The organism is Cellulomonas sp. P5_C5 (assembly GCF_054049655.1).
Map to the genome: position 1 here is coordinate 1 of NZ_JBFULY010000017.1, position 84,068 is coordinate 84,068.

General features: G+C 73.0%; 80 protein-coding genes and 2 tRNA genes. 48 read left to right on the forward strand and 34 right to left on the reverse strand.

All coding sequences use genetic code 11. The features are described from left to right. A partial coding sequence (locus tag ACXJKF_RS14200) for a hypothetical protein (protein ID WP_456788356.1) occupies nucleotides 1-443 on the reverse strand: 443 nt, incomplete at its 3' end. Continuing rightward, nucleotides 440-733, reverse strand: a complete 294-nt coding sequence (locus ACXJKF_RS14205; protein WP_456788357.1) for a hypothetical protein — start codon at nucleotides 731-733, stop codon at nucleotides 440-442. The genes ACXJKF_RS14200 and ACXJKF_RS14205, both read right to left, overlap by 4 nt. A 544-nt stretch (nucleotides 734-1,277) precedes the next feature. On the opposite strand from ACXJKF_RS14205, the gene ACXJKF_RS14210 reads away from it, so the two are divergent. Continuing rightward, entirely contained in the window at nucleotides 1,278-3,425 is a 2,148-nt protein-coding gene (locus ACXJKF_RS14210; protein ID WP_456788358.1) for a DEAD/DEAH box helicase, read from the forward strand. Nucleotides 3,426-3,470: 45 nt separating this feature from the next. On the opposite strand, the gene ACXJKF_RS14215 is transcribed toward ACXJKF_RS14210, so the two are convergent. Beyond that, nucleotides 3,471-3,818 carry a hypothetical protein gene (locus ACXJKF_RS14215; protein ID WP_456788359.1) on the reverse strand — a complete coding sequence of 116 codons (348 nt, stop codon included), beginning with the start codon at nucleotides 3,816-3,818 and terminating at the stop codon, nucleotides 3,471-3,473. 93 nt (nucleotides 3,819-3,911) lie between these two features. On the opposite strand from ACXJKF_RS14215, the gene ACXJKF_RS14220 reads away from it, so the two are divergent. Both ACXJKF_RS14220 and ACXJKF_RS14225 read left to right on the forward strand, forming a co-directional pair. Next, nucleotides 3,912-4,397, forward strand: coding sequence for a methyltransferase family protein (locus ACXJKF_RS14220; protein ID WP_456788360.1), 486 nt, complete (start codon nucleotides 3,912-3,914; stop codon nucleotides 4,395-4,397). 347 nt (nucleotides 4,398-4,744) lie between these two features. Continuing rightward, nucleotides 4,745-5,593, forward strand: a complete 849-nt coding sequence (locus tag ACXJKF_RS14225) for a hypothetical protein (RefSeq protein WP_456788361.1) — start codon at nucleotides 4,745-4,747, stop codon at nucleotides 5,591-5,593. Nucleotides 5,594-5,625: 32 nt separating this feature from the next. On the opposite strand, the gene ACXJKF_RS14230 is transcribed toward ACXJKF_RS14225, so the two are convergent. From ACXJKF_RS14230 to ACXJKF_RS14260, 7 genes are all read right to left on the reverse strand, one after another. Next, the gene (locus ACXJKF_RS14230; protein WP_456788362.1) at nucleotides 5,626-6,267 is read right to left on the reverse strand and encodes a winged helix-turn-helix transcriptional regulator; all 642 of its coding nucleotides are present in this window, start codon (nucleotides 6,265-6,267) and stop codon (nucleotides 5,626-5,628) included. A gap of 5 nt (nucleotides 6,268-6,272) precedes the next feature. Then, the gene (locus ACXJKF_RS14235; protein ID WP_456788363.1) at nucleotides 6,273-6,704 is read right to left on the reverse strand and encodes a VOC family protein; all 432 of its coding nucleotides are present in this window, start codon (nucleotides 6,702-6,704) and stop codon (nucleotides 6,273-6,275) included. Nucleotides 6,705-6,768: 64 nt separating this feature from the next. After that, on the reverse strand, nucleotides 6,769-6,993 hold the full coding sequence (locus ACXJKF_RS14240) for a hypothetical protein (RefSeq protein WP_456788364.1): 225 nt from the start codon (nucleotides 6,991-6,993) through the stop codon (nucleotides 6,769-6,771). A gap of 82 nt (nucleotides 6,994-7,075) precedes the next feature. Beyond that, complete coding sequence (locus ACXJKF_RS14245) at nucleotides 7,076-8,287, reverse strand: RNA polymerase sigma factor (protein WP_456788365.1); 1,212 nt, start codon at nucleotides 8,285-8,287, stop codon at nucleotides 7,076-7,078. Continuing rightward, nucleotides 8,284-8,610 carry a YciI family protein gene (locus ACXJKF_RS14250; RefSeq protein WP_456788366.1) on the reverse strand — a complete coding sequence of 109 codons (327 nt, stop codon included), beginning with the start codon at nucleotides 8,608-8,610 and terminating at the stop codon, nucleotides 8,284-8,286. The genes ACXJKF_RS14245 and ACXJKF_RS14250 overlap by 4 nt, the downstream gene beginning before the upstream one ends. 24 nt (nucleotides 8,611-8,634) lie before the next feature. Next, nucleotides 8,635-9,234 carry a dihydrofolate reductase family protein gene (locus ACXJKF_RS14255; RefSeq protein ID WP_456788367.1) on the reverse strand — a complete coding sequence of 200 codons (600 nt, stop codon included), beginning with the start codon at nucleotides 9,232-9,234 and terminating at the stop codon, nucleotides 8,635-8,637. A gap of 45 nt (nucleotides 9,235-9,279) precedes the next feature. After that, entirely contained in the window at nucleotides 9,280-10,395 is a 1,116-nt protein-coding gene (locus ACXJKF_RS14260; protein WP_456788368.1) for an epoxide hydrolase family protein, read from the reverse strand. 86 nt (nucleotides 10,396-10,481) lie between these two features. Here ACXJKF_RS14260 and ACXJKF_RS14265 point away from each other — a divergent pair, with 86 nt between their 5' ends. Both ACXJKF_RS14265 and ACXJKF_RS14270 read left to right on the forward strand, forming a co-directional pair. After that, nucleotides 10,482-11,225 (forward strand): DinB family protein, encoded by a 744-nt coding sequence (locus tag ACXJKF_RS14265; RefSeq protein ID WP_456788369.1) that lies wholly within the window; start codon nucleotides 10,482-10,484, stop codon nucleotides 11,223-11,225. A gap of 100 nt (nucleotides 11,226-11,325) precedes the next feature. Next, the gene (locus ACXJKF_RS14270; RefSeq protein WP_456788370.1) at nucleotides 11,326-12,015 is read left to right on the forward strand and encodes a hypothetical protein; all 690 of its coding nucleotides are present in this window, start codon (nucleotides 11,326-11,328) and stop codon (nucleotides 12,013-12,015) included. On the opposite strand, the gene ACXJKF_RS14275 is transcribed toward ACXJKF_RS14270, so the two are convergent. After that, complete coding sequence (locus ACXJKF_RS14275) at nucleotides 12,016-12,405, reverse strand: hypothetical protein (protein ID WP_456788371.1); 390 nt, start codon at nucleotides 12,403-12,405, stop codon at nucleotides 12,016-12,018. Nucleotides 12,406-12,418: 13 nt separating this feature from the next. Beyond that, on the reverse strand, nucleotides 12,419-13,186 hold the full coding sequence (locus ACXJKF_RS14280; RefSeq protein ID WP_456788372.1) for a class I SAM-dependent methyltransferase: 768 nt from the start codon (nucleotides 13,184-13,186) through the stop codon (nucleotides 12,419-12,421). Nucleotides 13,187-13,275: 89 nt separating this feature from the next. Between ACXJKF_RS14280 and ACXJKF_RS14285 the strand changes: the two genes are divergently transcribed. Continuing rightward, nucleotides 13,276-15,759: a glycoside hydrolase family 5 protein gene (locus ACXJKF_RS14285; protein WP_456788373.1), complete on the forward strand. Its 2,484-nt coding sequence runs from the start codon at nucleotides 13,276-13,278 to the stop codon at nucleotides 15,757-15,759. 172 nt (nucleotides 15,760-15,931) lie between these two features. After that, nucleotides 15,932-17,362 (forward strand): MATE family efflux transporter, encoded by a 1,431-nt coding sequence (locus tag ACXJKF_RS14290; protein ID WP_456788374.1) that lies wholly within the window; start codon nucleotides 15,932-15,934, stop codon nucleotides 17,360-17,362. Here ACXJKF_RS14290 and ACXJKF_RS14295 read toward each other — a convergent pair. Further along, a complete protein-coding gene (locus ACXJKF_RS14295; RefSeq protein ID WP_456788375.1) occupies nucleotides 17,354-17,971 on the reverse strand; it encodes a TetR/AcrR family transcriptional regulator in 618 nt (205 codons plus the stop codon). The genes ACXJKF_RS14290 and ACXJKF_RS14295 overlap by 9 nt on opposite strands. A gap of 101 nt (nucleotides 17,972-18,072) precedes the next feature. On the opposite strand from ACXJKF_RS14295, the gene ACXJKF_RS14300 reads away from it, so the two are divergent. The 3 genes from ACXJKF_RS14300 to ACXJKF_RS14310 all read left to right on the forward strand — a co-directional run bounded on the left by ACXJKF_RS14300 (nucleotide 18,073) and on the right by ACXJKF_RS14310 (nucleotide 21,354). Further along, nucleotides 18,073-19,566 carry an MFS transporter gene (locus ACXJKF_RS14300; protein ID WP_456788376.1) on the forward strand — a complete coding sequence of 498 codons (1,494 nt, stop codon included), beginning with the start codon at nucleotides 18,073-18,075 and terminating at the stop codon, nucleotides 19,564-19,566. A 79-nt stretch (nucleotides 19,567-19,645) separates the two neighbouring features. Beyond that, complete coding sequence (locus ACXJKF_RS14305) at nucleotides 19,646-20,329, forward strand: TetR/AcrR family transcriptional regulator (protein ID WP_456788377.1); 684 nt, start codon at nucleotides 19,646-19,648, stop codon at nucleotides 20,327-20,329. A gap of 50 nt (nucleotides 20,330-20,379) precedes the next feature. After that, a complete protein-coding gene (locus tag ACXJKF_RS14310) occupies nucleotides 20,380-21,354 on the forward strand; it encodes an NAD(P)-dependent alcohol dehydrogenase (RefSeq protein ID WP_456788378.1) in 975 nt (324 codons plus the stop codon). On the opposite strand, the gene ACXJKF_RS14315 is transcribed toward ACXJKF_RS14310, so the two are convergent. Then, nucleotides 21,344-22,426: a right-handed parallel beta-helix repeat-containing protein gene (locus ACXJKF_RS14315; RefSeq protein ID WP_456788379.1), complete on the reverse strand. Its 1,083-nt coding sequence runs from the start codon at nucleotides 22,424-22,426 to the stop codon at nucleotides 21,344-21,346. The genes ACXJKF_RS14310 and ACXJKF_RS14315 overlap by 11 nt on opposite strands. A 215-nt stretch (nucleotides 22,427-22,641) precedes the next feature. Here ACXJKF_RS14315 and ACXJKF_RS14320 point away from each other — a divergent pair, with 215 nt between their 5' ends. From ACXJKF_RS14320 to ACXJKF_RS14340, 5 genes are all read left to right on the forward strand, one after another. Next, a complete protein-coding gene (locus ACXJKF_RS14320; RefSeq protein ID WP_456788380.1) occupies nucleotides 22,642-23,952 on the forward strand; it encodes a helix-turn-helix domain-containing protein in 1,311 nt (436 codons plus the stop codon). 118 nt (nucleotides 23,953-24,070) lie between these two features. After that, nucleotides 24,071-24,193 carry a hypothetical protein gene (locus tag ACXJKF_RS14325; protein ID WP_456788381.1) on the forward strand — a complete coding sequence of 41 codons (123 nt, stop codon included), beginning with the start codon at nucleotides 24,071-24,073 and terminating at the stop codon, nucleotides 24,191-24,193. 90 nt (nucleotides 24,194-24,283) lie between these two features. Further along, nucleotides 24,284-24,406: a hypothetical protein gene (locus ACXJKF_RS14330; RefSeq protein ID WP_456788382.1), complete on the forward strand. Its 123-nt coding sequence runs from the start codon at nucleotides 24,284-24,286 to the stop codon at nucleotides 24,404-24,406. Nucleotides 24,407-24,548: 142 nt separating this feature from the next. Beyond that, nucleotides 24,549-24,803: a hypothetical protein gene (locus tag ACXJKF_RS14335; protein WP_456788383.1), complete on the forward strand. Its 255-nt coding sequence runs from the start codon at nucleotides 24,549-24,551 to the stop codon at nucleotides 24,801-24,803. 1,161 nt (nucleotides 24,804-25,964) lie between these two features. Next, complete coding sequence (locus tag ACXJKF_RS14340; RefSeq protein WP_456788384.1) at nucleotides 25,965-26,471, forward strand: hypothetical protein; 507 nt, start codon at nucleotides 25,965-25,967, stop codon at nucleotides 26,469-26,471. A 493-nt stretch (nucleotides 26,472-26,964) separates the two neighbouring features. Here the strand turns inward: ACXJKF_RS14340 and ACXJKF_RS14345 are convergent, their stop codons facing one another. Then, the gene (locus tag ACXJKF_RS14345) at nucleotides 26,965-27,210 is read right to left on the reverse strand and encodes a hypothetical protein (protein ID WP_456788385.1); all 246 of its coding nucleotides are present in this window, start codon (nucleotides 27,208-27,210) and stop codon (nucleotides 26,965-26,967) included. A 366-nt stretch (nucleotides 27,211-27,576) separates the two neighbouring features. Here ACXJKF_RS14345 and ACXJKF_RS14350 point away from each other — a divergent pair, with 366 nt between their 5' ends. From ACXJKF_RS14350 to ACXJKF_RS14360, 3 genes are read left to right on the forward strand one after another with little or no spacing between them, the layout of a single operon-like run. Further along, nucleotides 27,577-32,247 (forward strand): hypothetical protein, encoded by a 4,671-nt coding sequence (locus tag ACXJKF_RS14350; protein ID WP_456788386.1) that lies wholly within the window; start codon nucleotides 27,577-27,579, stop codon nucleotides 32,245-32,247. A 49-nt stretch (nucleotides 32,248-32,296) separates the two neighbouring features. Next, the gene (locus ACXJKF_RS14355; RefSeq protein ID WP_456788387.1) at nucleotides 32,297-32,746 is read left to right on the forward strand and encodes a hypothetical protein; all 450 of its coding nucleotides are present in this window, start codon (nucleotides 32,297-32,299) and stop codon (nucleotides 32,744-32,746) included. Between the two features lie 5 nt (nucleotides 32,747-32,751). After that, complete coding sequence (locus ACXJKF_RS14360; RefSeq protein ID WP_456788388.1) at nucleotides 32,752-33,402, forward strand: dienelactone hydrolase family protein; 651 nt, start codon at nucleotides 32,752-32,754, stop codon at nucleotides 33,400-33,402. Between the two features lie 205 nt (nucleotides 33,403-33,607). On the opposite strand, the gene mscL is transcribed toward ACXJKF_RS14360, so the two are convergent. From mscL to ACXJKF_RS14375, 3 genes are all read right to left on the reverse strand, one after another. After that, nucleotides 33,608-34,255: a large conductance mechanosensitive channel protein MscL gene (gene mscL, locus ACXJKF_RS14365; RefSeq protein ID WP_456788389.1), complete on the reverse strand. Its 648-nt coding sequence runs from the start codon at nucleotides 34,253-34,255 to the stop codon at nucleotides 33,608-33,610. Between the two features lie 64 nt (nucleotides 34,256-34,319). Next, nucleotides 34,320-35,003 (reverse strand): Flp pilus assembly protein CpaB, encoded by a 684-nt coding sequence (gene cpaB, locus ACXJKF_RS14370; RefSeq protein WP_456788390.1) that lies wholly within the window; start codon nucleotides 35,001-35,003, stop codon nucleotides 34,320-34,322. 275 nt (nucleotides 35,004-35,278) lie between these two features. Then, the gene (locus ACXJKF_RS14375; RefSeq protein WP_456788391.1) at nucleotides 35,279-35,599 is read right to left on the reverse strand and encodes an FmdB family zinc ribbon protein; all 321 of its coding nucleotides are present in this window, start codon (nucleotides 35,597-35,599) and stop codon (nucleotides 35,279-35,281) included. A 147-nt stretch (nucleotides 35,600-35,746) separates the two neighbouring features. On the opposite strand from ACXJKF_RS14375, the gene ACXJKF_RS14380 reads away from it, so the two are divergent. Next, nucleotides 35,747-38,362 (forward strand): penicillin acylase family protein, encoded by a 2,616-nt coding sequence (locus ACXJKF_RS14380; RefSeq protein WP_456788392.1) that lies wholly within the window; start codon nucleotides 35,747-35,749, stop codon nucleotides 38,360-38,362. On the opposite strand, the gene ACXJKF_RS14385 is transcribed toward ACXJKF_RS14380, so the two are convergent. Continuing rightward, nucleotides 38,352-38,990, reverse strand: coding sequence for a 5-formyltetrahydrofolate cyclo-ligase (locus ACXJKF_RS14385; protein ID WP_456788393.1), 639 nt, complete (start codon nucleotides 38,988-38,990; stop codon nucleotides 38,352-38,354). The genes ACXJKF_RS14380 and ACXJKF_RS14385 overlap by 11 nt on opposite strands. A gap of 119 nt (nucleotides 38,991-39,109) precedes the next feature. Between ACXJKF_RS14385 and galU the strand changes: the two genes are divergently transcribed. From galU to ACXJKF_RS14410, 5 genes are all read left to right on the forward strand, one after another. Then, nucleotides 39,110-40,012 carry a UTP--glucose-1-phosphate uridylyltransferase GalU gene (gene galU, locus ACXJKF_RS14390; RefSeq protein WP_456788394.1) on the forward strand — a complete coding sequence of 301 codons (903 nt, stop codon included), beginning with the start codon at nucleotides 39,110-39,112 and terminating at the stop codon, nucleotides 40,010-40,012. A 26-nt stretch (nucleotides 40,013-40,038) separates the two neighbouring features. Next, nucleotides 40,039-41,274 (forward strand): molybdopterin molybdotransferase MoeA, encoded by a 1,236-nt coding sequence (locus tag ACXJKF_RS14395; RefSeq protein ID WP_456788395.1) that lies wholly within the window; start codon nucleotides 40,039-40,041, stop codon nucleotides 41,272-41,274. Further along, entirely contained in the window at nucleotides 41,274-41,873 is a 600-nt protein-coding gene (locus ACXJKF_RS14400) for a GNAT family N-acetyltransferase (protein ID WP_456788396.1), read from the forward strand. The genes ACXJKF_RS14395 and ACXJKF_RS14400 overlap by 1 nt, the downstream gene beginning before the upstream one ends. A gap of 63 nt (nucleotides 41,874-41,936) precedes the next feature. Continuing rightward, the gene (locus ACXJKF_RS14405; protein WP_456788397.1) at nucleotides 41,937-43,037 is read left to right on the forward strand and encodes a hypothetical protein; all 1,101 of its coding nucleotides are present in this window, start codon (nucleotides 41,937-41,939) and stop codon (nucleotides 43,035-43,037) included. A 53-nt stretch (nucleotides 43,038-43,090) separates the two neighbouring features. Further along, nucleotides 43,091-43,163 (forward strand) — tRNA-Ala (locus tag ACXJKF_RS14410). A 114-nt stretch (nucleotides 43,164-43,277) separates the two neighbouring features. Here the strand turns inward: ACXJKF_RS14410 and ACXJKF_RS14415 are convergent. Continuing rightward, a complete protein-coding gene (locus tag ACXJKF_RS14415; RefSeq protein WP_456788398.1) occupies nucleotides 43,278-43,955 on the reverse strand; it encodes a hypothetical protein in 678 nt (225 codons plus the stop codon). Beyond that, on the reverse strand, nucleotides 43,922-46,939 hold the full coding sequence (locus ACXJKF_RS14420) for an eCIS core domain-containing protein (protein WP_456788399.1): 3,018 nt from the start codon (nucleotides 46,937-46,939) through the stop codon (nucleotides 43,922-43,924). The genes ACXJKF_RS14415 and ACXJKF_RS14420 overlap by 34 nt, the downstream gene beginning before the upstream one ends. Nucleotides 46,940-47,370: 431 nt before the next feature. On the opposite strand from ACXJKF_RS14420, the gene ACXJKF_RS14425 reads away from it, so the two are divergent. From ACXJKF_RS14425 to ACXJKF_RS14440, 4 genes are all read left to right on the forward strand, one after another. Then, nucleotides 47,371-47,781, forward strand: coding sequence for a TOBE domain-containing protein (locus ACXJKF_RS14425; protein ID WP_456788400.1), 411 nt, complete (start codon nucleotides 47,371-47,373; stop codon nucleotides 47,779-47,781). A 23-nt stretch (nucleotides 47,782-47,804) separates the two neighbouring features. After that, the gene (gene modA / locus ACXJKF_RS14430) at nucleotides 47,805-48,584 is read left to right on the forward strand and encodes a molybdate ABC transporter substrate-binding protein (protein ID WP_456788401.1); all 780 of its coding nucleotides are present in this window, start codon (nucleotides 47,805-47,807) and stop codon (nucleotides 48,582-48,584) included. Nucleotides 48,585-48,708: 124 nt separating this feature from the next. Further along, nucleotides 48,709-49,452 (forward strand): ABC transporter permease, encoded by a 744-nt coding sequence (locus tag ACXJKF_RS14435; protein ID WP_456788433.1) that lies wholly within the window; start codon nucleotides 48,709-48,711, stop codon nucleotides 49,450-49,452. Continuing rightward, on the forward strand, nucleotides 49,449-50,543 hold the full coding sequence (locus tag ACXJKF_RS14440) for an ABC transporter ATP-binding protein (protein WP_456788402.1): 1,095 nt from the start codon (nucleotides 49,449-49,451) through the stop codon (nucleotides 50,541-50,543). Before ACXJKF_RS14435 ends, ACXJKF_RS14440 begins: the two co-directional genes overlap by 4 nt. Here the strand turns inward: ACXJKF_RS14440 and ACXJKF_RS14445 are convergent. From ACXJKF_RS14445 to ACXJKF_RS14455, 3 genes are all read right to left on the reverse strand, one after another. Then, nucleotides 50,522-51,031, reverse strand: coding sequence for an SRPBCC family protein (locus ACXJKF_RS14445; RefSeq protein WP_456788403.1), 510 nt, complete (start codon nucleotides 51,029-51,031; stop codon nucleotides 50,522-50,524). The genes ACXJKF_RS14440 and ACXJKF_RS14445 overlap by 22 nt on opposite strands. Then, nucleotides 51,028-51,387 carry an ArsR/SmtB family transcription factor gene (locus tag ACXJKF_RS14450; RefSeq protein WP_456788404.1) on the reverse strand — a complete coding sequence of 120 codons (360 nt, stop codon included), beginning with the start codon at nucleotides 51,385-51,387 and terminating at the stop codon, nucleotides 51,028-51,030. Before ACXJKF_RS14450 ends, ACXJKF_RS14445 begins: the two co-directional genes overlap by 4 nt. Before the next feature lie 94 nt (nucleotides 51,388-51,481). Continuing rightward, nucleotides 51,482-51,757, reverse strand: a complete 276-nt coding sequence (locus tag ACXJKF_RS14455) for a GlsB/YeaQ/YmgE family stress response membrane protein (RefSeq protein ID WP_055917383.1) — start codon at nucleotides 51,755-51,757, stop codon at nucleotides 51,482-51,484. 102 nt (nucleotides 51,758-51,859) lie between these two features. On the opposite strand from ACXJKF_RS14455, the gene ACXJKF_RS14460 reads away from it, so the two are divergent. Further along, nucleotides 51,860-52,861, forward strand: a complete 1,002-nt coding sequence (locus ACXJKF_RS14460; RefSeq protein ID WP_456788405.1) for a bile acid:sodium symporter family protein — start codon at nucleotides 51,860-51,862, stop codon at nucleotides 52,859-52,861. Between the two features lie 44 nt (nucleotides 52,862-52,905). Continuing rightward, entirely contained in the window at nucleotides 52,906-54,372 is a 1,467-nt protein-coding gene (locus ACXJKF_RS14465) for a family 20 glycosylhydrolase (RefSeq protein WP_456788406.1), read from the forward strand. 15 nt (nucleotides 54,373-54,387) lie between these two features. On the opposite strand, the gene ACXJKF_RS14470 is transcribed toward ACXJKF_RS14465, so the two are convergent. After that, entirely contained in the window at nucleotides 54,388-56,574 is a 2,187-nt protein-coding gene (locus ACXJKF_RS14470) for a phospholipid carrier-dependent glycosyltransferase (protein ID WP_456788407.1), read from the reverse strand. Nucleotides 56,575-56,641: 67 nt separating this feature from the next. Here ACXJKF_RS14470 and rsmI point away from each other — a divergent pair, with 67 nt between their 5' ends. Beyond that, nucleotides 56,642-57,508: a 16S rRNA (cytidine(1402)-2'-O)-methyltransferase gene (gene rsmI / locus ACXJKF_RS14475; protein WP_456788408.1), complete on the forward strand. Its 867-nt coding sequence runs from the start codon at nucleotides 56,642-56,644 to the stop codon at nucleotides 57,506-57,508. Nucleotides 57,509-57,636: 128 nt separating this feature from the next. Here the strand turns inward: rsmI and ACXJKF_RS14480 are convergent, their stop codons facing one another. The 3 genes from ACXJKF_RS14480 to ACXJKF_RS14490 form a co-directional block, all read right to left on the reverse strand. Continuing rightward, complete coding sequence (locus ACXJKF_RS14480) at nucleotides 57,637-58,227, reverse strand: 2'-5' RNA ligase family protein (protein ID WP_456788409.1); 591 nt, start codon at nucleotides 58,225-58,227, stop codon at nucleotides 57,637-57,639. An 82-nt stretch (nucleotides 58,228-58,309) separates the two neighbouring features. Further along, nucleotides 58,310-59,233, reverse strand: coding sequence for a cytochrome d ubiquinol oxidase subunit II (locus ACXJKF_RS14485; protein ID WP_456788410.1), 924 nt, complete (start codon nucleotides 59,231-59,233; stop codon nucleotides 58,310-58,312). Beyond that, nucleotides 59,230-60,429 carry a cytochrome ubiquinol oxidase subunit I gene (locus ACXJKF_RS14490; RefSeq protein ID WP_456788411.1) on the reverse strand — a complete coding sequence of 400 codons (1,200 nt, stop codon included), beginning with the start codon at nucleotides 60,427-60,429 and terminating at the stop codon, nucleotides 59,230-59,232. The genes ACXJKF_RS14485 and ACXJKF_RS14490 overlap by 4 nt, the downstream gene beginning before the upstream one ends. Before the next feature lie 148 nt (nucleotides 60,430-60,577). Between ACXJKF_RS14490 and ACXJKF_RS14495 the strand changes: the two genes are divergently transcribed. The 9 genes from ACXJKF_RS14495 to ACXJKF_RS14535 all read left to right on the forward strand — a co-directional run bounded on the left by ACXJKF_RS14495 (nucleotide 60,578) and on the right by ACXJKF_RS14535 (nucleotide 70,210). Further along, nucleotides 60,578-61,669 (forward strand): PQQ-dependent sugar dehydrogenase, encoded by a 1,092-nt coding sequence (locus tag ACXJKF_RS14495; protein WP_456788412.1) that lies wholly within the window; start codon nucleotides 60,578-60,580, stop codon nucleotides 61,667-61,669. 31 nt (nucleotides 61,670-61,700) lie between these two features. Continuing rightward, entirely contained in the window at nucleotides 61,701-63,494 is a 1,794-nt protein-coding gene (metG, locus tag ACXJKF_RS14500; protein ID WP_456788413.1) for a methionine--tRNA ligase, read from the forward strand. Further along, on the forward strand, nucleotides 63,494-64,435 hold the full coding sequence (locus ACXJKF_RS14505; RefSeq protein WP_456788414.1) for a TatD family hydrolase: 942 nt from the start codon (nucleotides 63,494-63,496) through the stop codon (nucleotides 64,433-64,435). Before metG ends, ACXJKF_RS14505 begins: the two co-directional genes overlap by 1 nt. 217 nt (nucleotides 64,436-64,652) lie before the next feature. Then, a complete protein-coding gene (locus tag ACXJKF_RS14510; RefSeq protein ID WP_456788415.1) occupies nucleotides 64,653-65,786 on the forward strand; it encodes an aggregation-promoting factor C-terminal-like domain-containing protein in 1,134 nt (377 codons plus the stop codon). Nucleotides 65,787-66,104: 318 nt separating this feature from the next. After that, complete coding sequence (locus ACXJKF_RS14515; protein ID WP_456788416.1) at nucleotides 66,105-67,385, forward strand: ubiquitin-like domain-containing protein; 1,281 nt, start codon at nucleotides 66,105-66,107, stop codon at nucleotides 67,383-67,385. A 74-nt stretch (nucleotides 67,386-67,459) separates the two neighbouring features. Further along, on the forward strand, nucleotides 67,460-68,407 hold the full coding sequence (rsmA, locus tag ACXJKF_RS14520; RefSeq protein WP_456788417.1) for a 16S rRNA (adenine(1518)-N(6)/adenine(1519)-N(6))-dimethyltransferase RsmA: 948 nt from the start codon (nucleotides 67,460-67,462) through the stop codon (nucleotides 68,405-68,407). Then, the gene (locus ACXJKF_RS14525; RefSeq protein WP_456788418.1) at nucleotides 68,404-69,342 is read left to right on the forward strand and encodes a 4-(cytidine 5'-diphospho)-2-C-methyl-D-erythritol kinase; all 939 of its coding nucleotides are present in this window, start codon (nucleotides 68,404-68,406) and stop codon (nucleotides 69,340-69,342) included. Before rsmA ends, ACXJKF_RS14525 begins: the two co-directional genes overlap by 4 nt. 47 nt (nucleotides 69,343-69,389) lie before the next feature. Beyond that, complete coding sequence (locus ACXJKF_RS14530) at nucleotides 69,390-69,722, forward strand: ArsR/SmtB family transcription factor (protein ID WP_456788419.1); 333 nt, start codon at nucleotides 69,390-69,392, stop codon at nucleotides 69,720-69,722. Nucleotides 69,723-69,724: 2 nt separating this feature from the next. Beyond that, on the forward strand, nucleotides 69,725-70,210 hold the full coding sequence (locus ACXJKF_RS14535) for an SRPBCC domain-containing protein (protein WP_456788420.1): 486 nt from the start codon (nucleotides 69,725-69,727) through the stop codon (nucleotides 70,208-70,210). A gap of 29 nt (nucleotides 70,211-70,239) precedes the next feature. Here the strand turns inward: ACXJKF_RS14535 and ACXJKF_RS14540 are convergent, their stop codons facing one another. Continuing rightward, complete coding sequence (locus ACXJKF_RS14540) at nucleotides 70,240-71,427, reverse strand: LCP family protein (protein WP_456788421.1); 1,188 nt, start codon at nucleotides 71,425-71,427, stop codon at nucleotides 70,240-70,242. A gap of 87 nt (nucleotides 71,428-71,514) precedes the next feature. Here ACXJKF_RS14540 and ACXJKF_RS14545 point away from each other — a divergent pair, with 87 nt between their 5' ends. After that, nucleotides 71,515-73,302 carry an ABC-F family ATP-binding cassette domain-containing protein gene (locus ACXJKF_RS14545; protein ID WP_456788422.1) on the forward strand — a complete coding sequence of 596 codons (1,788 nt, stop codon included), beginning with the start codon at nucleotides 71,515-71,517 and terminating at the stop codon, nucleotides 73,300-73,302. On the opposite strand, the gene ACXJKF_RS14550 is transcribed toward ACXJKF_RS14545, so the two are convergent. From ACXJKF_RS14550 to ACXJKF_RS14560, 3 genes are read right to left on the reverse strand one after another with little or no spacing between them, the layout of a single operon-like run. Beyond that, entirely contained in the window at nucleotides 73,299-74,477 is a 1,179-nt protein-coding gene (locus tag ACXJKF_RS14550; protein ID WP_456788423.1) for an MFS transporter, read from the reverse strand. The two genes, ACXJKF_RS14545 and ACXJKF_RS14550, sit on opposite strands and share 4 nt — an antisense overlap. A gap of 4 nt (nucleotides 74,478-74,481) precedes the next feature. Next, nucleotides 74,482-75,006: a MarR family winged helix-turn-helix transcriptional regulator gene (locus tag ACXJKF_RS14555; protein ID WP_456788424.1), complete on the reverse strand. Its 525-nt coding sequence runs from the start codon at nucleotides 75,004-75,006 to the stop codon at nucleotides 74,482-74,484. A gap of 35 nt (nucleotides 75,007-75,041) precedes the next feature. Continuing rightward, on the reverse strand, nucleotides 75,042-75,638 hold the full coding sequence (locus ACXJKF_RS14560) for a TetR/AcrR family transcriptional regulator (protein WP_456788434.1): 597 nt from the start codon (nucleotides 75,636-75,638) through the stop codon (nucleotides 75,042-75,044). Between the two features lie 104 nt (nucleotides 75,639-75,742). Between ACXJKF_RS14560 and ACXJKF_RS14565 the strand changes: the two genes are divergently transcribed. From ACXJKF_RS14565 to pth, 7 genes are all read left to right on the forward strand, one after another. Beyond that, nucleotides 75,743-75,814 (forward strand) — tRNA-Gln (locus tag ACXJKF_RS14565). Nucleotides 75,815-75,941: 127 nt separating this feature from the next. Beyond that, nucleotides 75,942-76,217: a hypothetical protein gene (locus ACXJKF_RS14570; protein ID WP_456788425.1), complete on the forward strand. Its 276-nt coding sequence runs from the start codon at nucleotides 75,942-75,944 to the stop codon at nucleotides 76,215-76,217. Nucleotides 76,218-76,281: 64 nt separating this feature from the next. After that, nucleotides 76,282-77,895 (forward strand): bifunctional UDP-N-acetylglucosamine diphosphorylase/glucosamine-1-phosphate N-acetyltransferase GlmU, encoded by a 1,614-nt coding sequence (glmU, locus tag ACXJKF_RS14575; protein WP_456788426.1) that lies wholly within the window; start codon nucleotides 76,282-76,284, stop codon nucleotides 77,893-77,895. Continuing rightward, complete coding sequence (locus ACXJKF_RS14580) at nucleotides 77,892-78,875, forward strand: ribose-phosphate diphosphokinase (RefSeq protein ID WP_456788427.1); 984 nt, start codon at nucleotides 77,892-77,894, stop codon at nucleotides 78,873-78,875. The genes glmU and ACXJKF_RS14580 overlap by 4 nt, the downstream gene beginning before the upstream one ends. A 6-nt stretch (nucleotides 78,876-78,881) precedes the next feature. Next, nucleotides 78,882-79,547, forward strand: coding sequence for an SIMPL domain-containing protein (locus ACXJKF_RS14585; protein WP_456788428.1), 666 nt, complete (start codon nucleotides 78,882-78,884; stop codon nucleotides 79,545-79,547). Nucleotides 79,548-79,800: 253 nt separating this feature from the next. Next, a complete protein-coding gene (locus tag ACXJKF_RS14590) occupies nucleotides 79,801-80,424 on the forward strand; it encodes a 50S ribosomal protein L25/general stress protein Ctc (RefSeq protein ID WP_456788429.1) in 624 nt (207 codons plus the stop codon). Between the two features lie 202 nt (nucleotides 80,425-80,626). Continuing rightward, entirely contained in the window at nucleotides 80,627-81,247 is a 621-nt protein-coding gene (gene pth / locus ACXJKF_RS14595) for an aminoacyl-tRNA hydrolase (RefSeq protein WP_456788430.1), read from the forward strand. 50 nt (nucleotides 81,248-81,297) lie between these two features. Here the strand turns inward: pth and ACXJKF_RS14600 are convergent, their stop codons facing one another. Beyond that, nucleotides 81,298-83,391 carry a hypothetical protein gene (locus ACXJKF_RS14600; protein ID WP_456788431.1) on the reverse strand — a complete coding sequence of 698 codons (2,094 nt, stop codon included), beginning with the start codon at nucleotides 83,389-83,391 and terminating at the stop codon, nucleotides 81,298-81,300. A 469-nt stretch (nucleotides 83,392-83,860) separates the two neighbouring features. Continuing rightward, nucleotides 83,861-84,068: hypothetical protein (locus ACXJKF_RS14605; protein WP_456788432.1), on the reverse strand; the 208-nt coding region annotated here is incomplete at its 5' end.

The following is an 84,068-nucleotide window of genomic DNA, read 5'->3' on the forward strand; positions in this document are numbered from 1 at the left end:
TCGAAACGGTCCTCGAACCAGGACCCGATCGGGTCGGAGCTCGCCGTGGCCTGCCGGTCGGCATCCTGCACCTCGAGCGGTGCCGCGGGCCAGCTCAGGGCGGTCGAGCCGTCCTCCCACGGGGTGTGCGTGAACGGGTCGGGTGCCGGCGCGAACGGGTCGTCGACATCGACGACCGGTAGCACCACACCCATCGACCCGCCGTAGCGCAGCGACGCCAGGTCCCGGGCGCGGGCGACGTGCCAGTCCAACGTGGGGAGGACCTCGGTGTCGAGCCGGTCAGCCACCGCGAGCACATCGTGCAGCGCACCGGTGGGCACGTTCAGGGTGCTCATCCGCCAGCGCAGCGGACCCAGGTCGTTCCGAATTGCGTCCCGGGTCGCGGCCACGTCGTCGCGCACGGCACCCAACGCCTCGGGGCAGATCTCCACGATCGGGCTCACGGGCTCGCGCTCTCTTGCCGTGCACGATGCGCGGCACGTTCCGCGTGCGCGATCTCCTCGAGGATCGCGTCCTCGACACGGTCCAGGTCTCGCGGCAGCGTCCCGGACAGCGGGGCGAGGTTCTCACGGTGCAGCCGGTCAGCTGCGATCCCGGTCCAGGTGCCGGGCGCACCGACCGCACCGGCGGGCACGGTCAGCGACGGAGCCCCGTCTCGCGCCGTACGAAAGTCCCGCAGGAGCGCGCGCAGTTCCGCCACCCGCTCGTCAGCGCGTGCCTCGGGATCCACCATCGTCACGCTCCTGGGTCGAGGGCCACCGGCCCGTGGGGTCGCAAACTAGCGGGTTCCACCACCGAGATGTCCGAGTTGTCCACAGGCCTGTGCAGCGGCTACCCAGGGCGGCCGTCGAGGGTCAGAGCGGTACGCAGGGGGCTCGAACGGGGAACGCCGCCGGCGCGCTCGGGATCTGGTGAGGACGGGTGTGGATGGAGCCCGCCGGAGGTGTCGGGTTTCGGTACGGTTCACTGGCTAGGGCCCGTCGAAAAGTCTCAACCGGCTCCATCCAGAGGACGACGCCCCGCCTGCTCACCGCCTGCAACCGGGTGCTCGGCGGTAGGCTCCCAGTGCTCCGGCGATGACGTCGGGCCATGACCGTGCCCCGCGGTGTTCGCGAGGAAGCCCGTCGGCGTCGGTGCCCGCCTGCATGGCTCGCAGGCGGGGACGCTGCGCGGAGATCAGTTCGAGCGCCCAGGCTCGGACTCCTTGTGGCCCGGGTCGGTGGTGCCCGATGCGTTGCGCCGCAGGAGCGGTGTGCGGATGCTGCGAAGGAGGAGATGTGGCCCGAGGAGGCCAGCGCGGGTCCGGTCGCGCGCGCACGAATCCTGGCGCCCAGCGCAACCGCACGCAGCGCCCCACCGAGCAGGGGATCATCCCCGTGCTCGCGGAGGTTGCCGCGGAGGTCGACCGCGCGGTGCAGCGTCCCCCGACGCGACCGGCGGTGCGCACGAAGTTCCAGGTCGTGGCGCTGCTGGTGCGCGAGGAGCGGGCGCGCGTGAAGGCCGACGTCGCGCTGGGCGAGTCGGGCCGTACCAAGCAGATGAAGCGGCTGGACGGGGTGGCGACGCAGCTGGCGAAGACCGCTGCTCGGGACACGTCGCTGCTGCAGCTGCTGGCTGAGGATGCGCGGGTCTCCGACGCGGCGCTCGCGTACAAGGCGACCCTGATGCGTGCGGGCGGGCTGGAGCCGCCGGAGGCGCCGGCGCCCGTCGAGAAGCCCGCCGCGGCGCCTGCCGCCACGACCCGGGTGGTGCCCCGGTCGGTGATCTCGCGGCAGCTGGCGAACCCGTTCCTGGCGCCGGACTTCGAGGCTGCGGCGGAGCGGACCGCGACGCGGGCGCGCCGCCTGGCGGGTTGGGAGCTGCTCGACCCGCTGTTCAACTCCTTCGAGCGGGCTGCCACGGGCGCCCCGGCGTGCATGTCGCTGCCCCCGGCGCGGCCGGTTCCGGTGCCCGCTGGTCGGGAGCTGATGCCGCACCAGGCCCAGGTCGTCGCGGCGACGATCACGGGCCACCGCACGTTCCTGCTCGCCGACGAGCCCGGGCTCGGCAAGACCGCGCAGGCGCTTCTCGCCGCGCAGGCGGCCGATGCGTACCCGCTGCTGGTCGTGGTGCCCAACGTCGTGAAGACGAACTGGGCGCACGAGGTCGGTCTCTGGACGCCGTTCCGACGGCCGACGGTGGTCCACGGTGACGGTGACCGGATGGACGGGTTCGCGGACGTCGTGATCGTGAACTACGAGCTGCTGGACCGGCACGTCGGCTGGCTGGGTGACCTGGGCTTCCGCGGCATGGTCGTCGACGAGGCGCACTTCATCAAGAACAAGACCTCGCAGCGGTCGCAGCACGTGCTGGCGCTCTCCGAGCGGATCCGCGCCCGCGTCGCCCGGCCGCTGCTGATGGCGCTCACCGGCACCCCGCTCATCAACGACATCGAGGACTTCCGGGCGATCTGGCAGTTCCTCGGCTGGATCGACGACGAGAAGCCCCTCGGACCGCTGATGGCCGCCCTGGAGAACACCGGGCTCACCCCGGCCGACCAGGGGTTCTACGCGGCCGCGCGGTCCAGCGTGATCGACATGGGCATCGTGCGCCGTCGGAAGGTCGACGTCGTCGCCGACATCCCCGCCCGCCGGGTGGCGGACCTGCCGGTCGAGCTCGACGGCGCCGCCGGCCGCTCGATCCGGGCGGCCGAGGCTGCGCTCGCGGCCCGGCTGGTCGAGCACTACCGGTCGGCCGTGGACGTGCGATCCGGTGGTGCGGGCGAGGACGAGATCGACCTCGAGCTCGCTCGTCGCGTGGCGGCGGCGGAGCTCAAGGACTCGAGCTCGAAGACCGGCGGCGAGAACGTCTTCACGATGGTCCGCCGGATCGGTCAGGCGAAGGCCGGGCTGGCCGCCGACTACGCCGCGCAGCTGGCCCGCAACGTCGGCAAGGTCGTGTTCTTCGCGAAGCACGTCGACGTCATGGACCAGGCCGAGCAGACGTTCGCCGACCGCGGCATCCGGTACGCGTCGATCCGCGGCGACCAGACGCCCACCGCGCGGAAGAAGAACATCGCCGCGTTCGTCGACGACCCCGAGGTGTCGATCGTGGTGTGCTCCCTGACGGCCGCGGGGGTGGGGCTGAACCTGCAGGTCGCCTCCAACCTGGTGCTGGCGGAGCTGTCCTGGACCTTCGCCGAGCAGACGCAGGCCATCGACCGCATCCACCGCATCGGCCAGGACCAGCCCGTCACCGCGTGGCGGGTCATTGCCGCGCAGACCATCGACGCCCGCATCGCCGAGCTGATCGACAGCAAGTCGGGCCTGGCGGCGCGGGCGCTCGACGGGGCCGGCGACGAGGACGTCACGTCGTCGACGGACGTGCAGCTCGACGCCCTGGTCGGGCTGCTGACCGACGCGCTCGCCGCCGAGGGGATGAGCTGAGCGACGAGCGGGTCGGTCGGTGCGGCGTGGCCCGGGTTTAGCCGCTCATCGGAAGGTGTGCACGACCTCGATGGTGCCGACGATGTTGTCGTTGAGCTCGTCGAGCTCCTCGGCCGGGATCCAGTACTCGAGGATCGTCTGGCCGCCGACCTGCTGGACGTTGTACTTGTCGAGGTAGCTCTGGCGCACGTCGAACCGCGTCACGTGGCCGACCCCCGAGGCGGGGACGTTCCAGTCGCGCGCGATGCGAATGGCGTAGTCCTCGTTCAGCACGGGGTAGAAGATCGGCTGGTCGGGGAGTCGTGGGGGCCAGCGTCGGAACCCGGTGGCCTCGACGAGCTCGAGCTCGAGGGGGCCCGTCGGGCGCCAGAGAGTGACCAGCTGCTCGGACATGACGGGGAGCCTAGAGGCGGGACCGCCGCACAGCGGCAGGAATTCTCGACGACGGATCGGCTCCGACGGGCAATCTCCCGCCAGAATGCGGGGATGACGCAGAGCTCCGTGAGAGTCGCCGCGTTCCGGCTCTGGCCGCCGGTCGCTGTCGGCGCGCCGCTGCTGGTCGGGTGGCTGGCCACGGTGGTGTGGGGCGACCCGGTGGACCTCGGCGGGTGGCGGGTCCCGGTCGGGTGGGTGCTCGTGGTGGTGTTCGTCGGGTGGAACGGCTGGTCGTTGTGGCTGTTCCGCACGCACCGGACCGGGCTACTGCCGGGGCAGGAGACGAGCGCGATGATCGAGACGGGGCCGTACCGGCTGTCCCGCAACCCGCTGTACGTCGGCCTGCTCGTCCTCTACCTCGGGCTGGCCCTGCTGGCGCCGACGTTCTGGGGGCTCGTGCTGTTCCCGGTCGCCGTGCTGCTCCTGTTCTGGGGCGCGATCCTCCCCGAGGAGCGGTACCTGCACGACCGGTTCGGTGGGCCGTACGACGACTACCGACGGCGGGTGCCGCGCTGGGTGGGGCCGGTACGTCGCTGATCGGCAGGTCCGCGGCGCGTGACTGACCAACGTCAGCCGGCCGGTTAGGTCGTGCGCACGGAGTGCCGAGGTCTTCCCGGACTCGCGCCTGATGAAGCCGGCCCTCGGCATCGCACCGCTCAAGTCGACTGTCCGCACGTACTCCCGGTTCAGAGCCCCGCGGATAACAGAACGTCCGGAAGCTCCGTCAGATAGGGGTTTCACACCGGAGAGGGACTCGTGCGGTGCGCCATTCCGTCGGGTGTCGAAGCGGAGTAGCGTCGCAGGAAGTCCGAAATGCGCAGTTTGTCCCGAATGGGGCGGCCATGTGTCGGGCTCGGTGCAAGCGACAAGACGGGGGTACGTCGATGACCGCACGCGCGCTTCGGTGGGGTGGCGCCCTGGGCGCCACCGTCCTTCTGATCCTGGGGGTGGTCCCGGCCGTCGCTGCGAGTCCACCCGGTGACCTTGTGGCCGCAGCGCCGACGGGATGCGCAGTCCACGAGCCGACCCCGATCGCCGCCGATGCGGTCGAGGACGCGACAGATCTGCCGTCGGTCGGGCAGCAGCAGAAGATCCAGGTGCGCAGCCTCGGTCAGGACCGCAACGTCGTCGAGTACTACACCAGCCTGGACCTGTCCCAGCCTCTTCCGGCGGGCGTCGAGTATCTGAACCTCGCGGTGGGCCAGTTCGAGCGACTCGACGGGAAGGTCATCGATGCGAAGAAGGTGACCGCGTCCGCGGCGATCGACCAGGAGGGGCGCCGAGACCATCTCCTGGTGACCGTCTGTGTGGATCCTTCCGGCGCACACGCGGGGAGCTACACCGGGACGGTCGCCGTGGACGATCCCAGGGTGACGGGAGGCAGCGCGACCTACACGCTCAATATGCAGTTCGCCCCGGTCAACCGCGTCTACGTCCTGGTCGCGGCCGCGTGGCTGCTGGGTTCTCTGGCTGGGTTGACGCTCGCCAGTCGTGTCGAGGTGAGCAATCCACGGAAGGGCGTGCCGCGGATCCTCATCGCCCTGGGGCTGAGCGCGGTAGCGGTCTGGACCGTCTTCGCGACGCAGTTCCTGAGCAACCTCTCGTGGGAGGGCACGATCCTCTTGTGGGCCACCCTGCTGGCGGGCTGCTTCGGCGCGGCCTACGGCGCGTCGAACTTCTCCGGCAGCGTGCCTGTCGGAGGGGAGAAGGATGGAGAGGATGAGGTCGCGTAGCGTCGCGTGCTGAGCGAACCTCGGTCTCCGGATCAGGCGGCCAGGTGGAACGTGCTCGCGAAGCGGTCGAGCAGGTCACCCGGGCCGTGCAGGACCTCGACGACGCCGGTCGCGATGGCGCGGTCGGGCGCGAGCTCGCCGGAGATGAGGCGGCGGATGTCCGGGCCGGCGGCGAACGCGAGGTCGACGGGTCCGTCGCCGCGCGTCACGTCGAGGGTGGGTCCGTCGACGCGGACGAGCAGGTCGGCGGGGCCGAGTCGCGCGGCGTAGGCGGTCGCCGGCAGGTCGGCTGCCACGTGCGGCTGGAAGGCGGTGCGGAGGGTCATCGTCATCGAGTCGGGGGTGATGATCTGCTCGTCGCGGGGGTCGCCCATCGCCTTGAAGCCCCAGGCGCCGAGCGCGAGCACGACGGGTTCGAGCTCGCGGCCGTAGGGCGTCAGCTCGTAGATGATGATGCGTGAGCGCGGCGCCCGGCGGATGACGCCGGCCTCCTGCAGCTGCTTGAGCCGCGCCGCCAGGATGTTGCTCGGGATGCGGGGGAGCCCCGCGGCGAGCTCTCCGTAGCGGCGCGGCCCGACGAGCAGGTCACGGACGATCAGCAGGGCCCACCGCTCGCCGACGAGCTCCAGTGCCTGCGTGATGCCGCAGTACTGCCCGTAGTCGCGTGCGGCCATCGGCCTCAGGCCTGGTTCGCGAGGGCGTCGGCGCTCGGGGCTGCGGCGGCCGGGTCGAACCAGCCGAGCTCGAGGATGTTGCCGTCGGGGTCGTTGAGCTGCCGCTGGTACATGAAGCCGTAGTCGGTGGCGGGGTGCGGCTCCTTGCCGCCTGCGGCGAGCCCGTCGGCGATGGTCGCGTCGACCGCCTCGCGGCTGTCGAGGAAGACTGCGGTGGAGACCGACGGGTTGACGGCCGGGTCGCCGATCGGGAGGTCGGTGAAGGTCTGGAAGTACTCGCGCGTCAGGACCATGAGGTAGCTGTGGTCCTGCTCGACGACGAAGCAGGCGCCGTTGTGGTCCGACATGGCGGGGTTGGGAGTGAAGCCGACCGCCGTGTAGAACGCCTTGGCGCGCTCGAGGTCGGTCACTGGCAGGTTCACGAACATCGCGGTCATCGTCGTCGCCTCTCTTCTATCTACTAACAGGGCGTGATCACACTTGCAAAAAACAAGTAGAGCGTCAAGACCTGCGGTTGCGCGGGTGCTGCTTGGCCGTGCGTTCGTTGCCGTGCTTGTACTGGCCGGTGACTCGGGCCATCAGCTCCTGGGGATCGCCGGCCTCGACGTCCTCGAGGAAGTCCGCCGCGGCACGTCCGCGCAGGACCGTCGCGCGCCGGCCGTGGTGCGTGATCGTCACCTCGGACCCCGTCGTCGTGAACGCGAATCCGTGGGGTGGGTGGGGCATGGGCGTCCTTCCTGGCTCGGCAGGCGCTCACGGTAGGTCTCCGGGGTGGGCGACGAGAACGCAATAGCGTCGGGCCCCTCGGTCAGCCCAGCTCGTCGTGACGGCGCGACAGGTATGCGGTCTCGGCGGTGTTGCCGGCGAGGGTGATCGCCCGGTCGTACGCGGCGCGCGACTCGTCGCGACGGTCCAGCCGGCGCAGCAGCTCGGCGCGGGTGGCGTGGAACGCGTGGTAGCCGTCGAGGGGGAGGTCGTCGACGGCGGCGAGGGCGACCTCCGGACCGTCGACCTCCGCGACGGCGACGGCGCGGTTCAGGGCGACGACGGGGGAGCGGTCGAGGCGGACCAGCTGGTCGTAGAGCGCGACGACCTGCGACCAGGCGGTGTCGGAGGCGTCGCGTGCGTCGGTGTGCACGGCGTTGATCGCGGCGAGCAGCTGGTAGCGACCGGGCGCGACCCCGGAGGCCAGTCGCTCACGCACGAGCCGGTGTCCCTCGGCGATCAGCGCACCGTCCCAGGCATCCCGGTCCTGCGCGGCGAGGGGGACGAGTGTGCCGTCGGCGGCGACGCGGGCGGGTCGGCGGGCCTCGGTGAGGAGCATCAGCGCGAGCAGGCCGGTCACCTCGCCGTCCTCGGGGAGCAGCGTGCGGATCAGCCGGGTGAGCCGGACCGCCTCGGCAGTCAGGTGCGGACGGACGGGGTCGGTGTCGGGGCCGGTCGCGAGGTAGCCCTCGTTGAAGACGAGGAAGAGGACGGCGAGCACGCCGGTGGTGCGCGCGGGCAGGTCCTGCGCGGACGGCACGCGGTAGGGGATGCGTGCGGCGGCGATCTTGGCCTTCGCGCGGGTGATCCGCTGCCCCATCGTGGCTTCCTGGACCAGGAAGCCACGGGCGATCTCCGGCACCGTCAGCCCGCCGACCATGCGCAGCGTCAGCGCGACCCGCGCCTCCATCGCCAGGGCGGGGTGGCAGCAGGTGAAGACCAGCCGGAGCCGGTCGTCGTCGATGGCGCCGAGCGGTTCGGGCGGAGCGTGCTCGGAGAGCATGAGCGCCTCCCGGTGCTTGTCGTCCCGCTTGTTCTCGCGCCGGATCCGGTCGATCGCCTTGCGGGTGGCGGTCGTTGTGATCCACCCGCCGGGGTTGGGCGGGACGCCGTCCGCCGGCCACCGCTCCACGGCGGTCGCGAACGCCTCGGCGGCCGCCTCCTCGGCGAGGTCGAGGTCGCCGAACCGCCGGGCGAGCGTCGCGACCACCCGGGCCCACTGCTCGCGGTGGGTCTGGGTGATCGCCTCGCTCACACCAGGAACGGCCGCACCTCGAGCCGTCGGTTGCAGGCCTTCGACCCGTCGGCCATCAGCGAGAGCGCGACGTCGAGGTCGGGGGCGTCGATGATCCAGAAGCCGGCGATGTGCTCCTTCGACTCGACGAACGGCCCGTCGGTGAACAAGGGCTCCTCACCCCGGCCGTCGATGACCGTCGAGGTCTCGGGGGCCGCGAGGCCGCCCGCGAACACCCAGTGGCCACCGGTCCGAAGCCGTTCGTTGAACTCGTCGATCGCCACCGCCTCCTCGGGAGTCCCGGAGCTGGTCCTGTGGTCGATCACGGACACGAAGTACTGCATCTCACTACCTCCGAGGTCATCCTGCTACGCGTACTGCGGGCGGCCGGCGGGCCGGTAGGTCTGCGCCAGGATGCCCGTCGAGAACCGGCGCGAGTCCACCAGGTCGAGCGCGTGGTCGAGACCCTCGGCCGGGAACAGCCGGGTGCCCGCGCCGACGATCACCGGGCAGACGATCAGCGTCAGCTCGTCGACGAGCTCGTGCTCGAGCAGCCACCGGATCAGCTGCCCGCTCCCGTGCACCTGCAGCTCGCCGCCGGGCCTGGCCTTCAGCTCGCGGATCTCGGCCTCCAGGTCTCCGGACAGCACGGTGGTGCCCGCCCACGACGGGTCCGTGATCGTGGTCGAGGCGACGAACTTCGGCCGCGAGTTGAGCGCGCTCACGAACGGGTTGTCGACGTCGTCGCGCACCCCCCAGTACCCCGCGAAGAGCTCGTAGGTCCGCCGGCCGAACAGGAACGCGTCGGCCCGCAGGTAGCAGTCGCCGATGTAGGCGGTCGACTCCTCGTCGCCCAGCGGCAACGCCCACCCGCCCCGGTCGAACCCGGGGTCGAGCGTGGGGTTGTTCCCGCCGTTCGCCTGCATCACACCGTCCACGGTGATCTGGGTGTTGGTGATGAGCTTCATCGTCGTCGCCTTGTCCGAGGTCGGGGCCGACCTCTCTCACCCGTGCTACGAACGGCGTCGCCTCGATCCGACACCCATGAAGTCCCGGACCCGCTGGGCCATGGCCTCCGGCACCTCGGCGACGGTGAAGTGGCCGCCCTCGTCCAGCCGCTCGAACACCCGCAGGTCGCGGTAGAACCGCCGGGCGACCGACTCGGGGTTGTCGTGCTCGTGCCGCTGGACGAACACGGCCGCGGGCACCTCGACCGGGGGGATCACGGCGTCCCCGCCGTCGACGTACGTCCGGAAGGACGTCCCGATGCTCTGCGTCGCCCAGTACAGGGTGGCCTCGGTGAGGATCCGCTCGCGCGAGATCCGTCGCTCCACCGCCGCCGGGTCGCCCGCCGGGGTGTCGCTCCACTCGACCAGCTTCTCGGTGAGCCACGCGAGCAGGCCGGCCGGCGAGTCGTTCAGCGCGGCCGCGAGCGTGTCGGGGCGGGTGCCCTGGACGTGCGCGTAGCCCGCCTGGTCGTACCAGCCCGCCCCCATGCGGTCGTAGAACGCCCGCTCCGTCGGGTCGGTCGTGGCCTCCCGCTCGTCCTGCGGCAGGAAGTGCGCGTGCGTGACGACGATCCCGGCGACCGCCTCCGGGTGCGTCGCGGCGACCAGGTCGCTCACGTTCGCGGTGACGTCCTCGCCGTAGGTGACGTATGACGAGTAGCCGAGCACGTCCGTCATGAGCGCGTGCGCCAGGTCGGCGAGCCGCTGCTCGGTGGTCGGCCCGTCGAGCGGCGGCGAGAACCCGAACCCCGGCAGGCTCATCACGACCACGTGGACGTCCGGCAGCAGGTCCGCGAAGTCCAGCTGCAGCGCGAACGTGTGGGGCCAGCCGTGCATCACGAGCAGCGCCGGCGCGTCCGGGTCCGCCGAGCGCTGGTGGACCACGTGCAGCGTCGTGCCGTCGACGTCCGCGAGGAGCTGCGGGTGCTGGTTCAGCCACGCCTCACGGGCGCGCCAGTCGAACGTCCGCCACGACGCGACGAGGTCGCGCAGGTACGCGGACGTCATCCCCGAGGTGGGCCGGCGGGGCGAGTCGTCGAGGAAGCGGGTGCGCGCCAGGCGCTCGTGCAGGTCGTCGAGAACGGACTGCGGGACGTCGACGACGAACGGTCGGACGGTCATGGGCTCACCGTAGGAGAGCCCTCCGACAGTGTCAGAGGCCGTCGGCACAATCGACGCGACGGGACCGCGTCGACGAGGAGAGCCCCATGACAGCCTTCACCCGCTCCGACGACCTGCGGGGTGCGACGTTCACCGGCGCGAACCTGCGCGGTGCGCGGTTCGTCGAGTCCGACCTGTCCGGCGTCGTGATGCGCGGGGTCGAGATGGCCGACGCGGACATCGACGCACCGTGGCTCCCCGACTCCGACTACTTCCGCGTCAACGGCGTCGACGTGATCCCGTTCGTCGAGGCCGAGCTGGACCGCCGCTTCCCCGGCCGCGAGCAGCGGCGCGCCGCCGACCCGGACGGTCTGCGCGCGGCGTGGGCCGCGCTCGAGCGCACCTGGGCGGCGACGCTCGACCGGGTCTCCGCGATGCCCGTCGGCACCGTCGACGTGTCCGTGGACGGCGAGTGGTCGTTCGCGCAGACGCTGCGGCACCTGGTCCTGGCCACCGACACGTGGCTGGGCAAGGCGGTCCTGCGCCGGGACCAGCCGTTCCACCCGCTCGGTCTGCTGGACGCGGTGACGGCGGGCGACAGCACCGACCTGACGGTCTTCACGACGGGGACGCCGACGTTCGCGGAGGTCCTCGACGCCCGGGCGGACCGGGTCGCGATGGTGCGGGACCTGCTCGCGGACGTGACGGCCGACGAGCTGGATGCGCCCCGCGCCAACCCGCACGCCCCGGAGCACCCGGAGACCGTCCGGTCCTGCGTGCACGTGATCCTCGAGGAGGAGTGGGAGCACCACCGCTTCGCCGTGCGCGACCTCGACGCCGTCGGCGCCTGAACCGATCACCCGCTCCCGGCGTATCTGTCGTTCTTGCCCTCGTCCCCTTCCAGGAAACGCGCGTCGCCATGGCGCACGAGTCTCGAAGGGAAGACATCTCATGGCGCTCGGACAACAGCTCTCGCCCACGCAGACGCTCGTCACGTTCTGCCTGTGGGCTCGTCGGCACGGCTACTCCGTCGGCGAGATGCACGGCTTCACCGCGGTGCACCCCGTCCACACGGGCGGCTCGTGGCACTTCGACCAGGAGGGCGGCTTCGGCAAGGCCGCGGACCTCAACAAGAACGGTCCCGACGAGCGTGACCACCTCATCGAGGCCCTGAACCGCGCGCAGGAGCTCGGCCTGGGCGTCATCTTCGCGCGCGACGGGTCCGCCGGGGTCAGCGGCTCGCACCGGAACCACCTGCACGTGGACGTCGGCCCGTTCAGCCACCTCGGTGCGAGGTCGTCGAAGCCGCGCGGGGGCGGGGACGGGCTGACGGCGGCGCTGCAGACGGCCGTGCACACGGGCGCGGACGAGGTCTGGGGCTTCGAGACGGACGCGCGACTCGAGTCGATCAAGGCTGCGAGCGGCCTGATGGGCGTGGGTTTCCCGCTGGGTGTCGCGTTCACGCAGCGCGTGGTCGGGGTCCCCGACGACGGCGTGTGGGGCAAGCAGTCCCGACGGGCGCACGACGTCGTCACGAAGGACATCCAGCGCGCGTTCGGCCGGCCCGCGAACGGGATCTGGGACACCGCGCTGGTCGACGCGTACTCCAGCGCGCGGGACCTGCGCAGCCGCGTGATCTGATCAGCCGGGCAGGAGCCCACCGTCGAACGTCGAGGAGTCACCCTCGAACGGGCGCAGTGCGTCGGGCGCGGGGAACGGCAGCACGTAGCTGGCGGTCACCACGTCCACGGCGCCGAAGTCGTCGACCTTGACGACGACCCGCTCGGGGGTGACCTCGACGATGCGGACGCGCTCGCGGCTGCCGTCCGGCAGGTCGAGCTGGTAGAGGTCGGCGAGCCAGTGCAGGCCGCGCTCCTCGAGCGCCTCCTCGGCGGCGAGCCAGTCGACCGTGCCGGTGGCCTCGCGCCCGAGCGCGTCGTGGGCGACGAAGCCGTCACCGTCGGGACGGATCCAGCCGAGGCGCTCGCGGTCGCCGGGGCGACGGTGCTCGATCCAGCTCTGCGGGGGCATCGAGCGATCGTACTCAGGGCCGGGTGGCCACCCACAGCTCCTCGGCGGGCCACCGGCGCGCCCAGTCGGCGGAGACGATCTCGTAGAACGCGTGGTCGTCGCCCTCGGGCGGTGCGTACAGCTCGTGCAGGGCGTCGACGACGAACCCCGCGCGGCGCAGCAGCCGGACCCAGTCGCCGTGCGACGGGTGGAACTCCACCCCGCCGCCGGGCCACCGCACCTTGTAGGCCTCGCGCTGCCCGCGCAGCAGCTGCTCCTGCGCGACGCCCTCGTCCTCCGGCACGCACAGCGCCGACAGGTGGCTGTTGGTGAGGAACACCAGCCGTCCGCCGGGGCGCAGCAGCCGGGCGGCCTCGGGCAGCCAGCGTTCGGGGTCGCACCAGGCGGCGGCACCGTGCTCGCTGACCACGAGGTCCGCGCACCCGTCGGACAGCGGGACGTGCTCCGCATCGCCCTGCACCAGCGGGAAGACCGGACCGTGCTGTTGCTGCAGCCGGCGGGCGGTGACCAGCTGCTCGCCCGCGAGGTCCACCGCGACCGTGCGGGCGCCGGCGCGGGCGAGCCAGGCGGAGAAGTACGCGGTGCCGCTGGCCAGCTCCACCACGTCGAGCCCGCGTACGTCGCCCAGGACACCGAGCTCACGCTCGGGGACGGCGAAGAGCCCCCACACCGGCTCCGGGCGGACCCACTGCTCCTCGGCCGCCGCGTCGGTGAACCGCTCGTTCATGACGGCCCACAGCGCCCGGTTGAGGGCGGTCTCGTCGGCTCTCGCGTCGGACATCTGCCGACTCTAGGCCGTACGGGGGTACCGGCCGGCGGCCCGTCGCGTTGCCGTTACGCTTCGCGATCACCATGGCAGCAACGTCGCTCGTGCATCGTCCCGCCGTCCGCGCGTCCGCGGCCGCCGCGGTGGCCGTCCTCGTCCTCGTCGCGGCGCTCGCGCTGCTGGACCCCTCGGGCGGGCTGCTCGCGCCGGTCGGTGGGCACGGGCTGCCGGTCCTCGGCACCGGCGCGGCCTTCCGCTGGGCGCCGCTCGTCGTGGGCCTGCCCGTCCTTCTCGTCGCGACGGCCGCGCCGGTCTGGGCGCTCGCGCGCCCGGGCCGGACGTTCGCGGTGGCCTGGGCCGCAACGGTCGGTGCCTTCGCCCTCGCCGCCGCGGCGGCCGGGTTCGTCGCGACGCTGCCCCTGGTCGGCCCGCACCTCTCGTTCTGGTCGGCGCTGCAGTTCGCGGTCACCACCAGCGGCTGGGCGGGCGCCAAGGGCCTCGTCGTCGGTCCGCTGGTCGCGACGGCGGCGGCCCTGGCGCACCGGTTCGGGCCTCGTGCCGAGACCGCGAAGGGTCGGGACGGCACCGGTCCGGCGGTCGCCGTCATGCTCGTCGTCTCGGTGCTCGCCGCGGTGGGTTTCGCGTCGACCGTGTGGCGGGGCGGTCCCGTCGGCTACGCGTTCGACGGTCCGCTGGTCGCGCCGACCGCCGCGGCGGGCGTGCTGGGCACCCTGGTCGGGATCGCGGTGTTCGCCGGCTCGTTCGCCCTCGTCCTCCGGTGGCTGACCGGTCACGTGGTCGCGGCGGTCTGGGTGGCGGCGGTCGTCGCGGGGCTGGCCCTCGGGGTGGTCGGCGCCGTCGTCGCAGCGGGCACGTCGGGCCTCGCCGACGCCGGGCCGGACAGCTGGTGGATCGCGACCACCCTGATCAGCCTCACCACGGGCATCGGCTACGGCGTCGCGGTCGGCCTGGTGGCCACCGCTGTCACCGCGGTCGGGTGGCGCTGGCGCGACCGTCTGCCGAGCGCTCCGCACCCGCGGTCCCGGCTCGTCGCCGGCAGCGCCGTGGTCGTGCTCCTGCTCGCGGTCCCCGTCCTGGTCGGTGCGCCGGCCGCCGCCGGGCCGCAGGCGACCGCGCCCGTCGCGCCCACCGGCGGCACCGAGCGGCTGACGGTCCTGCCCGCCCCCGAACCGGGCGGGCTGCCGGTGATCGGCGACGTCACCGGCCGGCAGGTCGTCCTGCGAGGGGTCAACCTGAACCAGCTCATCGACTACCACCTGCGCGACCCCGAGGTCCCGGCCACGCAGCCGCCGACCGACGACGACTTCGCCGGCATGGCCGCGCTGGGCTTCAACGTCGTCCGGCTCGGCATGTCGTGGTCCCGGCTGGAGCCCACCCGCGGCGAGCTCGACGAGGACTACCTCGACCAGGTCCGTGCCGCGGTGGCGTCCGCCGAGGAGCACGGTCTCTACACGGTGCTCGACCTGCACCAGGACGCGTGGGGCAACGCCCTGGCGCGGCCCGACCAGCAGTGCGACGGCGGCACGTCGCCGACCACCGGGTGGGACGGGGCCCCCGGCTGGGCGACGATCACCGACGGGACCCTGCACTGCCAGTTCCTGGCGCGGGACCTCGCTCCGGCGGTCGCGACGGCGTTCGGCAACTTCTACACCGACCGCGACGGCATCCAGAGCGCGCTCGTGGCGACGTGGGCGAAGGTCGCGGGCGAGTTCGCGGACGACCCGGCCGTGGCGGGGTACGACCTGCTCAACGAGCCGGGCATCGGCGCGGTCCCGCCGACCACGTCGGGTCTGCTGCTCGGGCGCTACTACGACGCGGCGCTCAGCGCGATCCGCGACGCCGAGACGGCCGCCGACGGCTTCCACCACCTGGCGTTCTTCGAGCCGAGCGTCCTGTGGTCGGGGCTCGCGTTCGACGTGACGCCGCCGCCCGGTTTCACCGACGACCGGCAGCTCGTGTTCGCCCCGCACCCGTACAGCGAGTCGATCACGATGGACCAGGGCTTCGGCCTGACGATCGCCTCGATCGAGCGGAACCTCACGGTGTCCGCCCGCGCCGCCGCGTCCTACGGAGCCGCCCTCTGGCTGGGGGAGTGGGGCTGGTTCGGGGACCCGGCCGTGGACGGGGCCAAGGTCGACCGCTTCGTGGCCGCGCAGAACCGGCTCGGCCTCGGCGGGGCGTTCTGGGTGTGGCGGCAGGGCTGCGGGTCGCCCGAGACCGGGTCGGACGCGACCTCGTCGGGGAACCTCGTGTCGGTCGACTGTGCGACCGGTGAGCTGAGCCCGCCGCCGGAGGGCTTCGCGGCCCCGCTGTCCCGCGCGTACCCGAGGGCGTTCCCCGGACGGCTGGACTCGTTGGCGTCCGGGTCGAGCGGTCGGGACCTCGAGTTCTCCGCGACCGTCGACGGGGAGGGCGTCAACTGCGAGATCGACGTGTGGGTCCCGGGCGTGACGCCGCCGAGCCTGAGCACGGCGGGGATCGACGACGTGGAGTCGACGCAGGTGCCCGGTGGCTGGCTGATCAGCGGCTGCGCCGGCGGGACCTACTCCCTGTCGGTCACGTCCTAGATGTCCGACCCCTCCTGATCCTGGGCGTCCCGAGGTACGCAACGTCACGTCGGACCACTCGAAAAGCCCTTCGTCGACGCCGGGTCGTATCGATACGATCGAGGCACGACGCGACCGGCACCACCGACCACCGCGGACGTTCCCACCCGCTCTCCAGTCCCAAGGTCGCGCTGTGCCCAAGGTCCTCACCGCCGGTAGCCCCTGGCGTGTCATCGCCCTGTTCGCCGTCCCCCTGCTCGTCGGCAACGTCGTCCAGCAGCTCTATCAGGCGGCCGACGCCGTCGTCGTCGGCCGCGTCCTCGGCGTGGACTCGCTCGCCGCCGTCGGCGCCACCGGCGCCCTGCTGTTCCTGCTGCTCGGCTTCGCGTGGGGCATGACGAACGGCTTCGCGATCCCGACGGCGCAGGCGTTCGGCGCGGGCGACCACGCGGCCGTGCGGCGGTCGGTCGCCGCGGGGACCGTGCTGTCGGCGGCGACGAGCGCGGTGCTCACCGTGGCGGCCCCGCTGCTGGCGGGACCGGCGCTGCGGCTGCTCAAGACGCCTGAGGAGCTGCTGCCCGAGGCCACCACGTTCGCGGTGATCAGCTTCCTGGGCGCCAGCACGATGATGTTCTTCAACTTCCTGTCGGCGATCATCCGGGCGATCGGCGACTCGCGCACCCCGCTCGTGTTCCTGACCATCAGCTGCGTCCTGAACATCGTGCTGGTGGTCGTCGCGGTCGGGGCCCTGGGGATGGGCGTGGCCGGCGCGGCCGTGTCGACGGTCATCTCGCAGGGCGTCTCGGTCGCGCTCTGCCTGTGGTTCGTGCGGCGCCGGGTGCCGGTCCTGCACGTGCACCGCGAGGACTGGCGGGTCAGCGGCGTCGAGCTCCGTCGCCACCTGCGGCTCGGGCTGCCGATGGGGTTCCAGGCGTCGATCATCGCCATCGGCACGCTCGCCGTGCAGGTGCGCCTGAACGAGCTGGGCTCCGACGCGGTCGCCGCGTACACGACGGCCGTCCGCGTGGACGGTCTCGCGGTCGCGCTGCTCGCGTCGCTTGGCCTGGCGGTGTCGATGTTCGTCGCCCAGAACCTCGGCGGCGGGCGGCCGGACCGCATCCGTCGCGGCGTCGTGCAGGCCATGTGGCTGTCGGTCGGCGGTGCGCTGGTCCTCGGCGTCGTGCTCGTCACGGGCGGGTCCGCGATCGTGGGCCTGTTCGTGGGCGCGGGGGAGGAGCGCGTCGTCGACATGGCCGCGCACTACCTGCTGGTCAACGGGGTCCTGTACGTCGTGCTGGGCGTCCTGTTCGTGCTCCGCGGCGCGCTCCAGGGCCTCGGGCAGACCGTGGTCCCGACGCTGACCGGCGTGATCGAGCTGATCTGCCGGGTCGGTGCGGCGGGCGTCCTCGGCGCGGCGTACGGGTACGACGGCGTCGTGTGGGGCAACCCGCTCGCGTGGATCGGGGCGGTCGTCCTGCTGGTGCCTGCCTACGTGGTGGCGTCGCGACGCCTCGCGCTGCAGCCCGTGGGCAGCACCGCGGTGCCACGGCGCGTGACGCGCGTGCGGCACCGCGGGCCGTCGGCTCGCGCGAGGGTCAGGCGCTCGCGGGTGCCGTCAGCCTGACGGGCTCCCGATGACCAGCGGCAGGATGACCGAGTCGATCATCTGCTCGACGAACTCGTCGTCGATGCGCTGGCCGGCCACCATCTTGCGGTAGGCGATCATGGCCGGCGCGACGGCGGCGACCATCTCGAGGTCGACGTCCGCGCGCAGCTCACCGCGGGCCTGCGCGCGCTCCAGCAGGCCGCGCATGAGGCTCACGCGGGAGCGGACGAACTGCTCGTGGAAGACCGCGGCGACGTCGGGGTTCTCCTTGACCGCGGAGATCACGCCGGACATCAGCTCGGAGTCGTCCGACCGCTTGCGGCCGAAGCGGACCGCGAGCAGGTCGGAGCGCAGCGAGCCGGTGTCGGGGACGTCGTCGGCGGACATCGGCACGCCAGGCGAACAGACGATGGCGTCGACCGTGAGCTGCACCTTCGAGGGCCAGCGGCGGTAGACGGTGGCCTTGCCGGCGCCCGCGCGGTCGGCGACGGCGTCCATCGTCATGCCGTCGAAGCCGCGCTCGGCCAGGAGCTCACGGGTGGCCTGCAGGATCGCGTCGTCCTTGGACTCGTCGCGACGGCGACCGGGTCGGCGAGGCGCCGTCGTCACTGCCTCGTCGACACCCATGGCCACACTGTATCCGGAGAAATCGATACTGGGGGGTTCCGGAACTGGCAAGTTCCGTATTAGTGTCGCTCCACCGACCACGACGTCCCAGGAGCACCCTCATGTCCGCACCCACGCAGACCCGACCGGAGAGCCGGCACCGCTGGCTCGTCCTGGCCACGGTCGCCCTCGCCCAGCTCATGGTCGTGCTCGACGCGACCATCGTGAACATCGCGTTGCCCTCCGCCCAGGCGGAGCTCGGGTTCAGCGACAACGACCGCCAGTGGGTGGTCACCGCCTACGCGCTCGCCTTCGGCAGCCTGCTGCTGCTCGGCGGCCGCCTCTCCGACATGTTCGGCCGCCGCCGCATGTTCCTCATCGGGCTCGTCGGCTTCGCCGCCGCCTCCGCGCTCGGGGGTGCCGCGCAGACGTTCGAGCTGCTCGTCAGCGCCCGTGCGCTGCAGGGCGTGTTCGCGGCGGTCCTCGCGCCCGCTGCCCTGTCCGTGCTGACCACCACCTTCACCATCCCCAAGGAGCGCGCCCGGGCGTTCGGCGTGTTCGGCGCCATCGCCGGCATGGGCGGTGCCATCGGCCTGCTGCTCGGCGGCTACCTGACGCAGAACTTCGACTGGCGCTGGAACCTGTACGTGAACGTCGTCATCGCCGTGATCGCGTTCGCCGCGGGCACGATGCTGCTGTCCCGGACCGACGCCAAGCACGACACCCGCATCGACGTCCCCGGTGTCCTGCTCGCGTCCTCTGGTCTCTTCCTGCTGGTGTTCGGCTTCTCGCAGGCCGAGCCCCAGGGCTGGGACGCGCCGGTCGTGTGGGGCTCGCTGGCCGCCAGCGTCGTGCTGCTCGTCGGCTTCGTCCTGCGGCAGCGCACCGCGGAGCACCCGCTGCTCCCGCTCTCGATCGTCCAGGACCGTGACCGGGGCGCCGGGTTCCTCGCGATCCTCGTCGCCGGCTCCGGCATGTTCGGCGTCTTCCTGTTCCTCACCTACTACCTGCAGCTGACGCTCGGGTACGGGCCGATGCAGACCGGCACGGCGTTCCTGCCGATGGTGCTCTTCATCGTCATCACGGCGCAGGTCCAGACGAACGTCCTGGTCCCGCGGTTCGGGCCGAAGGTCGTCGTGCCGCTGGGCATGGCCATCGGCGCCGGCGCGATGCTCTGGTTCACCACGCTGGACATCGACAGCGGGTACGGCGCCGTGCTGGTCGGCCTGATCGGCATGGGCATCGCGATGGGCTCGATCATGCCCGCGTCGTTCCAGATCGCCACGCTGGGCATCGCGCCGCGGCAGGCGGGTGCCGCGTCCGCGATGGTCTCCACCAGCCAGCAGGTCGGTGGGGCGATCGGGACCGCGGTCCTGAACACCCTGGCGGCCACCGCCGCCACCGCGTACGTCGCCGACCACGCCCCGGCGACGCCCGAGGTCATCGCCGCGGGGGCGCTGCACAGCTTCTCGGTGGCCTACACCTGGTCCGCGGGGATCTTCCTGTTCGGCGCCGTCCTGACCGCGTCGCTGTTCCGCACCCGTCGGGACCGCGAGGCCCGGCTCGTCGCCGCCACCCCGACCGCGCACGACGACGCCCCGGTGCTCGTGCACTGACCCCGCACGCCCGAGAGGCTCCCACGGCCGCGCGCCGGGGGAGCCTCTCGTACGATCCGAGCAGGAGAGGGGTGATGTGGTGACGGCCGAACCGGCGCTGACGCCTGGGGAACGGCTCCCGCTCAGCCGCGAGCGCGTGCTGCGCACGGCGGTCGCGATCGCCGACGAGCACGGCATCGAGGCCGTCACCATGCGGCGGGTCGGTGACGAGCTCGGTGCCGAGGCGATGTCGCTGTACCACCACGTCGCGAACAAGAACGACCTGCTCGACGGGGTCGTGGACCTGGTGGCGGAGGAGATCAACGACGTCGTCGACGGACTGGACATCACCGGACCGTGGCAGCCCGTCGTCCGCGCGCGGATCCTGGCCGCCCGCGAGGTGCTGCTGCGGCACCCCTGGGCGCCGCAGGTGCTCGCCACCCGCTCGACGCTGAGCCCGAACGTCGTGACCTACCACGACCGGCTCGTCGGCCTCCTGCACGGCGGCGGGTTCTCCTACGACCTCGCGCACCACGCGCTGCACGCGCTGGGCAGCCGCGCGCTCGGGTTCTCCCAGGAGCTGTTCGACCCGGGCGCCGGGGCGTCCGCCGGGCCGCTGCCCCCGGAGATGGCGGCCGCGGTGCCGTCGCTGGTGGCGATGCTGTCCGAGGTCGCGCACGACGACCCGGGCTCCACGCTCGGCTGGTGCGACGACCAGACGGAGTTCGAGTTCGGGCTCGACCTCCTGCTCGACGGGCTGGAGCGCCGGCGGTCGGCCTCTTGACGCGCCTTACGTTGTAAGCCAATCTGGCTTACAACGTAAGGAGGGTTGCCATGAAGGCGATCGTGCAGACCAGGTACGGCTCACCCGACACGTGCACGCTGCAGGACGTCGACGACCCGGTGCCGACGTCCGACGAGGTCACGGTCCGCGTCCACGCCGCGTCGCTGAACGCCCGCGACTGGCACCTCATGCGCGGCGACCCGTACCTTGCCCGGCTCGCCCCGGGCTTCGGCCTGCGCGCCCCGACGCTGCGCATCCGCGGCTCCGACTTCGCGGGGACGGTCGAGGCCGTCGGCGCGGACGTGACCGGCCTGCGCGTCGGCGACGAGGTGTACGGGCTGCGCGACGGCGCCCTCGCGGAGCACGTCTGCGCTCCGCAGGGGCTCGTGGCCCGCAAGCCCGCGAACCTCACGTTCGAGCAGGCCGCCGCCATGCCGATGGCGGGGATGACCGCGCTGCAGGGGCTGCAGGGTCGCGTCCGTCCCGGGCAGAGCGTCCTCATCAACGGGGCGTCCGGGGGAGTCGGGACGTTCGCGGTGCAGCTCGCCCACGCCTGGGGCGCCGAGGTGACCGCCGTGTGCAGCACCCGGAACGTCGACCTCGTGCGCTCGCTCGGCGCCGACCACGTCGTCGACTACACCCGCGACGACGCGCTGCGGGCGGGTCGCCGCCACGACGTGCTGTTCGACCTCGTCGCCAACCGCTCCCTGCGCGATCTGCGCCGCGCCCTGGTGCCCGACGGCACGCTCGTCCTGTCCGGCGGGGGTGTCTTCGAGGGCGGCTCGGTGCTCGGCCCGATCGGCCTGCTGCTCCGGAGCAAGCTGGTGGGACCGTTCGTCGCACAGCAGATCGTGTCGCTGTCGACGTCCCCGGGTACCGAGCACCTCGACGTCCTGCGCGAGCTGGCCGAGGCCGGCACGATCGTGCCGGCCATCGACCGGACCTACCCGCTGCCCGCCGCCGCTGACGCGCTGCGGTACCTGGAGAGCGAGCACGCCCGCGCGAAGGTCGTCATCACGATCTAGAGCAGACCACCCCGACGCAGTCCACGCCGTTGCGCGACGCCGTGTTGCCGCCGAGGTCGGTGGCCAGCGGCACGAACAGCCCGTACCCGTCGTTGCGCGTCGCCGTGTTGTTGCCGACGTGCGAGGCGGTGTCGACCACCACGCCGTCGCCGTTGCGCGTCAGCACGTTGCCCTGGACCGTCACGTCCTCCACCTCGAACGGGGTGCCGGCGCTCTGGGAGATCAGCCCGGTGCCGTTGCGCCGGAACACGTTGTCCTCCACGACCGTGCGGACACCCGCGTGGACGGCGACGTCGTTGCCGACGAAGAGGCTGCGCGCCACCCGGTCGGTGCCAGGGCTCCCGTCGGGGACGATCATCCGGGACCGGAAGGCCGTGCCGTTGTCGTGGAACGCGCTCAGGTCGATGCTCGAGAGGCACAGGTCGGCGGTGATCGCCGTGGTGTTCTTCCGGAACACCGACGAGGTCACGGTGATGTCACCCTCGCTGCACGACAGCGCCGTCCCGTTCCGGGCGAAGGCGGACTGGCGCACGACCGCTCCTCCCGGCGGGCCGATGCTCAGGGCGGTGGCGTTGTCCTCGAACTGCGACCTCGTGACGTCCGCGAAGTTCGAGAACCCGCCGACCACCAGCCCGTTGTCCCGGAACACCGACCTCTCGAACGTCAGGCGCGAGCTGACGAGGTCGGCGACGACGGCGTTGTCCTGCACGACGACGCGCCGCAGGGTCGCGGTCAGCATCGACGACATCGGGAAGACGGTCGCCCAGCCACGCACCGTCCCGTTGCGCACGGTCACGGGCGGGTCGTTCTGCACGTCCGCGAACGACACGTCGAGCGCGACCCCGCCGACGTCCCGGCCGGGACCGACCAGCGCGTGCCCCCGCAGGTCGAGGACGGTCCCCGGCAGGAGGGTCAGCCCGACGTCGGTGCACACGAGGTCCTGGGTGAGCCTGACCGTCCCGGACACCGTGTCCCCGCACGCCGGCCCGCCAGGGGGACCCGCCGCCGCCTGCGTCACAGCCCCGAGCAGCGCCACGCATGCCGCCCCCAGTACCGCCGTCGTCCTCGTCAACCCACGCATGGTGGACCCTCCGATCGAGTGTCGGACGTCGGCCCCCTGCCACCCCGGTGCGACAGCGCGACCGGCCCTCGACCACTATGCGTGCGCCCGGTATCGTCCGGAAAGTCCCGAAGATCCGGAATGTGCATATCACCCGGTCGGGCGAGACCCACGTGTCATCCTCACCCCGGCTACCGGTCACCAGCCGCGGTCCCTATCGTGGGTGCGTGAATCCGCTGAGCCGACGAGTGCGCGACGCCCGCGAGAAGGCCGGGCTGAGCCAGGGCGAGCTCGCGCGGCAGGCCGGGGTGCACCCGACCTACATCTCGCACGTCGAGAACGACCGTCGGGCCCTGGGCGAGGACGCGCTCGCCCGGGTGGCCGAGGTGCTCGGCGTCTCGGTGCCCTACCTGCTCGACGGCGAGCAGGCCCCGGACTACAGGTCCGCGGAGAGCGCCCTCGTCGAGGCCCGCCGCCTGTCTCGCATGGGCGAGGCGCGGGCCGCCGCGGACGTCCTCGCGCAGGTGGACGTGTCGGCGCTGGACGTCGACGCCGCCGCGAAGGTCGGGCTCGCGCACGCCGAGGCTCTCGACCTCGCCGGGGACCTCGAGGGATCGGTCGACGCGCTCGAACGACTCTGCACCCGGCTGATGGGCGCGCACCGGTACCTGCAGGCCGCCTACGCCGCGATGCGGATCGTCATGGCCCTCACCGAGATCGCCGACCTGCACCGGGCCGTCGCGCGCGGGGAGGACCTGCTGGCCCAGCTCCCGGCCTCGGTCGCGGGCAGCGACGAGGTGGTCCGGCTCGAGTCCACGATCATCTGGGCGTACATCGCCCGTGGTGACACGACGTACGCGCGGTACCGCGGGCGGCAGCTGCTCGAGCACACCCGCGCGCACGGCTCGGCGCGGGCCGTGTCCTCCGTGCACTGGAACCTCGCGTTCGTCGACGACGCGCTGGGGGACCCCGACGCCGCGCTCGCGCAGCTCGAGTCCGCGATCGCGCTCGCGGGCGCCGACGAGATCGACCGCGACCTGCCCCGGCTGCGTCTGGACCGCGCGTTCCTGCTCGTCTCCGTCGAGCCGCCGCGCGCCGAGGAGGCGCTCGCGGACCTCGACGCCGCACAGACCGCCCTCGAGGTCGGCGAGTCACAGATCGAGCTGGCCCGCGCCGACTCCGTCCGCTCGCGGGCCTGGCTGCTGCTCGACGACGCGGCGACCGCCCAGCGGTACGCCACCCGGGCGGTCGAGCTCCTGCGGGAGGGCGTGCGCCGCGACTCGGCGTCCGCGCACGAGGCGCTCGGCGACGCGATGCTCGCCCAGCGCGCGCGACCCGAGGCCGTCAAGGAGTACCGGTCGGCCGCCGAGCTGCTCGACATGATCTCCTCCGGGCGGTCCGCCGCGGTGCTGTGGCGTCGCATCGGGGACCGACTCCGGGTGGCCGGCGACGAGGACGAGCGGGTGGTCGAGGCCTACGGCCGGGCCCTCGCCGCCGCCGGCATCCGCGGCGTCCTGCCCCCGCCGCCACGGTCATGAGGCCGCACAACATCGCTGTCTACCCCCTGGTGTCCTGCGTCATTGCGCCCTAGACACGGGCTAGGGACCATTCCAGGTGTACCGGAGCGTCCGGTACACCCTCGGAAAGGTCTCCCTCATGAAGAAGCTCAGCATCGTCGTCGTCATCGCCCTCACCGCTTTCGCCGGTGTCACCAGCGCCACGGGGGCCTCCGGCTCCACCCACCAGGTGGCCGCCCCGTGCTGCAAGCAGGCGATCTGACACCACCGACGAGCCGCCTCGCCGAACCCGACCGTGCGGGTCCGTGGCGGCGCACGACACGGCCGGAATGATCAGCTGGAAGGTCCCACCATGAAGAAGCAGAGCATCGCCATCGTCCTCGCCCTCGCTGCCCTCACCGGCGTCGGGGGAGTCGTGGTACCCGTGGCCGACGACGCCCAGGCGTCCGCGCCGTGCTGCAAGACGGGCACCTGAGGTTCGGAGCCAGAGGCGTCCCGCACCCCCCGCGTGCGGCGACGCCCACACCGCGTCCCGCCGGTCGGTGGGCGCCCCTCAGGGCGCTCACCGGCCCGCTGGGCGCACGTCAGAGCCCGAGCGCCCGCCGGCGCAGCCCGATGTGCACACCCACGACAAGGTTGACGACGCCGAGCGCGAGCGCGAGCAGCCCGTTGCTGCGCAGGCTGTGCCGTTCGCGGTGAACCTGGACACCGGTGCGCTGGTGTGGATCGACTCGAGCAACGGTTCAACCGCCGCGCACCAGTCCGCCACGGACGACACGTCCATCGGGTCGATCGAGTACGACGAACTCGCTCGGCCGCGCATGACGTTTGGTGACCTGGCACGGCTGTGGGCTCAGGCTCACAACGCCTAGACGGTCAACGAGCCGACCGACCGAGACCTCCTGCTGGGCCTGCTGGGCTAGGGAGGGCGCGACACCAGAGAGACCCCCGACAGGTGTTGGCAGCCTGTCGGGGGTCTTTCGTTCACGAGGCCGGATCGGCGACATCAGCGCAGGAGCGGCGGGGCGAGGATCGACGTGGCAGTACTTGTCGCGCTTTCGTGCTTGCGCGTTCGGTGGCGTCACGATGCTTGTAACCCAGACTTCCTCGGCCGGCATTACCAGAATCACTGGCGAGATGCAGGTCATACAGCAGCACTACGTCTACGCCTCCGCGCGCGAGAAGACCTGGGTGAATCAGACTCAGATCTTGCCGATCCTGATCACTGGAACAGCGGTTGGGACCTTCATTACTGGCACCTCTTCATGCACTGTCATTTCAGGCAGCCCCGCCGGAGTCTGTGGTGGCAACCCTCAGGCTTTCCCGACGCAACCGCTCCGAGTTGGGACGATCGCGTCCGGTGAGGCATTCCAAACATTCGATGGCTCGTCAGGACCTTCATCCGGGAAGGGTTACTGGGACGTAGTCTTCAACCCGCCCGAAGCTCCCTCAAGGACTTGGTGGTCGAGCACCACTGCGATCAGGTGCGACAAGGCGGTGCCGAACGGCACCGCCGGATGCATCGTCCCGCATTCGTCAACCATTCCTGTGTTGACCTACAGTGCATCCACGCTGCCTGCGTTCGTGGCACACGTCCGCGCTGCCCAAGACAGCGGATTGCCCGGGAGCAGCGTGCCGCTGCACCGGCTCACCGATTCAGTCCTAATCAACAAGAACGGAAGCAAGGCGTGCCCCACTGGTGTCGCTTGGTCGCCCCGGCCGCAGACCCCTTTTGTGCACCAATGTGACGAGTACCCGTTCCGGTCCACGAAGGAAGGTGCGTACACCGGTGGAGGGAGAGCGCGCACGTTCGACTGGTGCCAGGTCACTTTGCGGCCTGTCGTTGAAGGGCCGTCCGGGACCGGGTCCAGCACCGGTGGATTCGGGCCTGGCTACAGCATCTGCATGATCGACCAAGAGCAGAGCGTTGCCGCCGGCAACATGCTCGGCACCTTCTACCTCGACAATCGCATCATCGACAATGACGAGTTCTACGTGCGTACCGCCGACTGAAGCCGGGGACGGAGGAACCAGTGCCCAAGACTGTCGAGCCCAACGTCGACTTCCACCAGTTCACCATCGGTGTCCAGCTTGAGCCGATCGGAAGTGGCCCCCTGATCGTGCCGCCGTTGGCTCTGTTGCGGTTCGTGACTCCTACATCGGCAGCGGTGCTCACCGGGGTCGCGAGCGGCACGGTGCGGTTGACATGCGTTGCGCTCGACGAGGCGCCAGTCGGCGTTGACCCGGGCTGGGAGGACGTGAGCGAGGTCTCGCTGCGGACCACGGACACGCCACTGGTCGCTGCTGTGTGGGACGTCGGCGACGACGCTGAGGTCGCCGACCGTCTCGATGGTCACGGCGCAGGCATGTACCGCCTGCGGGTACATGCACGAGGGCGTGACATCGATGTCGACGGTGTCGCATTTGAACCGTTCGAGGACTACCTCATCTTTGGGTGGCCTGCTGCGTACCAACCACCAGAGACACTGCGAGCGGACAGCCGCATAGGTCGAAGCGAGGTCACACCCCGCCCGTCGTAGATACCGCACCCGGAATCGGGCAATCCGCGTTCAGATCGCTCCTCGTTCAACGGACACGACGTCTACGATCGCTACGGGCGGTCCTGCGACAGAGCACGCGTCCAAGTGTGGCCCGACAACCTCGGGCAGAACGCTCGCAGCCTCCTTGGTGACGGCCTCTGGCGAAGGGTCAACGCCCATCACGACATGCGCGGTGAACGACTGTCCTCGGACCCCATCGCCGACTTCAAGGGTCGGGCCATCCCACATCTGGACACTCGTCACCATCGACGGAGCAGTTCCGGGATTCGCAGCAGGAACCTCGCCCCCGCCCCAAATCGTGCCGTCCGGCCAGACAAGCATGCGCTCGACGCCGTCCACGGGCTCGCGACGGAGGCAGGCTGACCTGCTCCTGCCGTGGTGCCGACCACGGTGTGAGGGCGGGCAGCGGCCGTGACCGGTCGGGCTCCCACCCGTATGACGGGTCGGGCGCGGTCCGGGTCAGCGCGTCCAGCTAGAACCGCTCGACCTCCTCCGCCAGCCTCTCGGGCGCGACGCCGGGGGCGCGGACCAGGATCACCTCCCGGTCCTCGTGCCACGCCGCGACCACGCCCGGCACCTGCGCGAGCACGTCGACCGTGGCCTCCACGAGCGCGTGGTACGGGTGCGCCGCGAGGGCGCTGAAGCCCAGTTCGACGTCCGCCCCGTCCTCCTCCGGATCGAGCACCTCGATCGAGTAGAGCGGTCCGTCCTCGAGCACTCCTGCCAGTCTCTCCACGCCACGATGTCGACCGCTCGGCCGCGAACCTTGATCCGGCCGGCGGTCCCGCAGGATCAGCGAGGATCCAGGTGATTCTCAGGTTCGAGGATTCACCCGGAAGGACGGCCTGGACGTTTGACCAGGACCACATTCGTGCCGCACACTCGTCCTGACGGTGCGCATCGCCTGCCCCCTGCGCGGTGCGCACCGTCTTCACGTCCGGAGAGCGGGACGGGTCCCCTGACCCCGTCCCGCTCTTCGCGTCTCCGGGCTCGTTCGCGGCTCGTCCCCCGTCTTTGCGCGGGTCTGCGGCACCCCGGCGCGCCATGCCGGTGATCGCGCGGAAGCGCGGTTAGCGTTCCCAGGGTGACCGTCCCCGTGCGCACCTCCGGCCCGGGACCCGACCAGGCTCCTGAGACCGGCGCAGACCCAGCCGACCGCCCGATGCTCGTCGAGCCCCCGAGCGCAGCCGAGCTCCTCGAAGGATCCGTCGCCACCTGGCGGGCCGCCCTCGTCGAGGCGGCCGGCGGGTCGACGCTCGTCGACGTGGAGCTGCTCGGCGACGCCGCGCTGGACCTGTCCGCCGCGCACCCGTCGGGGATCTCCCAGCTGTACGCCGGCCGCGAGACCCGGCTCTCCAACCTGGTCCGCGAGGGTGCGGCGCTGTCGACCGCGCGCCGCCGCGCCCGTGCCGTCAGCGCGCGCGCCGCCGTGTACGCGCAGCGCTACGGCATCGCACCCACGTCGCTGGCCATCGGGGTGGCCACCTGGACCGAGCGGACCACGCCCGACATCGCCAGCGACGACGTCGCCGCGCTCGCGTCGGTGACCCGGCAGCGGACCCCGGAGGGCGAGCAGCCGACGGACGCCGCACCCCGGATCGTGCGGGCGCCCGTGCTGCTGCGGCCCGTCACCCTGCACGCCCGCGGCTCCGGCGAGAGCGACTACGAGCTCGCCCTCGAGCCGTCGCTCGAGGTCAACCCGGTGCTCGCCCGAGCACTGCGGACCCGCGGCGCGCTCCTCGACCCCGGCGCGGTCGCCCGCGGCACGTTCACGTCCAACGGGTTCGACCCGCGCGGCGCGCTGCACCGGCTCGCCTCGCTGGGCGAGGCCGTGCTCGACGACTTCTCGATGAGCGAGCGCGTCGTCGTCGGCACGTTCGTGCACCCCGGCCAGATCCTGGTCGACGACCTCGACAACCTGTCCGGGACGCTCGAGCGCCACGAGGTGGTCGCGGCCCTGGCCGGCGTCGACGAGTCCCGTGCCCGGCTGCGTCGCGTCCTGCCCGCACCCGTCCGCGGCGACCGCGACCCCGGCCACGAGCGTGGCGTGGGCGACCTCGACCCCGCGCAGCAGCACGTCCTCGACGTCGTGGCGACGGGCACGCACCTGTTCGTCGACGCCCCGGCCGGCGCCGACGTCACCGGCACGCTGGCCGCCCTCGTCGCCGACGCCGCCGCGACCGGCCGGACCGTGCTGTACGTCCCGGGGCACCGTCGTGCGGCCGCGGCGCTCGCGGACCGGCTCGCCGTGCTGGGCCTCGGCGACCTGCTGCTGGACGTCGCTCCGGAGGCCGGGTGGCGGTCGGCCATCTCCCGGCGCCTGCTCGGCGCGATGACCCTCGAGGCGCCCGCCGTCGACGCGAACGGCGTCGTCGCCCTGCGCAGCGAGCTCGTCAGCACGCGGGAGCGGCTCCGCGCCTACGTCGACGCCCTGCACGCCGAGCGCGCGCCCTGGGGTGTCTCGGCGTACGACACCCTCCAGCAGCTCGCGCGCCTCACCTCGACCCGGCCGACGCCCAAGACCACCGTGCGGCTGTCGCCCGACGTGGCGCGCGTCCTGGACGGGCCCCGTCGCGCGGAGCTCACGGGTGCCCTGGTGCAGGCCGGTGAGCTGGGCGCGTTCCGGGTCCGGCCCACCGACACCCCCTGGTACGGCGCGGACCTGCGGACGCGTGCCGACGCCGACAACGCCGTGCGCAGGCTCGAGCGCGTGCTCGACTCCACCCTGCCGGCGCTGGTCGCGCGGACCGCGCAGGTGGCCACCGAGACCGGCCTGACGCAGGCGACGACCGTCGTCGCGTGGATCGAGCAGCTCACGATGCTCGACGGCGTCCGGGCCGCGCTCGACGTGTTCCAGCCCATCGTCTTCGAACGCACCGCCGCCGACCTCGTGGCCGCCACCGCCACCAAGGAGTGGCGCGCCGAGCGCGGCATCGACATGGGCTACTGGGTGCGCCGACGGCTGCGCAAGCAGTCCAAGGACATGGTGCGTCCCGGCCGGCCCGTCGCCGACCTGCACGCCCGGCTGCTCGAGGTGCAGGCGCAGCGCGAGGTCTGGCAGGCCCACTGCCCGTCCGGCGGGTGGCCGCGGCTGCCCGACGGGCTCGAGCACATCGAGGAGGAGTTCGCCGCCGTGCGCGCCGACCTCGACGCGCTCGACGAGGTCCTCGTGACGACCCCGGGCGGCGGCGGCCTGTCGAGCCTGCCGTTCCCCGCGCTCATCGAGCGGCTCACCCGGCTGCGGTCGGACACCGACGCCCTCACCGACCTGCCCGAGCGCACCGGCCTCCTGCACCGTCTCCGGTCAGCAGGGCTCGGAGCACTCGTCGACGACCTGGCCACCCGCCGGATCGACCCCGCCCTCGCGCCGGCCGAGCTGGACCTGGCCTGGTGGAGCACGGTGGTCGAGCAGATCCTCGGCGAGGACCCCGCGCTCGCCGGGTACGACGGCGCCGCTCTCGGTGCCCTGTCCGCCCGGTACGCGACGCTCGACCGCGCGCACGTGAAGAGCCTGTCCGGCCCTGTCCTCGGCGCGGTCGTCGGGCACGTCTCGCACGCGTTGCGCCAGCACCGCGAGCAGGCCGAGGCGCTCTTCGCGGACCTCGTCGAGGAGCGGCTCACGTCGCTGCGGGACACCGTCGTGCGGCACCCCGACGTCACCCGGCGGCTCCGGCCCGTCATCGCCGCCAGCCCCATGCTCGTCCCGCAGGTCCTGCCGCCGACCCGCACCGTCGACCTGGTCGTCATCGACTCCGCCGCGCACCTGCCGGTCGAGGTCGCCCTCGCCGCCGTCGCCCGCGGCCGGCAGGTCGTCGTCGTCGGCGACGCGCGGTGCGCCTCCGGCAGCGCCGTCCGGGAGCTCGCGGCCGTGCTGCCCTCGGTCGCGCTGCGCGCCGACTCCTCACGCCGCGACCCGTACCTCACCGCGTTCCTGGCGGCCCACGGCTACGCCGGTGTGCTGCGTCCGACGCCGCTGCCGCAGCACCGGCCCCTGGTCAACCTCGACGTCGTCGACGGCACCGGGATGCCCGACCCGACGACCGGCTCGGTCGACTCCACGCGGGAGGAGGTCGAGCACGTCGTCGAGCTCGTCCTGACCCACGCGCTGCTGCGGCCCGAGGAGTCGCTCGCCGTCATCACCGCGACCTCGACCCACGCCGAGGCCGTCCGGGAGGCGGTCCTGTCCGAGGTCCGCGGCAACCCCGCGCTCGCCGCGTTCTTCGACTCCGGCCGCGCCGACCCGTTCGTCGTCACCGACCTGCCCAACGTCGCCGGCCTGCGCCGCGAGGCGATCATCCTGTCCCTCGGCCTCGGCCGGACCCCGCACCGCCGCGTGCTGCACACGTTCGGGCCCATCACCGCACCCGGCGGCGACGCCCTGCTGCTCGACGCGCTGGGCTCCACCCGGCACCGGCTCACCGTCGTCGCGTGCTTCGGCTCCGAGGACCTCGACCCCGAGCGGCTGCGCGGCCCCGGCCCGCGGCTCCTGGCGGACCTGCTCGCGTTCGCCGCCCGGCGCGGCGCGGGCGAGGACGTCGCCGACCTGGTCACTCCGCCCGAGCCGACCGACCCGCTCCTGCGGACGCTGGCCGCTGCCACCGCCGCCGCCGACCGGGCCCTCGCCGAGGCCGCCGAGCCCGACCGCCTCCTGCTCGACCTCGCCGAGCGCCTCTGGAAGCACGGCCTGCTCGTCGAGGCGGACCACGGCATCCCCGGCGGCGACCGGATCCCGCTCGTCGTCGGGCACCCCGACCTGCCCGGCGAGATGCTCGTCGCCGTCCTCACCGACGACGAGGAGTACACCGCCGAGCCCAGCGTCCGCGTCCGCGACCGCCTCACCGCCGACCGCCTGGAACGTGTCGGGTGGAGCGTCATCCGCGTCTGGTCCGCCGCCGCGTTCATGGACCCGCAGGCCGAGGTCGACCGCATCCGCCGCGCCGTGCACGCCCGCGTGCCTGCCCCGGCCGCACCCCGCACCGCGCCGCTGCAGCTCGGTCTGATCGACGAGGTCGACGACGCCGAAGAGCTGCCGACGCCCGCGTCGTCCGCCCGGTCGGCGGCACGCGCCGCAGCCCGGGCAGCAGCCCACCCCGGCGAGCCGCGGCCCGCGACGGGCGTGTGGTCGACCATCGAGGTCGTCGACGCGGTCGCCGCTGCGCGCTCCGCCGAGCCCACCATGACGCGGCGGGGCACCGCGTCCGCCCCGACCGACGCGGGTACCCGTGCTGCGACGTCCGACCCGTCCGACCGACCGGCCGCCACGGCCGGATCTCCTGATTCCGCCGACGCCGCCGGTCCCACCGAGGCCGCAGGCTCCGACGCCGACGGTTCTGGCGACCTCCCTGGTTCCGACGGGCGCGCTCGTTCCGACGAGGCCGCCGACGGCGCTGGTGCTGCTCGCTCCGACGTTGCCGCTGGTGCCGGGGGCTCCACTCGTTCCGACGGAGCCGCTGGTGCCGATGGTGCCGAAGGTGCCGATGGATCCGCTGGCGACGACCCGCGTCCGCCCAGCCGCGCGCTCCAGCTCGCGCTGGCGGTGCCCACCCGGCAGCGTCCCGACGTCCGCCGCGGTCTGCCCATCGGTGCGTACAGCGACGACCAGCTCGACGAGCTGGTCGCGTGGCTCCAGTCCGACGAGCAGGAGCGGACCCGCGAGCAGCTGGCCGCGGCCCTGCGGGACGAGCTGGGCATCACCCGACGGTCGTACCGGATCGACACCGCGGTCCGCAGTGCCATCACCCGCGGGATGAGCTGACCGGCTCCCGCCGGTCGGTCGGGGGCCACCCGGGTGGGATCATCGGACGGTGACGTCGTCCGAGCCGCCCCAGGGTGCACCCGCACGCCGCCCCCGGCGAGCGGTCCGGCTCGCGGGCACGGTCGGCGGCGACGACGCCAACCTCATCTCGTCGCACCCGTCACTGGCCACCGCGACCCCCGCCGCCGCGACCCCGGCCGCCGCGACATCCGACCTCGCGACATCCGAGCCCGCGGCACTCGTCGACGGGACCCCCGACGACGCGACCCCCGACGACGCGACGCTCGACCCTGGGACCCCCGACGACGCGACGCTCGACGACTGGCACCCCGACTCGGGGGCAGCGTCTGCCCGGGAGGGCGGGCCGCGGTCTGTGCCGACCGGGCCCGATCCGGTGATCGCGACGCGGAGCGCCGACGACTCCGACGTCGGGTGGGGCGATCGCGCGACCGACTCCAACGACGACCGCCTGCACCAGGACAAGCCGCCGCACTGGTAGCCCCCGTGTCAGACCCGTGCGAGACGATCGCCGGGCCAACCCACCGACCAGCCGCACCACCCGAAGGAGAGACCCCCATGGCCGAGGTCCTGCTGTTCCACCACGCCCAGGGGCTCACGTCCGGCGTCCGTGACTTCGCGGACACGCTCCGCGCCGCGGGCCACACCGTGCACGTCCCGGACCTGTACGACGGCCACACGTTCGAGGACATCGAGTCGGGCCTCGCGTACGCCGACGAGGTCGGGTTCCCGGTCGTGCTGGGGCGAGGGCAGGCCACGGTCGACACGCTGCCGGAGGCGCTCGTGTACGCGGGCTTCTCGCTCGGTGTGCTGCCGGCGCAGATGCTCGCCCAGACGCGCCCCGGCGCGAAGGGCGCCCTGTTCTTCCACTCGTGCGTCCCGACCGCGGAGTTCGACAGCCCGTGGCCGAAGGGCGTGCCGGTGCAGATCCACGGCATGGACGCGGACCCGTTCTTCGCCGGCGAGGGCGACATCGACGCGGCCCGCGCCCTGGTGAAGGAGTCGCCCGACGCGGAGCTCTTCGTCTACCCGGGCGAGGAGCACCTGTTCGCGGACAACAGCCTGCCTTCGTACGACCCCGCCGCCGCCCAGCTCCTCACGGACCGCACGCTCGCGTTCCTCGCCGCGATCCGCTAGCCGCTTCGACCGCGTGCCCCGCGGGCCACGCAGGGTCGAGGGCCGACGCGGGGATCTCTGCCGCGTCACCACCCGCACGTTCGGGCGAGCCGGCGCGGCCGGCTCGCCCGCTGGAGCGGTGCGTGTTCGACCAAGCCATCAGTGCCGCGTCGGACCTGCGTGGCGTCACCGATGGCTTGGTCGACCGCGCGTCGCCGTGTCGAGGTCAGGACGGTCGCGGTGCCGACGGGCCGGGCGGGATGGACGGCGGCAGGTCGGTGCCCGTCGTCGGAGCGATCGGGCCGGTTCCAGGGCCGGTCCCAGGGTCGGTGCCGGGTCCCGTCGCGGGGCCAGCGCCGGTGCCGGGCGCGGCGCCCGCCCCGGCGTCGTTCACGATCGCGGGCGTCAGGCGGTTGGCCAGCAGGTCGCGGATCTCCTGCAGCAGCAGGATGTCCTCGGCGGGTGCGGCCGGCTCCTCCTCCTCGCCGCTCTTGCGCCGGGCCGCCAGGGCGTTGAGCGGCAGCACGATGAGGAAGTAGACCGCTGCGGCGGTGAGCACGAACGCGAGCAGCGCGTTGAGGATCGCGCCGACGCTGATCGGGGTCGCATCGGGGTTGTCGCCCCACGTGTACGGACCGATGTCCCAGAGCTCGGTCAGGTCGGGCGCGCCGAAAATCCAGCCGATGAGCGGGCTGATGAACGCGTCCTGGATGGCCTTGATCACCGAGCCGAACGCCGCACCGATGACGACACCGACGGCGAGCTCGATCGCGTTCCCGCGGGAGATGAAGTCCTTGAACCCCTGGAACACCTTCGCGGTGCCCTTCAGCCCCTGCCGTGCGCCGCTGATCCCTGTGCTGAGCCTGTCGGTCACGTTGCCCCCTCGGGCTCGATGTCGGATGTCCGGCGCCCACGGGGCGGGCGCCTCCGGTCGTCGATCATGGCACGACGACCGCGGACAGCAAGGCGGACGCCGCGGCGCCGGCGAGCGCGGGCGCCTCGGCCGGGGACACGGCGAGGAGCACGGGGACGGAGTCGTCACCGGAGCCGCCGAGCCCCAGGGCGCTCTGTGAGGGGGTGGTCCGGCGGGCGACGGGCAGCACGAGCGCCCTCGTCGCGACCACGCCTCCCTGTCCGCCTTCCGGGGTGGCGGCGAGCACGTCGACCCGCATCCCGGGTGAGAGCAGCCCGGCGACCGCGGGATCGGCGAACCGGACCGTCGCGACCACGGTGCCGGGTGGGCCGCGGACCTCGTCGTCGGCCAGCAGACCGGGAACCACGGGGGTGCCCGCAGGGATCGCGACCGCGGTGGAGGCGTCCACGACGGCGTCGGGGTCGGTGAGGACGTCGTCGGGGACGACCGCGAGGGGGAACTGCGCCGTCCGGACGTCGGCGCTGGTCAGCGGGGTCCCGGCAGCGAGCGCGTGCGCTGCGACGAGCACGGGTGCGGTCGGCGGGTCCGCCGGGCGCAGGGCCTGGACCGTGGACGCGGCGGCGATGCCGATGAACACCGCGGCGACGGCGAACCGGGTGCGCCACAGCGCGGCACGCACTGCCAGGGGGAACGGTCGCCGGCGGTGGGGGAGCGGCGGCGGCCGGCCGGCGAGCAGGTGGGGGTGCATGACGCCCGACCGTAGGTTTGTCGCGCACGGCCGGTGCGGTGGAGCCCGATCGGTGTGGACCGTACGACGCCGGCGAGGGCTGTGGGCGGCTCGCGGTGGATGGCCGGCCAGCGGATCGACGACCTGGGTCCGGTTCCCGGCACGCGTCCCAGCGCAGACGATCCTAGGGACGACGCAGCACGAGAGATGGACGCTCGTCCGCAGGCGACGCGCGGCAGGAACGACATCGGCGCCCCCACCCGAAGGTGACGGCGCCGTGGCTCAGGGCAGCAGGGTCAGGACGACGCCGCGGGCTTGGCCGCAGGGGCGGTCGAGGTGGACGACGAGGAGTTCGAGGAGGTCGACGACGGCGAGGTCGAGGTCGCGGGAGTGGCGGCAGGCGTCGACGCAGCGGGGCTCAGGGCCGTCGACTTCGCCCCGGCGCGCGCGTCGTTGCGGTAGAAGCCCGAGCCCTTGAACACGACCCCGACGGAGGAGAACACCTTGCGCAGGCGTCCCTCGCACTCGGGGCAGACGCTCAGCGAGTCGTCGCTGAACGACTGCACGATCTCGAAGGCGTGACCGCACGCCGTGCAGGCGTAGGCGTAGGTGGGCACTGGGGGTCTCCCGGGAGAGGTCGGAAAGGTCTGGCACTCGCGTGGTCCGAGTGCCAATCGTAACGGTTCGCCAGCCCGGCACATTCCGCACGTCCGCGCCGGGCGCAGCGACAGCCGGAGCCGGGGCGGCAAAGTACCCTCCGAAGCGTGTCTCGTCGTCGCCTCGTCCGTCTCTCCCTGATCACCGTCGCCGCGGTGGTCGTCGTCACGCTCGTCGCGGTGATGGTCACCGCCGTCATCGTCGTGCGCCGGCCGTTGCCGGAGGTCGCGGGCGAGCAGGTGCTGCCGGGCCTCGACGCCACGGTGACGGTCACCCGCGACGACCGCGGGGTCCCGACGATCACGGCGACGACGTCGGAGGACCTGTTCCGGGCGCAGGGCTACGTGGCCGCGCAGGACCGCTTCTTCGAGATGGACTACCGCCGCCACGTGACGTCGGGGCGCCTGTCGGAGCTGGTCGGCGAGAACGCGGACGCGCTCGCCGCGGACAAGGTGATCCGGACGTTCGGATGGCGCCGGGTGGCCGAGCAGGAGTGGGGGCTGCTGGAGCAGAGCACGCGCGACGCGCTCCAGGCGTACGCGGACGGCGTGAACGCGTACCTCGACGACCGGGACCCGGGTGCGATCGCCGTCGAGTACTCGGTCCTCGGGCTGCAGGTGGACGTCCGCGCACCGGAGGAGTGGGACCCCGTCGACTCGCTCGCGTGGCTCAAGGCCATGGCCTGGGACCTGCGGGGCAACTACGACGCCGAGCTGGAGCGCGCTGCGTCGTACTCGACGATCGGTGACGTCGCGCGCGTCGACGAGCTGTTCCCGGCCTACCCCCAGGACGTCAACCTGCCGATCCTGACGGCCGCCGACCTCCCGGCGACCGTCGTGCAGCCGGCGTCCGCGACGACGACGGAGCTCGACCTGGACGGCGCCGACCTGCAGGCGGCGATGGCGTCGGCGGCGGCCGCGCTGGACGCGGTGCCGCACCTCATGGGCGACGGTGAGGGCGTGGGCTCGAACTCGTGGGTGGTCTCCGGCGAGCTGACCGAGTCGGGCAAGCCGCTGCTGGCCAACGACCCGCACCTCGGCATCTCGGCGCCGGGGATCTGGGAGCAGATCGGGCTGCGGTGCGACGACGTCTCGGCGCAGTGCCCGTACGACGTCACCGGCTTCGCGTTCGCGGGGATGCCCGGCGTGGTCATCGGCCACAACGCGACGCTCGCGTGGGGACTGACCAACCTCGGGGCCGACGTGACGGACTTCTTCCTCGAGCGGGTCGACGAGGACGGCACGACCCGGCTCGACGGCGCCGAGTCGCCGATCACCGAGCGCGTCGAGGTCATCCACGTGAACGGGGGCGACGACGTGCGCCTGACGGTCCGGGAGTCGGTGCACGGGCCGCTGGTGTCCGACGTCCTGGACCTGGTGGGCGTCGGCACCGCGCCGGTTCCGGACGACGCGCCGGGCCGACGGTTCGAGGTCGCCCTCGGCTGGACCGCGCTGCAGCCGGGCCGGACGATGGACGCCGTGCTCGCGATGAACGTCGCCGAGGACGCCGCGGACATCCAGGCGGCCGCCGCGCTGTTCGACGTGCCGTCGCAGAACATCGTGTTCGCGACGACGGACGGCCACATCGGCTACCAGGCACCGGGCCGCATCCCCGTGCGCAACGACGTCGCCGGAGGGCCGGTCCCGTCGGACGGCACGTGGCCGCGACCCGGCTGGGACAGCCGGTACGAGTGGCAGGGGTTCGTCGACCCGGCAGCCATGCCGCGCGCGCTGGACCCGGTCGAGGGGTTCGTCGTGACCGCCAACCAGGCCGTCACCCCGGCCGGCGTCGGCCCGTTCCTCACGGAGGACTGGGACTACGGGTACCGCGCGCAGCGGATCCGCGACCTGCTCACGGACGCCACGTCGGACGGCACGGTCGGCGTCGAGGACATGGGGCGGATCCAGAACGACCAGCACAGCCCGTACGCGGACGTGCTCGTCCCGGTGCTGCTGTCGCTGGACATCGAGGACACCCTCTACGACGACGGGCAGGACCTGCCGGTGGACGTCGAGGACACGTTCTACGACGACGGGCAGGAGCTGCTGCGCACCTGGGACCGGGTGCAGTCGCAGGACTCGGCGGCGGCGGCGTACTTCGCGGCCGTCTGGTCGAACATCCTCGCCTCGGCGTTCGCGGACGACCTGCCCGACGGGTACGGCCCGTCGGGCGGCTCGCGCTGGCTCGAGGTGGTCCGTCGGCTCGTCGACGAGCCCGCGTCCCCGTGGTGGGACGACAAGTCGACCCCCGGCGTCGTCGAGGGGCGCGACCAGGTGCTGACCCGCGCGATGGTCGTGGCACGCCGCGAGCTGACCGCCGCGCTGGGTCGCGAGGCGACCGACTGGCGCTGGGGTCAGCTGCACCCGGCGGCGCCCGAGCACCCCGTGCTCGGCGGGTCGTCGCTCCCCTGGGTGATCCGGCACTTCGTCAACCCGGACCCGGTCGCCGTCGGTGGCGGGTCCTCGATCGTGGACGCCACGGCCTGGGACGCCAGCTCGGAGTCGTTCGCGGTGACCGCGGCGCCGTCGATGCGCATGGTCGTCGACCTGGGCGACCTCGACGCGTCGACGTGGGTGACGCTCACGGGGGCGTCGGGCCACCCGGCGAGCGTGCACTACTCCGACCAGCTGGGTCCGTGGTCGCGGGGCGACACGTTCCCGTGGCCGTTCACGCAGGCCGCGACGGAGGCGGACGCGCGCGACCGGTTGACGTTCACCCCGTGATGAGGTGCCACTCCTGCGGTGTCGCGACGGCGTCGACCAGGCGGTCGTGGCGCTCGCGGGGCAGCGGGCGCGTCGCCGCGTCGTAGAGCTCCTCGGGGAACACGAGGGCGACGACGGGGGCGCCGGGACGGATGTGCTCGAGCGCCCGGTCGTACCAGCCGCCGCCCTGGCCGAGCCGCGCGCCGGTGGTGTCGACGGCCAGCGCCGGGGCGATGACCACGTCGGCCTCGGCGAGCGTCGCCGCACCCAGCGTGGGGCCGCCGGGCTCCGGCGGCCGGCCGGGGGCGCGCTCGCGCAGGTCGTCGGGGCCGGCGTACTCCGCCCAGTCGCGCTGCAGCCCGCTGCCGAGCACGGGCAGGAGCAGTCGGACGCCGCGGGCGGCGAGGGCCTCGAGCAGCGGACCGGTGCCCGGCTCGGTGGCGCGGGACGCGTAGACGGAGACGCACGTGGCGTCGGCGACCGCGGGGATGGTGAGCACGACGTCTGCGAGGGCGTGGGCGGCGGCGTCGCGCTGGCGGACCGAACGGAGCTTGCGGGCGTCCCGGATGGCCATCCGCAGACGCTCCTTGACGTCCTCGACCTCGTCCCCCTCGGACACGCGCGGATACGGCTGGGCGACGCTGCTCATGGGAACAGTGTCGCAAACCTGGTGACCCCCGAACGACCGTCCGAGGTATGAGGTGTGAACAATTCGACGGCGTGACGCAGGCCACTGCGAGTCCGGACGTGCGCGGCTAGGGTCCCGTCATGACGATCCACAAGGCAGTCATTCCCGCCGCGGGCCTGGGCACCAGGTTCCTTCCCGCCACGAAGTCGACGCCCAAGGAGATGCTCCCGGTCGTCGACAAGCCGGCCATCCAGTACGTCGTTGAGGAAGCCGTGAAGGCCGGTCTCGACGACGTCCTGCTCATCACGGGCCGCTCCAAGCGCACGCTGGCCGACCACTTCGACGCGGTCCCCGAGCTCGAGGCCGCCCTGGAGGCGAAGGGCGACCTGGAGCGGCTCGCCAAGGTCCGCGAGTCCACCGACCTGGGTCACGTGCACTTCGTGCGCCAGGGTCAGCCGAAGGGTCTGGGCCACGCCGTGCTCCAGGCCAAGCACCACGTCGGGCAGGAGCCGTTCGCGGTCCTGCTCGGGGACGACCTGATCGACGAGCGCGACGAGCTGCTCAGCACGATGCTCGCCCTGCAGGAACGCACGGGCGGCTCGGTCATCGCCCTGCTGGAGGTCCCGCCCGCGCAGATCTCGATGTACGGGTGCGCGGCGGTCGAGGAGTTCGACGGGGCCGCTGATGCGGACCAGGTGAAGATCACCGCCCTCGTCGAGAAGCCCCCGGCCGGCGAGGCGCCCAGCAACCTCGCCATCATCGGCCGCTACGTCCTGCACCCGGCGGTGTTCGAGGTGCTGGAGAACACGGCACCCGGCCGTGGTGGCGAGATCCAGCTGACCGACGCGCTCGCGACCCTCGCCGGCCTGCCGGCGTCCGAGGGCGGCGGCGTGTACGGCGTGGTGTTCCGCGGGCGTCGCTACGACACCGGGGACCGCCTCGACTACCTCAAGGCCGTCGTCCAGATCGCCGTCGACCGGCCCGACCTGGGACCCGACTTCCGTGCCTGGTTGGGCGAGTTCACGGAGACCCTCACCGACTGACCTGCAGTTCGGGGCACAATGCCCGCATGAGATCGGTCCAGGATCACCTCGCGGCCGTGCTGGCCGCCGTCGGACCGGTCGCACCGCTCGACGTCGTCCTGCGTGACGCCGTCGGCTGCATCCTCGCCGCCGACGTCACGGCCACGCACGACGTGCCGGCGTTCGCGCTCGCTGCACGTGACGGGTACGCCGTCGCGGCGCACGAGACCGCGGGCGCCGGCTACGCGAGCGCGCAGTCGCTGCCGGTCGCGCACGACATCCGGCCGGGCGCGGGTCCGCTGCGGCTGGTGCCCGGCACCGCGGTGCGGGTCGCGTCCGGTGCGGCGCTGCCGCTCGGGGCCGACGCCGTGGTGCCCCTGGAGGAGACCGACCGGGGGACGGCACGGGTCGCCATGCAGCGCCCGGCGGTGCCCGGTCAGCACGTGCGTCCGGCGGCGTCCGACGTCCGCGCGGGCGACGTCGTGCTCGCGTCGGGGACCCGGCTGGGTGCTCGGCAGCTCGCCCTGGCCGCCGCGATGGGCCGCGGGCGGCTGCACGTCCACCCCACCCCGCGCGTCGTGCTGCTCTCGGTCGGCGACGAGCTCGTCGAGCCCGGGACGCACGCGGACCGCTCCGGGCACGGGGTGTTCGAGACCGACGGGCACGCGCTCGAGGCCGCGGTCCGGGACGCCGGTGCCGCGGCGGTCCGGGTCGGCATCCTCGGCGACGACCGCGCCATCCTGCGGGAGGCCATCGAGGACCAGCTCGTCCGCGCCGACCTGCTCGTCATCACCGGCGGGCTGTCCGAGCTGACCAACGACACCGTGAAGGACGTGCTGGCGACGATGGGCAGCGTGCGGCTGGACCAGGTCGCCATGACGCCGGGGCAGCGGCACGGGTTCGGCACCGTGGCCGACGACCTGGCCAGCGACAAGTCCGTCCCGATCTTCGCCCTGCAGGGCCATCCCGTCGCTGCGCAGGTCTCGTTCGAGGTGTTCGTCCGGCCCGCGCTGCGTGCCATGGCCGGGCACGCCGAGGTGTTCCGCCCGTCGGTCGCCGCCGAGGCGGTCGAGGGCTGGGTGTCCCCACCGGGGCTGCGCCAGTTCGTGCCGGCGACCGTGCTCGGGTCTCCCGACGAGGGGTACCGCGTGACACCGATCGGCGACCCGTCGGCGCCCACGGTCAGCTCGCTCGCCCAGGCCAACGCCCTCGCGGTCGTCGGCGAGCAGGACCTGACCGTGCACCCCGGACAGGTGGTCCACTGCCTGGTCCTGGAGGGCTGATGGTTCCCGGATGGCCCGCCGTGCTCGTCGAGGGTGACGTGCGCCTGCGCCCGCTGCGGCGGCGCGACCAGGACACGTGGATGGCATTGCGCGCGCAGAACGCCGCCTGGCTGGAGCCGTGGGACGCCACGAGCCCGGTCCCCGTGTCGGGTCCGCGGCCGTCGTTCGGCACCTTCGTGCGGACCCTGTCCGCGCAGGCCCGTGCCGGGGTCACGCTGCCCTTCGCGATCGACCACGCCGGCCGGCTCGTGGGGCAGCTCACGGTCTCCTCGATCATCTACGGCTCCCTGCGGTCGGCGGCCATCGGCTACTGGGTCTCCGAGCACGTCGCCGGGCTCGGCATCACGCCGACCGCGGTGGCGCTCGCCACCGACCACTGCTTCGACGCGCTCGGGCTGCACCGGATCGAGATCAACATCCGCCCCGAGAACGGTCCGTCGCTGCGCGTCGTGGAGAAGCTGGGGTTCCGCGACGAGGGGGTGCGCGAGAAGTACCTGCACATCCAGGACCGCTGGTGCGACCACCGCACGTTCGCGCTGACCGTCGAGGACGTCCCCGACGGGCTCCTGACGCGCTGGCGCGCGCGCACCGTCGGGTGACGCACAGGCCGACACGCCGTGGCGGTCCCCGGCGGGCGCGGCCCCGGCGCCTACCGTCGTGACGTGAACGATCTCGCAGGACCGGTCGCGCTCGCGCTGGTCGGCCTGTGGGTGGCGTACCTGGTGCCGCACAAGCTGCGGTACCGGCAGCAGCTGCTGGAGTCCCGGGCGGACGACCGGTTCTCCGAGGCGCTGCGCGTGGTCGCGGTGAGCGACCAGCGCAACCGCCAGGAGGCCGTCTCCGGGCCGACAGTGAGCAGTACCGCGGGGCTGCTGACCCCAGGCAAGGGGCTCCCGGTGGCCACCGGGAGCGCGACAGGAGGCACCACCGTGGACCGACCGCACGGCACACAGGACAGGATCACCGCTGACGCGGCCCGCCGCGCCGCGCAGGCACGTGCAGCACGGGCGGCCTCCGTCGCCCGGCGCGGTGCCGCCGCGCGCCGTCGTGCGCTCCTGGCCGGTTTCCTCGTCGTCCTGACCGTCGTCGGCTGGGCCGCGGTCGGTCTCAGCCCGCTGGTCACCTGGGTCGCGGGCGTCGTGCCGACGGTCCTGCTCGGCTCCGTCCTCGTGCTCGGCCGCCGTGCGGTCCTGGCGGGCCGGGAGGCCGACGAGGCGTGGGAGCAGAGGATCGCCGACGAGCGCCGGGTCGCGTCCGGTCCGCGCACCGGCGCGATGCGTGCGGTCGCGACGGCCACGAAGGCAGCCCCGGCCGCTCCGGCGGCTCCGGTCGCCGCGCCACTTGAGGCTCCGGCAGCCTTCGTCACAGGACGCGCCGTGCACCCGTCCGACGCCAGCACCGAGGTGTTCGCGCGCATCGTCGCGGACAAGGGCGAGTCCGAGGGGCCCGTCCGCCACGCCTCGACCGGGCAGGTCCCGGTGGTCCGCCGCTCGGTCATCGATCGGACGACGGAGGCGGGGAGCGAGGACGACGAGGCCTGGTCGCCGGTCCCCGTGCCGCGTCCGACCTACACGATGAAGGCCTCCGCACCGCGTCGCGAGCCGGCGCCGCTGGAGAACCTCGAGGGGTCGACCGCCGCCCGTACCGCCGAGGTCGATGCACCCGCCGACGCCGAACGCGCACCGCTCGAGGCGCCCGTCGAGACGACCGGCAGCATCGACCTGAACGCGGTCCTGGCGAAGCGTCGCGTCGCCGGGGAGTGACCCCCGGATTTCGCGATCCGCCGGGGGCTGGTGTTAGTCTTTAGGCCGCTCGCGGGGCTGTGGCGCAGTTGGTAGCGCGTCTCGTTCGCAATGAGAAGGTCAGGGGTTCGAATCCCCTCAGCTCCACCGCAGAAGCCCTCGTCCGACCAGGCCACACGGCCCGGGAAGGCGGGGGCTTCTTGTTTGTCACTCGTTCCGGACCCCATCTCGCGCAGCGAAGGGGGTCGTCGGTGTCGACCGTCAGCGGCCGGGCGGGATCGCGCGATCCAGGTCGAGCAGCCGCCGGCTCAGATCACGCCTCGGGGCTGAGGTGCTCGCGACCCCTCGCTGCAGGTGCGCCCGGAACCGAGCCGGATCGGCGAGGATGCCGCCCAGCGGCGCCAGGCGTTCGGCCTCGGCGTGGGCGTCGTCGGGTCCCCGAACCGGCCACCGCCCCGCCAGCAGGTCGACGGGCAGATCCGTGTGGTGCCGGAGGAGAGCGACCGCGGCGTCGCAGTCGCCGGGGGGCAGGGAGGTGAGCGACTGCAACGTCGTGAGCGCGTGGCCGCGGTGCGGATCCAGGCCGACCGGCTGGTCGAGCGCGTCCGCGAGCGCCCGGGCGAGGTCGTCGACCTCGGCGACCTCCCGGGGCGGCCCACCCGCGACCATCGGCACGTCGAAGCCGAGGATCCCGGGATGGCGGAGCCCTCCCTGCGCGATGACGAGCCTGCCGACGACACGCCCGGCGAGCGTGCACACCTCGTGCCAGACGAAGAGCCACAGCCGTTCGTCGGGGTCGTGCGGGGACGACCGGAGCCACCGCCGCAGCGGGTCCGGGTCGGCCGCCCGCAACGCTGCGACCTGGTTCGCGACGGGTACCGGAGGGGGCCGCCCGCCGTCCGTCGTCAGCGGCACACCGGGTCGTCGTCGTAGAGCCATCGCACGAGGGTCGCCGGGTCGTTGGTGAGACCCAGGACGCTGCCCCACACGGTGGCGGCACGGCTCAGCTCTCCTGACTGCAGCACCACGTTGAACAGGTCCACGTGCCGCAGCGTGAGGTGGTAGGAGTCGACGACACCTCGGCGCACCTCGGCGACCCAGGCGGACTCCGCGACCATGTAGTCGAGGTTCGGGTTGTCGAGGAGGGACGGTGGGAGCCCGCGGCGCTGGAGTGCGTGGTCCATCACCAGGCGGCTGACCCGGCCGTTGCCGTCGACGAACGGGTGGATGGAGATGAACTCGCGCTGCGCCGCGGCGGCGAGCGCGGTGGCGTCCATGGTCCGGCTCGCCCCGGCGTACCACCGGAAGAAGGTGTCCAGCGAGGACTGGACGTCCGCGTGCTGCGGGTAGGTGATCACCGCCGTCTCGAACCGTCGCGCGAGCTCGTCGGGACTGAGTGAGCGGTCGAGCACGCCGCGGAGCTCGAGCCTGATGTGCGGGTTGCGCTCGAGGACGGCGAGCTGCTCGGGCGACAGCGCCGTGAACATCCCGCCCGGCCCGAGCCCGCCACTCCCGATCAGGTCTCCCGGGCCGGGCTGGCGAACCTGGCCGGCCTCGGGCGTGACGCGGCGGGCGGCCGCCGCGTGCGCAGCCTCCACCTCCGCCTGCGTGAGCGGCACTCCGCTCTGGGCGTGCGCGTCGAGCATCGCGGCCGCTTCCTGCCAGTCGTGGAACTGGCCCTCGCCGTAGCGATGTGCGGGCGGGGTCGTCGACGCACCGCTGGCGAACGCCTCCGCGGCCGGTTCGTAGTGCGCGCGGTCGACGAACCGACGGCCCTGCATCTCGGCGTCCCAGGCCGCACGCTGAGGTGGGGTCAGGCCGTCGACGAGGAGACGGTACCGGCGGGCGAACTCGTCCGGGTTGGAGACGAGCAGGGACTGCAGCTCGCTGATCTCGGCCGTCAGCCGCGCTCTCGTGCGGCCCTCGAACGCACCGCCCGCCCCGCCCAGCACGACCCCGGCCAGACCGCCGATGATGAAGCCCTGCTCCATCGCCGCGGTCACCTCCCCGAGGCTCTTGCCTTCGAGGGCTGCCTTGATCCCCGCATCCAGCGCACCGATCACAGAACCCGAGGCGCCGCCGGAGATCGCCCGCGACAACGCCATGCGCATGATCTGCGCGAGCGTGCTGGCTCCCTCCTGTCCCAGCACGCGGGTGAGCGCGACGGCGGTGCCGCCGGCGAGGACCCGGTCCAGTCCCAGTCCTGCATAGGCCAGGACCCCGTCGACGAAGCCGCGCCTCATGCCTTCCCAGGTGTTGAGCCCCACGACGCCCCAGTCGAAGCGGTCGACCGCCTCGCTCCACGTCCGGCCCTCGCGCAGCAGGTCGTTGAGGAGCCCGCCGCCTTCGACCAGCAGCGCCCCCAGGCCCTGGCCGCCCCCCTCGATCCCGGCACCCATGACGCCCATGGTCACGGCGGTGCCACCGTAGGTGGCGACCGTGGCCGCCGTCCCGGTGAGCCCCACGCCGGCCGCGGCGGTCGTGGCTCCCGCGAAGACGACGGGCGCCGCGATGACGACCGCGACAGCCACCGCCGCGGCGAACGAGATGTCCCGCACGACGACCGCGACAGTGTGGACGCCCTGGGCGGAGTGCGCGAAGCCCTGCAGGTACTGGGAGAACTCGGCCCGGGCGTCCTGGTCGGCGTGGAACACGCGGTTCAGGTGGTCGATCGCCTCCTGGCTGCGCAACCCTGCCTCGTTGATACCGATCGCCGTCACGGGGATCTGGAGGGCGGTGTTCAGCTCCGTCCGGACGGCGTCCCACTGGGCGGGCATGGCGTCCCAGCGACTCGGGTCGGTGCGCGGGGCGCTGTTGAAGAGGTCGATGAACTCGCCCACGAGGTCGAGGTCCCGGTACCACTCCACCTCCTGCCGGCGTGACTCCTCACTCGTCCGCGCGAACGAGTCGACGCTGTCCCGGTAGCGCGTGGTGCGCGCCTGCAGGTCCGTGCCCACGACGGCGACGGTCCGTCCGTCCACCTCAGGATCCGTCGACCGGAGCGTCGGGTCCTCGGGTGCGAGGACGCCGACACTGCCACCCGGGGCCGCGGGCGACATCGGACCGTCACCGACCCGAGAGGTACCCGGACCGGCGTCGGGGACCTCCTGGCGCTGGAGCGAGCGACCGGCCGTGGCCGTGACCGACGAGGCGAGGAGGTCAGCGCCGGCATCCTCGGCGCCGACGCGTGCCGCCGTCACCTCGGGCGCGTCCCCTGCGCCACCCGGCGGCGCCGCACCCTGCTGCACGACGTGCGCCGACTCGTGCGCCATCAGCTCGACGTCGCTGGGCGACTCGTCCTTCGCGAGGAAGATGTCCGCACCGACCGTGAAGGCTCGGGCTTGAAGCTCCGCGGCGGCAGCAGCCGAACCGGCGTCCCGGTGCACGCGCACCCGACCCAGGTCGGCACCCAGCACCGGCTCCACCTGGGTGCGCACTGCCGGATCCAACGCCGCACCGACCCCGGGCCTGGTGATCAGGTCCTCGACGCCTGCAGAGACGTCGACCGCCCCGCCGGCGCCCGCATCGGGACGCGCCCGGGCGAACGGCTCAGAGGAGGGCGGCTCGACCGTCGGTACGCGTCCAGCCACCGATGCGACCCGCGCCGTCGCCGTGCCCGAGGTGGGCGAGCGGTGGGCGACGTGGGCTGCGAACGCCTCGGCCTCGCGCTCGGACGGGTCGTCCGGGTGGGAGACGGTGATCGTCCGGTCTCGCGCACGGTTCACACGCGCCAGCCGAGCGAAGGCCGCGTTGGATCCGCCGTCCTGCACGGCGAGGTCCAGGGGGACATCGGTGCGCCGGGACAGCTGCGCGACGCGCCCGTTCGACGCAACCGAGCTCAGTGGAGGGCGGCCCGTCCTGCTGCGCCGCGGCGGCGCCACCGCGGACATCCGGTCCGGGGCCGCGACGAGGCGCGCGATCACGCCGCGATCCAGAGCCGACCACGCATCATCCGTCCGCCCTCCGACCTGTGCCCTGTCGGTGGTCCGTGGTGCTCGCCGGGGTGCGCGATGGGCGCGTCCGACGAGGGCCGCACGGGTGCACAGAGATCTACCGTGCCGCACGGGGCATCGACGTGGAAGGGCCACCGCCAGAGTCGCCTCATCAGGCAGGCGGGCGCGCTCGCCCATGCGTCGTCGACCGGGGCATGCATCTCGCCCGACCGAGCCCTTCCACCCGACGTCCCCGGGGCCGCACGGCCCGGGAAGGCGGGGGCCTTTCGTGTGCGGGTGAGCGCAGCACGGGTCGCGTGCCGGTGTCGCCCGACGTGCCTGCGGATCCGAACCGTCCTCTGATTCGCGTATGCGTCAAAGATCCGGTGATTTCAGCCGAATCTGCGGTTAGGCTCTGGCCCGTGACGACCTTCCGGATCAAAGAGGCGGCCGACCTGCTCGGGGTCAGCGACGACACCGTGCGCCGGTGGGCGGACAGCGGCCGGATCGCGACGACGGCCGACGCGTCCGGGCGGCACGCGATCGACGGGGCGGAGCTGGCGAGGTTCGTCGAGGAGGTCGCACGGGACACCGCGCAGCTCCCGACAGGTGACATCGCGGCGGCCTCGGTCCGCAACCGGTTCACCGGGCTGGTCACCCGCGTCCTCAAGGACACCGTCATGGCCCAGGTGGAGATCCAGTCCGGGCCGCACCGCTTCGTCTCCCTGATGAGTCGCGAGGCGGCCGACGAGCTCGGTCTGGAGCCCGGCGTGCTGGCCGTCGCGGCCGTCAAGGCGACGAACGTGTCCGTCGAGATCCCGCGGTCCCGCTGATCCCCGACGAAGGAGCTCTCTGCATGCGTCGTCTCGCCCTCACCGTGGTCGCCGCGGCCGTCGGTCTCGCTCTGGCCGGCTGCGCCTCAGGCGCCGGAGCGACTGCGAGCAGCCCTCCGTCGTCCACGCTCGAGGGCGACGTCACCGTCCTCGCCGCGGCGTCGCTGACGGAGTCGTTCACCACGCTCGGCCAGCAGTTCGAGGAGGCGAACCCGGGAGTGACGGTCACGTTCAGCTTCGCCGCCAGCTCTGCGCTCGCCGGGCAGATCGCCGACGGCGCCCCCGCCGACGTGTTCGCGTCGGCCAGCGCCACGACGATGGACGAGGTCGTCGCCGCCGGAGACGCGGCCGACCCGGTCGTGTTCGCCACCAACAGCATGGAGATCGCCGTCCCGCCCGCGAACCCGGGGAAGATCACCGGCCTGGAGGACCTGACCGACGCGACCCTCAAGACGGCGCTGTGCCAGCCCGAGGTCCCCTGCGGGTCGACCGCCGCGAAGGTCTTCACCAACGCCGCCATCACGGTCACGCCGGTGACGCTCGAGCCTGACGTCAAGGCGGTCCTGAGCAAGGTCAAGCTCGGTGAGGTCGACGCCGGCGTCGTCTACGTGACCGACGTGATCGCCGCGGGTGACGAGGTCACGGGCATCGAGATCCCCGACGACGTCAACGCCTCGACCGACTACCCGATCGCCACGCTGACCAGCAGCGAGCACGCGGACGTCGCCGCGGCGTTCGTCGACTACGTCCTGTCGTCGGCCGGCGCGACGGTGCTCTCTGCCGCCGGCTTCCAGCAGCCGTGACCACCGACCGGGGAGCCTGGACGTGCCGTCGACGCTGAGCTCCCGGGAGCGGACGCGTCGGGCGACCAGCGGGGGTGGGTCGCGATCGGCCCCCGCCCCGCTCCTCGTCCCCGCGCTCGTGGGGATGCTGTTCCTCGTCGTGCCCCTGGTCGGCCTGCTCCTGCGCGCCCCCTGGGGTGAGGCGTGGACGATCCTTCGCGGGTCCGCGGCCGGCGAGGCGCTGCGTCTGTCCCTGTGGACCTCGACCACCGCCACCGCGATCTCGCTGCTGATCGGGGTCCCGCTCGCGTGGCTCCTGGCACGCACGGACTTCCCGGGCCTGCGCCTCGTGCGCGCCCTGGTGACCCTTCCGCTCGTCCTGCCGCCGGTGGTCGGCGGTGTCGCCCTGCTCCTGGCCTTCGGGCGCAGCGGGTTCGTCGGGCAGTACCTGGACCAGTGGTTCGGGATCACCCTGCCGTTCACGCCCGCCGCCGTCGTCATCGCCGAGACGTTCGTCGCGATGCCGTTCCTCGTCGTCACCGTCGAGGGAGCCCTGCGGAGTGCGGACCGCGGCTTCGAGGAGGCTGCTGCCACCCTGGGCGCAGGCCGGATGACGGTCTTCCGACGGGTGACCCTCCCGTTGATCGGTCCGTCCCTCGTGGCCGGGGCGGTGCTGTGCTGGGCGCGCGCCCTCGGGGAGTTCGGGGCGACGATCACGTTCGCGGGCAGCTTCCCGGGCCGGACCCAGACGATGCCCATCGCCGTCTACTACGCCCTGGAGACCGACCCGGACGCCGCGATCCTGCTCAGCCTGATCCTGCTGCTCGTGTCCGTCGCGGTGCTGGTGGCCCTGCGCGACAGCTGGCTGCGTCCCGGGTCGGCATCATGACCGACCGCGGGCTGGTCGCGGCCGCCCAGGTGACCCGGGGCGCGTTCACCGTGGACGTCGACCTGCGGGTGGCACCGGGCGAGGTCGTCGCGGTCCTCGGGCCGAACGGCGCGGGGAAGTCGACGCTGCTCAGCGCGGTCGCCGGGCTCACGCCGGTCTCCGCCGGTCGGATCCTGCTCGACGGGCAGGTGCTCGACGACGCGGGTTCCGGCACGTTCCTCGAGCCGGCGCACCGCCCGGTGGGGTTCGTGTTCCAGAGCTACCGGCTCTTCCCGCACCTGAGCGTCCTGGACAACGTGGCCTTCTCGCCGCGGGTGCGAGGCGCGGGGCGAGCGCGGTCCCGGGCGGTGGCGGAGGACTGGCTGGCCCGGCTCGGTCTGACCGAGCTGTCCGGCCGGCGCCCCGCCGACCTGTCCGGCGGGCAGGCGCAGCGCGTGGCGCTCGCCCGTGCGCTGGCGGGGGAGCCGACCCTGCTGCTGCTCGACGAGCCCCTGTCGGCGCTGGACGCCCGCACCCGCCTCGACGTCCAGACCGAGCTCCGCCGGCACCTCTCCGGCTTCGCCGGGCCCTGCCTGGTCGTCACGCACGACCCGTTGGAGGCCCTGCTCCTGGCCGACCGGCTCGTGGTGCTCGAGCACGGACGGATCGTGCAGGAGGGCGCCCCGGCCGAGGTGGCCCGTCGCCCGGCCACCGAGTACGTGGCCCGGCTCGTCGGCCTGAACCTCTATACCGGCACCGCCGACGGTGATGAGGTCCGCCTCGACGGCGGTGGGAGGTTCGTCGTGCCCGACCACGGTGAGCACGGAGCCGTCCTCGTCGCGCTGCGCCCGTCCGCCGTCGTCGTGAGCCCGCACCGTCCCGACGTCTCCAGTGCCCGCAACACGTGGCCCGCCACGATCAGGGGCCTGACGATGCTCACCGACCGCGTCCGCCTCGACCTCGAGGGCGCGCCGTCCGCACTCGTGGACGTGACGCCGGCAGCCGTCGCCGAGCTCGGCCTGGTCCCGGGGGGTCAGGTGTGGCTGTCGGCGAAGGCCACTGAGATCGAGGTGTACCTCCAGCCGACGGCTCAGGCGAACAGCGCCCGGTAGTAGTCGGACTGTGCCGGGTAGTAGTCGTCGAAGGCGAGGCCCGCGACGTCGGCGCCGGTCTCCGCGGCCACGAGGCGGTCGAGGTAGTACTCCCAGCCCGGGCCGACGCCCGTCGCCATCTCCGGGTCCGGCACGGACTGGCTGAACGTGAGGGTCGTGGTGCCGGCGTCCTCGGTCAGCTCGACGAGGAAGTGGAAGACGTTCTCCTGGCCGACTACCTGCGACGTGAGCGAGATCCGGCGCGGTGGGTCGCACTCGTGGATCGTGAAGGTCTCGGGCTCGATGTCGCCCTCGGCGTTCATGCGGAAGAGGACTGAGCCCGAGGCCGGGTCGCCGGTCCAGGTGCCGACCCAGCGTCCGAGCCGGTCGGACTCCGTGACCGCCGCCCAGACGGACTCGATCGGGGCGTGGAACGTCCGGTCGATCACGACGCTGTCGTGGCCGTCGCGGGTCTCCCGGCGGCCGTTGGGGGTGGGGGTGGGGGTCATGCTGTCTCCTCCGCTGCGTCGGTCGTCGTGGCTGCCTGGTGGTCCCGCACGGTGCGGCGGACCTCGAGGTCGAGGGCGTCGAGCACCGACGCGTCCCACCGGGGTTGCGGGCCCAGGTCACGCAGCAGCCCGCGGACCGGGTCCAGCCCGTCGGGCAGCAGTGCGTAGTGACGTTCCCGCCCGTGCGTCTCGGCGCGGACCAGACCGGCGTCGACGAGGACGCGCAGGTGCTTGCTGACGGCCGGGCGGCTGATCGGGTGCGCGGCCGCGAGGTCGACGACGCGAGCGGGGTGCCGCGCGAGGGTGCGCAGGAGCTCGCGGCGCACCGGGTCGGCGAGAGCGGGGAACGGGTCCACAGATCATTGGTAACTGATTGGTTACCAATATGTCAAGACGACGGCGGCCCCCCGTTCGGAGGCCGCCGTCGTCGTGCTGGAGGTGCTGTGGGGCTCAGAGGATGCTGCGGCGACGGCCGCGGCTGCCCGAGACGGCTGCCACACCGATCGCGGCGAGCACGACCTGGAACAGCAGCTCGATCCAGTCCACGCCGGCCGTGTCCTGCACGCCGACCAGGCTCGCCAGGTAGGTGCCGATGAGGGCCGCGACGATGCCGATGAGGATGGTCACCAGGAGGGAGATGCGCTGACGGCCGCGCACGAGCAGACGGCCGAGGATGCCGATCACGGCGCCGATGATGATGGCGGAGATGATGCCTTCGGGTGTCATGTGTGGAACTCCTTGACTTCGAGGGGTTCGTCCGGGTACGACGGATGAATCTAGGGGGGATCCGTCGGATCCGCGCGCTGAGCGCGGTGACAGAATGTCGCCGTGCCCTCCGCTGTGCCCGACGACGCCGCCCGGCCCAGCCTCTGGAAGCAGGCGCTGCGCTGGGTCGACCCCCTGGTCGTGATGATCCTGTCGGCGCTCCTGCTGGGACTCCTGCTGCCGGCGCGGGGGGCGCTCGCCGACGTCCTCGACGTGGCCCGGACAGCCGCGATCGTGCTCCTGTTCTTCCTGTATGGCGCACGCATGGCGACCGGCGAGGTATGGGCGGGCCTGCGCAGCTGGCGGCTGCAGGGGTCGATGCTCGCGGCCACCTACGTGGCGTTCCCGGTGCTCGGCCTGCTGGTCCAGCTCCTGCCGGACGCGGTCGTGTCGTCCGAGCTCAAGACCGGCGTGCTCTACCTGTCGCTCCTGCCGTCGACCGTGCAGGCGTCGGTCGTGTTCACCTCCGTCGCACGCGGCAACGTCGCCGGGGCGATCACGGGCGCCACGATCTCCAACGTCGTCGGCATCGTGCTCACGCCGCTGCTGGTCGGGGTGCTGATGGTCCGGACCTCGGGGCAGGCCGGCGGGAACCTCGGCGGGATCCTGCTGCAGCTGCTCCTGCCGTTCGCCGCGGGGCAGCTGGTGCAGCGCTGGCTGGGCCCGTGGCTCCGGGCGCGGCCGCACCTCACGCGGGTGACCGACCGGGGCGTGATCGTGCTGGTCGCGTACACGTCGGTGAGCCAGGCGACGGTGTCGGGGGCGTGGGCGCACGTCACCTGGCTCGCGCTCGTGGCCCTCGTCGCCGTGTGCGCGGCGATGCTCGCGACGATGCTCCTGCTCACCTGGAACGGCGGCCGGCGGCTCGGGCTGCCGCGCGGCGACCGCGTCGCGCTCCTGATGTGCGGGTCGAAGAAGAGCCTGGCGACCGGTCTGCCGATGGCGGCCGTGCTGTTCGCGCCGGCGCTCGCCGCGAGCGTGGCGCTGCCCGTGATCGTGTTCCACCAGCTGCAGCTGGCGACGTGCGCGGTTCTTGCGAGGCGGCTCGCGACCCAGGTCGAGTAGCGTTCGCCCGGAACGATTCGACCCGCAGCCCCCGAGGACTCCCCGTGCCCGATGTCATCGCCGTCATCCCGCAGCCCGCGCACCTCGAGCCGACCGGCGACGCGCCGTTCGTGCTGACCGAGGCGACGACCGTCGTGGTCGACGGCAGGCCGGACCTGATCGGCATCGCGGTGCTCGCGGCGGACCTGCTCGGCCGGGTCGGTGGCCGGGCCGTCGAGGTGCGGTACGCCGAGAACGCCGCGAGCGACATCGTGCGGCTCCGGCTCGTCGAGTCCCTGCCGTCCGGGGACGAGGCGTACCGCCTGACCTCGCGCAGCGGCCGCATCGACCTCGAGGCCCGCACGCCCGCCGGGCTGGTGCGGGCGATCGTGACGCTGCGCCAGCTCATCGTGTCCGCGCCCGGCGGGGTCCTGCGGGTGCCCGCCGTCCGCATCGAGGACGCGCCGCGGTACCCGTGGCGTGGGCTGTCCGTCGACGTGGCCCGGCACTTCCTGCCCGCGCGCGACCTCAAGGTCGTCATCGGCCTCATGGCGCACTACAAGCTCAACGTGCTGCACCTGCACCTGACCGACGACCAGGGCTGGCGGCTGCACCTGAGGTCGCGGCCGCTGCTGACCCGCCTGTCCAGCAGCACGTCCGTCGACGGGGACCCCGGTGGCTACTACACGGCCGAGGACTACGCCGACCTGGTCGCCTACGGCGCGGTCCGTGGCGTGCGCATCGTCCCCGAGGTCGACGTCCCGGGCCACGTCAACGCCGCCACGCACGCCTACGGCGACCTGAACCCGAACGGTGAGCCCACAGAGTCGTACACCGGGATCGAGGTCGGCTTCAGCCGGCTGCACGCCGACCTGCCCGCGACAGGCCCGTTCCTGGCGGACGTGTTCGCCGAGGTCGCCGCGATGACCCCGGGCGAGTACGTGCACATCGGTGGCGACGAGGTGCTGACGATGGAGGCCGACGAGTACGCCACGCTGGTCGCCGCCGCGTCCGCCGCCGTCCGCGCCGCCGGCAAGAAGGTCGTCGGCTGGCAGGAGATCGCCCACACGCCGCTGGAGCCCGGCACCGTGGTGCAGTACTGGGACACCCGCGTCGACCCGGCGCCGTTCGTCGCCGCCGCACAGGCCGGTGCGCTGCTGCTCATGTCGCCCGGGTCGAAGGCGTACCTCGACATGAAGTACGACGCGAGCACCGAGCTGGGCCTGGAGTGGGCCGGTCACATCGAGCTGCGCGACGCCTACGACTGGGAGCCGTCGACCCTCATCGAGGGCATGCCCGCCGACTCCGTGATCGGCGTCGAGGCGGCCGTCTGGACCGAGACGCTGCGCGACCTGCCGGCGCTCACGCAGATGCTGCTGCCGCGGCTGGCCGCGATCGCCGAGGTCGCCTGGTCCGCACCCGAGCGGCGCGACTGGGACGACTTCCGCGCCCGGGTCGCCCGGCAGGCACCGTTCTGGGACCGCCTCGGGCTGTCCTGGTACGCGAGCCCTCAGGTGGACTGGCCGCGCTGAGCCCTCAGGCCGCCGTCAGACCCAGGTCTGCAGCCACATGTGGGCGTGCCAGAAGTCGTACGGCACGATCCACGCCGACCAGAGCGGGTAGAAGAACGCGCTGACGCCCACGATCAGGGCGACGAGCACCCCGCAGCCGACGATCGCCCAGCGTCTCTCGCGCGGGTCCAGCTCCTTCGGTCCGACCACCAGGCCGATGACGTAGACCAGCGTGAGCACGACCCAGGGCGCGAACACGATCGAGTAGAACGTGAAGATCGTGCGGTGCTCATAGGCGAACCACGGCAGCCAGCCGGCGACGAGGCCGGACAGCACAGCCCCCGCCCGCCAGTCGCGGTACCGGAACAGCCAGACGACCGCGACGATGATCGCCGCCGCCGCGCACCACCACAGGACCGGGTTGCCGAGCGCGACGATCGCCTGCGAGCAGCTGTTCGCGCCGCACGCGTCCTGCGCCTGCTGACCGGTGAGGCCGGACACCTCGGTCGGGTAGAAGAACGACGTCGGGCGCCACTGCACGATCCAGCCGAGCGGGTGGGACGAGTACGAGTGCGGCGTCTCCAGGCCGTTGTGGAACGCCCACATGTCCTGGTGGTACTTCCAGAACGAGCGCAGCACCGGGGGGAGCCACTGGACGCCCTGGTCCGGGTTCTGCTCCGCCCACAGGCGCCCGTAGGACTCCTTGTGCGTGAACCAGGACCACCACGAGCCGACGTAGACGACGAGCGCGATGCCGACCATCGAGATGCCCGCGACGACGCCGTCCTTGAGGATCCCCGCGCGCCACCAGTGCCGCACCCCGACGCCCCGCCGGGCGGTGATGTCCCACGCCACGCTGAGCAGGCCGAACACCGCGAGGAAGTACATGGCCGACCACTTGGTGCCCAGGGCCAGGCCCAGCAGCACCGCGGCCGCGAGCCGCCACCAGCGCACACCGAGGCGTGGCCCGTCGCCGAGGTCGTCGCCCCCGTCGACCCGCAGCGCGGTCCGCTCGGCCAGCCGCCGTCGGGCCTGGTCGCGGTCCAGGAGGAGGGCGCCGAACGCGGCCAGGACGAAGAACATCAGGAACGGGTCGAGCAGGCTGATCCGCGACATGACGATCGCCTCGCCGTCGATCGCGAACAGCAGGCCCGCCAGGGTGCCCAGCGCCGTGGACGCGAACAGCCGCCGGCCGATGCGCGCGACCATCAGGACCGCCAGGACCCCGCAGACGGCCGCCGCCATGCGCCACGCGGCCGAGCTGCCCACCCCGCCGCCGAACTGGATCCCCAGGGCGATCAGCCACTTGCCCACCTGCGGGTGCACAACGTACGAGCCGACGTCGGTCAGGCTGCTGGTGTCGCCCGCCTCGAACGCCGGGTTCGGGTCCTCGCCCCACGTGGCCTCGAAGCCGTTGACCAGCAGCGAGTACGCGTCCTTGACGTAGTACGTCTCGTCGAACACCAGCTTGTGCGGGCGGCCCAGCTCCCAGAACCGCAGCACCGCCGCCAGCAGCGTGACCGCGAGCGGCCACAGCCAGCCCGTGAGCCGGTCGCGCCGCGTCGCGTCGAGCCGCAGGGTGTCGTCGCCGAGCAGCCGTCGCAGCAGCCGTCCCCTGGTGGACTCCTGCGGGCCCTCGACCTCGCGCGGCTCGTCGTCGAGCACCAGCACGGTGCTCGGGGCGGGGTCCGCGTCGAGCGCCTCGGACGCAGGGACGGCGCGGGTCGCGTCGACCGAGCCGGCTGCCGCGGCAGAGGCAGCCGCGGTCACCAGGCTCGCCTCCTCGACCTCGGGTGCGCCGACGACCTCTGAGCCGTCGGCGGCCCCGGTCTCGTCGGCCACCGGCGTCTCGTCGGCCACCGGCGTCCCGTCGGCCACCGGCGTCCCGTCGGCCGCAGGCTGGGTCGCGTCGACGGCCGGCGTCTCGTCGTCGACCCGGGGCTCGTCGGCCACCGGGGTCTCTTCGACGGCCGGCGTCTCGTCGGCCACATCGGTCGCGAGGTTCGTCTCGGCCTCGTCGGCCTCGTGGGCGATCGGAGCCCCGTCGACGGCCGGAGCCCCGTCGACGGTCGGGGCCTCGGCGACGACCTCGGTGTCGTCAGCCAGGGGGGTGCCGTCGACCGGATCGGGGGTCGTGGCGTCCGCTTCGTGATCCGGGGACGGCGCGGGGACCTCCTGACGTTCGGTCAGGGTCGAGGCGTCGTCGTCTCCGGTGAGCGGCACGCGGGTCATCGTAGGGGCGGCGACTGTGCTGCGGGAGGGGGGTCCGGGAGGTGGCAGGCTGACGTGCGTGACCCCCGTGAGCCCCACCGCGCCAGCCTCAGGCCGTCTCGTGCTGGCCGCCACACCGATCGGCAACACGGAGGACGCGTCGGCGCGCCTGCGTCGTCTGCTCGCGGAGGCGGACGTCGTAGCCGCGGAGGACACGCGTCGGCTGCGGGACCTCGCGAGGAGGCTGGGGGTCGAGATCGGCGGCCGGGTGCTCAGCTTCCACGAGCACAACGAGGTCGAGCGCTCGGCGGAGGTGCTCGCCGTGGTGGCGGGCGGGGGAACAGTGGTCGTCGTGACGGACGCCGGGATGCCCGCCGTGTCCGACCCCGGGTTCCGGGTGGTGGGTGCCGCCGTCGCCGCGGGCCTGCCCGTGACGGCCGCCCCGGGGCCGAGCGCGGTGCTGACGGCGCTGGCGCTGTCCGGCCTGCCGACGGACCGGTTCTGCTTCGAGGGGTTCCCGCCGCGCAAGCCGGGGGAGCGTGCCCGGGCGTTCGAGCTGCTGGCCGACGAGCGCCGCACGATGGTGTTCTTCGAGGCGCCGCACCGGCTGGACGACACCCTGGCGGCGATGGCGGTGGCGTTCGGCGACGACCGGCCCGCCGCGGTGTGCCGCGAGCTGACCAAGACGTACGAGGAGATCGTCCGGGGTCCCTTGTCGACGCTCGCCGAGTGGGCGTCCGCGGACCAGGTGCGCGGGGAGATCGTGGTGGTGGTCGGCGGGGCGGTGAAGGCGGTGGAGCTGTCGACCGCGGACCTGGTCGCCGAGGTCCTGTCCCGCACGGACGCGGGCGACCGCCTGAAGGACGCGGTCGCGGAGGTCGCAGCAGCGGCCGGCGTCCCGAAGCGCGACCTGTACGCGGCAGCCCTGGCAGCCAAGCAGCGCTGAGTCGGCTGTCCGCACGCCGAACCGGCGATCACTCCCGCGACGACGGCACGTCACGCACCTGATCGCCGGTTCGCACTCGGACGCACCCCCACGACCCGAGCCGCGATCGAACCCGACGTGGGCGCCGTTCAGAGGGCCGTCGCGGCAGCCATGTCGGGTTCGGCGCCGAGGGGGAGCCGGGCGACCGTGCGCCACGAGGAGGGGGCGTCCGAGCCGGCGACGAGGAGGGCCTCGCGGACGGTCGCCGCCACAGGGAGCGCGGGCACGACGTCGGCCTCCGCGGCGCGCAGGGTGTCGAGGTCGCCGAGGCGGCGCTCGCCGACCGTCAGGTGCGGGACGACGTCGCTGAACTCGCCGCGGTACGGGAGCCACTGCGGGAACGCCCGGACCACGGCCGCCGTCAGTGCGCGGAACGCGTCGGCGGGCTCGGGGTCCAGCCAGAGGATGTCGTCACCGAACCAGCCCGTGCGCCGGAACACGCACCCGAAGGTGGGGATGCTCGCGACGGCCGACGCCAGCGCACCGAGCAGGTCGGCGTCGAGCTGGTCCGGTGGCGCGAACGGGAAGAGGACGGTGACGTGCGCCGGGATGCCCCAGCCGGTCGCGGCGTCGAGGGTCGCCCGATGGCGGGCGACGGCCGGCTCGGCCTCGGGCACCGGCACGAGCACCGCGGTCCAGCGGGGCGGGACGGTCGGCGTCGGGTCGTCGAGCGAGGGCATCTGTCGAGCGTAGGAGGTCGACGCGCTGGCCAAGCCCTGAGTGCCGCGTCATTCATGGCTTGCTCACCAGCGCAGACGGCGGTCAGTAGAAGACCGCGTCGCGCGGGCTCACCGGGTCCCGGAACGTCCACCAGACCCACGCCTGGGCCGCGAGCAGCACCGGGACGCAGGCGAGCAGGACGAGCTCGAGGGTCGGCGCCGGGGAGGGCACCGGCGCGAGCGCGATGGCGGCGGCGACGACCGGCAGCACGCCGCCGACGACCACCGCGGCGAGCGCCCGGTGCAGCCGGCCGTCCGCGAGCGCCGGTCGCGCCACGAGCGCGGACCCGGAGCCGGCGAGCACGACGAGCGGCGGCAGGACGGCGGTCAGGGGACCGTCGGCGGGCACGAGGACGACGTAGGCGACTGCGGACGCCGCCAGCAGCCCGGCGGACCAGGGCAGGGTCCGGCCGGCCAGGCGGGTGGCTCGCTCGCGCAGGACGCCGGAGGTGCGGGTGGCGACGAACGTGGTGCCCAGGACGCGGGTGACGGCGACCGAGGACAGGGCGGTGAGGACCGGGACGGCGACCCTGGCGGTCAGCGACGGCTGCGGCGGCAACCACACGAGGGCGGTCCCGAGCAGGGCACCCGCCGACAGCGGCAGCCCCACGGACGCGACGACGATGACGCGCTCCCAGCCGGCTCGCCAGCGGACACCGGGCCGTCGGCTGCGCAGCCACACCCCGGCGTCACGGAGCACCCAGGTGACCAGCAGGGCGATGACCAACGGGTAGGCGACGGAGACGAGGTCGCGCTCCAGGTCGTGGAAGCCTGCGAGCAGGACGCCTGCGGCGGCGACGAGCCAGACCTCCCCGGCCAGGAGGAACGGGCCGAGGGCGGTGAGCACGGTCCGGCGCTCGCCGGGGGTCCGGCCGACCTGGCGCAGCGTGGCGCCGAGGCCCTGGTTCATGCCGTCGAGCACGGCCCAGCCCGCGAACGCGCCGACGAGCAGCACGGTCCAGATCATCGGGGCACCTCCGCGAAGGTCAGTGGCTCGTCGGCCTCGCGGGCGTGCAGCGCGGGCGCACCGAGCGTGGGGGACGCCGGGCCGAGGCGGGCGAGGCGGGCGAGCAGGACCCAGTCGATGACGGCCAGGGTGGTGATGAGCCCGACGAGCACGACGAGCGAGACCAGCACGGTCGTCGCGCTGTGCGTGGAGGTGGCGTCGGAGGTCCGCAGCACGCCGACGACGACCCACGGCTGGCGGCCGATCTCGCGCGTCAGCCAGCCGAAGACGGCGAGCACGAACGGCACGGGCAGCACGGCGGTGAGGAACCCGTAGACGGCCCGTCGGAACGGGAGGCGGAACAGCGCGCCGCGGACCATGAGCGCCAGCATCGGGAACGCGCTGAGGAACAGCGCGAAGCCGCCCAGGATCATGAACCCGAGCGCGGCGCCGACCACGGGCGACTGCCCCGACTGCTCCCCGCCGGTGACGTACGAGAACTGCGAGAACCCGAACCCGACGGCGAGCAGGGCGCCGACCGCGCCGAGGACGACGCCGGTGCGCAGCGAGCGCTGGAACAACTCGTCGAACCCCGTCTCGCGGCGCAGGTGCCAGGCGCTGACGCCGACGACCACGAACGCCCCGGCCAGCAGGCACGCCCCGATCACGTGCCCGAGCGACAGGACGGCCGCGGGGTTGAGCACCAGCGCGGCGGCGTCGGAGATGTGCGCGACGCCGTCGCGGAGCTCGTAGCCGACGGGGTTGCGCAGGAACCCGTTGGCGACCATCACGGCGAACGCCGACGCGTACCCGGTCAGCACGACGAGCCAGAACACGACCGTGTGCACCCACCGGTTCAGCTGGTGCCAGCCGAACACCCACAGGCCCAGCAGGGTCGACTCGAGGAAGAACGCGACCATCGTCTCGACGGCGAGGGGAGCGCCGAACACCTCGCCGGCCACGTCGAGCAGCCCGGGGAAGTGCAGCCCGAACTGGAGCTCGAGCAGGATCCCGGCGACGATGCCGAGCGCGTAGTTGACCAGGTACAGCTGGCCCCAGAACCGGGTCGCGCGCTCGTGCACCTCGCGCCGGGTGACCGCCCACCGGGTCTGGAAGATCGCGACCACGGGCCCCAGGCCCAGGGTCACGAGGACGAACAGGAAGTGGACGCCCGCGAGCAGCGCGAACTGCGTGCGGGCGGCGTCGACGGCGCTCACGAGGGCGACGCTAGGGCCGCCGGACGGCTCTGGACCCTGGTCCCAGGGGAAGACCGGGGACGGTTCCGGGTGGTCCCGGAGGCGTGCGGGTGCGCCGGTCAGGGTGGTCCCGGAGTGCGCGGCCGGATCGCGCGTGATCGGCTGGAGCATGGCTGTGCGACCGGTGGCGTGGATCGGGCTCCTCGCCGTCGCGCTCGCGGGCTGCGGCCCGACGGGCAGCCCGACAGACAGCCCTACCGCGACGTCGGCACCGCTGACCGCGGAGGTGAGCGAGGTCGACGACGTCCTGGGCGACCTCGACGTCCCCTGGGGGCTCGCGTTCCTGCCGGACGGCGACGCCGTGGTGACGCTGCGCGACGCGGCGGCGCTGGTGCTCGTCGGCCCGGACGGCGCGGCGACGGACGTGACCGGGCCGGGGGCCGACGAGCTCGCGGACCTCGTGGTCCCCGCCGGCGAGGGCGGGCTGCTGGGCGTCGCGGTCCTCGGGTCGACGGGGTCGGCCGTGGACCTGGCCCTCTACGCGACCGCGGCCGCCGACAACCGGGTCCTGCGCGGGACGCTCGACGGCTCGGTCCTGGGCGAGCTGCGACCGATCCTCACCGGCATCGAGAAGGCCGGCAACCACGACGGCGGACGGCTCGCCGTCGGCCCGGACGACTTCCTCTACGTGACCACCGGCGACGCGGGCGACCCGCCGTCGGCGCAGGACCCCGGCAGCCTCAACGGCAAGATCCTGCGCATCACGGCCGACGGGGACCCGGCCCCGGGCAACCCCGACGAGGGCTCGCCGGTGTGGAGCCTCGGGCACCGCAACGTGCAGGGGCTCGGGTGGGCTCCCGACGGACGGATGTACGCCTCGGAGTTCGGCCAGAACACGTGGGACGAGCTCAACCTGATCGAGCCGGGCGGCAACTACGGCTGGCCGGAGGTCGAGGGCATGGGGGACGGCTTCGTGGAGCCGCTCGCCGTCTGGCCGACCACCGACGCGTCGCCGAGCGGCCTGGCCGTCACCGACGAGGGCGTCTACCTGGCCGGGCTGCGCGGCGAGCGGCTGTGGCGGGTCCCGCTGACCGCGGACGGCGTCGGCACCCCGCAGGCTCTTCTGGAGGGTGAGTACGGGCGGCTGCGTGCGGTCGAGCCGGCACCCGACGGGTCCCTGTGGGTCGTCACGGGGAACACGGACGGCCGCGGCGACCCCCGCGACGGCGACGACCGCATCCTGCGGGTGGCCGTCGACTGAGCCGTCGCGGCTGCTCACCTAGGATCGGCGCATGTCTCGCATCCTCTCGGCCGTCGCGTGGCCCTACGCGAACGGTCCCCGCCACATCGGTCACGTCGCCGGCTTCGGTGTCCCGTCGGACATCTTCAGCCGCTACATGCGGATGGCGGGCAACGAGGTCCTCATGGTCTCCGGCACCGACGAGCACGGGACGCCGATCCTGGTGCTGGCCGACCAGGAGGGTGTGGGCCCGCAGGAGCTGGCGGACAAGTACAACCGCGTGATCGTCGAGGACCTGACCAACCTCGGGCTCTCCTACGACCTGTTCACGCGCACGACGACGCGCAACCACTACGCGGTCGTGCAGGAGATGTTCCGCACGGTGCACAAGAACGGCTACATGATCGAGCAGTCGACCATGGGGGCCATCTCGCCGAGCACCGGCCGCACGCTGCCCGACCGGTACGTGGAGGGCACCTGCCCGATCTGCGGGTACGACGGCGCGCGCGGGGACCAGTGCGACAACTGCGGCAACCAGCTGGACGCGATCGACCTGATCAACCCGCGCAGCCGGATCAACGGCGAGACGCCGAAGTTCGTCGAGTCGAACCACTTCTTCCTGGACCTGCCGGCGTTCGCGAGCGCGCTGGAGGCGTGGCTCAGGACCCGCACGGACTGGCGCCCGAACGTCCTGAACTTCTCGCTGAACCTCATCGACGACCTGCGCCCGCGCGCCATGTCCCGGGACATCGACTGGGGCATCCCGGTGCCGCTGGAGGGCTGGGAGGACAACCCGAACAAGCGCCTCTACGTGTGGTTCGACGCGGTCATCGGGTACCTGTCGGCGTCGATCGAGTGGGCGCGCCGCAAGGGCGACCCGGACGCGTGGCGACCGTTCTGGAACGACCCCGAGGCCCTGAGCTACTACTTCATGGGCAAGGACAACATCACGTTCCACTCGCAGATCTGGCCGGCGGAGCTGCTGGCCTACGACGGTCGGGGGACGAAGGGCGGGTCGCCGGGCACGTTCGGCACGCTGAACCTGCCCACCGAGGTGGTGTCCAGCGAGTTCCTCACCATGGAGGGCAAGCAGTTCAGCTCCTCGCGCGGGGTCGTCATCTACGTGCGCGACGTGCTCTCCCGGTACCAGCCGGACGCGCTGCGCTACTTCCTGTCGACCGCCGGACCCGAGAACCAGGACTCCGACTTCACGTGGGCGGACTTCAAGACGCGCACCAACTCCGAGCTGGTGGCGGGCTGGGGCAACCTGGTCAACCGCACCGCGAGCCTCATCCACAAGAACTTCGGCGAGATCCCGAGGCCGGGTGACCTGCAGCCGGTGGACCAGGGGCTGCTCGCGACGACGTCGGCGGGCTTCGACAAGGTCGGCGGGCTGATCGGCACCCACCGCAACCGGGCTGCGGTCAACGAGGCGATGCGCGTCGTGCAGGAGGCCAACCGGTACATCTCCGAGACGGAGCCGTGGAAGCTGACGGGGGACCGCGACCGGCTGGGCACGGTCCTGCACACGGCCGCGCAGGCCGTCAGCGACGCGAACACCCTGCTGGCGCCGTTCCTGCCGCACTCGGCGCAGCAGGTGCACGAGACGTTCGGCCGCACGGGGACGTTCTCACCGCTGCCGCGGATCGACGAGGTCACCGACCTCGACGACGACTCCCGGCACTACCCGGTGATCACCGGGGACTACGAGCTCGGCCGGACCGTCGCGCCGTGGCGGTCCAGCCCGATCGTGCCCGGCGCCCCGGTGGCCAAGCCGGTGCCCGTGTTCACCAAGCTCGACGACTCGATCGTCGAGGAGGAGCTCGAGCGGCTGCGCCAGGCCTGATGGGCAGGACGAAGGGGGAGCGCGGCTGGCCCGCGCCGCCCGAGCCCCTGCCCATCGCGGTCGTCGACAACCACACCCACCTGGAGTCGGTGGTCACGTGGCGGGCCGACGGGTGGCTCCGCGACGACGACGGCGCCCCGGTGGGCGGTCCACCCGCCGGTCTGGACGACCACCTGGAGCGCGCGTCCGCGGTCGGCGTGCCGAGGATGGTCCAGGTCGGCTGCGACCTGGACGCCATCGCGTGGACCGACGCGGCGGTGCGCGCACACGACCAGCTGCTCGGTGCGGTGGCCATCCATCCCAACGAGGCGGTCCGGCACGCGGGCGTCGTCGAGGCTGCGCCGGACGGGCTCGACCCCGAGCCGCCGTACGAGGTCGGCCTCGAGGACGCGATCGCGGTCGTGGAGCGGACAGCCCGCGCCAACCCCCGCATCCGCGCCATCGGCGAGACCGGCCTGGACCACTTCCGCGCGGGCACCCGCGGCCGGGAGGTCCAGCGCGAGGCGTTCCGCGCGCACGTCGCGCTGGCCAAGGAGCTGGGCCTGGCGCTGCAGATCCACGACCGCGACGCCCACGACGAGGTCGTCGAGGTGCTGCTGGCGGACGGCGCCCCGGACCGCACGGTCTTCCACTGCTTCTCGGGCGACGCGGACCTGGCGCGGCTCGCGGTGTCCCACGGGTGGTACCTGTCGTTCGCCGGCCCGGTCTCGTTCGGCGCGAACGACGCCCTGCGGGACGCGTTGCGGGTGGTCCCGCCCAGCCTCCTGCTCGTCGAGACGGATGCGCCCTACCTGACCGTGCACCCGTTCCGCGGCCGGCCCAACGCCCCGTACCTCCTGCCCGGCACGGTCCGCACGGTCGCCGAGGTCACGGGGCGCCCGCTGGTCGACGTGTGCACCGCGCTCGCGGCGACGTCCGAGGCGGTCTACGGGACGTGGTGACGGGTATGACCCGTTCTGGGGCCGGACAGTCGGGTGATGTCGGTCCCGCTGGGCGGACCTCGGGTTACCGGGTGGGTCACGGATCGGTTACGGTCGGACCTGCGTCCAGGACGGACGCTTCTTTGTGAGCCCTGCCGAGAGGACCCACCGCGTGAGGCCGGACCTGGAGCGTGCGACGCGCAGTCGCCCCTTCCGTGGTCGGCGAGCCGCGCGGGTCGTGGCCCAGGCAGCCGTGCTGGCGGTCGTCGCCGGTGCGACCAGCGCGTTCGCGGTCCTGCACAAGACGGTCACGGTGGACGTCGACGGGACGTCGGTCGAGGTCGAGGCCTTCGGTCGCACCGTCGAGGACATGCTCGCGAGCGCCGACGTCGAGGTCGGTGAGCGCGACCTCGTCGCCCCCGCCCTGGACGAGCCGATCGGGCGGTCCGGCCAGATCGTCGTCCGGCACGGCCGTGAGCTGTCCGTCGAGGTGGACGGCTCCGAGCGTTCGGTGTGGACCACGGCCCTGACGGTCGGCGAGGCGGTCGACGGACTCGGGCTGCGCGACGACGAGGTGCGCCTGTCGGCGTCCCGTTCCGCGGCTCTCGGCCGGGACACGTTGCGCGTCTCGACGCTCAAGACGATCCACCTCGTGGTCGACGGCCAGGTCATCGACGGGCTGAGCAGCGCCGCCACGGTGCGCGACGGCCTGCGGGACATCGGCCTGGTCCTGGAGGACGGCGACCAGGTCTCGGTGCCGCTCGACTCCACCGCCGTCGACGGGCTCGTCGTGCTGGTCACGCGGGCCAGCACGTCGGGCGAGACGGTCACCGAGGCGATGCCGTTCGAGTCCACCGAGGTCGAGGACCCGGGGATGATCAAGGGCAACACCGCGATCGCCACCAAGGGCAGGGCGGGCGTCCGCACCACCACGTACGAGCTCCAGATCGTCGGCGGGGTGGTCGTCGGCCGCACCCCGATCGCCTCGGTGGTGACGGTCCCGCCGGTCACGCAGGTCACCAAGGTCGGCACGGCGGAGCTGCCGGACCCGTCCGTCGTCGCCGTCGAGCCGGGCACCGCCCAGGCCCTCGGCAAGGAGATGGCGGCAGCCCGCGGGTGGGGCGACGACCAGTTCGCGTGCCTGCTCGCGCTCTGGAACAAGGAGAGCGGCTGGCGGGTGAACGCGGAGAACAAGTCCTCGGGCGCCTACGGCATCCCGCAGGCTCTCCCGGGCACCAAGATGGCGACGGTGGCCGACGACTGGCGCACCAACCCGGCGACGCAGATCACCTGGGGCCTCAACTACATCGAGGGCCGCTACGGCGACCCGTGCGGCGCCTACGCGCACAGTCAGGCCAAGGGCTGGTACTGATTCACCCGATCCCCCTGTGAGAACGGTCACGTGCGCTGACGTGGGGGAACGCCGGATCTGCCGTCGAAACGGTGCACATCCCTACCGCATCTGACGGTAGGCGCGCTTGGCAACGCGATCACGATTCGGTTACGGTCGGTGCCGCCCCGCGATCTGGACGCCAGCCCACCTGTGCTGGCCGTCGTGTCCGCAGGGTGGTCGGCGCCCGCTCCAGGCGGGCCGCCGTGACGGCCGGATCGGGGATCCGGAACTGACGGGAGACGCCCTCGAGGGTGTCCGCTGAGCCTCGAACGCGAGGCGCACCGCCGGGTGACGCACATGCGACACGCTCCGCCCCCCGTGCCCGGGCACCTCGACGGCTGGAGCCCCGTGCAGTTCTCGACCCTGATCCCTGGTCTGTCCGCGCGAAAGTCTGCACGACCCAGCGCCCCGTCCTCCCCGGACGAGCCCCCCACGACGGACCACCGGTCCGGTCGGGCACGCATCCTGCCCATCACCGCCGCAGCCGCGGCACTCGTCCTCGCGGGCGGGTCGGCGGCGTTCGCGCACGCGCAGAAGACCGTGACGCTCGACGTCAACGGCGAGGTCGCGCAGCTGAGCACGTTCGCCGGCTCGGTCGAGGGCTTCCTCGACGACCAGGGCGTCGTCGTCGGCGAGCGTGACCTGGTGAGCCAGAGCGGGTCGCTGCGCGAGGGCACGGAGATCGTCGTGCGGCACGCGCACCAGGTCTCCGTCAGCGTCGACGGCGTGGAGACGTCCGTCTGGACGACCGCGCTGTCCGCCGACGAGGCGCTCGACACGCTCGCGGCGCGCGGCCAGTCCGTCGCGCTCGTCGCGTCCCGGTCCGCCGCGGGCGGCCGGCCGGAGCTCGCGCTCGACCTCACGCTGCGCGGTCCGGCGGAGGTCCTGGTGGACGGCACCACGCTCCAGGTCACCGACGCCGACGCGTCCGTCGCGCAGGTCCTCGGCGAGCTCGGTGTCACGCTGAACGCGCTCGACCGCGTGTCCGTGGTGCAGGGCGCCGCGGGCCGTGTCCAGGTCGTCGTCAACCGCGTCGTCGTGCAGGACGTCACGTCCACGCTCGAGGTCGCGTTCGCGTCGACCACGCAGCAGGACGCCGCCCGCTACACCGACCAGAAGCGCACGCTGACCGCCGGGGTCCCCGGTGTCCGCACGCTCGTCGAGCGCGTCACCACCGTGGACGGCGTCGAGTCCGGCCGCGTGACCGTCTCCGACGCCGTCACCCAGGCGCCCGTCGACGAGGTCCTGAGCGTCGGCACCAAGACGCGCCCGGTCGCCCCGGCGGCCCCGCCGACCGGTGCGAGCGAGGGCAGCCCCGTGACCGCCGGTGGCGACGCCGACTCGCTCAACTGGGCTGCCCTGGCCCGCTGCGAGTCCGGTGGCAACCCGACCGCCGTCTCCTCGACGGGCAAGTACCACGGGCTGTACCAGTTCTCGGTGAGCACGTGGCAGGCCGTCGGTGGCGCCGGGCTCCCCTCGGACGCCTCGGCCGACGAGCAGACGGCCCGCGCGAAGATGCTCTACAACCGCTCCGGTGCCGGCCAGTGGCCGCACTGCGGGAAGAACCTCTTCAGCTGATCACCTCGCAGAACCCCCGCCCGGCAGCAGCCGGTCTGGCGGGGGTTCTGTCGTGCTCGCCTAGGCTCGTGCGCATGTCGACCACCACCACGCTGCTCGGGCCTGCGGAGATCCGTGAGCTCGCGGAGCGTGCGGGGGTGCGCCCGACCAAGCAGCTCGGGCAGAACTTCGTGCTCGACGGCGGCACGGTCCGCAAGATCGTGCGCCAGGCCGACGTCGGGTCGGGGGACCGCGTCGTGGAGGTGGGGCCGGGCCTCGGCTCGCTCACGCTGGGGCTGCTCGAAGCGGGCGCCGACGTCGTGGCGGTCGAGATCGACCCGACGCTGGCCCGCCTGCTGCCGACCACCGTGGCGCGGCACGTGCCGGGTCTGACGGTGGTCGCGGGCGCCGACGACGAGCCGGTGGTCCTGCGCGACGAGGCCGGACGCGACCGCCTGACGATCGTGCTGGCGGATGCCCTGGACGTGCGGACTCTGCCCGGACCGCCACCCGTCGCCCTCGTCGCCAACCTGCCGTACAACGTGTCCGTCCCTGTCCTGCTGACCTTCCTGGAGCGGTTCGACAGCCTGGAGCGCGTGCTCGTGATGGTGCAGGCCGAGGTGGCCGACCGGCTGGCCGCACCACCCGGCAGCCGCACCTACGGGGTGCCGTCCGCGAAGGCCGCCTGGTACGCGTCGGCCCGCCGGACCGCGACGGTCGGCCGCTCGGTCTTCTGGCCCGCCCCCAACGTCGACTCCGCGCTGGTCCGCTTCGACCGCCGCGAGCCGCCGTCCACCGACGCGCCCCGGGAGGCCGTGTTCGCCGTCGTGGACGCGGCCTTCGCGCAGCGTCGCAAGATGCTCCGATCGGCCCTGTCGGCGCTCGCGGGGTCCTCCGACGCGGCCGTGACGGCCCTGGAGGCCGCGGGCGTCGACCCGCAGGCTCGCGGTGAGCGCGTGGACATCGCCGGGTTCGCGCGCATCGCTGAACAGCTCAGGCCCCTCGGGCCTATAAGCGGACGACCTGGCATTGTGGAGCCGTGACGCTGACCCCCGTGGCCCCGCTGCCCGAGCACGAGGTCAGGGTCCGCGCGCCCGGCAAGGTCAACCTGTCGCTGCGGGTCGGCCCGCGGGAGGACGACGGCTACCACGCGGTGTCGACCGTGTTCCAGGCGGTGTCGGTGTTCGAGGAGGTCGTCGCCACCCCGTCGGAGCAGCGCACGCTGACCGTGAGCGGCCCGCAGGCCGAGCTGGTGCCGACGGACGGCTCGAACCTCGCGCTGCGCGCGGCGGCCCTGCTGGCGGACCGCGCGGGGATCGACGACGGCGTCCACCTGCACCTGCACAAGGGTGTCCCGGTCGCGGGCGGCATGGCGGGCGGCTCGGCGGACGCCGCGGCGACGCTCGTGGCCTGCGACGCGCTGTGGCGCACCGGGCTCAGCCGTGACGACCTGCTGGAGCTGGCCGCCGAGCTGGGGTCGGACGTGCCGTTCTCCCTGGCCGGGCACACCGCGGTCGGCTCGGGTCGCGGTCACCTGCTGACGCCGGCGCTCAGTCGCGGCGAGTTCCACTGGGCGTTCGCCGTGCAGGACCGCGGGCTGTCCACCGCCGACGTGTACGTCGCGTTCGACGACCTGCACGGCACGGCGCTGGTGCCCGACCAGGACGACGACGTGCCGCTGATGCAGGCGCTGCGCGCGGGGGACCCGCGGGCGCTCGGCGCTGCGCTGCACAACGACCTCCAGATGGCGGCGCTGGAGCTCGACCCGGGCCTCGCGGAGCCGCTCGCGGTCGCGCAGGACGCGGGGGCGCTCGGCGTCGTCGTGTCCGGCTCGGGCCCCACCGTCGCGGCCCTGGGCCGCAGCCGCCAGCACGCCCTCGTGCTCGCGGCGGCGTTCACGGCGTCGGGGGTGGCGGACCGGGTCCTGACCGCCGCCGGTCCCGTGGCCGGTGCGCGCGTCGTCAGCTCCACGGACTGACTCCTCGACCTCTTGACATCTCGTCGCGACGAGCAATACTTAAGAACATGCTTAACAATGGCGAGCTGGACAAGGTCTTCAAGGCCCTGTCCGACGCGACCCGCCGTGCGATGGTCGAACGCCTCGTGCGCGGTCCGGTGTCGGTCAGCCAGCTCGCCGAGCCCTTCGCGATGTCCCTGCCGGCCGTCCACCAGCACCTCGCGGTGCTCGAGGACGCGGGCATCGTCACGTCGCACAAGATCGGCCGCGTCCGCACGGTCCAGCTCGCCACCGACGCCCTGACCGGCGCGGGGGAGTGGATGGGCCGGCAGCGGCTGCCCGCCGAGCGCCGGCTGGACCGGCTCGGCACCTACCTCGCCACCCCACCGAAAGGACCCTGATGATGACCACCGAGACCACCGAGACCACCGGGACCACTGGAACCGTCGTCCACGCCACGTTCGTCGTCGAGCGCACGTTCGACGCGCCCCTCGACCGCGTCTGGGACGCGTTCGCCGTGCCCGAGCAGCACGCCCAGTGGTTCGGCTCCGACGAGAACTTCACCGAGACGGAGGCCCACGAGGACTTCCGGGTCGGCGGGCAGGCCGTGCAGGACGGCCAGTGGCACGGCGGCCCCACCAGCCGCTACGTCGCCACCTACACGGACATCGTCGAGCGCTCGCGCATCGTGGCCACCTACGACATGTGGGTCGGCGGCGAGCACCTGTCGACCTCTCTCAACTCGACCGTGTTCGAGGCGGTCGACGGCGGCACCCGCCTCACCTACACCGAGCAGAGCGCCTTCCTGGACGGCAAGGAGGACGGCAGCCAGCGGGAGGCCGGCTTCCAGGGCATCTTCGACGTGCTCGCGACGTACCTGGCCGGCTGACGCGTCGCCGCACCCCTGTCGGGTTCCGGTCAGGTGCAGGTGGTGGACGAGTCGTCCGCGGACGTCAGGACGCCCTCCGGCGGCGTCCACGCAGGGTCCACCGGGGGTGGGGGCGGGGGTGCCGTGGGGTCCGTGGTCGGGGGTGTCGTCGCGACGGGCGCCTCACCCACGGGCTGGTCCGCCGCGATCCGGGCCCACAGCTCGGCCGCGGCGTCGGTGGCGACCCTGCGGTTGCCGTCCCGGGGGTCCGGCTCGGTGGGCATCGACGCGAACACGATCCGCTCCGCCTGCAGGTTCCGCAGGGACAGGCCGAACCCGGTCAGGTCCGTCAGGTCGCGGAAGCCCTGGCTGGCGGTCAGCGAGCTCGTCGCCGCCTGCGCGAACCGCAGCAGCGCCGTCGGGCTCGTGAGCACCTCCTGGCTGAGCACGGAGCGGGTCATCGCGGCCATCAGGTCGTGCTGGCGCGTGATGCGGCCGGTGTCCGACCCGTCGCCGATGTCGTGCCGCGCCCGGGCGAACTGCACGGCCGTCGTGCCGTTGAACACCTGCGCGCCCGCAGGGACGTCGAGCCCGGTGTCCTCGTCGCTCAGCGCTGTCGGCAGGCAGATGGGCACCCCGCCGACCGCGTCGACCATGTCCCGCAACCCGACGAAGTCGACGAGCACCAGCCCGTCCAGCCGGACCCCGGTGAGGAGCTCGACCGTCTTCCACGTGCACCCCGACGCGGACTCGATGTCCTGACCCTGCGCCCACCCGAGCGCGAACGCCTCGTTGAACTGCCGGTCGGTCCGGGCCGGGGTCGTCGTCCCGTCCGTCAGGGTGCACGACGGCCGGTCGGTCACCAGGTCGCGCGGGATCGACACCAGCTCGACCCGGGACCGGTCGGCGGCCACGTGCGCCACGATCGTCGTGTCGGACGCCATCCCGTCGTTCTCGCCGCCGATCGCCGCGTTCTCGCCGCTGCGGTCGTCGGACCCGATGATCAGCAGGTTCACGGCGGACCCGGCGCGCGCGTCGCCCGGGGGCGGCTCGGTCGCCTGTGGCCGTGCGCTCTCGTCGCCCACGAGGTCCGTGAGGTCGACCCCGGTGACGTTCGACTGGAGCTCGCGGTAGACGGCGGCCGCGCCTGCGACCCCGAAGACGAGGACGCCGACGGCGGTCAGGCCGACCGCTCGCAGGGCCCGGCGTGGTCGCACTGCGCGCGCGTGCTGGCTCATCCTCCGGACGCTAGTGCGCAGGTCGGCGGCGGTGCCGGCGGTCGGCGTGGAGGACCTGTGCGGGTGTGCGGGTAGCCTTCACAGGACATGGCACACCTTCTCGGCGCGGATCGCGTCACGCTCGCGCTGGGCACGCGCACCCTCCTCGACGGGGTCTCCCTCGGACTCGACGACGGGCAGCGCATCGGCGTCGTCGGCCCCAACGGCGCGGGCAAGTCCACGCTGCTGCGGGTCCTGTCCGGCGCGCAGGCGCCCGACGACGGCCGCGTCACCCGGGCCGGCGGCCTGCGGGTCGCGGTGCTGGACCAGCGCGACGACCTGCTGGCCGGCAGCACCGTCCTCGACGTGGTGCACGGGTCCGCCGACGAGCACGAGTGGGCCACCGACTCCCGCATCCGGTCGGTGCACGCCGGGCTGCTCGGGGACGTGTCGCTCGACGCCGACGTCGCCACCCTGTCCGGTGGCCAGCGTCGCCGGGTCGCGCTCGCCGCGCTGCTGGTGCGGGACGACGAGGTGCTGGTCCTCGACGAGCCGACCAACCACCTCGACGTCGAGGGCGTGGCGTGGCTCGCGGCGCACCTGGTCGAGCGGTACCGGGGCTCCAACGGCGCGCTCGTCGTGGTCACCCACGACCGCTGGTTCCTCGACGCGGTGTGCACGCGCACGTGGGAGGTGCACGACGGGACGGTCGACCAGTACGAGGGCGGCTACGCCGCGTACGTGCTGGCCCGCGCCGAGCGGGCACGGACGGCGTCGACCACCGAGGAGAAGCGGCAGAACCTGCTGCGCAAGGAGCTCGCGTGGCTGCGCCGGGGAGCGCCCGCGCGCACCAGCAAGCCGAAGTTCCGGATCGACGCGGCCAACGCCCTCATCGAGAACGAGCCGCCGCCCCGCGACCAGCTCAGCCTGACCCGCATGGCGACCGCCCGCCTGGGCAAGGACGTGCTCGACATCGAGGACGCGTCGGTGGCCTACGGCGACCGCGTCCTCCTGCACGACGTCACGTGGCGGCTCGGCCCGGGCGACCGGGTGGGCCTGGTCGGCGTCAACGGGGCCGGCAAGACCTCGCTGCTGCGGCTCCTGTCCGGGCGGCAGCAGCCGACCACCGGCCGGGTCAAGCGCGGCAAGACCGTGCAGGTGGCGGAGCTCACGCAGGACGTCGAGGAGCTCGACGAGCTGGCGGGCCTGCGCGTGATCGAGGTGATCGAGAGCGAGAAGCGTTCGGTCGTCGTCGGCGGCAAGGAGCTCACGGCCGCGCAGCTGGTCGAGCGGCTCGGCTTCGACCGCGAGCGCTCCCGGACCCCCGTGCGGGACCTGTCCGGCGGCGAGCGTCGACGCCTGCAGCTGTTGCGGCTGCTCGTCGGCGAGCCGAACGTGCTCCTGCTCGACGAGCCCACCAACGACCTGGACACCGACACCCTGGCCGCCCTCGAGGACCTGCTGGACGGCTGGCCCGGCACGCTGGTCGTCGTCTCGCACGACCGGTACCTGCTGGAGCGGGTGTGCGACACGCAGATGGCGCTCCTGGGCGACGGCCTGCTCCGCCAGCTGCCCGGCGGTGTCGAGCAGTACCTGGACCTGCGTCGCACCGCGACGGCGACGGCCGCGTCCCCGCTGGACGCCCGCGCGCCGACCGAGGCCGCCCCGGCAGCGGTGTCCACCGCGGACCTGCGCACCGCGCGCAAGGAGATCGCCCGGATCGAGCGCCGCCTGTCCCGGATCGCCGACCAGGAGGCCGTCCTGCACCAGCGGATGTCCGACCAGGCGACCGACCACCAGGCCGTGATCGCGCTCGACGCGGAGCTGCGGGCGCTCGCCACCGAGAAGGACGAGCTCGAGGCCGCGTGGCTGGAGGCGGCGGAGATCGTCGGCTAGGTCGTCTCCCGACGCATGCTCCGCAGGCCCAGGCCCGTCGAGACCCCCATGGTCAGCACGGCGCCCAGCACGACGAGCAGCGGCGCGGTCCACCCGCCGCTGGAGGCGTGCACGGCGCCCAGCACGCTCGGGCCGAGGGCCGCGCAGCCGTAGCCGAGGCTCTGCACGGTCGCCGACATGCGGCGCGCGGCGGCCTGCGACCCGGCGCTGGAGGCGATCACCGTGAAGATCACCGCGAAGTTCCCGCCCTGCGCGACCCCCGCGAACGTACACCACACCGGCCACCATCCCGGCGCGAGCAGCAGGCCGAGGGGGAGCACGGCCCAGCCGACGGCGATCGCGGCGGCGACGGCGGCGACCGGGGCGCGGCGCCCCAGCGCGATCGGCACGGCGATGCCACCGACCATCCCGAACAGCTGGAACAGCGCGGCGGCCCCGCCGGACGCGGCCCGTTCGAGCCCGAGCGTGTCGTGCAGCACCGACGGCAGCCACGCGCTGACCGCGTAGTACCCGAACGCCTGCCCGGCGAACGCGACGGCCAGGAACCAGGTGACGGGCCGGCGCCAGACGTCCGGTGCGCTCGCGCCGGTGGGCAGGGCCACCGGCTCGGCACGCGAGAACGGGTACGCCCGCTGCCACACCACCAGGGCGACGACCGCGAGCAGCCCCCACGACGCCAGCGCCCACCGCCACCCGACGACGTCCGCGAGCGGAGCGGTCAGGGTGGTGGTCAGGACGCTGCCGCCGTTGAGCGCGGCCGTGTACAGGCCGGTCACGCGGGGCACGTGCCCGGGGAAGTCCCGCCCGATCACCACCGGGACCGCGACATTGCCGGCCGTGATGGCCACCCCGATCAGGACGGTGCCGACGAGCGCCGTGCCGAACCCGTCGGCCGACCGCAGCAGGGTGCCGGCCAGGACGGTCACCAGTGACGCCGCCACGACCCGTCCGGTGCCGAGGCGCCCGAGCAGCACGGCCATGAGCGGGGTGGCGAGCGCGAAGCAGAGGACCGGGATGCCGGTGAGCAGGCCGACGGTCGCTGCGCTCAGGCCCAGGTCGGCCCGGACGTCGTCGACGACCGGGGCCAGCGCGGTGATCGGTGCGCGCAGGTTCAGCGCGTAGAGCAGGACCGCGGCGAGCAGCAGCCCTCGCGCAGCAGACCGAGCAGCCGTCATGCCCTCACGACGCGTCGAACGGCGCGGTCACCTCGCGCAGCAGGTCGGCCAACCGGTCGCGGTCCGCCTCGCTGAGGTCACCCAGCAGACCGCGCTCGACGTCGAGCAGGTCCGCGAACGCCGCGTCCACGCGGTCCAGGCCGGCGGGGGTGAGCTGCACCAGGACGCCGCGGCGGTCGTCCGGCGCGGGCTGCCGCTCGACCAGCCCGTGCTCCACGAGGCGGTCGATGCGGTTGGTCATGGTGCCGCTGGTCACCAACGTCTGGGTGAGCAGCGCACCCGGGGACAGCCGGTACGGGGCGCCCGCGCGGCGCAGGGCCGACAGCACGTCGAACTCCCACGTCTCGAGGTCGTGCCGCGCGAACGCCGAGCGGCGGGCGAGGTCGAGGTGGCGGGCCAGCCGGCTGACGCGCGACAGCACGGTCAGCGGGCGGACGTCCAGGTCAGGGCGCTCGCGTTCCCAGGCGAGGACGATCCGATCGACCTCGTCGCGGGCCCCCGGCGCGTCCGGGGGGGTGCGTGCCACCATGACGCGAGATTACTCGACGTCGAGAGAGATCCCTCTCAGGTGCGCGTCAGCGTGGGCCGGCGCTCCAGCGCCGACAGCCCGTTCCACGCCAGGTTCACCAGGTGCGCCGCGACGACGTTCTTGCTGGGGCTGCGGGCGTCGAGCCACCACTGCCCGGTGAGCGCGACCATGCCCACCAGCATCTGCGCGTAGATCGGCGCCACCTTCGGGTCCTGGCCCTGCTTCTTGAACTGGTCCGCCAGCATGTGCTCGACCTGCGTGGCGACATCCCCGATCAGGCTCGAGAACGTGCCGGTCGCCTGCGCCACGGGGGAGTCCCGCACCAGGATCCGGAACCCGTCCTCCGACGCCTCGATGTAGCCGAGCAGGGCCAGCGTGGTCCGCTCCACCAGCACCTTCGGGTGCCCGCCGCCCTCCAGCGCCCCGCTCAGCGCCCCGGTGAGGGCCTGGATCTCGCGGTCGACGACGACGGCGTAGATGCCTTCCTTGCCCCCGAAGTGCTCGTACACGACCGGCTTGGACACCTCGGCGCGCGCGGCGATCTCCTCGATGCTCGTGCCGTCGAAGCCCTTCTCGGCGAACAGGCGCCGGGCCACGTCGACCAGCTGGGCGCGCCGCTGCGTCCCCGTCATGCGGGAGCGGGTGGAGCGTTTGCTGTCGTTGGCCACGCGCCCATCATGCCGTGACCCGTCATCCTGCCTGGCAGACTTGGCGCCCACGACGCGCGAGGCGTCGGTCCGCCCTGGTGTAACGGCAGCACGCCGGCCTTTGGAGCCGTGCAGTCCAGGTTCGAATCCTGGGGGCGGAGCCGCGACGGGTCCGGCAGCAAGCCATGGGCGGTGCGAGCGAGGGCTGGTGCGACCCGCATGGCTTGCCCGTCAGTGGTGGGGTCGACGTCCGCACCTCCGCCACGGACGCGCGGTACGGTGCGAGGCATGGCGACGACGCGCGACCTGCGTGCTGCATACGTCCTGCTGGGTCTCTGCGTGTTCGGGGTCGTGTCCCAGGTGGTGGACCTCGCCGCGGGTGCCACCGAGGTCGGCGTGCGCGTCGCCGTGATCGTCGTGGCCGCCGTCGGAGCCGTGCTGACCGGGGTGTGGATCGCCCGGCAGAGGCGGGTGCCTCCACCGGCGCCGCGACAGTTCACGCCGGCCCCCGACGAGGCGCCCGACGACCCCGGCCCGGCCGAGGCGACCTCCGCGCGCGGGTAGAGTGCACCCTGCGCACGAGATCCACCGCCCGAGACCCGGGCAGATCCGCGAGGAGCACCCGCAGGTGACTTTCCCCCGCCCGGCCGCCGTCGTCGTCCTCGCCGCAGGTGAAGGAACCCGGATGCGCTCGGCAACCCCCAAGGTCCTGCACACCCTGGCCGGCCGCAGCATGCTCGGTCACGCGCTCGCCACGGCCCGCGCCCTCGACCCTGGCCGCGTCCTGGTCGTCGTCCGCCACGAGCGTGAGCAGGTCGCCGCGCACGTGCGCGAGGTCGACCCGCAGGCGCTGCTCGCGGACCAGGACGCGATCCCGGGCACCGGGCGCGCGGTCCAGGTCGCGATGAAGTCGCTCGACGCCGCCGCGCAGGCAGACGCTGCCGGCGACCACGCCGTGGGCTCGGCGACGCACGCGCAGGTGTCCGGTGCGGTCGTCGTGATCGCCGGGGACGTCCCGCTGCTGGACGCCGGCACGCTGCACGAGCTGCTCGCGGCGCACCACGCGGACGGCAACGCGGTCACGGTGCTCACCACCCAGGTGGCGGAGCCCACCGGCTACGGCCGGATCCTGCGGGAGCCCGGCACGGGTGACGTGCTCGGCATCGTGGAGGAGAAGGACGCCGACGACGCGCAGCGCGCGATCACCGAGATCAACTCCTCCATCTACGTCTTCGACGCCGAGGTCCTGCGCGGTGCGCTCGGGCGGCTCGGACGCGACAACGCGCAGGGCGAGGTGTACCTGACTGACGTGCTCGCGATCGCGCGCACCGACGGCGGTCACGTCCGGGCGCTCCAGACGGACGACCCGGTGCTGGTCGAGGGCGTCAACGACCGCGTCCAGCTGTCGGTGCTGCGGGCGGAGATGAACCGCCGCATCCTCGAGGGCTGGATGCGCGACGGCGTCACGGTCGTGGACCCGGCGACCACGTGGGTCGACGTCGACGTCGAGCTCGAGCGGGACGTCACGCTCCTGCCCGGCACGCAGCTGCACGGCGCCACGGTGGTCCGCGAGGGTGCGACCGTCGGCCCGGACACCACGCTGACCGACGTCGAGGTTGGCCCGCGGGCCAGCGTCGTGCGCACGCACGGCAGCCTCGCGGTGATCGGGCCCGACGCGAGCGTGGGGCCGTTCGCGTACCTGCGCCCCGGCACGGTGCTCGGTGAGAAGGGCAAGATCGGCACGTTCGTCGAGACCAAGAACGCGCAGATCGGCACCGGCTCGAAGATCCCGCACCTGTCCTACGTGGGCGACGCCACGATCGGCGAGCACACGAACATCGGTGCCGCGTCGGTGACCGTCAACTACGACGGCGTCAACAAGCACCGCACGACCATCGGCTCGTACGCCCGCACGGGCGCCGACAACATGTTCGTCGCACCCGTGACCATCGGCGACGGCGCGTACACCGGCGCCGGCAGCGTGATCCGTCGCGACGTGCCCTCCGGTGCGCTCGGCGTGAGCGCGGGCGCCCAGCGCAACATCGAGGGCTGGGTCTCCCGGGCCCGCGCCGGGACGGCTGCCGCCAACGCGGTCGTCCGGCCGTCCGCCGACGCCGAGCTCTCCCCGCAGGCCCGCGCCGAGCGCGACCGTGCCACCGCAGCATCCGCCGACGCCCCTCCGACCCCGCCGCCTGCACTGCCGGACGCCACCGGCACCAACCCGAAGGACTCCGCACGATGACCGGGATCATCTCGTCGGACGGTGAGAAGCGTCTCGTGCTCCTGACGGGGCGCGCGCACCCCGACCTGGCCACCAACGTCGCCACCCACCTGGGCATCGACCTGCTGCCGACCACCACCTACGAGTTCGCCAACGGGGAGATCTACACCCGCTTCGGGGAGTCCGTGCGCGGTGCCGACACGTTCGTGCTGCAGTCGCACTCGTCGCCGATCAACACGTGGATCATGGAGCAGCTGCTCATGGTCGACGCCCTCAAGCGCGCCTCCGCCAAGACGATCACGGTCGTCGCGCCGTTCTACGGGTACGCCCGGCAGGACAAGAAGCACCGTGGACGCGAGCCGATCTCCGCGCGGCTCATGGCTGACCTGTTCAAGACGGCCGGTGCGGACCGCCTGATGAGCGTCGACCTGCACGCCGCGCAGATCCAGGGCTTCTTCGACGGACCGGTCGACCACCTCTGGGCGATGCCGATCCTCACCGAGTACGTGCGCAGCCGCGTCGACACCTCCAACGTCACGGTCGTCTCGCCCGACGCGGGCCGCATCCGCGTCGCCGAGCAGTGGGCCGCGAAGCTGGGCGGCGGACCGCTGGCGTTCGTGCACAAGACGCGGGACATCCGCAGCCCCAACAAGACGGTCGCCAACCGCGTCGTCGGTGACGTCGAGGGGCGCAGCTGCGTGCTCGTCGACGACCTCATCGACACCGCCGGCACCATCGCCGGCGCCGTGCGTGTCCTGCTGGAGGCCGGCGCCAAGGACGTCATCGTCGCCGCGACGCACGGTGTCCTGTCCGACCCCGCCGTGGACCGCCTGCAGAACTGCGGCGCCCGCGAGGTCGTCATCACGGACACGCTGCCCATCGCCGAGGACCGTCGCTTCCCGCAGCTCACCGTGCTCTCGATCGCGCCGCTCATCGCGCGGGCCATCCGCGAGGTGTTCGACGACGGATCGGTGACGTCGCTCTTCGACGGCCAGGCCTGAGAAACCGTGGACGGTCGCGACGAGGACGTCCGTCGTCGCGGACCGCGCGGCGGCGTGACGGTCACCGGTGCCGGTGAGGCCGAGGCCGTGCCGGACACGGCGATCGCCGACCTCGGCGCCGAGGCCCGGGGGGTGGACGCCGAGCGTGCTCTCGCCGAGGCGGGGCTGTGCCTCGACCGGATGCGTGCGGTCCTGCGCGACGCCGGAGTCGACGACCTCGCGCTGCGGACCACGCAGTCGAGCACGTGGACGGACGGCTCCGCGACCGGCTCGTCGCGCGTCGTGGCCCGGCTCGGTCTGCAGGTGACGCTGCGCGACGTCGCGGTGGCCGGGGACGTCGTGGGGGCTGCCGTCAGCGCCGGCGGTGAGCCGGCACGGATGGACGGCATCCGCCTGGAGATCAGCGACCCCACCGAGCCGCGTGCTCGGGCACGGGAGGCCGCGTGGGCGGACGCCGTCGCGCGCGCCACGCAGTGGGCCACGCTGGCCGGTCGCCGGCTGGGCGAGGTCCAGTGGGTCACCGAGGGCGGTGCCGACGCGTCGCCGCTGCGGATGGGGCGCGTGATGGGTGTGGCGAAGGCCATGTCCGTCCCCGTCGAGGCCGGTCAGCAGACCGTGTCCGCCGAGGTCACGGTGCGGTGGGCCTGGGCGCTCGACGCCGACGGCTCGTAGCGTCGGACTGCGGGTTGGGTTCCGCCCGCTCGCTCGGGTAGGCTCTCCAGGTTGCCTCGGCGAGGGACGAAGGACGGTCGACGAAGTTCCACGACCACCTGCGCTCCGTGATCGACTGGGCGAGCGCCTCCGCGTGCCCGTCCTGCGTCCCGCGTCGAGGCCACCACACCTGTCTTCATCGCGGCCTCGTGCCGCCATCGCCACAGCCATCACGTCGGCCCACTACGCCGACGCCAGCACTCTGGGAGTACACGTGTCCGAGATCAAGCTTGTCGCCACCACCCGCACGGAGTTCGGCAAGGGCGCCGCACGCCGTCTGCGTCGCGCGGACCAGATCCCTGCCGTCCTGTACGGGCACGGCTCGGACCCGCTGCACGTCGCCCTGCCGGGCCACGCGACGATGCTCGCCGTGAAGCAGGCCAACGCCCTGTTCTCCGTCGAGCTCGACGGCAAGACCACGCTGGCGATCACCAAGGACGTCCAGCGTGACGTCGTGAAGAACACCATCGAGCACGTCGACCTGCTCATCGTCACCAAGGGCGAGAAGGTCTCCGTCGACGTCCAGGTCACCGTGGTCGGCGAGTCCTACCCCGGCACGATCCACGTCTTCGAGACGCAGACGCTGTCGCTCGAGGTCGAGGCCACGCACATCCCGACCGAGGTCGAGGTCTCCATCGAGGGCCTGCACGGCGGCTCGTCCATCACCGCCGGCGAGATCACGCTGCCCGAGGGTGCCACCCTGCTCAGCGACCCCGACCTCACCGTCATCGCGATCAGCGTGCCGCACGCCTCTGCCGAGGACGTCGCCGCCGAGGCCGCCGCCGCCGAGCTCGCCGCGTCGCAGTCGGCCGCGTCCGCCGCCGCAGCGGAGGCCTGAGCCGGAGCGCAGCTCGGGGTGAGGGTCGCGGAGCGGCACTCGCCGTGAGCGCAGCGCAGGCTCGGGCCGACCACGGGCGCGAGGCCTGAGCCTCCCACCGGCTCGAGGCCTGAGCCTCAGCAGCACCCACGACGCCCGGTACCGTTCCTGACGGTGCCGGGCGTCGTCGTCCCCGCACCTTTCCCGCAGGAGGAGATCCCCGATGAGCGACGGACCCTGGCTGGTCGTCGGCCTCGGCAACCCTGGCCCGCAGTACGCCGGCAACCGCCACAACGTCGGCCAGATGGTGCTGGACGAGCTGGCGCGCCGCACGGGGTCGACGTTCGGCGCCCGGTCGTCGGGGCTGCTCTCCCGCCGGCCCCAGGCGGCGGTCGCCGAGGCGCGTCTCGGGGTGCTCCCGGGGGGCGCTCCGGGCCCGCGGGTGGTGCTGGCCAAGCCGACGACGTACATGAACGTCTCGGGCGGTCCGGTGGCGGCGCTGGCGAAGTACTACGACGTGCCGCCGGAGCGGACGGTGCTGGTGCACGACGAGCTCGACATCCCGTTCGCGGACGTCCGGCTCAAGCGTGGTGGCGGCGAGGGTGGTCACAACGGCCTGCGGGACACCACGAAGGCGCTGGGCACCAAGGAGTACGTGCGGGTGCGCGTCGGCGTCGGGCGCCCGCCCGGTCGGATGGACCCGGCGGACTTCGTGCTGCGCGACTTCGCGAAGGTGGAGCTCAAGGACCTGCCGTGGCTGGTGGACGCGGCTGCGGACGCGGTCGAGCTGGTGGTCACCCAGGGCCTCGAGGCGGCACAGCTGAAGTTCCACACCAAGGCCTGACACGACGACGCCGGGGCGGCCGTGCTCGCCCCGGCGTCGTCGGTACGGCGTCAGCCCTTCTGGACCGCCGCGACGCTGCCGTCCGTGAACACGTTCCGGGCGGCGGCGACCTTGGTGGTCGTCGGGGAGATGATCGCGCAGTTGTAGTGCTTGGTGTCGCGGCCGAAGACGTTGTCGGTGATGACGACGCCGACGAACGGCCCGCGACCCTTCTCGGCGAGGTTGATGGTGCAGCCGCCGCCGTCGGCCCAGTTGTTCACGACCTGCACGTCGGACACGATCCCGGCGTCCTGCGTGAACTGGATGCCGCTGTTGGTGGCGCCCTCGATGGTGTTGCCGACGATCCGGATGTTCGATCCCTGCTGGATCTGGATGCTGTCGTCGTGACTGGCGCCACCGCCCTGCAGCGGGTCGTTCGCGTAGTGCACGTTGTCGTGCAGCCACGACGACTCGATGGTCACGTTGCCGCCGGTGAGGTGGAACGTGTCGATGACGTGGTGGATGTTCGAGCGCTGCACCGTGATGTTGAAGCCACGGACGCCGTCGATGTAGGGCGACGGGCTCTCGGCGTAGAGCTCGCTGTCCTGGATGGTGACGCTCGCGCCGGCCGAGTTCGACGTGACGAGCGCGCGCTGGATCGTCGTGGCGTAGCCGCGGATGCGGCTGTTCTTGATGACCACGTCGGGGGCGGCGATCTTGACGAACCCGTAGATGTCGAGCGAGTCGATGACCGCACCGGGCGTGCTGATGGTCAGGTCGCCGTCGTGCCGGGTCAGCGCGACGCCTGCGGGGACGCCGGTGTTGCTGCTCCCCGGCTTGGCACCACCCGGTGCGGGAGCCGGTGCCCCCGCCGCCGGCGGGACCGGTGCGACGGTCGGAGCCGCGGTCGGCTTCGGCGTCGGCTTCGGTGTCGGGGTCGGCGTGGGGGTCGCCGTGACGGTCGGCGTCGGCGTCGGCGTGGGGGTCGGGGTGGGTGTCGGCTTCGGCGTGGCGGTCGGGGTCGCGGTCGCGGTGGGAGTCGACGTCGGTGTCGGCCCGGCAGTGGCGGCGACGGAACCGATGACGTAGCCGACGATCTCGGGCGTGATCCGCACGCTCGCCTGCGTGCTCGACAGGGTGATCGTGTCCATACCCGCGCCCCCGAGGGGGACCAGTGCCTGGTTGCGTGCGGTGGCGTCGGGCGACGCGACGAGGAACGAGGTCGTCCGGCACGAGGCGCTGGCGGTGCTGCCCGGGCAGGCGGCGACGCTGGTCGGCTGCCAGGCGCCGGTTCCCCGCAGGCCGAGCAGGACGGCGGTCGCGTTGTCCGGGACGGACGGCAGCGTCAGCTTCGCGGTGGAGCCGGACTTCACGACGCTGGTGGGCAGGGTCTGGGGCGTGGTGAGCGGCTGGAGCCGGCCGCCACGTTCCTGCGCGGACCGGGCGACGTAGTACCCGTCGACGTCCACGCTCAGGCGGTGGCTGCCCTGCTGGTTGAAGAGCCGGACCTGGTTGCCGGCGCCGAGCTTGACGACGACGGACGCCTGCCGGGCACGTGCGGGCAGCGTGTTGAGCACGGAGGTCGAGGCGCAGGCGGTGGTGGACTGGCCGGCGGGGCACACGGCGACGTAGGAGGCCGCGGTGCTGGCCCGCGACGTGACGCGCAGCGCGACGGCGGTCGCTCCCGCAGGCGCGTCGGCCAGGGTGAGCACCCGCGAGCTGCGGCCGTCCACCGCCAGGTCGTTGGCGACCCGGCGCGGGTCGACCGGAACGTAGAGCGAGTCGTTCGCGGCGGGCCCCGCCGTGGCGGCGGCCGAGTCGACCGTCCAGCCGTGCAGGTCCACGAACGCCCGGACCGGGCTCGTGGTGTGCAGCGTGACCTTGCGGCTGGCGGAGGTGACGGGGACGGTCACGCTGACGGAGCCCGGCTCGCCGCCCGGGACGACGAGCTGCGGGTGCGCGACGCAGGCGGCGGACGCGCTGGCGCCCTGGCAGACCGAGACGGATGTCGTCCTCGTGCTGCGGGAGGCGGTGACCTGCAGGGTCACGGCGGTCGCCCCGCTGGGTGCGGAGGACAGGTCGAGCGTGTGGTCCTTCTGGGACGTGAGGTCAGTCCCGGACAGGACCCGCTGCGGGTCGACGGGCCGGTACGTCGTGGTGGGCACGGACGACGCCGGCGCCACGATGGTGACGACGAGACCGACGGCCAGTGCCGCGACTGCTGCGAGAGCGGGGGCTGAGCGGCGTACTGCCGTCGAGCGGGCCGCCGTCGTTGAGGTGTGTCGCGGAGCCGATGAACGGCGCTTCACGGCATGTCGTCCTCGCAAGGGCGTCTCCAGAGTCAGGCGTCCACGGTGTCAGGCGTGCTGTCGATGCGGCGCTGTGAGTTGGTGGGGTCTGTCGGTGTTTGTCGCCCGGTGTCGGGGTGCGCCCACCATAGGCGAATGCTCCATCTGGGGGAACGCGCGCCTCTCGGACGACCGTCCTGATCGCCTTAACCATTTCGTGACCTGCGGGAACGCGAGGTGGCTCGGGTCTCAGCATGCGAGATTCCTTCACCCGTTCGGCCCATCGGAGACGCCGAAACCCGCCCCCGGGACGAGCCGGGGGCGGGTTTCTGTGCTGGTCGAGGGCTCAGCTGCCCTTGCGGACGCTGGCCACCACGCCGTCGGTGTAGAAGTTCGCCGACGTGCTCAGGACGGTGGTCGTGGGCGAGATGATCGCGCAGTTGGCCACCTTGGTGGTGCGGCCGAAGGTGTTGTTGGTGATCTTCACGCCCTGGAAGGGGCCCTTGCCCTTCTCGGCGAGGTTCACGGTGCACCCGCCGCCGTCGGCCCAGTTC

Coding starts and splice junctions, on each gene's coding strand:
- ACXJKF_RS14205 (WP_456788357.1), bottom strand. CDS start 733: ATGGTGGATCCCGAGGCACGCGCTGACGAGCGGGTGGCGGAACTGCGC.
- ACXJKF_RS14215 (WP_456788359.1), bottom strand. CDS start 3,818: ATGTCCGAGCAGCTGGTCACTCTCTGGCGCCCGACGGGCCCCCTCGAG.
- ACXJKF_RS14220 (WP_456788360.1), top strand. CDS start 3,912: ATGACGCAGAGCTCCGTGAGAGTCGCCGCGTTCCGGCTCTGGCCGCCG.
- ACXJKF_RS14225 (WP_456788361.1), top strand. CDS start 4,745: ATGACCGCACGCGCGCTTCGGTGGGGTGGCGCCCTGGGCGCCACCGTC.
- ACXJKF_RS14230 (WP_456788362.1), bottom strand. CDS start 6,267: ATGGCCGCACGCGACTACGGGCAGTACTGCGGCATCACGCAGGCACTG.
- ACXJKF_RS14235 (WP_456788363.1), bottom strand. CDS start 6,704: ATGACCGCGATGTTCGTGAACCTGCCAGTGACCGACCTCGAGCGCGCC.
- ACXJKF_RS14240 (WP_456788364.1), bottom strand. CDS start 6,993: ATGCCCCACCCACCCCACGGATTCGCGTTCACGACGACGGGGTCCGAG.
- ACXJKF_RS14250 (WP_456788366.1), bottom strand. CDS start 8,610: ATGCAGTACTTCGTGTCCGTGATCGACCACAGGACCAGCTCCGGGACT.
- ACXJKF_RS14255 (WP_456788367.1), bottom strand. CDS start 9,234: ATGAAGCTCATCACCAACACCCAGATCACCGTGGACGGTGTGATGCAG.
- ACXJKF_RS14260 (WP_456788368.1), bottom strand. CDS start 10,395: ATGACCGTCCGACCGTTCGTCGTCGACGTCCCGCAGTCCGTTCTCGAC.
- ACXJKF_RS14265 (WP_456788369.1), top strand. CDS start 10,482: ATGACAGCCTTCACCCGCTCCGACGACCTGCGGGGTGCGACGTTCACC.
- ACXJKF_RS14270 (WP_456788370.1), top strand. CDS start 11,326: ATGGCGCTCGGACAACAGCTCTCGCCCACGCAGACGCTCGTCACGTTC.
- ACXJKF_RS14275 (WP_456788371.1), bottom strand. CDS start 12,405: ATGCCCCCGCAGAGCTGGATCGAGCACCGTCGCCCCGGCGACCGCGAG.
- ACXJKF_RS14280 (WP_456788372.1), bottom strand. CDS start 13,186: ATGTCCGACGCGAGAGCCGACGAGACCGCCCTCAACCGGGCGCTGTGG.
- ACXJKF_RS14295 (WP_456788375.1), bottom strand. CDS start 17,971: ATGGGTGTCGACGAGGCAGTGACGACGGCGCCTCGCCGACCCGGTCGC.
- ACXJKF_RS14300 (WP_456788376.1), top strand. CDS start 18,073: ATGTCCGCACCCACGCAGACCCGACCGGAGAGCCGGCACCGCTGGCTC.
- ACXJKF_RS14310 (WP_456788378.1), top strand. CDS start 20,380: ATGAAGGCGATCGTGCAGACCAGGTACGGCTCACCCGACACGTGCACG.
- ACXJKF_RS14325 (WP_456788381.1), top strand. CDS start 24,071: ATGAAGAAGCTCAGCATCGTCGTCGTCATCGCCCTCACCGCTTTCGCC.
- ACXJKF_RS14330 (WP_456788382.1), top strand. CDS start 24,284: ATGAAGAAGCAGAGCATCGCCATCGTCCTCGCCCTCGCTGCCCTCACC.
- cpaB (WP_456788390.1), bottom strand. CDS start 35,003: ATGCACCCCCACCTGCTCGCCGGCCGGCCGCCGCCGCTCCCCCACCGC.
- ACXJKF_RS14385 (WP_456788393.1), bottom strand. CDS start 38,990: ATGAGCAGCGTCGCCCAGCCGTATCCGCGCGTGTCCGAGGGGGACGAG.
- galU (WP_456788394.1), top strand. CDS start 39,110: ATGACGATCCACAAGGCAGTCATTCCCGCCGCGGGCCTGGGCACCAGG.
- ACXJKF_RS14395 (WP_456788395.1), top strand. CDS start 40,039: ATGAGATCGGTCCAGGATCACCTCGCGGCCGTGCTGGCCGCCGTCGGA.
- ACXJKF_RS14400 (WP_456788396.1), top strand. CDS start 41,274: ATGGTTCCCGGATGGCCCGCCGTGCTCGTCGAGGGTGACGTGCGCCTG.
- ACXJKF_RS14415 (WP_456788398.1), bottom strand. CDS start 43,955: ATGGCTCTACGACGACGACCCGGTGTGCCGCTGACGACGGACGGCGGG.
- modA (WP_456788401.1), top strand. CDS start 47,805: ATGCGTCGTCTCGCCCTCACCGTGGTCGCCGCGGCCGTCGGTCTCGCT.
- ACXJKF_RS14435 (WP_456788433.1), top strand. CDS start 48,709: ATGCTGTTCCTCGTCGTGCCCCTGGTCGGCCTGCTCCTGCGCGCCCCC.
- ACXJKF_RS14440 (WP_456788402.1), top strand. CDS start 49,449: ATGACCGACCGCGGGCTGGTCGCGGCCGCCCAGGTGACCCGGGGCGCG.
- ACXJKF_RS14445 (WP_456788403.1), bottom strand. CDS start 51,031: ATGACCCCCACCCCCACCCCCAACGGCCGCCGGGAGACCCGCGACGGC.
- ACXJKF_RS14455 (WP_055917383.1), bottom strand. CDS start 51,757: ATGACACCCGAAGGCATCATCTCCGCCATCATCATCGGCGCCGTGATC.
- ACXJKF_RS14480 (WP_456788409.1), bottom strand. CDS start 58,227: ATGCCCTCGCTCGACGACCCGACGCCGACCGTCCCGCCCCGCTGGACC.
- ACXJKF_RS14485 (WP_456788410.1), bottom strand. CDS start 59,233: ATGATCTGGACCGTGCTGCTCGTCGGCGCGTTCGCGGGCTGGGCCGTG.
- ACXJKF_RS14495 (WP_456788412.1), top strand. CDS start 60,578: ATGGCTGTGCGACCGGTGGCGTGGATCGGGCTCCTCGCCGTCGCGCTC.
- metG (WP_456788413.1), top strand. CDS start 61,701: ATGTCTCGCATCCTCTCGGCCGTCGCGTGGCCCTACGCGAACGGTCCC.
- ACXJKF_RS14505 (WP_456788414.1), top strand. CDS start 63,494: ATGGGCAGGACGAAGGGGGAGCGCGGCTGGCCCGCGCCGCCCGAGCCC.
- ACXJKF_RS14515 (WP_456788416.1), top strand. CDS start 66,105: ATGCGACACGCTCCGCCCCCCGTGCCCGGGCACCTCGACGGCTGGAGC.
- rsmA (WP_456788417.1), top strand. CDS start 67,460: ATGTCGACCACCACCACGCTGCTCGGGCCTGCGGAGATCCGTGAGCTC.
- ACXJKF_RS14530 (WP_456788419.1), top strand. CDS start 69,390: ATGCTTAACAATGGCGAGCTGGACAAGGTCTTCAAGGCCCTGTCCGAC.
- ACXJKF_RS14535 (WP_456788420.1), top strand. CDS start 69,725: ATGACCACCGAGACCACCGAGACCACCGGGACCACTGGAACCGTCGTC.
- ACXJKF_RS14540 (WP_456788421.1), bottom strand. CDS start 71,427: ATGAGCCAGCACGCGCGCGCAGTGCGACCACGCCGGGCCCTGCGAGCG.
- ACXJKF_RS14545 (WP_456788422.1), top strand. CDS start 71,515: ATGGCACACCTTCTCGGCGCGGATCGCGTCACGCTCGCGCTGGGCACG.
- ACXJKF_RS14550 (WP_456788423.1), bottom strand. CDS start 74,477: ATGACGGCTGCTCGGTCTGCTGCGCGAGGGCTGCTGCTCGCCGCGGTC.
- ACXJKF_RS14555 (WP_456788424.1), bottom strand. CDS start 75,006: ATGGTGGCACGCACCCCCCCGGACGCGCCGGGGGCCCGCGACGAGGTC.
- ACXJKF_RS14560 (WP_456788434.1), bottom strand. CDS start 75,638: ATGACGGGGACGCAGCGGCGCGCCCAGCTGGTCGACGTGGCCCGGCGC.
- ACXJKF_RS14570 (WP_456788425.1), top strand. CDS start 75,942: ATGGCGACGACGCGCGACCTGCGTGCTGCATACGTCCTGCTGGGTCTC.
- ACXJKF_RS14580 (WP_456788427.1), top strand. CDS start 77,892: ATGACCGGGATCATCTCGTCGGACGGTGAGAAGCGTCTCGTGCTCCTG.
- pth (WP_456788430.1), top strand. CDS start 80,627: ATGAGCGACGGACCCTGGCTGGTCGTCGGCCTCGGCAACCCTGGCCCG.